This is a genomic window from Streptomyces sp. NPDC096040 (assembly GCF_040303265.1).
In the GTDB taxonomy this organism is placed as follows: domain Bacteria; phylum Actinomycetota; class Actinomycetes; order Streptomycetales; family Streptomycetaceae; genus Streptomyces.
The window spans coordinates 1-113,518 of sequence record NZ_JBEOTA010000007.1; the positions used below are offsets into that span (position 1 = coordinate 1).

Here is a 113,518-nt window from a genome sequence, read left to right on the forward strand (position 1 = left end):
TGCCGGTGGTGCCATTTTTTTCCCCCCCACGCGGCCCGGCGCACCATCCATTCGGATGGTCCGCCTTCGACTTCTGTGGAGCTAAGGAGAATTGAACTCCTGACCTCCTGCATGCCATGCAGGCGCTCTACCAACTGAGCTATAGCCCCGCGTTTCGCACCGCCCGGTCTCCCTGGCGGCGACGCCAACATTACACGGTCGACGGGGTGCACCACCAAATCGTTTCCGTTCTGTGCGGATACGGACGCTAGTGTCGGACTTCGTGACCGTGATCGCGTTCTCCGAGACCCGGCGCAGGGTGTCGGCTGCCCTGGGGGCGTGCCTCTTGTCGTTCGCGGCGTTCTGGGTGGCACAGCGGGCCGCGCATGTGTCGATGATCGACCTGATGGTCTACCGGGCAGAGGGGGCGACGGTCCTCGCGGGCGGTGACCTCTACGCACTGCGTACGACGGCCGCTCATCTGCCGTCCACCTACCCGCCGTTCGCGGCGCTGCTGTTCATCCCGCTGACGCTGCCCGACGTCACGACCATGCGGACGCTGGCGACTGCCGGGAACCTCGTTCTTCTGGTGGTGTTCGTGGCGCTTTCGCTCCGGCTCGTCGGGCACGCGCGCGTGGAGGGCGTCCTGTGGGTCGCGGCGGCGGCGGTGTGGTGCGAGCCGGTGTGGACGACTTTGCGCTACGGGCAGGTCAATCTGCTGCTGGCCGTGCTGGTCCTGTGGGATCTGTCACGGCCTCCCGCCGAACGTCCGGGCCGCTGGGCGGGGGTGGGCATCGGGCTGGCGACCGCGGTCAAGCTGACGCCGGCCCTGTTCGCGGTGTTCCTGCTCGTCACGGGCCTGATGGCGCGCCGCGTGGGCCGGGACGGGGGGCCGTGGCTGCGGCACGCGCGCGGTGCGGCTGCCGCCTTCGCGGGGGCGACCCTGCTGGCGGCGGCCGTCCTGCCGTACGACTCGTGGCGGTTCTGGACCGGGATGGTGTTCCGCACGGGGCGGGTGGGGCGTGCCGAGGAGACCGCGAATCAGGCCCTGCGCGGCGTTCTGGCGCGGTTGCTGCACACTCCCGAGCCCGGGGCGCTCTGGACCGCCGCTGCGGCACTGACGGCCGTCCTGGGGCTCGCGGTGGCGGTCGCGGCGGAGCTGCGCGGCCGGCGGGGCTGGGCGGTGGCCGGGTGCGCGGTGACCGCGTTGCTGATCAGCCCGGTGTCCTGGTCGCATCACTGGGTGTGGTGCGTGCCCGTGGTGCTGCTGCTGTGGACGCGGGGGCACCGGCCGGCGGCCGCCGGCACGCTGCTGGTCTTCTGCTCGTACGCCCTTTGGTGGGTGCCGCACCGGCACGGACGGCCCGAACTGCACCAGAACGTCGTCGACTTGACGCTGTCGGCGCTCTACGCGGTCACCGGGCTGCTGTTCCTGGCGCTCGCCCGGACATCGTTGCCGAAGCCGGGCAGCGCTCAGGCCGTGACGAACGAGTAGAACCGCTTGAGCGTGCAGTGCTCCTCGAGAAGACGGCCGTAGATCGGCTCGCCCTCCAGCTCACGGTAGGTCTCGATCGGGTCGCCTTTTATGATCAGCGCCCGAGCGCATTCCTCGCACCAGTACTGGTAGTCGGGGTTGATCGGCTCCATGTCGCGGACGATCGGGGTGCCGCTTCCGCACCAGTCGCACTTCCGCCTGTGTGCACCCATCGATCAGCTCCAGCTGTGGCCGCAGGCCGTGCACACGTAGGAGATCCCGCCGTTGTCACCCAGCACTTGGGCCACATGTGCGGAACCGCAGGAAGGGCAGAGCAGCCGGGTGATCGTATCCCGTATCAACGCCGCACCGAGGAGGTGGCCGCCCTCCTCAAGGATGCTCGCAGGCATCGCTACTCCCTCCCGTCGGGCCGCGCCCCCTTCCGGCCGTTTGATTCTGCCACGGCCGGACCAATACGGTCAGCGACGCCTCAGTACCAGTCCGGACACGGCACCCGCGGCCGCCGTCGCGGCGAGCGCCCATGCGCAGGCTGAAAGCGCCTCCGCAGAGGTATACGCCCGTGGCGCCCCAAGTGACTCAAGCCGGTTCAAGAACAGTGTGCCTAATGCGGCGACGCCTATGAGCTGACCGAGCTGGGTGACGGTCGCCAGGAGGCCGCTGGCGTCCGCCGCGTCCTCGGGGCGCACGGTTGCGAGTGCCCCGGTGAGTGTCGGACTGAAGGCGAGCGCGAGCCCCGCGCCCACGCCGGCGTACGCCGCATAGAGCTGCGCGCCCCCGTCGCCGCCGCCGCGGAAGGCCAGCCCGACGCAGGCGACGGACAGCGCGGTCAGCGCGAACCCGGCCGGGGTCAGCAGCCGCTGCCAGGAGGCGGGCCACCTGCGCCAGGTCAGCGCGACGGCGCCGAAGACGACGGCGGTCGGCGCGAAGGTGAGGCCGGCGCGCAGTGCGCCGTAGTCGAGGCCGCGCTGGACGTGCAGGGTGAGGGTGAAGAGGAATCCGGCGTTGACGGCCATGACGGCGAGGATGCGGAAGACGGCCACGCGCATGCCGGGGTGGCGCAGCACCCTCGGTGCGACGAGCGGGGCACCGCCGCGCCGGGCGAGCCTGGACTCGTAGCCGCAGAACAGCGCGAACAGGAGCACGGCTGCCGCCAGGGACAGCCAGGACCACAGCGGCCAGTCCTCCTCCTGGCCGAGCACCAGCGGAACCGTCAGCAGCGACACGGCGGCCCCCAGCAGGACCAGGCCCGGAAGGTCGAGGCCGCGCGCCCGCTCAGGACCGGATCGGGCACCCGTCGGCAGGATGAGCCTGCCGAGGACGAGGAGTACGGCGCCGACCGGCACGTTGACGAGGAACACCGGCCGCCAGCCGGTGCCGAACAGGTCCGCGCTGACCAGGACGCCTCCGATGATCTGGCCGGCCGCGGCGCCGACCGCGAGGACCGCCGAGTAGGCGCCGAGTGCCCGGATGCGGGCCTCGCCGGTGAAGGTGCGCTGGATGATGCTGAGGACCTGCGGGATCATCACCGCCGACCCGGCCCCCTGCACCAGCCGGAACACGATCAGCTCGGTGACCCCCTGGGCCAGGCCGCAGGCCAGCGAGGCCGCCGTGAACAGTGCGAGCCCGGCCAGGTGCACCCGGCCGTGGCCGAGCCGGTCGCCGAGGCGGGCGCCGGTGATCAGCAGCACGGAGTAGGTGATGGCGTAGCCGGCGACGACCAGTTGCAAGTCGGAGCCGGAGGCTTGGAGTTCGGAACCGATGGTGGGGGCGGCGACGTTCACGATGAAGACGTCCAGCACGGCCATGAACAGGGCCGCGAGGACGACCGCGAGGAGCAGCCGGGGCCGGTTGTCAGTGCCGGGTGCTTCACTTTTCGCAGGGCTCGGAGCGAGTGCGGGACCTGGTCCCGTCCGGGGTGTGGTCGTCATGCGTCCGAGCGTGGCGAGGGGCCGGTACGGGTGCCGAGAGCCCGCCGGTGCTGGTACTGGCAGCACCTGGCAGGGGGCGGGTGCGGCGCCCACGATGGAGACGTGAAGACGGGGGACGTGACGATGGGGACGACAGCACACCACCGCAGGCCGGAACTGGCCGCGTTCCTGCGCGGCAGGCGGGCCCGGGTGACACCGGCCGATGTGGGGATGCCGCCGGGACTGCGGCGGCGCACTCCGGGTCTGCGCCGGGAGGAGGTCGCCCAGCTCTCGGGCGTAGGGGTGACCTGGTACACATGGCTGGAGCAGGGTCGGCCGATCAACGCGTCGCCGCAGGTGCTGGACGCGGTGGCGCGGACGCTGATGCTGGATCCGCCGGAGCGGGAGCATCTGTACCGGCTGGCGGAGGTGCCGTTCGCGGCGGCGCCCGAGGGGCTGTCCCGGTCGGTGGGCGTGGAGGTGCAGGGCATCATCGACGCGCTGGACCCGCTGCCCGCGGTCGTCTACACCTCGCGCTATGACGTGCTGGCGACCAACGCCGCCTACCGGGACCTGTTCCTGATACCGGAGACGGTCCGGATCGGTGTGCCGAATGTGCTGTGGACGCTGTTCACGGTCTCCGAGGAGGCCAGCCCGGTGGTGCACCGGGAGCGTGAACTGCCGTTGATGGTGGCGACCCTGCGCTCCTGCTATGGCAGACATGTCGGTGAGCCGGCCTGGGAGGACTTCATACGCGCGCTGTCGCAGGCTAGCCCGTATTTCGCCCGGTTGTGGGCGAGCGGCGAGGTGACGCAGCCGGGGCCGCGGGTGAAGACGTTCCGTCATGAGGCGGTGGGAGAGCTGCGCATGACCTCGCAGTCGCTGTCGATCGACGGGCTGCCGGAGTCCCGGATCGTGGTCTACACCCCGGAGAACGAACAGACGCGGGAGAAGGTCGCGTTGCTGCGCGGGCGCCGGCAGCGGCTGTGGCCGGTGACGGACGAGGAGGCCGCCGAGATCGTCCAGGAATGGAATACGAAGAATCCCGCCCTCTGAGAGGACGGGATTCCCATCATCGATCATTGACAACTCGACAGTGAGTGGAGTGTCGATCTGTGGAGCTAAGGAGAATTGAACTCCTGACCTCCTGCATGCCATGCAGGCGCTCTACCAACTGAGCTATAGCCCCTTGCGTTCTTCCCGTCTTTCCGCTCGGCGGGGCGAACAAGAAGAACTTTAGCCTGCGACCTGCCGGAAAGTGAAATCCGGGTCCCGCTGAGGGCGGCGCGGCCGGAGGATCCTCGGGCGGCGGCCGAGAGGGGCGCTCAGTCGTCGTCGCCGAGGACGGGCTCCGGGAGGGTGCCCGCGTTGTGTTCCAGGAGCCGCCAGCCGCGGGCGCCTTCGCCGAGCACGGACCAGCAGCAGTTGGTGAGACCGCCGAGGCTCTCCCAGTGCTGGGAGTCCAGACCGAGGAGGCGGCCGATGGTGGTGCGGATGGTCCCGCCGTGGCTGACGACCACGAGGGTGCCGTCCTCGGGCAGTTTCTCGGCGTGCCGGAGCACGACGGGGGCGGCCCGGTCGGCGACCTCGGTCTCCAGTTCGCCGCCGCCGCGGCGGACCGGCTCGCCACGCTTCCAGGCGGCGTACTCGTCGCCGTGGCGGGCGATGATCTCCTCGTGGGTGAGGCCCTGCCACACGCCCGCGTAGGTCTCGCGCAGCGCCTCGTCGCGGATCACGTCGAGGCCGGTGAGGTCGGCGAGCTGGGTGGCCGTGTCGGCGGCCCGCCTCAGGTCGGAGGAGACGATCGCGTCGGGGCCCAGGGAGGCGAGCAGGCGGGCCGCGCGGCGGGCCTGGCCGATGCCGGTCTGGGTGAGCTCGACGTCGGTGGAGCCCTGGAAGCGGCGTTCGACGTTCCAGGAGGTCTGGCCGTGCCGCCACAGGATGATGCGGCGGCCGCGGCCCTTGCGGTCGGTCACCTCGCCTGTGGCGCTCATCACCACTCCCCGCCCGGCTCGGCGTCCTCCGCGGCCTGCAGCTTGGCGTGCTCCTCGGCCTTGCCGCGGGTGGCCTTGGCGTCGGCGGGCAGCTCGATCTCGGGGCAGTCCTTCCACAGCCGTTCCAGGGCGTAGAAGACGCGGTCCTCGCTGTGCTGGACATGGACGACGATGTCGACGTAGTCGAGCAGGATCCAGCGGGACTCGCGGTCGCCCTCGCGGCGCACCGGCTTGACGCCGAGTTCCTTCTGGAGTCGTTCCTCGATCTCGTCGACGATCGACTTGACCTGACGGTCGTTGGGCGCGGAGGCCAGCAGGAAGGCGTCCGTGATCGACAGGACGTCGCTGACGTCGTAGGCGAGGACGTCGTGGGCGAGCTTGTCGGCGGCTGCCTGGGCGGCGGCGGTGATGAGCTCGAGGGAACGGTCGGTGGCGGTCACTACGTGGCTTTCCGTCGGCGGTCGTTTGACCTCAAGGGTCTCACGGACCGCCGGGCGCACCCCACGTGATTCCCGGGTCACGCGGGGTGCGGCGGGGTGGCCGCTCAGGAGGAGGACTGCTTGTAGTCCTGGCCGAGGACGACCGAGACGTCGGCGCCGGAGCCGACGGTGCCCTTGGCCACGGCGCCGGTGCCGAGGCCGAGGGTCTTGGCGACCTCGGTGGCGTTGTCCTTGTCGGCGGCGTCGGAGTACAGCACCTTGGAGGTGGCCTGGGTGCCGGAGGCCGTTCCGCCTTCCAGGAAGGTGTAGCCGCCGTTGACGAGGACCACGCGCGCCTTGTCGGTGTTGTCCTTGGCGCCGGTGGCGTTCTGGACGGAGACGCGGATCGCGGAGTCCGCGGAGGGGCTCTTGGCGGTGCCGCCGAGGATGTCCTTGACCACGCTGGAGCTGGTCTTGGCGCTGAGGGTGCCGTCGCTCTGCACGGGCAGCAGGGCGGTCTTGTAGTCGCCGCCCTTGGCGAGGTCGGCGAGCTTGGCGAGGAAGGTTCCGAGGTCCTTGTCGGTCAGAGAGGGGTCGAGGATCTGTGCAAGGGTCTGCACAGTGACCGTGGCGGCCGAGGAGTCGGAGGACATCTTGCGCAGCACACCCTGCATGACCTGCCCGAACCGCTCCAGCTGGGCGTTCTGGGCCTCGCCCGCGGCGCGGTAGGTGGCGTAGGCGACGGCGGCCTTGCCGCTGAGGGTCTGGTCCTTGCCCTTGTGGACCAGGGGCGCCTCGCCCTTCTTCTTGGCGTCCGGGTCGGGGACGTCGGCGTTGGTGTCGATGTCGATGTTGCCGACGAGTTCGACGAGGTTCTGCAGATAGGGGGTGTCGAGGCGCCAGGTGCCCTCGATGTTGGTGCCGAGGACGGTGTCGAGCTGGTCGCGGGTCCCGGAGGAGCCGTCGTCGGCGACGGACTTGGCGAGGGTCGTGGTGGTGCCGTCGTCGTCGGTCATGGCGAGTGAGTTGGGCAGCAGGACGGTGGTGCCCTGCTTGGTGGTGGCGTTGTCGACGAGCAGCGCGGTCGAGGTGCCGCCGCCGCTGGTGTTGTGCAGGTGGACGACGACCACGTCGCGTTTCTGGGCGGCCGCGGATGTCGTCGTACCGCCCTTGGAGGCGGCGGAGGACAGGCCGGGGAGCTTTCCGGCGTACCAGAGGTAGCCGGCGCCGCCGACGGCGACCAGGGCGAGGACGACGACCAGGGCGATCATGCGGCTGCGGGCGCGGCGCTTGGCCTCTTCGCGGCGCTCGGTTCGGTTCTCGGTGAAGTTCAGCCAGTCGATGACGTCCTCGGAGTCACCGTCCGGATCCTCGACGAACGCGAACTGCTCGGTGTGGTAGTCCCGTTCGCCCTCGGCAGGCCGGGGACCGGCGGGTTCCTCGACGGGTCCGGCCTGCTGGGGGATGTACGCGGTCTGCTCGGCGACCCGTGGCTGCCGGCCGCTGGTGGCGGCCTGTCCGTAGGGGTCGTAGGCGGGCCGGCCGCCGGTGCCGTACGGGTCGTAGGCGGGCGTGGCCGGCTGCTGCCCGGTGTCGTGGACGGGGGCCTGCTGCCCGGTGTCGTACGACGGCGGACCCTGCCGTCCGGTGTCGTAGGACGGCGCGCCGCCCTGCTGGCCGCCTCCGGCGTACGGGTCGTACCCGTAGCCCTGTCCGGCGGCGTAGGGGTCGTACGTCTGCTGTGGTTGCGACGGGATCTGGCGGTACACCGGCTGCCCGTACTCGTCGTAGCCGACGAGTTCGTACTGGTCGCTTCCGTAGCCCGCGTCGTATCGGTCGTTCACCGGTGCCCCTCTCGGCTCACTCGCCGCGGTACAGCTCGCGCTTGTCGATGTAGCGCACGACTCCGTCCGGCACCATGTACCAGATGGGGTCGCTCTTGGCGACTCTCGCACGGCAGTCTGTGGAGGAGATGGCGAGTGCGGGAACCTCCACCAGCGAGACGCCGCCCTCCGGGAGACCGCGGTCGGTCAGCTGGTGGCCTGGCCGGGTGCAGCCGATGAAGTGGGCGAGAGAGAAGAGTTCCACCGAGTCGCGCCAGGTGAGGATCTGGCCGAGGGCGTCGGCGCCGGTGATGAAGAAGAGATCGGCGTCGGGGTTGAGGGCGCGCAGGTCGCGCAGAGTGTCGACGGTGTAGGTGGGTCCGCCGCGGTCGATGTCGATACGGCTGACGGAGAACTGCGGGTTCTCCGCGGTCGCGATCACCGTCATCAGATAACGGTCCTCGGCCGGTGAGACCTTGCGGTGGGTCTTCTGCCACGGCTGCCCGGTGGGCACGAACACCACCTCGTCGAGGTGGAACTGGGCGGCGACCTCGCTGGCCGCCACGAGGTGCCCGTGGTGGATCGGGTCGAACGTTCCGCCCATGACGCCGAGGCGGCGTTTGCCGGTGTGCGCGGGGCCCGCCGATGTGTACCGCGGGGTCGTCACCGTGTCCTCGGCGGCATCGGCCGCGTCATTCGCCGGACCGGTAGGCATGTCCTGCTCTCCCATGCGTGCAGACCCTACCGGCCCGGCCCGTGGGCCCCGCCCGGAGGACGGCTGCCGGGCTCGGCCGCCGGCTCAGCGGTCGCGGTTGAAACGGGTGGTGATCCACAGCAGGAGCAGCAGGATGATGAACGCGCTGCCGCCGGTGACGAGCGGGTTGAGGCTGTTGTGGTTGCCGCCGTGCCCCTCGCCCTCGGCGGCGAGGGTGACCAACTGGGCAGCGGCGCTGTGAAGATTCATCATCTGCGGCAGGACCTATCGCGTGTGGACGGGATAAAGACGTCGGCTCATCGTATGCGGGCGGCCCGGCGGCGATCACGCCGACTCCTCCGTTGGGCCCACTCCCCGGCCACAAGAACTCCTCCGGGCCGACCCAGCGGTCGCACGGGGCGGGGAACGATCCCGGCGGCTCAGTCGTCCTTCTGTCTGTACCCGCGCAGCAGGAACCAGGCGGTCAGCGCGCAGCCCAGGAACATGACGATCAGAACGACCCGGAGCAGGTTGCCCGAGCCGTGTTGCTGGGCGGCGCTCGCGGCCTGGGTCAGCCAGGCGGCTTGGGGGTTGTGCTCCATGAGGCACTCCTTCGGCTGTACTGCCCGTCCACGGTATCTCCGCCTAGGCTGGGCCCTGCTTCGGGGGCACCAGTGGGCACACTCACGCACATGGGGGATGACATGTCCGACGACGGCCACGAGCAGAACGGGCGCGAGCGGGTGCCGAGCAGGCAGCGCCGGCGGTTCCCGGGGATCTCCTCGCGCGCGTACGAGCATCCGGCCGACCGTTCGGCCCTGGTGGCGCTGCGCAGGCTGAGCGGCTTCGACACGGTCTTCAAGGCGCTCAGCGGGCTGCTTCCGGAGCGGAGCCTGAGACTGCTGTTCCTGTCCGACTCGGTCCGGGTGTCGGACCAGCAGTTCGCACACCTGAACGACATGCTGCGGGACGCCTGTTACATCCTGGACCTGGAGAAGGTCCCGCCGATGTACGTCAACCAGGATCCGCAGCCCAACGCGATGTGCATCGGCCTGGACGAGCCGATCATCGTCGTCACCACCGGCCTCGTCGAGTTGCTCGACGAGGAGGAGATGCGGGCGGTCGTCGGGCACGAGGTGGGGCACGCGCTGTCCGGGCACTCGGTGTACCGGACGATCCTGCTGTTCCTGACGAACCTGGCGCTGCGCGTCGCCTGGATCCCGCTGGGCAATCTCGCGGTCATGGCGATCGTGACGGCGCTGCGGGAGTGGTTCCGCAAGTCGGAGCTGTCCGCCGACCGGGCGGGGCTGCTGGTGGGGCAGGATCTGCGGGCTTCGATGCGCGGGCTGATGAAGATCGCGGGCGGCAACCATCTGCACGAGATGAACGTGGACGCGTTCCTGCAGCAGGCCGAGGAGTACGAGGCCGGGGGCGATCTGCGCGACTCGGTGCTGAAGATCCTGAACGTGCTGCCGCGCTCGCACCCCTTCACGACGGTCCGCGCCGCCGAGTTGAAGAAGTGGGCGGAGTCCCGCGACTACCAGCGGATCATGGACGGTCACTATGCGCGGCGCGACGGGGACAAGGACACGTCGGTCAGCGACTCGTTCAAGGAGTCGGCGGCGAGCTACGCGAGCGATGTGAAGAGCTCCAAGGACCCGCTGATGAAGCTGGTCACGGACATCGCGGGCGGGGCCGGCGGTCTGGGCGGCCGGGTCAGGCGCGGCTTCGAGGGGTTCACGAGCGCGCCGCCGCCGAGGGGCGCTTCCGCGAAGGACACACCGTCGCAGGACGCTTCGCAGGACGGTCCCGCCCAGGACGGTCCCGCCCAGGACGCTCCCCCGTGGGACGAGAAGTAGCGAGGGCTCGTCAGACCTTCGGTTCGGCCCCGGTGGCCAGCGTTCCGCACAGGGCGGTGGCGCTGTCCGTGGCGTACGGGTTCGTGCCCGCCGGGCCGCCCGCCCTGGCCGTCTCACCTGCCAGCAGCGGATGCAGGTGGTTGGCGGAGTCCTCGGCGCAGGACAGGGGGCCGGCCTGCACGTAAGAGACGACCAGCTGGGTCTGGTGCAGGCGCAGGTCGTCCCGGTCGAAGCGGAAGGTCAGCTCGCGGCGCACGGTGAAGAGGGAGACCTGGGAGCCGGCCTGGGCGCCGGTGGGCCGCAGCGCGTAGACGAGGGTGTGGTCGGCGGTGACCTCCAGGGTGGCCGCGTCGCTCTCGGTGGCCTGCAGGCTGCCCTGGACCCGGATCCTCGGGTCGGCGAGTTCGGCGCGGGTGGGGTCGAAGCGGATCAGCCATCCGGTGGGCGCGTGCCGGCCGTCCGCCGTGGGGTGGTCGACGCTCTGGTCGAACTGGTCGAGCTGCCCGGGGTCGAGCAGCACCCGCGGGGGCCGCACCTCACTGCTGTCGAGGACCTCGGGGTAGAGCGCGGAGCGGACGATGTAGTCCTTGGCCGTGGTCAGGGCGGTGACGACCTGGCTGTCGGAGAAGTGCGCGGTGCTACGCGCCGGCGGCAGCGGTATCCCCTCGGCGCCGACCCCGTACTGCGCGGCGGGGCTGTGCGCGAACAGGGCCTCGGCGTCGGCGGCGCCGGGCACCTTGCCCTGCGGGGCGAGCGGGATGACGGTCATCCGCAGGGGCTCGGCGGGCTGCTGGGCCTCCTGTGTGCCGTAGGGATGGCGGACGCCCATGTAGATCGCGGTGCCGAAGGCGACGAGGATCAGCAGGACGAGGACCAGGGCCTGCCGGGTGAGGCCCCGGCGCAGCGGCGGGCGGCGGCGTACTGCGGGCGCGTGGTCGGCCATGCGTTCGCGCGCGGAGGACTCCTGGAGGCGGGCAGCGCGGACGAACGATTCGTCGAAGACGACGGATCGGTACTCGTCCTCTCCACCCACGGGGCCGCCCTCGGGTGTCCCCTCGGGTGGGTCCACAGGCCCGCCCATACTCTCAGAGTAGGTCTCGGAAGCCTCAGGTAAACGCCCTGCTACACGACAACTTCTGACAGGTTCTCACCAGGACGGGCAATCGCCGCTCAGGGGGTGCGCGGGACCGCGGAGACCGCCGACTGGGCGGGCTGTGCCGGCTGGGAATAGTCGGCGGACACGGAGGGTGCCGCCGCGGTGCCCTGCTCCAGGCCGGTGGAAGGAGGCCTGGGCACCTGGTCGCGGCTGCCTCCGGAGGCGCCGCGATAGACCGCCGCGAAAGCCAGCGCGACCATGCCGATGCCCATGACGAGAGCGAGCAGCCAGGCGACGGGACGGTGCCAGCGGACGTGCTTGCCGTACGTCCCCGCGGCGCCGTACCGGTCGTCGAGAACGTCGGGATCGTCCAGGTCGTCGAGGTCGGCACTGTGGCCGTAATCGGGGCCGTCGGGGCCGAAGACGTCGTCGTAGCGCTCGCCCCTGGCGTGGGCACGGCGGGCCTCGGCCTCGGAGGCCTCGGCTCTGGCCTGTGCGGCGGCAAGGAGGCGTTCGACCGCGGTCGGCTCGTGGATCACGGCCGCCTTCACGAAGGCCTCGTCGAAGACCACGGAGTCGAACTCTTCGTCCGACATCCCGCGGTCATGGTCGTCGTCGGGCTCCCAGCCGTCAGGGAACGGCGTGCCCCCCACGTCCTCCGGCACGGATCCAGAGTAGACCTGGGGGGTCAATTTGGGCAGACGGTATGGAAATTCATAGGCCCGGTGAGACACCTCTCACGCCCGTGCGGGCCCCCGCACGCCCTTCCGTGTGCCCGCACGCCGTCGGGTGGGAGCGGTTGGGCCGTACGGGTGTCAGCGGCGGATGTGGCCGTCGCCGGTGACGATGTACTTGGTGCTGGTCAGCTCCGGCAGGCCCATGGGGCCGCGGGCGTGCAGCTTCTGGGTGGAGATGCCGATCTCGGCGCCGAAGCCGAACTGGCCGCCGTCGGTGAAACGGGTGGAGGCGTTCACAGCGACGGTGGTGGAGTCGACCAGCTGGGTGAAGCGGCGGGCGGCCTGCTGGGAGGTGGTCACGATCGCCTCGGTGTGCCCGGAGGTCCACAGCCGGATGTGCTCGACAGCCCTGTCGAGGGAGTCGACGACGGCGGCGGCGATGTCGTACGACAGGTACTCGGTCTCCCAGTCCTCCGGGACGGCCTCGACGACGGTCGCCTTGGAGCCCTTGGCACAGGCCAGCACGCGTTCGTCGGCGTGGACGGTGACGCCGGCCTCGGCGAGGGCGTCCAGGGCCCGCGGCAGGAATTCGGCGGCGATGTCCTGGTGGACGAGGAGGGTCTCGGCGGCGTTGCAGACGCTGACCCGCTGCGCCTTGGAGTTGATCAGGATGTCGATCGCCATGTCGATGTCGGCGTGGGCGTCGACGTAGACGTGGCAGTTGCCGGTGCCGGTCTCGATGACGGGGACCTTGGACTCCATGACGACGGTCTGGATGAGGGAGGCGCCACCGCGCGGGATGAGGACGTCGACGAGGCCGCGGGCGCGCATCAGCTCGTGGACGGACTCACGGCCCTCCCCCGGCACCAGCTGGACGGCGTCGGCGGGCAGCCCGGCCCCACCGACGGCGTCGCGCAGGACGCGGACGAGGGCGGTGTTGGACTCGTAGGCGGAGGCGGAGCCGCGCAGCAGGACGGCGTTGCCGGACTTCAGGCAGAGGGCGGCCGCGTCGACGGTGACGTTGGGGCGGGCCTCGTAGATGATGCCGACGACACCGAGGGGGACGCGGACCTGGCGCAGGTCGATGCCGTTGGGGAGGGTGGAGCCGCGGACGACCTCGCCGACCGGGTCGGGCAGCTTCGCGACGTCCCGGACGTCGGAGGCGATGGCACGGACCCGTTCGGGGGTGAGGGTGAGGCGGTCGACGACGGCCTCGCTGGTGCCGTTCTCGCGGGCCTTGGCGACGTCCTTGGCATTGGCCTCGACGATCTCGCTCGCACGGACCTCCAGGGCGTCCGCGATGGCGAGCAGCGCGTCGTCCTTCACGGCACGCGGCAGCGGCGCGAGGTCGGCGGCGGCGGCCTTGGCACGGTAGGCGGCCTGGGTGACCGGGGACATGGCGTCGTACGGCGAGAGCGTGGTCATGGGGGAAGGGTAGTGCGCGCCGACCTCCCGTTCATGTGTCATCCCATACCGCGAGACGGGATCAAAAGGGGGCAATAGCGGTCACCGTCAGAACGGGTGGATACCGACCGGTGTCGCCGGTGGCGGACCGTAGCCCTCGGCGATCCGCTGGTGGTAGGTGGCCCGGTCGATGACCTCCAGGCCGACGATCTCCCAGGCCGGCAGGCCGGCGGTCTGGCGGTGCTCGCCCCACAGGCGCAGCGCGACGGCCGCGGCGTCGTGGAGGTCGCGGGCCTCTTCCCAGTAGCGGATCTCCGCATGGTCGCAGGCGTAGCGGCTGGTGAGGAGGAACGGATGGTCGTGAGCCAGTTGTTCGAGTCCGCGGCGCAGTTCCGGCAGGGGGACCTCGGCACCGCAGACGCTGAGGGTGACGTGCCACAGGCGGGGCAGGTCCTTCGGCTCCTCGTAGGTGTCCCCGGCCGCGACGCTCGTCAGAGCACCGCGGGACGCCGCAGCCCCAGGGCGCACTCGTCTCACGACGGCCTCCTTCAGCTGTGCTCGTGCGGAACAACGTGTCCCTGAGACAAAGTTGAGCAGGCCGCAAGGGTTCGTGTGGCGGTTTTACGGAACGTCCCCCACCGGGTCCGTCGTTACGGCCCGTTTTACGGGTGCAGGATCACCAGGTCGTCCCTGTGTACGACCTCGCGTTCGTACGCCTGGCCCAGCTCGCGCGCCAGCTCCCTGGTCGAACGCCCGAGCAGCTGGGGGATCTCCTTGGCGTCGAAGCTGACGAGCCCGCGGGCGACCGCGCGCCCTTCGGTGTCGCGCAGCTCGACCGGGTCGCCCGCGACGAACTCGCCCTCGACGGCGGCGATGCCGGCGGGCAGCAGCGACTTGCGGCCCTGGACGACGGCACGGACGGCGCCGTCGTCCAGGGTGAGCGAGCCCTGCGGGGTGGAGGCGTGCTGAAGCCACAGGAGGCGGTCTGCGGACCGTTTGCCGGTGGGGTGGAAGTAGGTGCCGGTGTCGCCTCCGGAGAGCGCGTCCGCGGCGTGCACGGCGCTGGTGAGGACGACCGCGATGCCCGCGGCGGCGGCGATCCGGGCGGCCTCCACCTTGGTGACCATTCCGCCGGTGCCGACGCCGGCCTTCCCGGCGCTGCCGATCTCGACGCCGGCGAGGTCCTCCGGGCTCTTCACTTCCGCTATCCGTGAGGTGCCGGGCTTGCTGGGGTCGCCGTCGTAGACGCCGTCGACGTCGGAGAGGAGGACCAGGAGGTCGGCGTGGACGAGGTGGGCGACGAGGGCGGCGAGGCGGTCGTTGTCGCCGAAGCGGATCTCGTCGGTGGCGACGGTGTCGTTCTCGTTGACGACCGGCAGGGCGCCCATCGCGAGGAGTTTGCCGAGGGTGCGGGAGGCGTTGCGGTGGTGGGCGCGGCGACTCATGTCGTCGGAGGTGAGCAGGACTTGGCCGACGCGGACGCCGTAGCGGGCGAAGGAGGCGGTGTAGCGGGCGACGAGCAGGCCCTGGCCGACGCTGGCGGCCGCCTGCTGGCGGGCCAGGTCCCTGGGGCGGCGGCGCAGGCCGAGCGGGGCGAGTCCGGCGGCGATCGCTCCCGAGGAGACGAGGACGACTTCCTTCTCTCCCCCGCTGCGGCTCTTGGCGAGGACGTCGACGAGCGCGTCGACCCGGTCGGCGTCCAGGCCGCCGGAGGCGGTGGTCAGCGAGGAGGAACCCACCTTGACGACGATCCTGCGGGCCTCGATCACGGCCTGCCTTGCCCTTGCCACGTCCTGTCCCCACTTCCTTGCGCGTGGCAGCAATCTACGCGAACGGGACGGGCGTCCGGCCGCCCGTCCAGCCTCCGGACACGGCGACGGACGCAGCGGCGGACGGGTACCGCTGGAGGCGTGGCGTGATCCCGTGGTGACGGACCGCACATGGCAAAAAGGTTGTGTTGACTGTCTATGGAAATCGAAACGAACTTAAAGTTAATTTGAAGTTTGTGTCATCTAAAGATCGCAGCGTGAAGCGCATCCTCCTCCGGTCGGGAAAGAGTCCCTACGACGTCGTCACCGTCGAGGAGGCCCTGCACCGGGACGTCATCGCCACCAATTCGGGCAACCTGATCTTCAGCGATGCCGCGCACAAGATTCTCGGGACCCCGGACACCGAGGTCGTCTCGAACGGCATGCCCTCCGACGTCTCCGCCGCCGCGCGCATCAACGACGAGTACGACGCCTTCGTCATCCCGCTCGCCAACGCCTTCCGCCCGTCCTTCGAGAGCGCGTTGAAGCGGATGACGCGGCTGATCTCCAAGTTGAGAATCCCGGTCGTCGTGCTCGGCGTCGGTGCGCAGACCGGGGTCGGCTACAACCCGGACCGGCTGAAGCGCATCGAGCCCACCGTGCGGGAGTTCTGCGCGGCGGTGCTGGAGCGCAGCGCGTCGATCGGCGTGCGGGGCGAGTTCACCGAGCAGTACCTGAGAAACATGGGCTTCAAGGACGTCGAGGTCATCGGCTGTCCTTCGCTGTTCCTGTACGGCGACCGGCTCCCGGTGCACAAGAAGGCACTGGAGTTGACACCGGATTCGCGGATCGCGATCAACGGCTCGCACAGCGCCGTACTCGCACAGGGCCTGGACCGGATCATCACGCGCACCCACGAGCGCTACCCGTATCTGCGGTTCGTCGGCCAGAACCTCAGTGACGCACGGCAGTTGCACTGGCGGGACCTGTCGGACCCGAACGCTGCGGTGGCCGCGATGCCGACCCACCCTGACCACCCGATGTTCCGCGAGGACAAGGTGCGGGTCTACGTCGACCCGGTCACCTGGATCGACGATCTGCGCTCTTTCGACTTCTCCTTCGGTTCACGCATCCACGGCAACATCGCGGCGCTGCTCGCCGGCACGCCGGCCACCGTGCTGTGCGGTGACTCGCGGACGCTGGAGCTGTGCCGTTACTTCGAGATACCGCATCTGCGGCTGGACCGGGCGGTCAGGGACCCCGATGCGGCGGACCCGGCGAAGCTTTACGCGGAGGCCGACTTCGGCGGGCTGGTCGGCGGCCACCGGGAGCGCTTCGAGCGGTTCACCGGGTTCCTCGACAGGAACGGTCTGGAGAACACCTTCACGCACGGCGACGGCGGTGCGGCCTTCGAGGAGCGGATGCGCGCGCTGGAGTTCCCGGCGGGCATCCGCCCCTGGAACGAGGCGGACCTCGCCTCGCTCACCTCGCGGTTCGGCTGGCTGCACAGCCGTATCGACGAACTGTCGCTGGACAACGCCAGGTTGCAGAGAGAACTGGCACGCGCGGGGGCCCGCGCCAAGGCGGCCGCCGTGCCGCCGGCCTCGGTCTATCGGCGGGCCCGGCGGGCCGTTGGCAGGCCGATCCGGCGGGCGCTGAGGGCGGGCCAGTAGGTCCCGGTAGAGCCCGGTCGGCCGGGCGCCGCGCGCCCGGTCAGGCCGCCACCGCTTTGACTTCCCGTGCCGGCAGCGACCTGCGGAGCTTGCGCAGGGCGCGCCGCAGGAAGGTGTTGGCCGCGTCTTCGCGGTAGCCCTCGACCGCGCGAGCCTCTCGGGGTTCGGCGAGGTAGATCCAGTCGGGGACGCCGGCCGTCCTGGAGCGGAAGTGCGGGTAGGCGAGGTAGACACGGGTGCCGCGCTTCTCCAGGACGGCCCCGGCCTGTTTCTTGGCGCGCACGAACTCGACGACGTCCAGCAGGAGGTCGGGGCGCTGTACGGCGACCAGGTGAAGTCGCAGCCGTTCGTGGACCCTGAGGCGGCGGGCGATTTCCGGATTCCAGTGGGCGTCGACGAGCGGCTTCGCCAGCTCCAATTTGTTCCGGCGTACTTCGTCGCTGTCCTTGAGGAACTTGGGACCGAACTGCGGGAGCAGGGTGACCAGGAACGGCCGGACCATGAGCGTGTCGCGACGCGGTCCGGCCGGGACCATGTCTGCGATCAGGTTCATCAGGGCGCGTGCCGAGTCGAAACGGAGGGTGTAGCTGCCGCTCCTGGTGACGTGTTTGCCGTCCTCGCGACCGACCAGGTAGTAGCAGGGGTAGTCGGCGACCACGGAGACACCGTCAGCGCGCAGATAGGCCTCCATGGTGAACAGCGCGTCCTCGCCGGTCCACAGGGACTCGTCGAAACGCATGTCGTGCTGTTCGAGAAAAGCGCGGCGGAACAGTTTCTGCGCGCTGAGCGTGAACTTGATGTTGGAGGAGAAGACGTCGGTACGTTCTAGCGTTCTGCCCCACATGGACCGCGGGGGTGTGCGGTTGATCCCCTCGACCTTGCCGAGGACGACGTCCGTGTTGTTCTTGTCGGCCATGGCGACCATGCGCGCGAGGGCTTCGGGGCCGAGACGGTCGTCGGCGTCCAGGAAGAACACGTACCGGCCGGTGGCCTTGGCGAGGCCGACGTTGCGGGGGCCGCTGGGGCCGCCCGAGTTCTCCTGCCGGATCACGGTCACCGGCATGGTGGCGCGGGCCGCGAACTCCTCCAGGTACTCCCCCGTGCCGTCGGTCGACCCGTCGTCGACCGCGATGACCTCCAGGCGTGCCGGGTCGAGGGTCTGGCGCTCCACGGAGGCCAGGCATTCGACGAGATACGGCATCGCTTCGTACGCCCCGATGATCACAGTCACATCAGGCTGCGCAACGACGGTCACGTTTCCCCCTAGTCAATGGTGCGTTCCCCCTGCGTCGCCTCGATCTCAACGCTTTAGATGGCCGGTCGGCACAACCGGTTGCCTCAGGGAGAGCTTCCCGTGGCCCATCTCACATGACGAACGGCCAGCCGTGCGGTGTACAGCGGGTTACGTCGAGAGAGTACGGACGTGAGGTAAGAGCTGCTCACCGGAGACCGCGAAGCGCTGGTAAGAAGAAGCGGTGCGAATGGCTAAGCAAAGTTAAGAAGACGAGAGTGCGGGGGCGCGGCCGAGGGGCTGGGTCCCGGAAGTTCTTCCGGGACCCAGCCCCTCGGCGTGGTTGTGCGAGCGGTCAGCCGGTGATGGTGCCTTCGGCCTCGCCGGCGGCCTTCACCGGGTCCCCGGGCAGCAGTTCGGCGAGTTCGGCCGCCTCGGGGTCACCGGCCGCGATCAGGGCCTCCTGGCCCAGGTTGCGGGTCTCGGCCTTGCGGGCGAGCGCGGCGACCGCGGCGTTGAACTGCTCGATGGAGGTCGGCTCGTCCGGGCCCAGCAGATACCGCTTGAGTTCGTCCCGGTCCCCGGCCAGCGGATCGGCCGACGGATCGCGTACGGCGTCCAGCAGGGCGTCCAGTTCCTTGGCGCTGTTGGAGAGGATCACGGCGGCGCGTACAGCGGTGTTCGCCCGCTTGAACTCCTCCACGCCGACTTCGGCGGAGTCGGTGACGGCGTACGGCTTGCCGCTCGCGATGAAGTCCGAGACGACGCTGGAAATGTCGGAGACCATCGCGTCGGAGACGTTGAAGCAGTCGTACAGGCGCGGTTCGGCGCCGGTGATGACCCGGTGCTCGTGGTCGGGGAAGGAACGCCAGTGGGCGTCGTTCCACTCGGCGCGCAGCCGGGCGATCTCCTCGTGCTTCTTCAGGTCGACGACGTCGTCCCGGCTGGCCTCGGCCTCGTCGCGCTTCTCGTCGCCGGTGCCGGTCAGCTCGGCCAGGCGGGACTCGATACGGGTCAGCTCGGCCCGCGCCGCCGCCTGGGCGGCCGTGTCGGTGGTGAAGCGGGCGTCGGCGGCTCGCTGGGCGGCGGCCTTCTCGACGAGGGCGGTGACGCGCCGGTGGGCGGCGGCCGCCGCGGCGCTGACGGTGCCGGTGAAGGGGTGCGGCTTGTAGAGGACGCGGACCGGCGGGTCGGCCTTGACCAGCTTCTTCACGATGTTCTCGCCGGCGAGTAGGAGGGAGGTGTTGCCGGGGTTGTCGTCCCAGCCCTCCCAGGTGGGCGCGTAGAGGACGGTGGGACAGCGTCCATCGGCGGCGGCCCCGTCGCGAGGGCCGGCGGGAAGATCCGGCCGGCTCTGGATGGGGGCCAGCTGCGGGCGGCCGACCTCGACGATGTCCTCGTCGCGGACACCGACGTCGGCAAGGGCGTAGCGGTCGCGGCCCGCGCGGCCGGCGGTCCACACCTCGTCGTAGGCCTTGCTGAACGGGTTGACGCTGGCGAGCTTGTCGCTGTCGCCGTGGCCGATGAAGACGTGCTTCATGGTGGGGACGCGCAGCAGGTGGATGTTCTTGCCGACGTTGGCCGCGTAGAGGGCGACGCGGACCGTGGAGAGGTCCAGGTTCATCAGGTGCACACCGCCGGGCACGCAGATGACGGGGACCGTGGTCGGGGCGAGGTTCTGCAGGATGACCCGCTCGCGCAGCAGGACCAGCGGGCGGGACTCCAGCTGTTCCATGGTCTCCAGCCACATGTTGACCTGGTAGGCGGAGTCCTTGGAACCGGAGAAGTACAGGACGGTCTCGGGCTTGTACCGGCCCAGCCAGTCGTCGACGGCGGCCAGCACGGTGTCGTGATCCGGCGGGATCTTGCGGCCGCGTACGTACGGCATCAGCACCAGCACGTACAGGCAGCCCAGGGCGAGGGTGATCCCGATGCCGACGGAACCGGCGACGGCGTTGTCCATCATCGCCGAGACCAGCAGGCCGACGACGGCCGAGAGGTCCAGGTGGAGCATCTTCTCGGCGGAGCGGTCGAGCAGGCCGCGCGGCGGGGCGTCCGGGATGCGGATGCGGGACTTCAGGTCGACGTTGCGGGTGGCGACCGGCATCCTGCGGCGATTGCGGATCAGGGTGACCAGTGCGCCGTGCGGGGCCTGCAGGCCGTAGAAGGCGATGAAGCAGGCGATCGCACCGTAGAAGACCAGGTCGTCCGAGAGCGACATCCGGGCCAGCAGCAGGATCAGCAGCAGCTGCCGGATCAGGAAGCGGATCGACAGGCCGGCCCGGACCTTGCTGAGGCGGTTGACGAGGTAGCTGCCCTTGCGGTGCAGGTAGTGGTCCGCCAGGTACGTGACGGCGGCCGCGGCCGCGAAGGCGTAAACGCTCGGGACGAGCGCGGCGACCATGAGCACGGGGAAGCCCAGCATCATGAGTGCCGCGGCGGCCAGCTCGGCCGCGCTGCCCACCCGGGCGACGCGAATAGCGGTGGATATCACGGAGAACCTTTTGCTGACAAAAAGGCCTGAATTTGACCTTGCGGACAATCTGGGAGGTTGTCGATCCGAGAGGTTGTCGAACGGGGATTTCTACGGTTCAGGCCCCTGTGATTGCTCCGCGAACGCGCAGCCACAGAGGCCTGAATTACAGATGTCTAATGGACGTCGATTATGCCACGCCGTTCTGTCGGTCCAGGACACTGGCCAGCGCCTGCTCGAAGCCGGAGGCCAGGCCGGCGGCCGCCGTCGGGTCCTGCTGGCGGACGTCGATGACATGGCCGGTGAGTTCGGACAGCAGCACGTCGAGCGAGGTGCGGGCGACGGCCTCGGAGGAGAGCAGCGAGCCCGTCGGCTCCTGGCCGAACGCCTTGGTGCGCATCGGGGTGGCGGTGCGCTCGGGGTTGACGCAGTTGACGCGGATCGCGTCGCCGGCCCACTCGTCGGACAGGGCCTGGGTGAGGTTCACCATGGCGGCCTTGGTCGAGGAGTAGAGGCTGTACTCGGCGCGGCCGCGGGTGTAGCTGCTGGAGGTGTAGAGCAGCAACTGGCCCTTGGTCTCGGCGAGGTACTTGTAGCTGGAGCGGGCGATCTGCACCGGGGCCAGGTAGTTGACCTTCAGCGCCTCCTCGATGGTGGCGTTGTCGGTCTCGGCGAGTTTGCCGATGCGCAGCACGCCCGCCGTGTTCACGACGTAGTCGATCCGGCCGGTCTCGGCGTACGCCTTGGAGAGCGCGTCGTCGACCTCCTCCGGGTTCTCGACGTGGGTGCCGGTGGTGGAGCGGCCCAGCGCGTAGACGTTCGCACCGTAGGACTCGGCGAGTTCGGCGATGTCCTTGCCGATGCCGTAGGAACCGCCGAAGATCACCGCGGTCTTGCCGGTGAGCAGCTCGCGGTAGGCGTCCTCGTCCTTCTGCTCGGGCGCGGCCGTGGAGCCGAGCTGGAAGAGCTTGTCGGCGATGAAGACGTCGACGGGCTGAGTGACCTTCATGTTGTACTCGTCGCCGGCGACGACGTGGATCGGCACGTCCGGCAGGTACTTGAGCACGACGGTGCAGTCGTCGGTGGCCTGGAAGTTGGGGTCGCCGTCGGCGACTTCGTAGGCCCGCTTGATCGTGGACAGCTTGAACGCCTGCGGGGTCTGGCCGCGGCGCAGCCGGGAGCGGTCCGGGATCTCGGTGATGAACTCGCCGTCCTCGCCGTGTGTCCGCGTCACGATGATGGTGTCGGCGGACGGGATGGCGACGTCGACGGCCTGGTAGCGCTCCAGCGCTGCCACGCAGTCGTCGATGACGCGCCGTGACAGCAGGGGGCGTACGGCGTCGTGGAAGAGGACGTTGAGGTCCTCGCCCTCGGCCAGGCCCTCGCCGAGCGCCTCGATGGCGCGCTCGGTGGTCTCGTTCCGTGTGTTGCCGCCCTCGATGATCTTCTTGACCTTTGTGAACCCGGCCTTGGCGACGATCTTCTCGATGTCCGCGACATAGCCCGGCGCCATCAGGACGATGACGTCGTCGATCGAGTCGGCCTTCTCGAAGGTGGTCAGGGTGTGCTCGATGACTGCCTTGCCGGCGATCTTCAGCAACTGCTTGGGGATCGACAGACCCACCCGCTGGCCGGTGCCACCGGCCAGGATGACTGCGGTGGTTCGGGGCTTGGCTATGCGCTGGGACACAGGTGACCTACCTTGGGGCATCAGGGAACCAGGAAATGGTCCCACTTCCGGTAACCGCAGTGCAAGGTGAGTGCCGCCCACTGCATATGTGCCCGCAACCTTTCATTCACCTTGCATCGCCGACGATGGCACCTTGCATCGCTGGTGACGGGCGTCGCCCGTCGGACGTCCGGGCAAGTTCCGTGAATTTGCTGTGAGTAACTACACAGGGCATTCCGATTGCTGTGCGTGACGATCGGCACGTCTCAGCAGAGCTAAGCCATCCGGCTAGGACGACTTAGCACAGCTAAGCCGTCCGCTCGCAGGACCCGCTCACCGCCGCCGCAGCTTCTTCAGACACCGGTGCCCCAGGACCCGTACCAGTTCCTTCGACGACGTCTGGTGCACCGTGCGGGCGTTCGCCTCGGCGGTGTGGCGGACCGGTACCGCGGCCGCCGCGGCGAGTGCGCCGTACAGTGCCTGGGCGGCGACCTCCGGTGCGACGCGGGGCTCGCCGGCGGCCGGACCGCCGGCCGGTTCACGTTGCTTGGGTACGGCGGAGAGCAGGGTCGGGTCGCCGATGACGCGGACGCCCATGGTGCCGATGCGTTCCACCATCTCGGCGCCGATGCGGCCGGCGGCCTCGACGGCCCAGTCGGGGGTGGAGATCTTCACGTCCTCGGCGGTGGGGCTGCACGTGTTCTTCATATGCATGACGGCGCCGTTGCGGACGAGCTTGGAGTAGAGCTCGGCGGGCAGTCCGTTGCCGCGGAATTCCACGTTGAGCTTTCGCAGCATTTCGGTCTCGGCGAGGGTGAGGGAGCGGTTCGCCGTGTCCGGGACAGGCCGGAGCAGGTTTTCGGGCAGTCCGAGCAGCGCTTCGAAGGTCCGCATCAGGCTGTCGCGGTCCCGGTCGTCGACCACGACGACGGTGATCCGGTCGGAGCCGACCGCGCCGATCCAGCGTTCGACCAGCCGGTCGTGCCGGTGCCGGCGCCAGAAGCTGGGGTTGGGCTTCTCATAGGGGGCCTTGCGGAGCATGTGGTCCAGCCAGTCCTCGTACCCCATGCGCAGCCCGTTCTGCACGTACTGCTGCCACTGCGAGGGCATGATCCGGGCGATCGGGCGCAGGGTGACGAGGACATGGACGCGGTCGCCGCCGAGCTGCTCGACGATGCGGGCGACCGTCTCGTCGTCGGGGGCGTCGGCGAAGAACTCGCTGCTGATCACCGAGGTCCGGGATCCGGTGGCCTCCACCTGCTTGAGCAGCCGCGTCCAGTGCTTCTCGGTGGGCACGGTGTCGCCCATCATGGCGGGCCGGGCGCAGGCGGCGAGCGCGGCCTCCATGGGGTGCCGGGTGCTCGCCGGGAACTCCACGCCGTGCTCGGGCAGCCTGTCCTTCGCGGCGAAGAGTGCGCCCTGGATGGCCGTGGTGCCGGTCTTGTGGGGGCCGATGTGCAGCAGGCGGGTGCCGGCGGGCAGTGCGGCAAGGGGACCGATGGGACCCATGGAACCTATCGGGGCGTTGTTCACCGGGGCCTCGCCTCTCGTACAGTCCGTCTCCATGGTTAACGGAAGGTAAGACGTTTACCTTAGGTTCACCTGAGAGAAGCCTGGGACACAGATGAGTCCCAGGCCCCCCGTTACACAGACTTGGCTGTCGGCGCGTCCGGCTCGCTCGTCAGACGACCTGTACGCCCGGTTCGTCCGTCTCGACGCGCAGGGTGGCGAAGGTGCTCGTGGTGGCCTGCGGCTCGACGACGGTGTCGACGACCCGCACACGTGCGTCGATGCCGTCGCGGCGGATGTCGAAGAGGTGGTAGCCGCGGTGGGCGTCGATGACCTTCCAGTGCGGGTTGTCGGGCTTCAGCGGGTCGAACTGGGCGTGGAAGGCGGCCTGGTCCTGGTCGCCGTTGCTGGAGATGGAGGTGCCGACGAACTCGGCGCCGACCACGTCCGACGACGGGTCGGCGAAGTCCTTCTTCAGGTCGCTGATCATCGTGAGGTGCCGGTCGCCGCTGAGGACGACGGGGTTGCGGATCGAGGCGAACTCGTCCAGCAGGGCGTTGCGTTCGGCCTGGTAGCCGTCCCAGGCGTCGTAGTACCAGAGTTTTCCGTCGCCGGGCAGGATGTCGGTCTCGGCCATCATGATCTGCGAGGCGATCAGGTTCCAGCGGGCCGGTGAGTCGTGCAGTCCGTCGAGGAGCCACTGCTTCTGCCGGGCGCCGAGCATGGTGAGCGAGGGGTCCTCGGCGGCCGTCTGGCTGGTGACCTGGTCGCTGCGGAACTGCCGGGTGTCGAGGACGTTGAGCCGGGCCAGCCGGCCGAACTCCAGGCGGCGGTACATCTGGATGTGCGGCCCGTCGGGGATGGCGGTCGCCCGGACCGGCATGTGCTCGTAGTAGGCCTGGAAGGCGGCGGCCAGCCGGGCGACGAACGCGTCGTGGGACTGTTTGCCGGGGTCCTGCGGGACCTGGCCGGCCCAGTCGTTGTCGACCTCGTGGTCGTCGAAGGTGACCACCCAGGGCGCGTTCGCGTGCATCGCGGCGAGGTCGGGATCGCTGCGGTACTGGGCGTAGCGGTTGCGGTACTGCGCCAGGGTGTACGGCTCTCCGGTCCCCTCGTGGCGGCGCGGGCCGGCCGAGGACGGCGTGGACTCGTAGATGTAGTCGCCGACGAAGAGGACGATGTCGGGGTCCTGGGTGAGCATGTCGGCGTACGGGGTGAAGTAGCCGTGCTGCCAGTTCTGGCAGGAGGCCAGGGCCACGCGCAGGGAACCGCTGTTGGCGTGCGGGTGGGGGGCGGTGCGGGTGCGTCCCGTCGGGGAGATCCGGCCGCCGGCGCGGAAGCGGTACCAGTAGGAGCGGTCGGGACGCAGTCCTCGTACATCCACGTGAACACTGTGCCCGTACTCGGGCCGGGCGTGGGCGGTGCCCCGGCGGACGGTCTTGCGGAACCGCTCGTCCTCGGCGATCTCCCAGGCGACGGGGACGACGGCGTCGGGCATCCCGCCGCCGTCGAGGGGGTCGGGGGCGAGCCGGGTCCAGAGCACGATGCCGTCGGGGAGCGGGTCGCCGGAGGCGATACCGAGACTGAACACGCCGTCGGGCAGCGGGGTTTCGGCCGCCTTGGCGGCGGACGGCAGCCAGAGCTGGGCGGATGCGGTGGCCGTGAGGACGGCGGCACTGGCGGTAAGAAAGCGGCGTCGGTCGGGCGATGGTACTCCGGTCATGCGCGGACTCCCTTTGCCACAGTGGCCTCTTGAACGGTCTGCCCTTCGGAAACTCCCACGGTCGGCCGGTCGGTGCGCTGAACGACACCAATCGTGCGCATGACAACTAGGCAGACGATGGGCGACCCCCGGCGTCAGAGGAACAGACCACTGGCCCCCGACCTGACGGCGGACCGAGTCGCCCGTGGCGCGAGCCGCCCTCCGCGGGAGCGGTGACCGCCTCCGCGGAAGCCGGGACCGCCCCGGCGGGAGGCGTGACCGCCGCCGCCAGCCGGTCGCGGAACCAGCGGTGGCCCGGGTCGGCCGAGTTGCGCGGGTGCCGGGCCATACCGAAGTCGAGGGGCGCCAGGTCGAGCGGGACCGGGAAGGTGCGCAGGCCCAGCGCCTCGATGGTGTCGTCGAGCCAGTCGGCGACGGTGAGTGCGACGAGGTCGGTGGTGCGGGCGAGCATCCGGACTGAAGGCTCCGGGGCCGTAGCTGCCCGGGACATCGCGGCGACCGCCGTACGACTGCTGCTCGACGGCACCTGGACGAGGTCCGGCGAGGTCGCATGCCTCGGTCCCGAGGATCTGTCGCCGAACGACATGGCCCGGATCGCCTCCGAGGTGCTGGGCACCGAGGTCGGCTACCGGCAGGTCACCGGCGCGGCGTTCAAGGAGCGCATGACCGGCTTCGGGATGACCGAGGGGATGGCACAGGGAATGGTCGACATGTTCGAGGCGAAGAACAGGGGCCTGGCCAACGCCGAGCCGCGCACCGCGGAGTCGACGACGCCGACGACGTTCCGGCAGTGGTGCAAGGACGTCCTCAAGCCGGCCGTGACGGGCTGAGAACCCGCGGTACCGCAGGCCCCCGCGGTACCGCGGCCCCCTGCCCCGTCACTCCTCGAACGGGTCGAAGTCGCCGTACTCCCGCAGCGACTCGTCGCGCTCCGCCTGGCGGTCGCGGCGGCGCTGTACGGCGGGGCGCTGTTCCTCGAAGCGGTGGTCCTCGCCGCGGCGGCCGAGCATCTCGGCGCCGGACATCATGGACGGCTCCCAGTCGAAGACGACGGCGTTGTCCTCGGGGCCGATGGCGACGCCGTCGCCGCTGCGGGCACCGGCCTTCATCAACGCCTCTTCCACGCCGAGGCGGTTGAGGCGGTCGGCGAGGTAGCCGACGGCCTCGTCGTTGGTGAAGTCGGTCTGGCGGACCCAGCGTTCGGGCTTCTCGCCGCGCACCCGGAAGAGACCGTCTTCCTCCTGGGTGACGGTGAAGCCGGCGTCGTCCACGGCCTTGGGCCGGATGACGATCCGGGTCGCCTCCTCCTTGGGCTTGGCGGCGCGGGCCTGGGCGACCAGCTCGCCGAGCGCGAACGACAGCTCACGCAGGCCGAGGTGGGCGACCGCCGACACCTCGAAGACGCGGTAGCCGCGGGCCTCCAGGTCGGGGCGGACCATGTCGGCGAGGTCCTTGCCGTCGGGGACGTCGGTCTTGTTGAGGACGACGATCCGGGGCCGGTTGTCGAGGCCGCCGTACTGCTTGAGCTCCTCCTCGATGACGTCGAGGTCGGAGAGGGGGTCGCGTTCGGACTCCAGGGTGGCGGTGTCCAGGACGTGGACGAGGACGCTGCACCGCTCGACGTGCCGCAGGAACTCCAGGCCGAGGCCCCTGCCCTGGCTGGCGCCGGGGATGAGTCCGGGGACGTCGGCGATGGTGTAGACGGTCGAACCGGCCGTCACCACGCCCAGGTTGGGGACGAGGGTGGTGAACGGGTAGTCGGCGATCTTCGGCTTGGCGGCCGACAGCACGGAGATCAGCGAGGACTTGCCGGCGCTGGGGTAGCCGACCAGGGCCACGTCGGCGACGGTCTTCAGCTCCAGGACGATGTCCTGGAGGTCTCCGGGCTCGCCGAGCAGGGCGAAGCCGGGGGCCTTGCGGCGGGCGCTGGCGAGGGCCGCGTTGCCGAGGCCGCCGCGGCCGCCCTGGGCGGCGACGTACGAGGTGCCGTGGCCGACGAGGTCGGCGAGGACGTTGCCCGCCTTGTCGAGCACCACGGTGCCGTCGGGCACCGGCAGGACGAGGTCCTGTCCGTCCTTGCCGGCCCGGTTGCCGCCCTCGCCGGGCTTGCCGTTGGTGGCCTTGCGGTGCGGGGAGTGGTGGTAGTCGAGGAGGGTCGTCACGGACTGGTCGACGGTCAGGATGACGTCGCCGCCCCGGCCGCCGTTGCCGCCGTCGGGGCCGCCGAGCGGCTTGAACTTCTCCCGGTGAACGGAGGCACAGCCGTGGCCTCCGTTACCCGCGGCGACGTGCAGCTCGACGCGGTCCACGAAGGTGGTCATGGTGGGGTGCCTCCAGTTACTTACGGGGTGATACCTATGTCAACACGCGAAAGGCGGACCCGCCTTCCCGATCGGGAAGTGAGGTCCGCCTCGCGAAACGTTCGGTCTGAGCCGTGCGGTCAGAAGACCTTCAGAGGACCTGAAGACCCTGAGACTTGAGACTTGAGACTCAGGCGACCGGAACGATGTTCACGACCTTGCGGCCACGGTGGGTACCGAACTCCACCGCACCCGGCTGCAGCGCGAACAGCGTGTCGTCGCCGCCACGGCCGACGCCGGCACCGGGGTGGAAGTGGGTGCCGCGCTGGCGGACCAGGATCTCGCCCGCGTTGACGACCTGACCGCCGAAGCGCTTCACGCCGAGGCGCTGAGCGTTGGAGTCACGACCGTTACGGGTGGACGATGCGCCCTTCTTGTGTGCCATCTCTCCTCAGTCCCTTACTTCGCAGCCGCGGGGATCTCAGTGACCTTGATCGCCGTGTACTGCTGGCGGTGGCCCTGGCGACGCCGGTAACCGGTCTTGTTCTTGTAGCGCAGAATGTCGATCTTCTGGCCCTTGTGGTGGTCCACGACCTCGGCCTGGACCTTGATGCCGGCCAGCACCCACGGGTCGCTGGTCACGGCCTCGCCGTCGACAACGAGCAGGGTCGAGAGCTCGACCGTGTCGCCAACCTTGGCAGTGGAAATCTTGTCAACCTCAACGATGTCGCCGACAGCAACCTTGTGCTGGCGACCACCGCTGCGCACGATGGCGTACACGCGGATCTCACTCTCTCGCTCGGGAACGGCACCCCCGCAGTCCAGCCGTCCGGCACGCGGGCGGCCTCTCCGGAACACCGTGTGCTCCGGAGGAAGAGGTTTACGGGGATGTGGCACGTCCTCATATCCATGGACACGCCGACGGTCAAGGTTACGGGGCGGTGGCCGAGGGGGTCAAACCGGGCCCCGGGAGGTGTGGGGCCGGTCACTCCGAACAGGCCCCGCGGAGTGCGGGGCCGGTCGCACGAACCGGCCCCACACCCGGGCGTCAGCCCTCGTCGGAGGCGGTGGTGACCACGCTGGTCTTCTTCGCCGTCGACTTGGCGGCGGCCGTCTTGGCGGTCTTGGCCGCCTTCTTGGCCGTCGTCTTCTTCGCCGCCGTCTTCTTGGCCGCGGTCTTCTTCGCGGCCGTCTTCTTCGCGGCGGTCTTCTTCGCAGCCGTCTTACGGGCCGTCTTCTTGGCCGGAGCGGCCTCCTCGACGCCCTCACCGGCGACCTCGGCAGCCTCACCGGTGACCGGCGTCCGCGGCTGCTCGGCGGCCTCCGCCGACGGTACGACCACGACGGCGGCCTCCTCCGACGCGGTCGGCGCGGTGGCCTTGCGCACCGCGCGGCGGCGCGGCCGGGCCGGGGCGGCGCTCTCGGCGGACGCGGCCGCCTCGGGCTCCTCCGCCGCCTCCATCACCGGCTCCGCCACCGGTTCGGCCGCCGGGGCGGTCTCGGCGACGACGGTCACCACGGCCGTCTCGGCCCCCGCCGGGGAACCGGCGGGCGCCGACACCTTCCGGGTGGCACGGCGACGCGTACGGCCCTTGGACGCGGTCTCCTCGGCGGCCGGGGCCTCGGGGGCCTGGACGACCGGGTCCTCCACGGCGACCGGCTCGGCGTGCGCCTCGGCGGCCGGCTCCGGCAGCACCTCACGCTCGGCCTCCTCGGCGGCCGGTACGGCCTGGGCGGTCGGCGTCTCGGCCTCGGCGGCCCGGTCGCGGCCCGCGCGCTCCCTGGGCGCCCCGGCCGGAGCCGAGGCCCGGCGGCTCGCCCGGCGGCGGGTACGGCCACGGCCGGCCGCGGCCTCCGCCTCCGCGACGCTGCTGTACAGCTCCTCGTCCGGCGCGAACTCGGGGGCGGGCAGCGCGACGGGCCCGGCGGCCTCGGCCGCGACCTCCGCCGCCGTCTCGACCGCCTGGACGGCCTCGGCGTGCTCGAGGGCCCCGTCGGCAACGGCCGCGTGGGTCTCGTGCACGTCGTGGTCGTGGTCGTGCTCGTGTCCGTCGCCGCCGCGCCCGCGCTTCTTGCGCTTGCCGCCGCCACCGCCGCCGCCGGAGCTGGGCTGCTCCATGTGGACGATGACGCCACGGCCGTTGCAGTGCACGCAGGTCTCGGAGAAGGACTCCAGCAGGCCCTGCCCGACCCGCTTGCGGGTCATCTGGACGAGCCCCAGCGAGGTCACCTCGGCCACCTGGTGCTTCGTACGGTCACGTCCGAGGCATTCGAGCAGGCGGCGCAGCACCAGGTCGCGGTTGGACTCCAGGACCATGTCGATGAAGTCGATGACGATGATGCCGCCGAGGTCGCGCAGCCGCAGCTGGCGGACGATCTCCTCGGCCGCCTCCAGGTTGTTCCTGGTGACCGTCTCCTCGAGGTTGCCGCCCTGACCGGTGAACTTGCCGGTGTTGACGTCGACGACGACCATCGCCTCGGTCCGGTCGATGACCAGCGAACCGCCGCTGGGCAGCCAGACCTTGCGGTCCAGGGCCTTGGCGAGCTGCTCGTCGATCCGGTAGGTGGCGAAGACGTCGACCTCGGAGGTCCACTTCGACAGCCGGCCGGCGAGGTCGGGGGCGACGTGCGAGACGTAACCGTGGACGGTCTCCCAGGCCTCGTCACCGCTGACGACGACCTTGGAGAAGTCCTCGTTGAAGATGTCGCGGACGACCCGGACGGTCATGTCCGGCTCGCCGTACAGCAGCGTCGGCGCGTTCGAGCTGCCGCCGTTCTTCGACTTCTTCTGGATCTCCTCCCACTGCGCCTGGAGCCGTTCGACGTCACGGCGCAGCTCGTCCTCGCTCGCGCCCTCGGCGGCGGTGCGCACGATGACGCCCGCGTCCTCGGGGACGATCTTCTTGAGGATGGTCTTCAGCCGGGCCCGCTCGGTGTCGGGCAGCTTGCGGCTGATGCCGGTCATCGAGCCCTCGGGGACGTACACGAGGTAGCGGCCCGGGAGGGAGACCTGGCTGGTCAGACGGGCGCCCTTGTGGCCGATCGGGTCCTTCGTCACCTGGACGAGGACGGACTGGCCGGACTTCAGGGCGGCCTCGATCCGGCGGGGCCCGTTGGCCATGCCGAGCGCCTCGAAGTTGACCTCACCGGCGTACAGGACGGCGTTGCGGCCCTTGCCGATGTCGATGAAGGCGGCCTCCATCGAGGGCAGCACGTTCTGGACCTTGCCCAGGTAGACGTTGCCGACGTACGAGGTGGCCTGCTCCTTGTTGACGTAGTGCTCGACGAGCACGCCGTCCTCCAGGACGCCGATCTGGGTGCGGTCGCCGTACTGGCGTACGACCATCACACGCTCGACGGCCTCGCGGCGGGCGAGGAACTCGGCCTCGGTGATGATCGGGACGCGCCTGCGGCCCTGCTCGCGGCCTTCGCGGCGACGCTGCTTCTTTGCTTCCAGACGCGTGGAGCCCTTGATGGACTGCACCTCGTCGGACGGCTCGGACGGCTTGCGGGGCTCGCGGACCTTGACGACCGTGCGCTCCGGGTCGTTCTCGCCGGGCTCGGTGTCGACGGAGGTGTCCCCGGCGCGACGCCGACGGCGACGACGACGACGGCTGCTGGAGGAGCCGCCGGCCTCGTCGTGGGCGTCCTCGTCGTCCTCTTCCTCCTGTTCGGCGGTGTCCTCGGCGTCCTGCTCGGCCTGCTCCGCGGCCAGCTCGTCGCTGTCGGCGTCGGCGCCCTCGCCGGCGTCACCGCGGCGGCGGCGACGGCCACCGCGGCGGCGACGGCGGCGGGAACCGGCTTCCTCGGCCTCGTCCTCACCGTCTGCGTCGGCGGCGTCCTCGACGTCCTCGGCGGGCTCCTCCGGCTCCTCGGTCTCGTCCTCGGCGGCGGGTGCGGCGGCCGGGGTCTCCTCGGCGGCACCCCGGCGGCGGCGCCGGCGGCGCGAACCGGCCTCGGCCTGCTCGGGCTGCTCGGCCGGCTCCGGCTGGTACGGGGCGAGTTCCTCGGGCTCCTCCGTGCCGGCGGCCACGGCGGCCGCTTCGGCGGCGGCGCGCTCCGGGGTCTGGAACTTCGGCTCGGTGAACACGGGCGCCTGGAACACGGCCACGGCGGGCCGGGCGGGGCGGCGCTGCGACTCCTCCTCGGCGGGCGTCTCCGCGGCGGCGGGCTCGGAGAACCCGATGGCGGCCTGTCGCACGACCCGGCGCCGGCGCCGCGGTGCCTCGGTCTGCGGCTCCTCGGCGGCGGGGGCCTCGGTGGCGGAGGTGACGGCCGGGGCCTCGGCGGCCTGCGGCTGAGCCGCGGCGGGGGCTTCGGCGGCGGCCTCGGGCGCGCCGGCGGGTGCGGCGACCCGACGGGTGGCACGGCGTCGGGTGCGTGGCGCGGGCGCGGTGGGCTCCGCCTCGGGGGCGAGGGTTGCCTCACCGCTCTCGTCGACGGCCTTGACGGCCTCGGCGGTTTCCACGGCTTCGGTGGTCTGAGCGACGGTCTCGGCTGTCACCGGGTTACCGGCGGGCGCCGACGCGCGGCGGGTCGCCCGACGGCGGGTACGCGCCGCGGGCACGGTCTCTTCATCGGTTGCGGCGGCCTCGGAAACCGGAGCAGCTTCGGAGACCTCAGGGGCCTCGGTAGCCGCAGAGGTCTCGACGGCCTCTTCCTTCTCGGCGGCCTCGGTGGGCGCGGAGACGCGTCGCGTGGCACGCCGGCGCGTGCGGCGCGGTGCGGCCTCCTCGTCGCCCTGTACGGCGGTCTCGACGGCCTCGGCCGCGGGCGTGGCCTCGGCGGGCTCGGCGGCGGTCACGGGAAGGACGGTCTCGGCGGTGTCGGCGGCCTCGGCTCCCGTCGGGGAACCGGCGGGTGCCGAGGCCCGGCGGGTCGCCCGGCGGCGGCTACGCGCTGCGGGCACGGCCTCCTCGGCGACCGCGGCAGCCTCCGCGGCCTCTTCCGTGTCCGTCTTCTCGGCAGCCTCCGCGGGCTCCGAGAACGACTCGGCGGCCGGTATGGCCGGCGTGGTGATCTCGGCCACGGCCTCGCTCGCCTCGGCGGGCGGTCCCGCGGGGCGGGACGCGGCACGGCGACGCCTGCGCGGCGGCAGGGTGTCGCTGGGGGTGTTCAGTTCGGAGCCCTCGGTGGGCTCGGTCGGTTCGAGCATGCGGGCGGTTCTCCCGTCAGGCTCCCGGGCGCCGCGCCTGGTCCGGCGTCGTTCGGTTCGAGCGACCGCCGGTGACGTCCACGGCTCGCGCGATGCGCGGTGCCGCCGTGTGGGGCGCGGACGCCGCACAGGAGCTCTCTGTGTCCTGTCTCGCCGGTTCCGTACGCCTTGTCGCGGACGGCCTGGCGAAAGTCTTCTGGTTGGTGCGCTGCCCGACCCAGATGGCTCCCGAGTACGAGGGCGGCGCTACGACGTACGTCCTTCGCGGGACCTTCCTTACGCCGACGCCGTCGCGGCGGCAGCGGGTTCGGCCTTCGAAAGGGCCTCCGCTGCCTCGCGGTCGGGCGCGAGCGGGTCGGTCACCGTGCCGGTCTCTTCATCGAGCAGCCCCTGCGCCAGCCTGGTCACCGCTGCGGGGACCGGCGGCGCCAGGTCGGCCACGGCGCGGAGACCGGACAGGACGTCGTCGGGTCGTACGGCAGGCGTCACGTGCCGAACAACCAGCCGCAGTATCGCACAGGGCTGGTCGCTCGGCCTATCAGCCGTTTCATTGTGCGTTTCAAGTTGTACGACCGCGGGGCGGGCGTCGAAGGTCCGTACGCCGTTCTTGGTCATGCGCTGGACCTCGACGGCCTCAGCCGAGTTGAACGCGGCGACGGCCTGTGCGGCCTCCACCGGGTCCAGGCCTGCCAGCCGCAGCTCCCACACGGAGGCGGTGAGCCGGTCGGCCAGTCCGGACGTCCGTGCCTCGACCGCGTCGACGATGTCGAGCCCGGTGGGCAGGGACTCGTCGAGGAGGACGCGCAGTCGCTCCGGGTCGCGGGCCGCGGTGAGCGCGATCTCCAGATACTCGGCCTCGCTGCCCGTGCCGGTGGGTGCGGCATTGGCGTACGACACCTTCGGGTGCGGGGTGAACCCCGCCGAGTAGGCCATCGGCACCTCGGCGCGGCGCAGCGCACGCTCGAAGGCGCGCTGGAAGTCACGGTGGCTGGTGAACCGGAGGCGGCCGCGCTTGGTGTAGCGCAGTCGGATGCGCTGCACCGCCGGTGCGGGCGGCGGGCCTTCGGGCTGTCGCTTGCCCAGTGTCGTCAGTCCTTCGCGATTCTCGTGAGAGCAGCAGCCGTGCCGCGGGGGCCGTGCTGCTGTGTGCTTCTATCCATCAAGAGTACGTGTGTCGCGGCCCACGGGTTCCCGGCGGTCCACGGCCGCCGGCCGGCCCGGCTCGCCGAACAGGGCGCGGCGCAGGTCGGCGCGGGCCTGGCGGACGGCCCGTCCGACGGCATGTGCGACCTGCGCGGCGGGGTGCAGCACGAGGTCGCGCACGACGTGTCCGACCGGGGTGAGAACGGTCCGGTAGAGCCGGCGCACCGGTTCCAGGAAGATCCACCGGAAGAGGGTTCCCAGAACCCGTCCGACGGCGCGTGCGACGTGTCCGGTGGCCCGCCAGGCGTGACCGAGGGCGTCCCGGATCTCCTTCAGGACGATGCCGAGGACATGGCCGACCGGGGTGAGGACCCAGCGCCACAGGGCGACGGCGGGCAGGACGAGGAGCACCCGCGTGATCCAGTACAGGGCGCCGAGGAGCTGCTCGAACACCCAGGCGACGGCTTGGGCGACGGGCGTCAGGAGCCACAGCACCGCATGGCCGATCGGGGTGAGCACGCGCGCGTGGAGCCACCCGAGGGCGTGGCCGAGGGGGGTGAGCAGGTAGCGGTACAGCCAGATCAGCGGGACGACGAGGAGCACGTGCAGGAGCCGGCCGATGGCGCGGCCGGCGGGGGTCAGGCCGTACCGCCACAGGAATCGTGCGACCGGGACGACGAGGTGGCGCCACAGGAACCGTGCGCCGGCGGCGAACGCGTCCCAGAGCAGGCGTACCGGCAGCACCACCAGGAACACGAAGATTCGGACGGGGATCCTGATCGCTACGACGAGACACCCCTCGGGGTGCTGCGCCTGCGGTTGTGGGCGCCGCTGCGGCTGTTTCTGCATGTCCATGGCCGAAGAGACGCTATCGCGTGCCACGCGGATGCGATCGGCCACCCTTGATCACCGAACGGCGGCGACACGGTAACGGTTGACCCGCACACGCCAATCTGAATGGATCCGGCCATGGCGGCTTGATTTGCTGAGCACCAGCGAAATCTTGAACCATTCTTGGTCCTTGGGGGACGAGTAATGAACTGGTACGTGGACGTACTGAAGAAGTACGCGGTGTTCAGCGGCCGTGCGCGTCGGCAGGAATACTGGATGTTCTTTCTGTTCAACCTGATCATCAGCATCGTGCTGGCGGTCATCGGGCGGGTCATCGGGTTCGCCGCCCTCGGCGCGATCTACAGCCTGGCGGTCTTCCTGCCGGGCCTCGCGGTCGCGGTCCGCCGACTGCACGACACCGGCCGTTCGGGCTGGGCGATCCTGATCGGCATCATCCCGCTGGTCGGCTGGATCTTCGTGCTGGTCTGGCTCGCCTCCGACAGCAAGCCGGAGCAGAACCAGTACGGCGACAACCCGAAGTACGCGGCCGCCGTCTGACCTGCCGTCACCTCCAGGGCCCCGCCGGATCCGTCCGGCGGGGCCTTCGCCTGTCTATGAGGCCGCGGACGACCTCTTGTTGCGTTCCGCCTGGAGGTGCAGGACCAGGAAGAGGACGCGGAGGAGGTCGTCCGGGAGGGTGTGCAGGTCCTTGGGGAGCACGATGCGGCGGGGGCGGCTGCCGAGGGCGTCGTACGACACGGCGAGCGGGCCGACCGCGCTCGCCCGGCCGCTGAACCTGGGGTGTTCCACGGGGTACGGCCCGATGCGGCGCGGTATCCCGGACCAGGCGGCGCACTCGACGTCCCACGTCCCGAACGTCCTCGGGACGCTGCCGAGGCGGCCGTACCCGATCTCGATGTCGCCGATCCACCGCAGCCGGCTGCCGAGCATGTCGTACTCCAGCGGGTACGGCCCGAGCGCCCGAGGCCTGCCGCCCCACCGACCGTAGGTCAGTTGGACGTCCCCGATGGAGCGGAGTCTGCTGCCCAGCAGGTCGTAGCCCAGTTCCAGTTCCATGCCCGCCAACTCCCCCGCGTGTCGCCGGCCTTCGGTCTCCCCGATTGTGCGGCCGGGCCGGTGCGCCTTCCATGGCGGTCGTGTCACGGTTTCACCGCAGGCTGTGGCGCACCGGAAGACGGACGCCGGGGAGGTGTTCGGCCGCATCGTGCTGACGCCGTAGCGCCACCGCGTCCTGGGGCTGGGAATCAGCGCCGGGGCAGCACCCCGGCCGCGACGAGCGAGTCGTACAGCCGCTGCTGTTCCTCGTCGAGCCCGGAGTACAGCATGTCGTACGCCTCCTCCTCACCGCGCACGCTCTCGACGGGATCCCAGTCGGCGCCGAGAGCCGCCATGACGTGGGCGCGCCGGGTCATCTCGTGCCCGGTGAGGTCGACGGCGAAGTCGACCGGTTCGGCGGGAAGGGCGGCATCATGACTGGACATATGACCGAATTTAGGCAGGGGGGTGGCCCCGCGACAAGAGTCCGTGGGGCACATCACAGCAGGTCATCGGTGCATTGCATGGGCCTCCTGCGAAAATCGGGGTCCGCGCTGCGCTCCGAGGAGATGCCATGCAGGTAGCCGTACTCACCTTCGACGGATTCAACGAACTCGACAGCTTCATCGCCGCCGCGCTGATCAACCGGTGCCGCAAGGACGGCCTGGAGGCCTTCATCACGACACCGACACCGGTGGTCACGTCGATGAACGGCGTCGAGGTGACCGGGCAGCGCCCGACGGAGTTCGTGACCGAAGCCGACGTCGTGCTGGTCGGCAGCGGAGTGCGGGCACGGGACGTGGTCGCCGACGACCGGCTGATCTCCCGGCTGCGGCTCGACCCCTCCCGGCAGCTGATCGGCGCGCAGTGCTCCGGCGCGCTGGTGCTCGCCCGGCTCGGTCTGCTGGACGGCATGCCCGTCTGCACGGACCGCAAGACCCGGCCCTTCGTCGAGGCGTCCGGGGTCACCGTCCTGGACACGCCGTTCCACGCCGAGGGGAACATCGCCACGGCCGGTGGCTGCCTGGCGTCCCAGTACCTCGCCACGTGGGTGATCACCCGGACTCTCGGCGAGGACGCCGCCCGCGGGGTCCTCGACTACGTGGCCCCGGTCGGCGAGAACCAGGAAACGGTCGACCGCGCCCTGCGCGCCGTCCGCACGGCCGAGACCGCACTGAGCTGACGGCAGCCGAAGCTCAGGGCGTAAGGCCCTCTCGCGCCACCGGAAGGCGGGGGGCCGCGCTGTACGGCGTTGGCGCGGTACGACGCCGGCGGGGCACGGCACGGTCAGGTTCGGTTCGTTCCGGAACCGCCGCAGGATGTCGGGGCCCAGCAGGGCGCTGCCGCGCCGGCCCTGTCACCGGAGCACCGGATCACGCGGGCGGTTCCGTCCCGGCCTGCTCGCTCGCCATGTACCGCGCGTACCAGTCCGGCCAGTTGGGGTCCTCCGCGCCGGTGCGGGCCTCGTGCTCGCCGTGCGCCGCCGCGGCCCGCCGCAGGGCATCCGCCAGGTCCTCGGCCGAGGCGAACGAGGTGGCCGCGGGATCCAGCCGTCCCGGCAGCCGGTCGGTGACCTCCTGCAGGAGCCAGCCGTTGCCGTCCGGGTCGCTGAACGACAGGAAGGAACCGTAGCTGCCGTGGTGCGGTTCCGGACCGGGCACCCGGGCGTCACCGTCGGCGTGGTGGAAGACACCGCCGGCGTCGTGGAACACCTCACTCGGGTCTGCGCCGTGCCGCGCCAGCTCGTCGTGGGCGGTGTCGATGTCGTCGACGACCAGGTGCAGCCCCCGGGCCGAGCCGGGCGCCTGCTCGGTGACCGACTCGCCGAAGATGACCGACGCCGGGGAACCCGGTGGGGTCACCTGCACCACCCGGAACTCCCCGTCGGTGGCCACGTCCGCGTCGAGCCGCCAGCCCAGCGCCGTATAGAAGTCCCTGGCCCGGTCCACGTCGGACACCGGCACCACGACGACCTCGAGTTTCATGTCCATGGCTTGCACTTCCCGTCTCGGAGGCGACACCCTCGACGACCGGACCCGCGGTACGGCTGGTCAGTGCGCGAGGAGCTGCTGACCGCCGTCGATGTCATAGGTGACGCCGGTGAGGGCGTCGTTGACCATGAGGTGCACCGCGAGGGCGGCGACGTCCGCCGGACCGACCACCCGCCCGATGGGCAGCATCCTCCTCAACTCCTCGCGTCGCGCTTCGAGTCGGTCGCCCAGCAGGGAGGCCGACAGCGGTGTGTCCACGAACCCGGCCGCGATGAGGTTGACCCGGATCGGCGCGACCTCCAGCGCCAGGTTGGCGGTCAGTGCGGGCAGCGCCGCGGTGAGGGCGCCCGTCACCGCCATCCCGGCCGCGGGCCGCCGGCCGCCCGTCCCGCCGATGAACAGCAGCGTCCCGCCGGCCCTGACCTTCCCCCGGCTCGCCCGCGCCACCGCCAGCACCATCGCGAGACGACCGCCGAAGTCCCGCGCGGCCTCGGTCAGATCAAGCTCGTCGAGGGGGGCGTACGACGGACTTCCCGCCGTGACCAGCACATGGTCGACCCGCCCGGGCAGCTCCCCGATGAAACGCTCCAGCCGTTCCGTGTCGTGGGCGTCGAACACAGCCGTGCTCAGCGGATGCAACTCCTGCGCGGCCCGCTGGAGCCGCTCGGCGTTGCGCGCCACGAGCACCAGCTCACCGCCGGCCGCCCGCACCTGCCGCGCGGTCTCCAGACCGATGCCCGCGCTGCCGCCCACCACCACGACCGTCTGGCCGCCCAGTCCGCCGGGCGCGCCGCCCCGCTCACCACTGCTCATGACCGTCGCCTCCGTTCTCCCGGGAGCCTTCGCCGGCCCCGCCGCCGCCCGCCATCCGGACGAACTCCTCGGTGGTGACGACGGCATGGGCGTACAGGGGCGCGTTGAGGTCGAAGGTCGCGGTCATCTCCTCCCAGCTGAAGGAGGCGATGGCATCGCGGACGAGGGTCACGTGGTACCCCAGCTCCTGGCCGTAGCGGGCGGTGGTGTCCACACAGGTGTTGGCCCGCATCCCGATCAGCACGATCTTCCGGATGTGGTGCTGCTTCAGCATGAAGTCGAGGTCGGTGTTGGCGAAACCGCTGGACGCCCAGTGCTGCCGTACGACGATCTCACCTTCCCCCGGCTGGAAGTCGGGGTGCCACTCGGCGCCCCAGCTGCCCTCGGCGAACGTCTGCTGGGCGACGACGCGCCGCTGGGTCGGGGACAGGTGGTCCCAGGTGGCGTAGTCGCTCGGGGTCGTCCGATGATGAGGCACGACGAAGACACGAAATCCCTGGCCACGGGCCGTTGCGAGCGCGGTCCGCATATGGTCGAGCAGGCCTACGCCCTCCGCCACTTCCTTCGCCCGGGGCCACAACTTGCCGCCTTCGGAAAGGAAGTCGTTGTAGGGGTCGACGATCAGAAGAGCGGTTTCGTCCGGCGAGTACCGCACTTCGGGGGTCTCAGCAGTCATGGACGGTTCCCAACTGGTCAGCGACCGGCCTCCGCCACAGCCCGCCGACTCAGAAAACCCAGTCTGTCACTCCCCCGGCGGAACGGCATCCGGACCACCTCCCCGTGATCACGTGATCAGGTCAGGTGATCAACCGCGGGAGGGCGACGGCGTGACGGGTTCGGGCAGCCGCCGCGGCCTGTTGTCGGGCGGCGCCGAACGCGCCAAGGTGTTCCTCAAGGAGAACGACCCCTACACCCCGCTGTACGAGTCACTGGGCGCCCTGCGCGGGGAGGCGGTCACCCCGGAGGACGTGGCCGTCACCGCGGCGCAGACGATCGAGCGGCCCGACCCACCGCTGCGCGTACCGTTAGGCCCACCCGCCGAACAAGTTCTACGGGCCCGCAAGCAAGCCCCGGAGGACAAGCCCTTCCTCCTGACCGAGATCAACTGGTAGCCGGCCGCCGGGCAAGATCCACTCTGCGGCGCTCCCGGCTGACGTCCATGAGGACGACATTTTCCCTCTCCCCCGCCAGCGCCTCAACCGCCCGATCGAGTGCCTCGCTCACGTCAGTGCGTGTGACCGGTCGGAGTCGGCGTCGGACCCGCGTTCTTGACCGTAAGCGGGAGCAACTTCTTGCCGGTCGGGCCGATTTGAATGGCGGTGTCCATCTGCGGACACACCCCGCAGTCGAAGCAGGGCGTCCAGCGGCAGTCCTCGACCTCCGTCTCGTCGAGGGCGTCCTGCCAGTCCTCCCAGAGCCAGTCCTTGTCGAGGCCCGAGTCGAGGTGGTCCCAGGGCAGGACCTCCTCGTACGTCTTCTCACGCGTCGTGTACCAGTCGACGTCCACGCCGAAGGCGGGCAGCGTCTTCTCCGCGCAGGTCATCCAGCGGTCGTAGGAGAAGTGCTCGCGCCAGCCGTCGAAGCGGCCGCCGTCCTCGTAGACCGCGCGGATCACCGCGCCGATGCGGCGGTCGCCGCGGGAGAGCAGGCCCTCCACGATGCCGGGCTTGCCGTCGTGGTAGCGGAAGCCGATCGAGCGGCCGTACTTCTTGTCGCCGCGGATCTTGTCCCGGAGCTTTTCGAGGCGCGCGTCCGTTTCCTCCGCGCTCAGCTGCGGGGCCCACTGGAAGGGGGTGTGCGGCTTGGGGACGAAGCCGCCGATCGAGACCGTGCAGCGGATGTCGCCCTGGCCGGAGACCTCGCGGCCCTTCTGGATGACGTTCATCGCCATGTCGGCGATCTGGAGGACGTCCTCGTCGGTCTCTGTGGGGAGGCCGCACATGAAGTACAGCTTCACCTGGCGCCAGCCGTTTCCGTAGGCGGTGGCGACCGTGCGGATCAGGTCCTCTTCCGAGACCATCTTGTTGATGACCTTGCGCATGCGTTCCGAGCCGCCCTCGGGGGCGAAGGTGAGGCCGGAGCGGCGGCCGTTCCTCGTCAGCTCGTTCGCCAGGTCGACGTTGAAGGCGTCGACACGCGTGGAGGGGAGGGAGAGGCCGATCTTGTCTTCCTCGTAGCGGTCGGCCAGGCCCTTCGCGATGTCGCCGATCTCCGAATGGTCCGCGGAGGACAGGGAGAGCAGGCCGACCTCCTCGAAGCCCGTCGCCTTCAGGCCCTTGTCGACCATCTCGCCGATGCCCGTGATCGAGCGCTCGCGCACGGGGCGGGTGATCATGCCGGCCTGGCAGAAGCGGCAGCCGCGTGTGCAGCCGCGGAAGATCTCCACGGACATGCGCTCGTGGACCGTCTCGGCCAGGGGGACGAGCGGCTGCTTCGGGTACGGCCATTCGTCCAGGTCCATGACGGTGTGCTTGCTGACCCGCCACGGGACGCCCGACTTGTTGGGGACCACGCGCGCGATTCGGCCGTCCGGGAGGTACTCGACGTCGTAGAACGCCGGGATGTACACCGAACCCGTCTTCGCCAGGCGGAAGAGGACCTCTTCGCGGCCACCGGGGCGGCCCTCCGCCTTCCACTCGCGGATGATCTTCGTCATGTCGAGGACGGCCTGCTCGCCGTCGCCGATGATCACGGCGTCGACGAAGTCGGCGATGGGTTCGGGGTTGAAGGCCGCGTGGCCGCCCGCCAGGACGATGGGGTCGTCCAGGCCGCGGTCCTTCGACTCCAGGGGGATGCCGGCCAGGTCCAGGGCCGTGAGCATGTTGGTGTAGCCGAGTTCCGTGGAGAAGCTCAGGCCCAGCACGTCGAAGGCGCCGACCGGCCGGTGGCTGTCCACTGTGAACTGCGGGACGCGGTGCTCGCGCATCAGCGCCTCCAGGTCCGGCCACACGCTGTACGTGCGCTCGGCGAGGACGCCCTCCTGCTCGTTGAGGACCTCGTAGAGGATCATGACGCCCTGGTTGGGCAGGCCGACCTCGTACGCGTCGGGGTACATGAGTGCCCAGCGGACGTCGCAGGACTCCCATGGCTTGACCGTGGAGTTGAGCTCTCCGCCGACATACTGGATCGGCTTCTGCACATGCGGGAGCAGAGCTTCGAGCTGCGGGAACACGGACTCGGCGACCTGGGCGGCGGCTTCGGCAGGCATCTCGCGGACCTTTGTGAGCTGACAAGGGTGACCATCCAGACTAGCGCGCCCGGCGGTGTCCCCCGTACGCCCGCTCAGACGGGCGCATCCTTCTTGATCTCCTTCCAGACGCCCGGTGTCTCGGCCTCCACCGCCACCGCCCGCTGCTCCTCGCGGCCGTACAGCAGCCCGTACGTGAACGCGCTCTCCCCGGCGGCGTGGGCCACCGCGGACAGCTCGCGCAGGGTCTCGCGGGCCATCACGCTGTCCTGGTGCTCGCCGAGCATGCTCTGCAGCGACTTCATGGACTTGACCATGGTCTTCGCCGGCTTGCCGAGGGCGGGGCTGGCCGCCTCGGCCGCGTAGCGGGTGCGCTTGGCCTTCTTGCGGGCCTCGTGCAGGCCGAGGTCGCGGTCGTGGCCGGGGGGCTGCTCCATGGCCGTCTCGATCAGGTCGGTCACCTTCGCGAAGTCCTTGCGTACGGCCTTGGCGAGCACCTTCTCCGGCTTCCCGGCCGCCGCCTTCAGCAGCGGCGGGTCGGCGACGAGGGCGTCCAGGGTGTCCAGGAGGTCCAGGTAGCGCTTGGAGTCGAGGACGCCGAGCAGCCGGCGCCGGGAGCCGCGCTCGCCGGCCTCGGCCCAGGCGCGCAGACGGTCGTGGACGGGGCCGGAGACGAGGGGGCGGGGGAGCTCCTCCAGGGCCGTCATCAGGCGTTCGGCGAGGACTTCCAGGTCGCGGCCCAGGCCCAGTTCTCCGGCCAGCCACTTCAGCTCGTCCGCGACGGGGTCGGTGACCTCCCGGTCGAGGACCTTGCGGAAGGAGCGGAAGGTGCTGCGCAGTCGGCGGGTGGCCACCCGCATGTCGTGGACGCCTTCCTCGGTGTCCAGGCGTACGGCGGGGTCGAGCTCGGCGATCGCGTCCCGCTGGGCGCGGACGTAGGCCAGGACGTGGTCGCCGGCCGTGACCGGTGCGCCGGAGTCCGGCTTCGGCGGGTGGGGTTTGCCGCCCTTGGTCTCGGCCAGTGCGCGGGCCAGTTTCGAGGGGGACTTCGACGGCCGTACGCCCGCCTTGCCCAGCCGTTTCTCCACCTTGTCGAGGAAGGACGGGTCGGTGCCGTCGGCGAGTTCCACCTCGATCTCGGTCCACTGGGCCTTGCCCTCGCCGCCGAAGAGCCGCTCGGCCCGGACGCGGTCCACGCTCGCCTCGGCGAGCAGGGCGCCGTCCGCGTCGACGAGGTGCTGGATGTCGCGGGTGGTGCGCAGCCGGATCACCGGGACCAGCTGGCCTTCGCGGACCCTGGAGCGGGCCAGGGCGGCCAGTTCGTCGGGGACGGTGTCGGAGAGCGGGGCGTGGATCTCGTCGCGGATGCCGGGCGCCACGGGGAGTTTGAGGTGCCAGCCGGCGTCGCTGCCTCCGGTGCGGCGGCGCAGGGTGACTCCGGCCGAGGCCAGGCGCAGGTCGGAGGTGTCGTAGTAGGTCGCGTCGAGTTCGGCGGTGCCCTTGTCCAGGACGTTCGCCACGCCGGCGACTCCGGTCAGGTCGGGCAGTCCACTCTCATCGGATTCGTACTTGCGCTCGATTTCACGCTTCGCATCCGCCATGAACCGAATCTAGTGGCCCCCCTGCCGGAGGGACAGCGGGCACAGTAGGTAAATCGGAAGCCAACATGAAAATGAGGTGGGGTGAACGCGCGGGAAACGGCGCGTTCACCCCACCCTCAGAGCGTCCGGCTAGGCCGACATCGGGCGCTGCACCCTGATCGACTGCAGCAGCCCCACCGCCACCCACACCGCGAACATCGACGTCCCGCCGTATGACACGAACGGCAGCGGAAGGCCGGTGACCGGCATGATCCCGAGGGTCATGCCGATGTTCTCGAAGGACTGGAACGCGAACCACGCCACGATTCCCGCCGCCACGACCGTGCCGTACAGCTCGGTCGTCTCACGGGCGATTCGGCAGGCGCGCCACAGGACGACGCCGAGGAGCACGATGATCAGGCCCGCGCCGACGAAGCCCAGCTCCTCCCCTGCCACCGTGAAGACGAAGTCGGTCTGCTGCTCCGGCACGAACTGGCCGGTGGTCTGCGAGCCGTGGAACAGGCCCGCGCCGGTCAGGCCGCCGGAACCGATGGCGATCCGGGCCTGGTTGGTGTTGTAGCCGACGCCCGCGGGATCGAGGTTGGGGTTGGCGAAGGCCGCGAAGCGGTTGATCTGGTACTCGTCCAGGATGTGCAGCTGCCAGACCGCGATCGCGCCCAGCAGGCCCGTCGCGAGCAGGCCGAAGATCCAGCGGTTGGAGGCGCCGGAGGCCAGCAGCACGCCAAGGACGATGATGACCATGACCATGACCGAGCCCAGGTCGGGCATGAGGAGCACGATCAGGATCGGTACGGAGGCGAGGCCGAGGGCCTGCAGCACCGTGCGATGGTCGGGGTACTTCTTGTCGCCGGCGTCGACCCGGGCCGCCAGTATCATCGCCATCCCCAGGATGATCGTGATCTTGACGAACTCGGACGGCTGGAGCGAGAAGCCGCCGCCGAGCACGATCCAGGAGTGCGCGCCGTTGACGGTGGAGCCCAGCGGGGTGAGTACGGCGAGGATGCCGAGCACCGACAGGCCGTAGAGGATCGGTACCGCGTTGCGCAGCTGGCGGTGGCCGATCCAGACCGTGCCGATCATCAGGGCGAGTCCGATGCCGGTGTTCATCAGGTGCCGGATCAGGAAGTAGTACTGGTCGCCCTGGTTGATCTCGGTGCGGTTGCGGGTGGCCGAGAACACCAGCAGCGAGCCCAGCAGGGACAGGGCCAGGGCCGCCATCAGTATCGGCCAGTCCAGGCGGCGGGCCAGCGAGTCACGGGCGAAGACCCGGGTCCAGCCGGCCCGCGCGGGACCGTATCCGGAGACGGAGAAGCTGTTGACGCCGGTCATGCCGGGAACCTCCCACCAGAAACGCTCGTCACGTCGGCATCCTCCGGCTTCCCCTTCCGCGCGCCCGCCTTCGGGTGTTGCGGTTGCCCGTCGACGGTGAGGGCGTGGTGGCCGGGGGCTGCTGGCCGTCGGCGCCCTTGTCGCCCTGCTGGCTCGCCTGGAAGTCCTTCGCCGGGTCCTTGGAGATCTTCGGCGAGGCGATGGTGCCGTCCGTGCGGATCTTCGGCAGGCCCTGCTGCGGGGTGGGCAGCAGCGCCTTCGACTTGTCGATGGAGCCGTCGGCGCCGACGCCGTACAGCGCGCTGTAGATGTTGCGGACCGCCTCACCGGAGGCACCGGAACCGGTACCGGCCTGGGCGATCGTCATGACCACCGTGTAGTCCTTGGAGTACGTGGCGAGCCAGGACGTGGTCTGCTTGCCGTAGACCTCCGCGGTACCGGTCTTGGCGTGCAGCTCGATCTTGTCCTGCGGCCAGCCCTGGAACTTCCAGGCCGCGGTACCGCTGGTGATGACGCCCGCGAGGGCCTTGTCCATGCCCTGGAGCGTGGCCTGGGTGACCGGGAGCTTTGCCTTGACCTTCGGCTTGATCTCCTTGACCGTCTTGCCGTCGGCGCTGACGATCGCCTTGCCGATGGTCGGGACGTACTCGGTGCCGCCGTTGGCGAGCGCCCCGTAGATCATGGCCTCCTGGATCGGCGTGACGAGGGTGTCGCCCTGGCCGATGGAGTAGTTGATCGAGTCGCCCTCGCGCATCTTGTTGCCTTCGAGGCAGTTCTCGTAGGCGATCTTCTCGACGTAGGTGCCGTCCTTCTTCCCGGACTTGCACCAGGCGTCCTTGTTGGCCTTCCAGTAGTCGAGCTTCCACTGGCGGTCGGGGACGCGGCCGGTGACCTCGTTGGGGAGGTCGACGCCGGTCTCCTTGCCGAGGCCGAACTGATGGGCGGTCTTGTAGAAGTAGTCCTTGGGCTGGCCCTGCTTCGGGTTGATGCCGCCGTCCTTCTTCCACTCACGGTCGGCGAGACCGTAGAAGACGGTGTCGCAGGAGACCTCGAGCGCGCGGCCCAGCGAGATGGGGCCGAAGTTCTCGCCCTCGAAGTTCTTGAAGACCTGGCCGCCGACCGAGTACGAACTGGTGCAGGGGTAGCCGCCGTCCCACTGGTAGCCGGCCTCGACCGCGGCGGCCGTGGAGACCACCTTGAAGGTCGAACCGGGCGCGGACTGACCCTGTATGGCCCGGTTCAGCAGCGGGTAGTCGGAGTCCTTGCCGGTGAGGGCCTTGTAGTCCTTGGCGGAGATGCCGCCCACCCAGACGTTCGGGTCGTAGGTCGGCGCGGAGGCCATGGCGACGATCCGGCCGGTCTTGGCCTCCATCACGACGACGGCGCCGGAGTCGGCCTTGTAGTTCTCACCGGTGATCTTGTCGTACTGGGTACGGGCGATCTTCATCGCGTTGTCCAGTTCGTACTCGGCGACCCGCTGCACCCGGGAGTCGATGCTGGTGACCAGGTTGGAACCGGGCTCGGCGGCGTCGGACTCGGCCTTGCCGATGACCCGGCCGAGGTTGTCCACCTCGTAGCGGGTGACGCCGGCCTTGCCGCGCAGTTCCTTGTCGTACTCGCGCTCAAGTCCCGAGCGGCCGACCTGGTCGGAGCGCAGATAGGGCGAGTCGGTGTTCTGGGCCTGCTGGATCTCGGCATCGGTGACCGGGGAGAGATAGCCGAGGACCTGTGCGCTGTTGGACTTGCCGGGGCTCGCGTAGCGGCGCACGGCCTCGGGCTCGGCGGTGATACCGGGGAAGTCCTCGGCGCGCTCGCGGATCTGCAGGGCCTGCTTGGCGGTGGCCTCGTCGGTGATCGGGATCGGCTGGTAGGGCGAGCCGTTCCAGCAGGGCTGGGGGGTCTTGGAGTCGCAGAGCCGGACCTTCTGCATGACCTCCGTGGGGCTCATCCCCAGGACGCCCGCGAGCTTGGTCAGGACCGCCTTGCCGTCGTCCTTCTGCTTGAGCAGGTCGGTACGGGAGGCGGAGACGACCAGCCGGGTCTCGTTGTCGGCGAGCGGCACTCCGCGCGCGTCCAGGATCGAACCGCGTACGGCGGGGTCTACGACCTGCTGGACGTGGTTGCCTGAGGCTTCCCTCTGGTACTCGGCACCCTCCCGGATCTGCAGGTACCACAGGCGGCCGCCGAGGGTGCCGAGCAGGGAGAGGACGAGGATCTGGATGACGACGAGACGGATCTGGACCCGTGGGGTCCGGCCGGTCTCGGGAATATTGGTCACTGGGTTGCCTCCCCCTCTCAGTGATGTGTGTCTGTGTCATATACGACGAAGCTGTGGGCCGCGTCACCGGGGCGCCGAGTGAACTCCCGCGCACTCACAGGCGCTTGACCCCCTTGATCCGGCCGACGCGGACGCTGCGGCTGCGGGCCCTCGCCTTCAGGGAGCCGAGGCCGCCGCGCTGGCCGCCGATGCGCAGCCCGGTGCCGGAGGAGAGCCAGCCGGAGGAGATGTCGCCCGCCTTGGTGCCGGAGTTGGCCTCCGCCAGCGGGTCGTTGTCGGCGCGGCGGGCCAGCGCCATGATGCCGGGGACCACGAACGGGGCGAGCAGCAGGTCGTAGAGGGCGGCGGTGATCAGCAGGCTGGTCATGCCGACATGGCGGGCGGCGGTGTCGCCGACGAGGGCGCCGACGCCCGCGTACAGCAGGGTGGAGCCGATGGCGGCGGCGACCACGACGACCATCGGCCCGGTCGCGGACCTCAGCCGCCCGTTCTCCGGCTTGATCAGGCCCGCGAAGTAGCCGACGACGCACAGCACCAGGGCGTAGCGGCCTGCCGCGTGGTCGGCCGGCGGGGCGAGGTCGGCGAGCAGTCCGGCGCCGAAGCCGACGAGGGCGCCGCCCACATGGCCGTACACCATGGCGAGGCCGAGGACGGTGAGCAGCATCAGGTCGGGGACGGCGCCGGGCAGGTGCAGACGGCCCAGGACGCTCACCTGAAGCACCAGGGCGACGACGACCAGGGCGGAGGAGAGCAGGATCCGGTTGACACGCATGGGGATTGAGCTCCTACTGCTGCTGGCCGGTGGTGTTGGTCGCGTTCGCGCTCGCGTCCGCGGACGGGGTGACCGTGACGGTCACCGTCGGGGTCGGGGTCGGCTTCGGTTTGGCCGGGAGCACCTCGTCGCGCGGATCCTTCTTCGGTGGCTCGACGACCACGCCGACGATGTCGAGCTTGGTGAAGGACACGAACGGCGTGACGTACAGGGTGCGGGTGAGGCCGCCGTTGGACGGGTCGACGCTGGAGACCGTGCCGACCGGGACACCGGGCACGAAGGGCCGGTCGGCCTCGGAGCCGAAGGTGACGAGCCGGTCGCCCTTCTTCACCTCGGCCTTGCCGTTGAGGAGCTCGACGCGCAGCGGCCGGTCGCCCTGGCCGGAGGCGAAACCGAGTTCGTCGCTGCCCTCCATGCGGGTGCCGACGGTGAAGTCGGGGTCGTTGGCGAGCAGTACGGTGGAGGCGTCCGGGCCGACGGTGGTGACGCGGCCGACCAGGCCGTTGCCGTTCAGCACGGTCATGTCCCGTTTGATGCCGTCGTTGGCGCCGACGTCGATGGTGATGGTCCAGGAGAAGCCCTGCGCCGACCCTATGGCGATGACCTGGGCGCCCTTGATGCCGTACTGGCCCTCGCCGGCCATCTTCAGCATCTTGTCGAGCTGGCCGAGGCGGCTGCGGTTGCGGTCGTCGCTGCCGAGCTTCGCCTTGAGGGTCGCGTTCTGCTTCTCCAGGCGGGCCAGCCGGTCGTGCCGTTCGCCTGAGTCCCGGACGGCGGAGACGGCGTTGCCCACCGGGTCCACCACCGTCGACATGCCGTTCTCGATCGGGCCGAAGACCGCGGCCGCGGCCTGCCGGGCGCCGTCGACCGGGGAGTTCCTGCCACCTCGGATGTCCACCGTGATCAACGCGAACGCGATGGCGATCAGCAGCACCAGGAGCAGCCGGCTCTCTTTCGTGTCCCTCACGTGCGGCGGCCGTGCCTTCCTCAATAGGAACTTGCGTGAGCTTGTTTTGTGAGTCGCAGGGAAGTCGGGGGCGGAGCTCGTTCGTGTGAGCCTATGCCTCCATATCAACGATCCGCCGCACGAGAGGAGATCATCTCGCACGGCGGAATCGAAGAGCTACCTCATCTGCGCGGCTGGGCGTCCAGGACCTGCTGGAGCGCCTCGAATTCCTCGACGCACTTGCCGGAGCCGAGCGCCACGCTGTCCAGCGGGTCCTCGGCGATGTGGATCGGCATGCCGGTCTCCCGGCGCAGCCGCTCGTCCAGACCGCGCAGCAGTGCTCCGCCGCCGGTCAGAACGATTCCCCTGTCCATGATGTCGCCGGACAGCTCCGGCGGGCACTTGTCGAGCGTCGTCTTGACGGCGTCGACGATGGCGTTGACGGGTTCCTCGATCGCCTTGCGGACCTCGGCGGCCGAGATGACCACGGTCTTCGGCAGCCCGGACACCAGGTCCCGGCCGCGGATCTCGGTGTGTTCGTCATCGTCGAGGTCGTACGCCGAACCGATCGTGATCTTGATCTGTTCGGCCGTCCGCTCACCGAGAAGGAGGCTGTACTCCTTCTTGATGTGCTGGATGATCGCGTTGTCCAGCTCGTCGCCCGCGACACGGATGGACTGGGCGGTGACGATGCCGCCCAGCGAGATGACCGCGACCTCCGTGGTGCCGCCGCCGATGTCCACCACCATGTTGCCCGTGGCCTCGTGGACCGGCAGGCCGGAACCGATGGCGGCCGCCATGGGCTCCTCGATGATGTGCACCTGGCGGGCACCGGCCTGCGACGACGCCTCGATCACCGCGCGGCGCTCGACACCGGTGATACCGGAGGGCACGCACACGACCACCCGCGGCCGCGCCAGGTACCGCCGCTTGTGGATCTTCAGGATGAAGTAGCGGAGCATCCGCTCGGTGATCTCGAAGTCGGCGATCACGCCGTCCTTCAGCGGACGGACGGCGACGATGTTGCCGGGCGTGCGCCCGATCATCTTCTTCGCTTCCGCGCCGACTGCCAGAATTCCACCGGTGTTCGTGTTGATCGCGACGACGGACGGCTCGTTGAGTACGATCCCGCGACCCCTGACGTACACCAGCGTGTTGGCGGTCCCGAGGTCGACAGCCATGTCACGGCCGATGAACGACATTGAGTTCCCCATCAGGATTCGTCTGGCCTTCCCGGGAGCTTTTGAGGGCATTTCAGGTCGGCGAAGCGGGTGCTGTGACGTGAAGGCTTCCATCGTAGACGCGCCTGCACGAACACTGCGCGAGGGTCTTCGCCATTGTCACCATGTACGGGGGCGCCTCGCTTGTGGAGACGGTCCAACGGGGCCACTCGTTCCCCCGATCGGCACGCATATGCCGAGGGACGGCCGAAATCATTCGACCGTCCCAGGTCACGCCGCCCATCGGACTGACGCCCCGTCAAAAATATCCACGAAAACTCCGTACGGGGCGTGTCCGCCCCGCGGAGCTAGGGCCTGTCCGGGAAGAAGATCTTGATCTCGCGCTCGGCGGACTCCTCGGAGTCGGAGGCGTGGATCAGGTTCTCGCGGACGATCACACCGAAGTCGCCGCGGATGGAACCCGGCGCGGCGGCGATCGGGTCGGTGGGGCCGGCCAGCGCGCGGATGCCCTCGATGACCCGCTCACCCTCGACGATCAGGGCGACGACCGGGCCGGAGGCCATGAACTCGACGAGCGGCTCGTAGAACGGCTTGCCGACGTGCTCGGCGTAGTGCTGCTCCAGCGTCGCCCGCTCGAGGGAGCGCAGCTCCAGCGCGGTGATCCGCCAGTCGGCCTTGCGCTCGATACGGCCGATGATCTCGCCGGTCAGGCCTCGACGGACGGCGTCGGGCTTGAGGAGGACGAGGGTGCGCTGAGTCACGTGAGGGCTCCTTCGCGGTACTTACGTGTGCGGTGAGGAGAGGCTACAGGGCGGCCCTGGGCGCCCGTCACGCAGCGTCAGCTCCCGAGGCCGTGGACCGGGCCGCCTCTGCCGCGAAGCGCGCCTTCGCCTCGTCGATCTTCCTGCCGTAGTGCACCGACGCCCACCACAGGGCGGCGAAGACCACGCCCAGGAAGTACATCGTCGGCACGAAGAGACCGGAGGCGATCAGCGCGATCTGCAGGGCCCAGCCGAGGACGATGCCTCCGGGCCGGGTGAGCACACCGCACAGGGCCACGCAGAGGAACATCGCGATGCCGCTGACCAGCCACACCGTGGAGGTGGACAGGTCGGGGTCCTTCATGGCGACCAGCGCGGCGAAGCCGATGACGAAGAACTCGCCGATCAGGGTGGAGGAGCAGAGCGTACGCATCGTCAGACCCTCCCGAGGAGCAGCCGGGCCTCGCCGACCGTGATGACGGAACCGGTGATCAGCACACCGGCGCCCGCGAACTCGCCCTCCTCCTCGGCCAGCGTGATCGCGGCCTCCAGGGCGTCGGGCAGCCGCGGCTCGACCTGGACACGGTCCTCGCCGAACACCTCGACGGCGACCGCGGCCAACTCGTCCGAGTCCATCGCTCGGTGGCTGGAGTTCTGGGTGATCACGACCTCGGCGAAGATCGGCTCGAAGGCCTCCAGGAGGCCCCGGACGTTCTTGTCGCCGCTGGCCCCGACCACGCCGATCAGCCGGCTGAAGTCGAAGGCCTCGCCGACGGCCTCGGCGGTGGCGCGGGCGCCGGCCGGGTTGTGCGCGGCGTCCAGGACGACGGTGGGAGAGCGCCGTACGACCTCGAGCCGGCCCGGCGAGGTGACCGCGGCGAACGCCTTGCGGACCGTGTCGATGGCGAGCGGCTCGGGGCGCTGGGAGCCGACGCCGAAGAACGCCTCCACGGCCGCCAGCGCGACGGCCGCGTTGTGGGCCTGGTAGGGGCCGTGCAGGGGGAGGTAGACCTGGTCGTACTCGCCGCCGAGGCCGCGCAGGGTGAGCAGCTGGCCGCCGACGGCCACCTGGCGGGCGACCACACCGAACTCCAGGCCCTCGCGGGCCACCGTGGCGTCCACCTCGACGGCCTTCTTCAGCAGCACCTGGGCCGCGTCCACCGGCTGCTGGGCGAGGATCACGGTCGCGTCCTGCTTGATGATCCCGGCCTTCTCGCCGGCGATCTCGGCGGTGGTCCCGCCGAGCCGGTCGGTGTGGTCGAGGTCGATGGGGGTGACGACGGCGACGTCCCCGTCGATCACGTTGGTGGCGTCCCAGGAGCCGCCCATGCCGACCTCGACGACGGCCACGTCGACCGGGGCGTCCGCGAAGGCCGCGTACGCCATGCCGGTGAGCACCTCGAAGAAGGAGAGCCGGTACTCCTGTTGGGAGTCGACCATCTCGACGTACGGCTTGATGTCCTGGTACGTCTCGATGAACCGCTCGGCACCGATCGGGGCGCCGTCGAGGCTGATCCGCTCGGTGATCGACTGCACGTGGGGGCTGGTGTAGCGGCCGGTGCGCAGGTCGAAGGCGCCGAGCAGGGCCTCGACCATGCGGGCGGTGGAGGTCTTGCCGTTGGTGCCGGTGATGTGGATGGAGGGGTACGACCGCTGGGGCTCGCCCAGCACGTCCATGAGGGCGGCGATCCGGGTGACCGACGGCTCCAGCTTGGTCTCGCCCCAGCGGGTGGCCAGCTCCGCCTCGACCTCGCGCAGGGCCCGGTCGACCTCGGGGTCCTCGGGGCGGCCCGGGACGTCGGCCTGCGCCGGGCCGCCCTGGGTTCGCAGGGTCCGGCTGCCGGCCTCGATCACCGCGAGATCGGGGTCGCGTTCCGTCTCGGCCTCGATGATCTCGTCGAAGCTCTCATTGGGGTCGCGCGGGGGCAGATCACTCACGGCACCAGTCTACGGAGCCCGGCACACGCCCGGCGGGCCAGGAGGGCTGGGAGGCGTCGAGGAGGGTCTCCTCGACCACGCCGACCTGGTCCAGGGCCGGCCTGCCGCTGCGGGCCGACAGCAGGGAGCCGCGGGCGTCCTGGATCGCCCCCAGCAGCATCAGGAGGACGAGGCCCATGAGCACGGCGAGAAGGCCGCCCGCGACGGCCGTCAGGGGGACCAGTCCCCTGTGCGGAGGTGTCTTCGTTCGGCCCCTGCGCAGCATGCGGACGTTCCCTCCGCCACAAGGCACCAGAACGGGACATTAAAGTCATGGCCCTACTTTTGGATTGTAGGGCGGTGACGGGCCCGCGCTTGGTGACGGGGAGAACGCCGCAGGCGTCCGGCGACCCGGGAACGGGCTGCCGGACGCCTGCGGGGACGCTCGGGTTACGCCTGCGGAAGGCGGTCCAGCTGGGCCTGGATGCGGGCGATGTCCTCGTCCGCCTTCGCCAGGCGGCCGCGGATCTTGTCGACCACGTTGTCCGGGGCCTTCGCCAGGAACGCCTCGTTGCCCAGCTTGGCCGTCGCCTGGGCCTTCTCCTTCTCGGCCGCCGCGAGATCCTTGGCCAGACGCTTGCGCTCCGCCGCCACGTCGATCGTGCCGGAGAGGTCGAGGGCGACCGTGGCACCGGCGACCGGCAGGGTGGCCGTGGCCGCGAAGGCGTCGCCCTCCGGCTGGAGGCGCAGCAGCTGGCGGATGGCCGCCTCGTGCGGGGCGAGCGCCGTGCCGTCGAGGGTGAGACGGGCCGGGACCCGCTGGCCGGGCTGCAGGCCCTGGTCGGCGCGGAAGCGGCGGACCTCGGTGATGACGGACTGGAGGCTCTCGATCTCCTTCTCCGCCGCCTCGTCACGGAAGCCCGAGTCCTCCGGCCACTGTGCGATGACCACCGACTCGCCGCCCGTCAGCGTGGTCCACAGGGTGTCCGTGACGAACGGGACCACGGGGTGGAGCAGCTTCAGGGTGACGTCGAGGACCTCGCCCAGGACGCGCTGGGAGACCTCGGCGCCCCGGCCGCCCGCCTGGAACGTCGTCTTCGACAGCTCGACGTACCAGTCGAAGACCTCGTCCCACGCGAAGTGGTAGAGGGAGTCGGACAGCTTCGCGAACTGGAAGTCGTCGTAGAACGCGTCGACTTCGGCGACCGTCTTGTGCAGGCGGGAGAGGATCCAGCGGTCCGTCGCCGACATCTCGGAGGCATCCGGGAGCGGGCCCTCGACGGTGGCGCCGTTCATCAGCGCGAAGCGGGTCGCGTTCCAGATCTTGTTGGCGAAGTTGCGGGAGGCCTGGACCCATTCCTCGCCGATCGGGACGTCGGTGCCGGGGTTGGCGCCGCGGGCCAGGGTGAAGCGGACGGCGTCGGAGCCGTACTTGTCCATCCAGTCCAGCGGGTCGACGACGTTGCCGAAGGACTTCGACATCTTCTTGCCGCGCTCGTCACGGACCAGACCGGTGAGGGCGATGGTGCGGAAGGGGACCTCGCCGTCCATCGCGTAGAGACCGAACATCATCATCCGGGCGACCCAGAAGAAGATGATGTCGTGGCCGGTGAGCAGGACGTCGGTCGGGTAGAACTTCCGCAGGTCCGCGGTCTGTTCGGGCCAGCCGAGCGTGGAGAACGGCCACAGGCCCGAGGAGAACCAGGTGTCCAGGACGTCGCTGTCCTGCTTCCAGCCCTCACCGGTGGGGGCCTCGTCGTCGGGGCCGACACAGACGACCTCGCCCTCGGGGCCGTACCAGACCGGGATGCGGTGGCCCCACCACAGCTGCCGCGAGATGCACCAGTCGTGCATGTTGTCGACCCAGTCGAAGTACCGCTTCGACATGTCCTCCGGGTGGATCTTGACCCGCCCGTCGCGGACCGCGTCGCCGGCCGCCTTCGCCAGCGGGCCGACCTTGACCCACCACTGCATGGACAGCCGCGGCTCGATGGTGGTCTTGCAGCGCGAGCAGTGGCCGACGCTGTGGACGTACGGCCGCTTCTCGGCGACGATCCGGCCCTGGGAGCGCAGCGCCGCGACGATCGCGGAACGCGCCTCGAAACGGTCCAGTCCCCCGAAGGGACCGTGGACCGTGATGACCGCGCGCTCGTCCATCACGGTGATGGACTCCAGGCCGTGGCGCTGGCCGATCGCGAAGTCGTTCGGGTCGTGGGCCGGGGTGACCTTGACGGCACCCGTGCCGAACTCCGGGTCGACATGCGTGTCCGCGACGACGGGGATCGTACGGTCGGTCAGCGGGAGCTTGATGCGCTTGCCGACCAGGTGCTGGTACCGCTCGTCGTCCGGGTGGACGGCGACGGCGGTGTCGCCGAGCATCGTCTCCGCACGCGTGGTGGCGACGACCAGCGTCTCATCCCCCTCGCCGTACTTGATGGAGATCAGCTCGCCGTCGTCCTCCTGGTACTCCACCTCGATGTCCGAGATGGCCGTCAGACAGCGGGGGCACCAGTTGATGATGCGCTCGGCGCGGTAGATCAGCTCGTCGTCGTAGAGCTTCTTGAAGATGGTCTGGACGGCCTTGGACAGGCCCTCGTCCATGGTGAAGCGTTCACGGTCCCAGTCGACGCCGTCGCCGAGCCGGCGCATCTGGCCGAGGATCTTGCCGCCGTACTCTTCCTTCCACTGCCAGACGCGCTCGACGAACGCCTCCCGGCCGAGGTCCTGACGTGACTTGCCCTCCTCGGCGAGCTGCTGCTCGACCTTGTTCTGGGTGGCGATACCGGCGTGGTCCATGCCGGGCAGCCACAGCGACTCATAGCCCTGCATGCGCTTGCGGCGGGTCAGCGCGTCCATCAGCGTGTGCTGGAAGGCGTGGCCCAGGTGCAGGGAGCCGGTGACGTTCGGCGGCGGGATGACGATGGTGTACGCGGGCTTGTCGCTCTTGGCGTCGGCCGCGAAGTAACCGCGCTCTACCCAGCGCTCGTACAGCGTCCCCTCTACGTCGGCCGGCGCGTACTGGGTCGGCAGTTCGGTGCTGGGCGCTGGTGGCTGCTGCTGAGCGTTCTCGGTCACGGGGCTCAGTTTAGAGGTGTCACGGGGCAGTCCCGAAACGCGTTTGTTCTGTAACGGTGAGCACCCTTGTGCCATGAGTCACCGGTGGCTGAGCCAGGATGTCAGGATCGCATAAGCATCTGGAGGGGAACCCAGAGATGAGCTACCACCAGCCGGGCCCGTACGGTGGGCCGCCGCCGCAGCCCGGCCCGTACGGACAGCAGCCGGGTCCGTACGGCCCGCCGCCGCAGGCGCCCCAGCCCGGCTACGGCTCCCAGCCCGGCTACGGCTACCCCCAGCAGCCCCCGCCACAGCCCCCGCAGCCGGGCTACGGCTACCCGCCGCAGGGTGTCCCCCCAGTCCCGCCGCAGAACCCGTACGGCCAGCAGCAGCCGCCCTACGGGCAGCCTCCGTACGGCCGGCAGCCCTACGGCGTTCCGCAGCCGCCGGCTCCGGGCGGCGACCGGAAGAAGACGGGTGTGATCATCGGCGCGGTGGCCGTGGTGGCCGCCGTGGCGGTGGGCGCGTACTTCGGGCTCGCCGCGAGCGGAAGCGGCGGACTCAAGGACGACCGGCCGCACAAGCTCACCGCGCCGGCCTCGCTGCTGTCCGCCAAGTACAAGCGGGTGGGCGACCCCAGCGAGGAGAAGGCGAGTTCGAGCGACGCCGAGGACTTCGCCAAGTCCGGTGTCACCGACGCCACTTCGGTCACCGCGATCTACTCGACCGTCGATCTGGAGTCCCTCGACGCCACCGACCCGGCGGATATGGCGAAGGCGCAGACCGCCGAGAACATCACCCTGTTCGGGGTCTACGGCTCCGTGAAGGACCCGCAGGCCGCGCTGGACGCCACCTTCGTGCAGATGAAGAAGGCGGGCACCTCCGGCGACGACAGCGTCAAACTGGTCGGCGACGCGCAGTCGGTGTCCCCCGACGGACTCGACGGCGCGGTGATGAAGTGCCAGCAGGCGCAGGGCAAGAGCCAGCTCACCGGCAAGAACCAGACGGCGTACCTGTGCATCTGGGCGGACTACAGCACGATCGGCATGGTGGAGCCGACGGCCGGTGTGAAGACGTACAGCGTCGACGAGTCGGCGAAGATCGCCGCCGATGTCCGCGCGGAGGTGCGCGTCGCCAAGTAGGCCGGTCGGACAGGTGAGCGTGTGAACACCGAAGCGCCGGGCTCCTCCGAGGAGGAGCCCGGCGCTTCGGTGTTGACGGGTTACGCCGACTTCTGCTCCCCCGCGCCCCGGCCGCGCACGTCGCGCGGGATCAGGGTCGGGTTGACGTTGGAGTGGACGACGTCGGCCGTGATGACGACGCGGGCCACGTCCTTGCGGGACGGCACCTCGTACATCACGGACATCAGGACCTCTTCCATGATGGCGCGCAGGCCGCGGGCGCCGGTCTGGCGGAGGATGGCCTGGTCGGCGATGGCCTCCAGGGCCTCGCGCTCGAAGTCCAGCTCCACGCCGTCGAGTTCGAAGAGGCGCTGGTACTGCTTCACCAGCGCGTTGCGCGGCTCGATCAGGATCTGGAGGAGAGCCTCGCGGTCCAGGTTGTGGACCGAGGTGATCACGGGCAGCCGGCCGATGAACTCGGGGATCATGCCGAACTTCACCAGGTCCTCGGGCATGACGTCCTCGAACTGGTCCTTGGACTGCAGCTCGCGCTTGGAGCGGATGGTCGCGCCGAAGCCGATGCCCTTGGCACCCGCCCGGGACTCGATGATCTTCTCCAGGCCGGCGAACGCCCCGCCCACGATGAACAGCACGTTCGTCGTGTCGATCTGGATGAACTCCTGGTGCGGGTGTTTGCGGCCGCCCTGCGGCGGGACCGACGCGGTCGTGCCCTCCAGGATCTTCAGCAGGGCCTGCTGCACGCCCTCGCCGCTGACGTCCCGGGTGATCGACGGATTTTCACTCTTCCGCGCGACCTTGTCGATCTCGTCGATGTAGATGATCCCGGTCTCGGCCTTCTTGACGTCGTAGTCGGCCGCCTGGATCAGTTTGAGGAGGATGTTCTCGACGTCCTCGCCCACATAGCCCGCCTCCGTCAGCGCGGTCGCGTCGGCGATCGCGAACGGGACGTTCAGCATGCGGGCCAGGGTCTGCGCCAGGAGCGTCTTGCCGGAGCCCGTGGGGCCCAGCAGCAGGATGTTGGACTTCGCCAACTCGATCGCGTCCTCGCGGCTTTGGCCGCCGCCGTTCTCACCGGCCTGGACCCGCTTGTAGTGGTTGTACACCGCGACCGAGAGGGCCTTCTTGGCGGCCTCCTGGCCGACCACGTAGCCCTCCAGGAACTCGTAGATCTCGCGGGGCTTCGGGAGTTCCTCCCAGCGCACCTCGCTCGTCTCGGCGAGTTCCTCCTCGATGATCTCGTTGCAGAGGTCGATGCACTCGTCGCAGATGTATACACCGGGCCCTGCGATGAGCTTCTTGACCTGCTTCTGGCTCTTGCCGCAGAACGAGCACTTGAGCAGATCGCCGCCGTCACCGATGCGTGCCACGGTGTGCTTCCCCTTCGCCTGGGAGACGTCTGGATTCTTCCGAATCCAGCGGCTCCTGGTGCTGCCTTATGTCGACGGTACCTTGCCGGGCCCCCCGTACGGGCCCCCCTTGGCACGGTTCACTTTGACGTGCACCTTGCCTGGCGCGCGGTCAAACCGGGCCAAGGGCGGCAGAGACTACATCCTCTGTCAGCGGACCTCGGCGTTGTTCATCTTCCGGGTGGAGATGATCTGGTCCACGATGCCGTACTCCAGCGCCTCCTCGGCCGTGAGGATCTTGTCGCGCTCGATGTCCTCGCGGACCTGCTCGATCGGCCGGTTGGAGTGCTTGGCCAGCATGGTCTCCAGCTGGTCACGCATCCGCGTGAACTCCTTGGCGATGATCTCCAGGTCGGAGAGCTGGCCACGGCCGGTGGAACCGGCCGGCTGGTGGATCAGCACACGGGAGTTCGGCAGCGCCATGCGCTTGCCGGGCGTGCCGGCGGCCAGCAGGATGGCCGCGGCGGAGGCCGCCTGGCCCATGCAGACCGTCTGGATGTCGGGCTTCACGAACTGCATCGTGTCGTAGATCGCCGTGAGGGCGGTCATGTCGCCGCCCGGGCTGTTGATGTAGATCGAGATGTCCCGGTCGGGGTCCATCGACTCCAGGCACAGCAGCTGCGCCATGACGTCGTTGGCGGAGGCGTCGTCGATCTGGACGCCGAGGAAGATCACGCGCTCCTCGAAGAGCTTCGCGTACGGGTCGTACTCGCGGATGCCCTGGGAGGTGCGCTCGACGAAGCGCGGGATGACGTAGCGGGCGTCGGGCCGGGGCCCGTCGTAGCGGGCGTCAGCGGCGCCGGGAATGTTGCTCATGAGGGTGTTCACCGTCCTGGTGGCGTTCGGGGGCTGGAGTCTCGGCGGAGCGTGGCGTGGCCGGGCCTGGGGTCAGGCGCCGGTGCCGCCGCCTCCCGGAACACCGGAGGCATGCGTGATGATCTCGTCAATGAGACCGTACTCCTTGGCCTCTTCCGGGGTGAACCAGCGGTCACGGTCGCCGTCGCGGACGATCGCCTCGACGGTCTGGCCGGAGTGCTGCGCGGTCAGCTCGGACATGCGCTTCTTGGTACGCAGCAGGTACTCGGCCTGGATCTTGATGTCCGAGACGGTACCGCCGAGGCCCGCGGAGCCCTGGTGCATCATGATGTCGGCGTGGGGCAGCGCGAAGCGCTTGCCGGCGGCACCGCCGGTGAGCAGGAACTGGCCCATCGAGGCCGCCATGCCCATCGCGATGGTCACCACGTCGTTCGGGATGTACTGCATGGTGTCGTAGATCGCCATGCCGGCCGTCACCGAGCCACCGGGGCTGTTGATGTAAAGGTAGATGTCCTTGGCGGGGTCGGCCGCCAGCAGCAGCAGCTGCGCGGTGATCTTGTTGGCGATGTCGTCGTCGACCTGCTGACCCAGGAAGATGATCCGCTCGCCGAGCAGCCGGTTGTATACCTGGTCGCCGAGGCCACCACCGATGGAAGGCTCGCCGGCGGCGGAGGGCATCAGATTCGTCACGTATCCACCTGCTCGTCTTACGACGGCGCCGGGCCGTCTCGCGTTTCCGTAGCCGGGGGCTTGGCTGCCCTCGTACTCATGGACCCTAACGCGATGGTCCCTTCGGGGAATCCCGGTAAGAGGGCTGTTCGCCGGGGGCGTAGCGCCTGCGGCGGTGGGCCGATGGCTACGCGCCGTGGTTGTGGCGGTACGTGGGCGGGTGCGGCACCGTCGTGGCTTGTCGCGCAGTTCCCCGCGCCCCTTCAGGGGCGCTGACCCCTGGCTCTGTGACAAAGGGCCCCCGGGACAGTGCCCAGGGGCCCCTCTCGTGCGTCGGTGGAGGCGCCGTGGGCTCAGCCCTCGGTCTTCTCCTCGTCGGCGGCCTCGGCGGAGGCCTCCGCGGTCTCGGCCGTCTCCGTCTCGTCCTCCTCGTCGTCCAGGTCGACGAGCTCGCCGTTGGTGTCCTTCACCGTGGCGGCCTCGACCACGACGGCCAGGGCCTTGCCGCGGGCGACCTCGCCGACCAGGAGCGGAACCTGGCCGCCCTCGACGACGGCCTGGGCGAACTGGTCGGGGGACATGCCGGAGGACGCCGCACGCCGCATGAGGTGCTCGGTGAGCTCCTCCTGGTTGACGTTCAGCTTCTCGACCTTGACGAGCTCGTCGAGGACGAACTGGGTCTTGATGCCCTTGACCGCGGCCTCACGGGTCTCGGTCTCGAACTCCTCGGCGGTCTTGCCCTGGATCTCGAGGTACTTCTCGAGGTCGAGGCCCATCTGGCCGAGCTGGTGGTGCTCCAGGTTGTGCTTGCGGGTGTTGATCTCGTCCTCGAGCAGCTTCTCGGGGACGGGCACCTCGACGAGCTCGAGGAGCTTCTCCAGGACGCGCTCCTGGGCCTGCGTGGCCTGGTCGTACGTCTTCATGTCGGCCAGGCGCTTGCGGCTGTCGGCCTTCAGCTCGTCCAGGGTGTCGAACTCGGAGGCGAGCTGCGCGAACTCGTCGTCCAGCTCGGGGAGTTCACGCGCGGCGACCTGGGTGACCTTGACGGTGACCTCGGCCTCGCGGCCGGCCGCGGAGCCGCCCTTGAGCTCGGAGGTGAAGGTGGCCTCGCCACCGGCCTCCAGGCCCTTCACGGCGTCGTCGATGCCCTCGAGGAGCTCGCCGGAGCCGATCGTGTAGGAGACGCCGTTGGCGATGCCGTCCTCCAGCACCTCGCCGTCGACCTTGGCCTCCAGGTCGATGGTGACGACGTCACCCTCCTCGGCGGCACGCTCGACCGGGGAGGTGGACGCGAAGCGCTCTCGGAGCTGCTCCACGGACTTCTCGATGTCCTCGTCCGTCACCTCGACGGCGTCGACCTCGACCTCGATACCGGAGTAGTCCGGGATCTCCAGGGAGGGACGGATGTCGACCTCGGCGGTGAAGTTCAGCGTCTCGCCGTCCTTCAGCTCCGTGATGTCGACGTCGGGCTGGCCCAGCGGGCTGAGCTCGGCCTCGTTGACCGCCTCGGTGTAGAACTTCGGAAGCGCCTCGTTGACAGCCTCCTCCAGCACCGCACCGCGGCCGAACCGCTGGTCGATGACGCGGGCCGGGATCTTGCCCTTACGGAAGCCCTTCACCGTGACCTGCTGGTTGATCTTCTTGTACGCCGCGTCGAGGCTGTCCTTGAGCTCCTCGAAGGGCACCTCGACAGTGAGCCGAACCCGAGTCGGGTTCAGGGTCTCCACGGCGCTCTTCACGGTTCGGTCTCCTTGTGGCTGACTGCTTGGGTTCTGCCGGTGCCAGAGGGGCCCGGCGGAGTTTCGCCGCCCGGAGGAGTTCGTAGGCCGCCGTGACGGGGGCCGGGACACGCGGGCGCGCAGCTTGCATAGTAACCGCAGCCGCTCAGCGCCCCAAAAGGCGATCAAGACGGACGCCGTCATCCAGTGGTCGGGGTGGCGGGATTTGAACCCACGGCCTTCCGCTCCCAAAGCGGACGCGCTACCAAACTGCGCCACACCCCGTTTCGGTGCGACACGTAGGGTACATGCCCGGGCCGCCCGCGTCGGCCGCTTTGTTCACCCGCGTCGGACCGACTCCCCGCAGACCAACACGTTGGCCTACGCGGCGGACGACCCGCTACGATGCCTTCTGTGCCGCGGTCACGGACTTGCGGCGCGTGTTGTGCGGGCGTAGCTCAATGGTAGAGCCCCAGTCTTCCAAACTGGCTACGCGGGTTCGATTCCCGTCGCCCGCTCCGCGTGGCGAAGGCCCAGGGTGAGAGATTCCGATCTCCCCCTGGGCCTTCGGCGTATCGGGGGTCCGGGGGCCGGGCCACCTCTCACTGGCCGGGCACACCCGGTCGTACGGCCGGAGCGGCCGGGGCGGATGCCGTACAGGGCGTACGGAATGTACGTCGCTGTCCTCCGTGGTGCGGTCCGGGCGTGGCCCTCGCCACGCCCTCGGAAGCCGGCTGTCAGAAGTTGATCGAGTTGATGGTCTGCGCTATCGAGTCGAGGAAACGCTGGATGGACGGGGCCATCCCGGTCGACGCGAGGAAGAAGCCGAAGAGGACGGCGACGATCGCGGGACCGGCCTTGATGTTCCCCCCTCTCATCATCACTACCAGGATGATCGCCAACAGCAGCACCACAGACAGTGAAATGGCCACAACTGATCACGCCCTCGGTCGGTTCCGCTCTCCCGGCCCGGGGGTACGACCCCGCACCCCCGCCAGAACCATCGTGCCACCAACCGGGCCGCACTATGCGGCCCGTGACACAACGTCGACAACGCGCCTCCCACCGGCCACCGCCCGCACAGTAATTCGAGGGTCCACCCGGCCGTGGATCCAGGGTAATTGGCGGACATGGATTCGGTGTCCACACAACTCACGTGCAGCCAATTCGAATTGTTGACACAGACACCGCAACGCCCGATCACACACCGCCGTTATGCACCAATTAGTCAGGATGAATAGGGACATCGCAGGCATAAGTGCCGCATGAAACCGCATGGGTACAGGAGTCGACAGCGGTAAATGCACGGGCGGTTCACGGGCGAACACGGCGGATATAGAGGATTCCCATCGGCGGTTTTACGAAATCCCACAGGCGACGCTAGGGTGCCTCAGATGTCTGACGCCGCCACGTCCCCCGGCCAGAACCCCACACCGCGTCCCCCGGCCCGCCCGCCGGTGGACAGACCCCGCGACGCGTTCCTCGACAACGCCAAGTACCTGGCGATCGTGCTCGTGGCGATGGGTCACTCATGGGAGCCGCTGAAGGGCGACAGCCGTGTCCTGGAGGCGGCGTACTCCGTCGTGTACGCCTTCCACATGCCGGCGTTCATCATCATCTCCGGCTACTTCTCCCGGAACTTCGACATGCGCCCGGACCGGCTGAAGCGGCTGGTCACCGGTGTCGTCGTGCCGTACGTCCTGTTCGAGACCGCCTATTCACTGTTCCAGCGGTACGTCGACGACTCCCCCGGCCAGGACATCAGTCTGCTCGACCCCTGGTACCTGACCTGGTTCCTGTGCGCGCTGTTCGTCTGGCGGCTGACCACGCCGATCTGGAGGACCGTCCGCCACCCGCTGCCCGTCGCCTTCGGCATCGCGATGCTGGCGTCCGTGTCCCCCACCATCGGGGACGACCTGGACCTCCAGCGGGTCCTGCAGTTCCTGCCGTACTTCGTGCTCGGCCTGTGCCTGCGGCCCGAGCACTTCCGGCTGGTACGCCGGAGGTCGGTGCGGGTCGCCGCGGTGCCGGTGTTCGCGGTCGCGCTGGCGTTCGCCTGGTGGTCGGTGCCGCGGATGAACACCGCGTGGTTCTACCACCGGGACTCCGCGCAGGAGCTGGGTGCGCCGTGGTGGTGCGGGCCGGTGATGGTGCTCGCGATGTTCGGCTGCTCGATGGTGCTGACGGCCTGCTTCCTCTCCTGGGTGCCGGGCCGGCGGATGTGGTTCACGACACTGGGCGCGGGCACGCTGTACGGCTATCTGCTGCACGGTTTCGTCGTGAAGTACGGCGACCACGCGGGCTGGTTCGACCCGAGGTGGCTGCACGGTCCGCTCGGCGAGATCCTCGTCACCGCGCTCGCCGGCGCCGCTGTCACGCTGCTGTGCTCCCGGCCCGTCCAGCGGGTGTTCCGGTTCGCCATGGAGCCGAGGATGGCCTGGGCGTTCCGGCAGGACGCGGCGGAACTGGCGCGGGAGCGGGGGCGGCAGAGCCGGGAGATGGCCAACGCGTGATTCCGCCTACGCGGATTCCGCTGACGCGGGCAGACCGAGGAGGGCGCGCATCCGGGCGTACTTCTCGGTCAGCCGGTTCCGGGTGTCCTCGTCCAGTACGGCGAGACGGCGGGGGTCGGCGTTGTGCGCGAGGTCGGCCTGTTTGACCAGGAGTGCGCCCGGGGTGTCGAGGATGCGCCGGGCGTACGCCTCCGGAGGCTCGCCGGGGCGTTTGGTGACAGCGAGGACGATGGCCCTGGTGCGGGCGCTGAGCGGGGCCGCGGCGAGCCAGTCCGCCGTGAGGGCGTGGTCCTCGACGGAGTCGTGCAGCCAGGCGGCGGCGATCTGCTCCGGGTCACCGCCGCGGACACGGACGCCTTCGGCGACGGCGGCGAGGTGCTCGGCGTAGGGGCGGCCGGCCTTGTCGGTCTGCGCCGCGTGAGCTGCTCGGGCGAGCTCCTCGACTTCGGGAAGGGAGAGAGGGGTCCGGGTCACGGTGCGAGTATGCCGTGGCGGGCGCGCGGGGTCTCACTTACCGGCGTTGGCAGGGTGCCGCCGCGCCCACCCGTGCCGCCCCAGCGGCACGACTGCCCGCGGCTGCGTGGCTGTATCAATGTGCGGCTCCGCCACGGGCGTGATCAGCCCCCACACCGGCCGCAGGCGAGTGGGCATCCCATACGCCCGCGTCTGTGAAGATGCCTCTGGGTAAGCGCCCCCCGTGGGGGCGCGGGGCTGTATCGATGTGCGGCTCCGCCACGTGGGCGTGATCAGCCCCGACCCACCCGCAGGCGAACGTCGGCCGCGGTCCCCCGCGTCAGCGCGCCGCCTCGCGGCAGATCAGCAGCAGGGCCCGGTCGTCGTTCACGTCCTTCGCCACCGCCTCGATCAGGTGCCAGGCCGCGCCGTGGAAGCCGCCGACGACATAGCGGTCGGCCTCTCCCGTGAGGCGGTCGATGCCCTCCACGATGTCGCGGTCCGACGTCTCCACCAGGCCGTCCGTGAAGAGCATCAGGACGTCGCCCGGGCGCAGGGAGCCCTTGACCGAGTCGAACTGCGCGCCGTCGTACACGCCCAGGAGAGGGCCCTCCGCCGCCTTCTCCTCCCAGCGGCCGCTGCCGGCGCTGAGCTGGAGGCCCGGCGGGTGGCCCGCGGAGTACAGCTCGTAGTCGCCGGAGTCCAGGTCGAGGACCAGGTGGATCGAGGTGGCGAAGCCCTCGTCCCAGTCCTGGCGCAGGAGGTAGCCGTTGGCCGCGGTGAGGAAGGCGTGCGGTGGCAGTGAGCCCAGGAGGCCGCCGAACGCCCCGGACAGCAGCAGCGCGCGGGACGCCGCGTCCATGCCCTTGCCGGAGACGTCCGTGAGGACGACCTCCATCGTGCGGCCGTTGTTCGTACGGGCCGCGACCACGAAGTCGCCGGAGAAGGACTGGCCGCCGGCCGGCCGCAGGGCCATCTCACGGTGCCAGCCCAGCGGCAGCTTCGGCAGCTTGCTCTGCACCCGGATGCGTTCGCGCAGGTCGAAGAGCATGGTGCCGCCGCGCCGCCAGGGCACGCCGACCCGGCTGCGGAACTGGGCGGTGAGGAGACCGAAGAAGCCGCAGGCCGCCACGACCAGGACCACTCCCGGGGTGACCCGCGACGGGCCCTCGGTGTAGGGGCCGAGGCGTACCGACTCCACGATCAGTGCCGTGGCCGCCGCCGCGTACAGGCCGAGCAGGCTCGCCGGGCGCAGCAGCAGGCCGCCCGCGATGATCGGCAGGACCAGGGAGGCCGGGGAGAACCACACCGAGTTGGCGAGGGTCATGGCCGCCAGGACCGGGACGGTCAGCAGGAGTCCGGCGAGCGCGATCCAGTCGGAGCCGTCGCCGCGGAAGTAGTCCACGGCGCTTCTGCGCAGGCCGACGCGGGCCCGGTGCCACTGCATCTTCCACCGGGCCGTGAACGTCTCGGCTTTTCCGCGCCGCTCTCGGTCTACTGCCATCAGTTCGGGACCCTATCCATCGGACCAGCTGCTTGGCACGGGAGGTCCCACTTGTCCCCCGTCCGAGGTTCGCCTTCGGGTGCGACTTCACAGTGAACTTCACCGGACGCCCCCGCGTCGCCGTCCGGGAGAAATTCGCTGGCTCGCCCTGCAATGACCCTGCTAGGCATGGCGTATGGCGACCGACCGTACGACCGAAGTTAAGGTGCTGCGTCCCGAGGAGTTCGACGGGTGGTGGGACCACCTGGTGCGGGCCTTCGGTGCCGGGCCGACACCGGCAGAGGAGCGCGAACTGGACCGCTCCCTCACGGAGTTCGAGCGTTCGCTGGCCGTCTGGGACGGGGCCGAACTCGTCGGGACGGGAGGGGCGTTCAGCTTCCGGATGACCGTGCCGGGCGGCGCCGTGGTGCCCGCCGCGGGCGTCACCATGGTGAGCGTGTCCGCGACCCACCGGCGGCGCGGGGTGCTGACCTCGATGATGCGCCGCCAGCTGGACGACGTACGGGAGCGGGGCGAGCCCCTGGCCGCGCTGACCGCCTCCGAGCCGGCGATCTACGGCCGCTTCGGGTACGACGCCGCGATCTACCAGCTGCACGCCGAGATCGACACGAGCCGGGTGACTCTGGCGGTGCCGGCCGGCACCGACGACGTACGGCTGCGGTACGCGGGGCCGGCCGATGTGCTCGACGCGTGCGAGGCGGTGTACGCGGAGCTGGTGCCGCTGCGGCCCGGGATGCTGGCCCGGCAGCCCGGCTGGGAGCGGGCGGGGCTGCTGGACCCGGAGAGCGAGCGGGACGGGGCGTCGGCGCTGCAGTGCGTGGTCGCCGAGCGGGGCGGGAGGATCACCGGGTACGCCCGGTTCCGCACGAAGCTGGGCTGGGGGCCGAGCGGGCACGACGGCACGGTCACGCTGGACGCCCTGGCCGCGCTGGACCCGGCGAGCGACGCCGCGCTGTGGCGGTTCCTGTTCGGCATCGACCTGATGTCGACGCTGGCAGTACGGGGGCGGCCGGTCGACGACGCCTGGCAGTACCTGGTCTCCGACATCCGGCGCTGTAGGACGCGGGTGCGGGACATGGGGTACGTCCGTCTCGTCGACGTCGGTAAGGCGCTCGCGGCGCGGACCTATCAGGCGCCGGTGGACGTGGTGCTGGAGGTGGACGACGCCTTCTGCCCCTGGAACACGGGGCGTTGGCGGCTGAGCGGGGACGCCAAGGGTGCGTCCTGCGAGCGTACGACGGACACGGCCGAGCTCGCCCTGTCCGTACGGGAGCTGGGGGCGGCGTACCTCGGCGGTGTCTCCCTGCTGTCGCTGGCGCGCGCCGGCCGGGTGCGGGAGCTGCGGCCGGGGGTACTGGCGGAGGCTTCGACGGCGTTCGGCTCAGCGGTACTGCCGTGGCTGCCGCACGGTTTCTAGTGCGCCCGCTCAGCGGTTCTGGCAGCAGGGGCACCAGAAGCGCTCAGCGGTTCTGGCAGCGGGGGCACCAGAAGAGGTTGCGGGCGGCGAGGTCGGCGGTGCGGATCTCGGTGCCGCAGATGTGGCAGGGCAGGGTGGCCCGGCGGTAGACGTACACCTCGCCGCCGTGGTCGTCGACGCGTGGCGGGCGTCCCATCGCCTCCGGGGTGTGCTCGGGCCGGACGGTGTCGATCCGGTTGTTCCGGACGCCTTCGTGCATGAGCTCGACGAGATCGGCCCACACGGCATCCCACTCGGCGGGGGTGATATCCCTGCCGGCGCGGTAGGGATCGATCCCGTGCCGGAACAGCACCTCGGCCCGGTAGACGTTGCCGACCCCCGCGATGACCTTCTGGTCCATCAGAAGCGCGGCGACGGTCGTACGACTGCGGGAGATCTTCCGGTACGCGAGGCTCGGGTCCGCGTCGTCACGGAGCGGATCCGGCCCGAGCCGGGCGTGTATGGCGTTCTTCTCCGCGTCGGTGATCAGGGCGCAGGTGGTGGGGCCGCGCAGGTCCACGTACGAGGTGGCGTCGGCGAGGCGGAGCCGGACGGTGTCGGTGGCCGGGGGTGCGGGGGCGTCTCCGAAGGTGACCTTGCCGAAGAGGCCGAGATGGATGTGCACCCAGTCGCTGTCCCGGAAGCCGAGGAAGAGGTGCTTGCCGTGGGCTTCGGTACGGGCGAGGGGGGCGCCGTCGATCAACTGGGCGGCGTCGGAGAACTTGCCCTGCGGGCTGCTGACCCGCACAGGTCCGCTGAGCCGACGGTAGTCCACCGCAAGCCGGTGAATGGTGTGCCCTTCTGGCACGAGGCCAATTCCTTTCCCACTCACCCACCCGACTCGCTCAGTGGAGAGGCGAACGTCGAGGGGCAGAAGATCCCGAGCTGATGGAGAAGGGCGCAGTCGCCGGCCAGAGCCCCACTGAAGGCCGGGGCAGGACGCCGTAAGGGCCGAGGGTGCCCCCGGTCAGGCACGCCGCGGTCAGCGCCCCGTAAGGGGAGCGGGGCTGTATCAAGGTGCGGCTCCGCCGCGTGGGCGCGACCAGCCCCCACCGGCCCGCAGCGGGACGGCCACCGCCCGGCCCGACAGGACGCCCGCGGCCGGGTGGGTGGGTGGACAGAGGCTACGGCTGGGGGTGGTGCGCCGGGATGGGCGGGAGGTCGCCCGTCGTCTCGTACGCCGTCAGCATCTCGATGCGGCGGATGTGGCGCTCGCCCTGCGAGAACGGCGTGTTCAGGAATGTCTCGACGAACTTCGTCGCCTCTTCCTGCGTGTGCATCCGCGCCCCCACCGCGACGACGTTCGCGTTGTTGTGCTGCCGGCCCAGCGACGCGGTCTCCTCGCTCCAGGCCAGCGCCGCACGCACGCCCTTCACCTTGTTCGCGGCGATCTGCTCACCGTTGCCGGAGCCGCCGATCACGATGCCGAGGGACTCGGGGTCCGCCGCCGTCCGCTCGGCCGCGCGGAGGCAGAAAGGCGGGTAGTCGTCCTGGGCGTCGTAGATGTGGGGGCCGCAGTCGACGGGGTCGTGACCCGCTTCCTTCAGCCACTCGACGAGGTGGTTCTTGAGTTCGAAGCCCGCATGGTCGGAGCCGAGATACACGCGCATGGGACGAGTGTGACATGCCCGTTAACGCACGGCAGTCCCGGGGCCACACCCGGAAAGTGTGAGCAACACTACAGAACCTCAGGAAAACCTCAAGTAACGATCTGGATTCAAAGGTTCAGGAATTCGCCCGCCTCCGTTTCACTGGACCAACTCGTACGCCGCTCGTACGGGGACCCCGCTCAACGGCGCAAAGGAATTCCCCCATGACTTCGCAGCCGACCACGACTGCCCCGTCCTCGGCCGGCGATCCCGGCAACGGTCTGCACGCAGGACTCAAGAACCGTCATCTGTCGATGATCGCCATCGGCGGTGTCATCGGCGCCGGTCTCTTCGTCGGTTCCAGTTCAGGTATCGCCACCGCAGGGCCCGGCATCCTGCTGTCGTACGCCCTCGTCGGCACCCTCGTCGTCCTCGTGATGCGGATGCTCGGCGAGATGTCCGCCGCCAATCCGACGTCCGGTTCGTTCTCCGCGCACGCGGACCGCGCCCTCGGCCGCTGGGCCGGGTTCTCCATCGGCTGGCTGTACTGGTTCTTCTGGGTCGTGGTGCTGGCGGTGGAGGCCACCGCGGGTGCCAAGATCCTGGAGGGCTGGATACCGGCCGTGCCCCAGTGGGGCTGGGCGCTCATCGTGATGGTGGTGCTCACCGCCACCAACCTGGTCTCGGTCGGCTCGTACGGCGAGTTCGAGTTCTGGTTCGCCGGGATCAAGGTCGTCGCGATCGGCGCGTTCATCGTCGTCGGCCTGCTGGCCGTCTTCGGTGTACTGCCCGGCGTGCACGCCGACAAGGCGAGCTTCGCCAACCTCACCGACCACGGCGGCTTCCTGCCTCATGGCCCCGGCGCGATCCTCACCGGTGTGCTGCTGGTCGTCTTCTCCTTCATGGGCAGCGAGATCGCCACCCTGGCCGCCGGTGAGTCCGAGAACCCGCAGCGAGCGGTCACCAAGTCGACCAACAGCATCATCTGGCGGATCGGCGTCTTCTACCTCGGCTCGATCCTCATCGTCGTCGCGCTGCTGCCGTGGAACGACCCGTCGATCAAGGAGAAGGGCTCGTACGTCGCCGCCCTCGACTCCCTCGGTATCGCGCACGCCGGTCAGATCATGAACTTCATCGTGCTGACCTCGGTGCTGTCCTGTCTCAACTCCGGTCTGTACACGGCCTCCCGGATGGCGTTCTCGCTCGGGCAGCGCGGCGACGCGCCGAAGGTGTTCGCCCGGACCACCTCCCGCGGTGTGCCGATGGCCGCGATCGTCGCCTCCGTCGTCTTCGGGTTCGTCGCCGTCTTCTTCAACTACCGGTTCCCGGACTCCGTCTTCCTCTTCCTCGTCAACTCCTCGGGCGCGGTCGCCCTGTTCGTCTGGCTGGTCATCTGCTTCTCGCAGCTGCGCATGCGGAAGATCATCCAGGCCGAGGCGCCGGAGAAGCTCGTCGTGAAGATGTGGCTGTACCCGTACCTGACCTGGGCGACGGCCGGTCTGATCGTGTTCGTCCTGGGCTACATGCTGACCGACACGGAGGGCGAGAGCAGCGGTCGTACGACCGTGCTGCTGTCGCTGCTCGTCGCGGCGGTGGTGATCGCCGTCGCCGTGGTGAAGCAGAAGGTCACGGGAGGCCGGGTGGCGGCGACCGCCGCGGAGACCGGCGAGCCCGCCGACAAGGTGTCCGTCGGCTGACGCTCACAAGAGGGTGAAGCCCTCCTTGACCCGTTCGTACGTCTTCACGGCCTGGGTTTCGATCGCCGGCTGGTACCAGGTGTTGATCTGGTACGACTTCCCGTCGGCGTCGAAGCCCAGCAGCCGTGCGTGCCAGCGGACGCCCTCGATGGTGAAGGTGTACTCCCAGATCACCGCCGGGTAGCCGCGGAACGTCGTCTCGACCAGCCGGATCTTGGTGTAGTCCCGGCCCTGGTGGGCGCCGCGTTCGGAGGCGCTCCAGCTGTCCATGAGGTCGCCGCGGGCCAGGGCGGACTTGGCGACGAGCTCCTGGCTGCCGTCGGGGGAGGTGTAGTGCACCTCGGCGCCGGTCTTCACGTCCCTGCGCCAGCCCTTCGGGGTCACCCACGCGAATCCGCCGGCCTCCTCGTGGGCGCCGGGCGGGAGGCTGCGGGGGCGGGCGGTGCCCGCGACGGTGGCCGAGGGGGAGATCGAGGCTGAGGGGGTTGGGGAGGTGCCGGCTGCTGTGTCGCTGTCGCCGCCGCCTGTTGTGGTGGTGAGGAGGATGGCGATGGCGGTGACCACGGCCGCGATTCCGAGTGCGGCGAGGAGGGTCGTGCGGACGGGGGGCTTGTGTCGAAGGGTCACTGCGGGTGCGTGGTGGCTGGTCGCGCTCCGCGGCGGAGCCGCTGACGGATGCAGCCCCGCGCCCCTCGGGGGGTTGGGGCGGCCCGAAACTGTGGGACTGACGGAGTTGCCGGACGGAGTCTCCGAGCGGACCTCGGAGCGTTCCGTCGCCGCCTCCGTCGACGCACTCACCGGCGGAGGTGCCGGCGTCTCCGGGCGTTCGTCCTCCGGTGCCGGGAGTCGCAGCTTCGTCAGGTCCACGTACGTCGGGGTAGGACGTTCGGCAGCCGGCGCCGGATACGTCTCCGTCGGTGTCTGTGCCGGGTACGCCACCGGTCGCAGCGTCTCTTCCATCTCCGCCAGGGCCGGCCGCGCCGTCGGTTCCTTCGCCAGCAGCGCTGCCAGCAGGTCGTGCAACGGGCCCGCCGCCGCGGGGAGTTCGGGCTCCTCGTAGAGGACGGCGTGCAGGGTAGCCAGGGTCGTGTCGCGGGAGAAGGGGGAGCGGCCGCCGAGGGCCGCGCACAGGGTCGCGCCGAGCGACCAGACATCGGACGGCGGGCCCTGCGGGCGGCCGGAGATCCGCTCGGGTGCCATGTAGTCGGGGGAGCCGACGAGCATGCCGACCATGGTGAGCGCCTTGGCGTCCTGGATCGCCGCGATGCCGAAGTCGGTGAGGACTACCCGGCCGGCGGCGTTCTCGACGAGTACGTTCCCGGGTTTGATGTCGCGGTGCAGCACTCCCCCGGCGTGCACCTGGCGCAGCGCCGCGACCAGGCCGAGGCCGATCCGGGCGGCCGCGCGCGGGCTCAGCGCTCCCTCCTCGGCCATGATCCACTCCAGCGAGCGGCCGTTGACCAGCTCCATCACGATCCACAGGCGTTCGCCCTCGTCGACGACGTCGTAGACCCGTACGACGTTGGGGTGGTCGATCCTGGCGGTGGCCCTGGCCTCGCGCAGGGTGCGTTCGCGGCGGGTGCGGGTGTCCTCGGCGTCGAGGCCGTCGATCCGCATCTCCTTGACGGCGACCTGCCGGTCGAGCGTCTCGTCGACGGCCCGCCACACCCGCCCCATTCCCCCCTGCCCGACACTCTCGGCCAGCCGGTAGCGACCGGTCACCAGCAGCCCCGGGACACCACCGTGCCCCGCGCTCTCCGAATTCCCTGGACCAACTGAATTCCCTGAACTCCCTGAATTCTCCGGCAATTCGCTGCACCCCCTCAACGACCGCCCCTGCCGACACACAATGGTCACACTTGCGGCCGTACCAGCATAGTGCGGAGAAATCTTGTGGTACCTCTTCAAGTGACCGCGAATTCAGGCGCGGTCAGGGGGTTGCAAGGGGGACGAACATGAGTTCTCGTCGTAGGGCAGTCGTCGCGGGATCGCTGGTCGTGGCATCTTTCTCGGCCGTGATGATCCTCCCGTTCACGGCCGCCGCCGATGACCAGGGACCGGGAAGCGGCAAGGGAGGAAAGGCGGTTGACCAGGCACCGGCGGGTGTGAAGCTGACGACCACGTTGCCCGAGAGGATCTCGGTCGACAACAGTTCGCAGAAAACGGCGATTACCGCCACCGTCAAGAACGAAGGAACAAAGGACAGCGACGGAATCAGGCTTTTGGTGGTCGGTTTCGACGGCCTGAAGGTCACGAACGTGCAGGGCTGCGACGCCGTCGCGGAGAAGGATCTGCCGGCCGGTTCGAACAGCGGCTTCAGTTGCCCGGTCGGCGCGCTCGGCGCGGGCAGGTCGAAGTCGTATCCGGTGGACGCCACGTTCGATCTGGGCAAGACCGGGAAGATCTGTCTGCCCGTGCGGAGCGCGGACGGGAAGAAGACGTTCTGGCAGCAGGGCCCGGTGCCGTTCGGTACGACGAACCCGTCGCCGAACGCCCCGGCCACCCCGCTGCTGCTGGGCACCGACAACAAGCCGGTCGGGCCGAGCGGCGACCAACTGCCGAAGACCGGCGCGGGAAGTGACGTACTGCCGCTCGCTGCGGCCGGCGCGGCGCTGATGGCGGCCGGGGCGGCGGGCGTGTGGTGGTCGCGGCGGCGGACCGACTAGGCATCACGGTGTGAAGGGGCCCGAGGCGCCGATGCGCCTCGGGCCCCTTCACGGTTTCGGTCCCGTCAGCCCTTGTCGGCCAGCTTCCACGCGGTCGGCATCGCACCCATCGCCAGGGCCGCCTTCACCGCGTCGCCGATCAGGAACGGGGTGAGGCCGGCGGCGATCGCCGCGGACGCGGACATGTCGGCGGCGTAGGCCAGGTACGGCACACCGATCGCGTAGATGATCGCCTCGCCGAGCACCATCGTGCCCGCCATCCGCAGCACGTTGCGGTCGGCGCCGCGCCGGGCCAGGGCGCCCACGACGGCGGAGGCGAGCATCATGCCGAGGATGTAGCCGAAGGAGACGGAGACACCGGAGGTGCCGCTCGCGAACCAGGGCACGCCCGCGAGGCCCGCCAGCGCGTACAGGGCGAGGGAGAGCAGGCCGCGGCGGGCGCCGAGGGCGGTGCCGACGAGCAGGGCCGCGAAGGTCTGGCCGGTCACCGGCACCGGGGAGCCCGGCACGGGGACGGCGATCTGGGCGGCGAGGCCGGTGAGCGCGGCGCCGCCGACCACGAGGGCGGCATCGCGTACCCGGGACGCGGGCAGGAGGTCGGCGAGGACGGTGCCCGTGCGGATCGACGGGGCTGCGGTGGCGGTGCTCATGGGGACTCCGCGAGGTGAGGGTGGGCAGACAAGCAGGGGACACCGTGACGCTATCCCGGCTCACCTGAGCCGAACACGTCAGCGGTCGACAAAGGCCGTGACGGACGCTTGGTGGGCTCCCCACAAAGGGTGCGGGTTACACATGTTGTGAGGTGACGCCGATCACTGAGGCAGAGATGTTTCAGTCACGTCAACGGCGTTGAACAGGTCTGTGGAGTTCCCCCAATCGAATCCCAGTGGTCTGGTGGGATTCGGGGTTGTCGGCCTACGCTTTCGGACATGGTCGCCCAGTCCCTGAACCTCACGTCGCGTCGCTATGTCGACCTGCGGCGGCAAGGGGCTGCCACCTGTCGCCGTCCGGCCTGAGGCCGCGCGGCGGGAGACCGGTCCTGCGCGCCTCGCATCCCGAGACGTGTCGGCCCCGTTCCCGAGGACGGTTTCCCATGCCCCGTACCGCGGCACCCCCGCTCATCTCTCCCCCTGGCGACCGGCGGCGGACCAGCGCCAGCGTGGTCCTGCGGTCGGTACTGGAGCACGGGCCGGTGGCCCGCTCCACCATCGCCCGGCTGACCGGGCTTTCCCCGGCGTCCGTCACCGACTACTGCGCCCGGTTCACCGAACTCGGCCTGATCCGGGAGGCGGTGGCGCCCCGCCGGGCCGGCGGGGTGGGCCGGCCGCATGTTCCCGTCGACCTGGACGACTCGCGGTTCGTGGTCGGCGGAGTGCATGTGGCCGTGCCCTACACCACGGTCGCGCTGCTCGACCTGCGTGGACGGGTCGTCGTACGGCGGGAGTTGAAGCACCGGGACACCGAACCGCGCGGGGTGCTGGAGCGGGCGGCCGCCGGACTGGCCGCGCTGCTCGACGGGGTGCGGGGCAGCCGGCCGCTGGGCGTCGGGGTCGCGGTCGGCGGCTGGGTGGACCGGGACTCCGGGACCGTCGTCGAGCATCCTCTGCTGGGCTGGCGCGAGGTGCCGGTGCGGGAGCTGCTCGGCGCGCACACCGGGCTGCCGGTCCATGTGGACGGGCATGCCCGGGCGTTGGTCAACGGCGAGCGGCTCTTCGGACGGGCCCGGGGCAGCCGGAGCGTGCTGCACCTGTTCGTCGGGAACGTGGTCGACGCGGCCTTCGCCACCGGCGACGAGGTGCACCACGGCCCGCGCTCCCAGGCGGGCACGATCGTCCATCTCCCGGTGCCGGGCGGCACCGAGCCCTGCGGCTGCGGACGCACCGGCTGTCTCCAGGTGGAGCTGAGCGAGCGGACGCTGGTGCGGCGGGCCCGGGCGGCCGGGGTCGTCGACGGCTCCAATCCGATGGACGTCCTCGCGGCGGCCGGCGCCGGTGACCCGGTGGCCGTGCGGCTCCTTGTGGAGCGGGCGCGGCTGACCGGGCGGGCGGCGGGGCTGCTGCTCGACGTGCTCAACCCGGAGAGCGTGGTGGTCACCGAGGTGGGTGTGCTGCACCGGGAGGACTGTCTCGCCGCGCTGCGGGAGGCGGTCGGACCGGAGCGGGCGGCCGTGGTCGCGCCGACCAGTTTCGGTGACCGGGTGCTGGCGGTGGCGGGCGGTTCGGTGGTCCTCGACGTGCTGTACCGGGACCCGTTGAGCGCGTGACCACGGCTTATTTAATTCAGAAACTCGGAATATTGACAGCCGTCGCCCACGGCAAGGAACATCCTTCTCATGACCTGTCGCACCCTCTGTTGCTGACGTCTTGACGCGCCCCGGGCGCGCATTTCCCTCTGCGTGAGATCTTTCTTTCCGGCCTTCCGTCGCCGGGTATTCTCCCTGCCTTTCTGCCGCTTCTCAGCTGCTTTTCTCCCGGGAGCCCTCCCATGCCTTCTGCGTCCTCCTCCGGCATCGACCGCCGGCTCTTCCTCACCTCGCTGCTCGGCGCCTCGGCGGCCGTGGCCGGGCTGAGCGGCTGCGCCGGTGGCAGCGCCGCCGCCGACACCGCGGCCACCTCCACCGCCCCGCCGGCCGCCAGGGTGCCGGCCGGCACCAGCCTGAAGATCGCCTCGTATCTGAACACCCAGCAGATTCAGTTCAAGCTGGCGAAGCTGCCCAAGCTGCCGTTCACGGTGTCGAGTTGGGCGAACATCGGGGCCGGCCCCGATGTCATCAACGCGTTCCGCGCCAAGTCGCTGGACCTCGCGAACAACGCGGGAATCCCGCCGATCCAGGCGCAGTTCCAGGGTTTCGCGGCAAAGATCGTGGCGATCGAGATCACCCGCAAACCCAACTATCTGTTCGCCACCAAGCCGGGCAGCGACATCCGCACGGTCGCCGGTTTCAAGGGGAAGAAGCTCGCCTTCTCGCAGGGGCAGGCTCAGGGTGTCGTACTGCTGCGGGCACTGAAGGAGGCCGGGCTCGCCTACGACGACGTACAGCTCGTCCCGCTGACCAGCAACCAGTTCTTCACCGCCCTCCAGTCCGGTCAGGTGGACGTGGCCCCGCTGGCCAACACCCAGGCACCGGCCTATATCCAGCAGTACGGCTCGAAGGGCGCCCACACGATCACCACCGACGTCGTCGACCTGCTCAATCTGCTGTGGGCGCCGGTCTCGGTGCTGAACGACCCGGCGAAGGCGGCCGCGATCGCCGCGTACATCCCGCAGTGGGCCCAGGGCCTGGTCTGGCAGTGGGAGAACCCGGACGTCTGGGACGAGGAGTTCTACGTCAAGACCCAGAACCTGACCCTCGCCCAGGCCAAGAGCATCACCGACATCGCCAACAAGCCGCTCTTCCCGCCCAGCTGGGACGAGGCGATCAAGTGGGAGCAGGAGACCGCCGATCTGCTGGCGGAGGGCGGCTTCGTGAAGAAGACCGACGTCTCCTCGCTCTTCGACCACCGCTTCGAGGGCATCGCCGCGAAGGCCGTAGCAGCGGAGTACCGGAAATGACCGCCGTGACCACGACCGCCGCCGCGGTTCCCGTCGAGGACAAGGCCCGTCCGGTCCGGCCGCGCCGCCGGCTCTCCCCCGGCCGCCGGCTGCCCGCCGCCCGGCTGGCCGGTCCGCTCGTCCTCCTCGCCGCCTGGGCGATCGCCTCCGCCGCCGGACAGCTCGACCCGAATGCGATCCCGGCGCCCTGGACCGTCGTGAGGACCGCCGGCCATCTGTGGACGGACGGGACGCTGCCCACCGATGTGCTGACCTCCGTGGAACGAGCCGGATACGGCTTCGCGATCGGACTGACCGCCGGGGTGCTGCTGGCCCTGGCCGCCGGGCTCAGCCGGGTCGGGGAGGCCCTGATCGACGGGACCGTGCAGATCAACCGGGCGATCCCCACCCTCGGCCTGATCCCGCTGTTCATCCTCTGGCTGGGCATCGGCGAGACCTTCAAGATCGCCATCATCGCGATCGTCGTCTACATCCCGGTCTACCTGAACACGCATGCCGCGCTGTCCGCCATCGACAGCCGGTACGTCGAACTCGCCGAGGTCCTGGACCTGACGAGGCTCCAGTTCGTCCGGCAGATCGTGATCCCCGGCGCGCTGCCCGGATTCTTCGTGGGACTCCGGCTCGGCGTCACCGGATCCTGGCTCGGTCTGGTCGTCCTGGAGCAGATCAACGCCACCAGCGGCCTCGGCTACATGATGTTCCAGGCCCAGAACTACGGGCGCAGCGACATCATCCTCGTCGGTCTGCTGATCTACGGCGTCTTCGGCCTGGTCTCCGACACCGTGGTCCGCCGCATCGAACGGAGGGTGCTGTCATGGCGCCGCACACTGAGCAGCTGACCCGTCCGGCCGTACAACTGCGGGGGCTCACAAGGTCGTTCGGCGGTCGTACGGTCCTCGACGGCATCGACCTCGACCTGCCCGCCGGACAGTTCACCGCCCTGCTCGGGCACAGCGGCTCCGGCAAGAGCACCCTGCTGCGGGCGGTCGCCGGACTCGACCACGGGGTCACCGGCAGCGGTCGGCTCACCGCCCCCGAGCGGGTGTCGGTGGTCTTCCAGGACGCCCGGCTGCTGCCCTGGCGCCGGGTGCTCGACAACGTCGTGCTGGGACTGGACGGCAGGGACGCCTCGGAGCACGGCCGGTCGGCGCTCGAAGAGGTCGGTCTCGGCGGCCGGGAGCGGGCCTGGCCGGGCGAGCTGTCAGGCGGTGAGGCGCAGCGTGCCGCGCTCGCCCGCTCCCTGGTCCGCGAGCCCGAACTGCTCCTCGCCGACGAGCCGTTCGGAGCGCTCGACGCCCTCACCCGCATCAAGATGCACCATCTGCTGCGCGAGCTGTGGAAGCGGCACCGGCCGTCCGTGCTGCTCGTCACCCACGACGTCGACGAGGCGATCGTCCTCGCCGACCGCGTGCTGGTCCTGGAGAACGGCCGGATCGGCCTGGACCTGACCGTGGAGCGCGGCCGGCCGAGCGCCCTCTACCGCAAGCAGTTGCTCGCCGCCCTCGGTGTCACGGAGGACCCCGCATGACCCGCCGGCTCCATCTCAACGCCTTCCTCATGAACACCGGCCACCACGAGGCCTCCTGGCGCCTCCCGGAGAGCGACCCCTACGCACACACCGACCTCGCGCACTACGTACGGCTGGCCAGGACCGCCGAGCGCGGCACCTTCGACTCGCTCTTCCTCGCCGACGGCCCGCATCTGTGGGGCAGTGTCGCCCAGCGGCCCTCCGGCGCCCTGGAACCGCTCACCCTGCTCACCGCGCTGGCGACCGCCACCGAGCACATCGGCCTGATCGCCACCGCCTCCACCTCCTACAACTCCCCCTACAACCTGGCCCGCAGGTTCGCCTCCCTCGACATCGTCAGCGGCGGCCGGGCGGGCTGGAACATCGTCACCACGGCGGGGGCGGAGGCGGCCCGGAACTTCGGTCTGGACGCGGAGCCCGCGCACGCCGAGCGGTACGCCCGGGCCGCCGACTTCCTCGACGTGGCGCTGAAACTCTGGGACAGCTGGGAGGACGACGCCATCGTCGCCGACAAGGCGGCCGGCGTCTGGGGTGACGACGCGAAGATCCACCCGCCCCGGCACCAGGGGCCGTACTTCAGTGTCGAGGGCGCCCTCAACGTGCCCCGCTCCCCACAGGGTTACCCACTTCTCGTGCAGGCGGGCTCCAGCGAGGACGGCAAGGCGTTCGCGGCCCGGTACGCCGAGGCCGTGTTCACCGCGCAGCAGACCATCGAGGACGCCCGGGCCTTCTACGCCGACCTCAAGGCACGCACGGCCGCGGCCGGCCGGGACCCGGACCACATCAAGGTGCTGCCGGGCATCGTCCCGGTGACCGGCTCGACCGAGACCGAGGCGCGGGCGAACGAGCAGCTCCTCGAGGACCACATCGTGCACCGGTACGGCGTCGACCGCCTGGAGCGGCTCCTGCAACTGGCCCCCGGCACCCTGGAGCTGGACGCGCCGCTGCCGACCGACCTTCCGTCCGAGGACGCCGTCGAGGGTGCCAAGAGCCGCTACACCCTGGTCGTCGAGCTCGCCCGCCGCGAGCGGCTCACCGTACGGCAGCTGATCGGCCGGCTCGGCGGTGGCCGCGGCCATCTGACCTTCGCCGGGACACCCGACCAGATCGCCGACGCGATCGAGACCTGGTTCACCCGGGGCGCCGCCGACGGCTTCAACATCATGCCGCCGGTGCTGCCCTCCGGTCTGGAGGCCTTCGTCGAGCACGTCGTACCGATCCTGCGCGCCCGCGGCCTGCTGCGCACGGAGTACGGCCCGCCCCAGACCCTGCGGGAGCGCTACGGCCTCCCCCGCCCCGCCAACCAGTACGCCGGACCTGTGCTCATCTGACGCTCATCCGAAAGGAACCGCGATGTCCCTCCAGATCACCAAGATCACCGCGAACATCGGCGCCCGGGTCTCCGGCGTCGACATCTCCCGGCCGCTCGGCGCGGAGACCGCGACCGCGATCCGCGAGGCCCTCAACACGCACAAGGCGCTCGTCTTCGACGACGTGCACCTCGACGACGACACCCAGCAGGCCTTCGTCCGCCACTTCGGTGACGTCACCACCGCGCATCCGACGGTCTCCTCCGTCGACGGCGTCCCGAACGTCCTGCCCGTCGACAGTGAGCGCGGCCGGGCCGCCAACCACTGGCACACCGACGTGACCTTCGTCCTCAACCCGCCGCAGGCCAGCACCCTGCGCTCCGTCACCCTCCCGCCGTACGGCGGCGAGACACTGATCACCAACTCGGCCACCGCGTACCGCCAACTGCCGGAATCGCTGCGGCAGTTGGCGGACACTCTCTGGGCCGAGCACACCAACGACTACGACTACGCCGTTCCGGAGGAGGACGTCGACGAGGAACACGCCGCCCAGCGCGCCCAGTTCACGTCCATCAAGTACCGCACGGTCCACCCGGTGGTGCGCGTCCACCCGCTGACCGGTGAACGCGGGCTGTTCATCGGCGGGTTCGCCCAGCGGATCGTGGGGCTGTCGCCGGGCGAGGGACGCAAGATACTCGACCTGCTGCAGGCCTACGTCACCCGGCCGGAGAACATCCTGCGCCACCGCTGGTCCGAGAACCAGCTCGTCCTCTTCGACAACCGCATCACCCAGCACTACGCGGTCGACAACTACGACGGCCTGCCGCGCCGGCTGCACCGGGTCACCGTCGCCGGTGACATCCCGGTCGGTATCGAGGGCAAGGAGAGCTACTCGATCGAAGGGGACGCCTCGCACTACACGACCGTGGTCGTAGCCGCGTAGTCACTCCCCGCACCCGGCGTGTCCGGATGGTGGGCGGCCGATCCCTCCGAGCGGAGCGGCCGCCCAGACTGTGGGCGTTTTTGCCCATCTACCGCACTGGACGAGCCGCGCCCATGCCGCACAGCACCACCACGGTCGAGACACCGCCGACACAGGACGGCGGTGCCACGCTCTCCCACGGCCTCAAGCAGCGCCACCTCTCGATGATCGCCCTGGGAGGTGTCATCGGCGCGGGTCTGTTCGTGGGCTCCGGCGCGGGTATCGCCGCCGCCGGCCCGTCCATCGTCGTCGCCTACACCCTCTCCGGCCTTCTCGTGATGCTGGTGATGCGGATGCTGGGCGAGATGTCTGCCGCCCACCCGTCCTCGGGTTCCTTCTCGGCGCACGCCGAGCGGGCGATCGGACCGTGGGCGGGCTTCACGGCGGGCTGGTCGTTCTGGGTGCTGCTGTGCACGGCCGTGGGCCTGGAGGGCATCGGCGCGGCGAAGATCGTGACGGGCTGGCTGCCGGGGACACCGGAGTGGGCGTGGGTGGCCCTCTTCATGGTCGTCTTCTGTGCCGCGAACCTGGCCGCGGTGCGCAACTTCGGCGAGTTCGAGTTCTGGTTCGCGGCGCTGAAGGTAGGCGCGATCAGCCTGTTCCTGGTCCTGGGCGTGCTGGCGATCGCCGGTGTACTCCCCGGCACGGACTCCCCGGGCGCCGCCAACCTCACCGACTTCCTCCCGAACGGCGGCGAGGGTCTGATCATCGGCCTGCTCGCCTCGGTCTTCGCGTACGGCGGCCTGGAGACGGTCACCATCGCGGCGGCCGAGTCGGAGAACCCGGTGCGGGGCGTGGCGAGCGCGGTCCGCACCGCCATGTGGCGCATCGCCCTCTTCTACGTCGGCTCCATGGCGGTCATCGTCACCCTGGTCCCCTGGGACTCGGCAGAGGTCGTCGAGAAGGGCCCGTACGTCGCGGCCCTCGACCACCTGGGCATCCCCGCCGCCGGCCGGCTGATGAACGTGGTCGTCCTGGTCGCGCTGCTCTCCGCGATGAACGCCAACATCTACGGCTCCTCGCGCATCGCCCACTCCCTGGTGGAGCGCGGCCAGGGCCCCAGGGCGCTGGCCAGGGTCTCCGGAGGCGTCCCGCGCCTGGCGGTCCTCACGTCCTGTGTCTTCGGTTTCGTCTGTGTCGTGCTCAGCTACTGGCGCCCCGACGACGTCTTCCCCTGGCTCCTCAACATGATCGGCGCGGTGATCCTGGTCGTCTGGATCTTCATCGCCGTCTCACAGCTGCTGCTCCGCCGCCGCCTGGAACGGGAGAGTCCGGAGAAGCTGGTCGTCCGCATGTGGGCGTTCCCGTATCTGACGTGGCTGGCGCTGGCCGGCATGACGGCGATCTTCGTCCTGATGGCCCGGGAGGCGGACACCCGTGTGCAGCTCTACTACACGGGCGGGATGACCGCCGTACTCGCCGCGGTGGGTTACCTCCGGCAGCGGCGACGCGCGGGCGGCTGACCCGAAGAGAGGAGGCCCCCGCGAGGACGTGACTCGCGGGGGCCTTCCCGTACTGGCTCGTCAGGGCTTGCCCCCTCGGCGGAGACAGGCGGGTCTACAGGTTGCTGAAGTCGGGGCCCTTGCTACGGCTCCGCTTGATCTCGTAGAAGCCGGGGACGGAGGCGACCGCGAGGGTGCCGTCCCACAGGCGGGCCGCCTCCTCGCCCTGCGGGGCGGGGGTGACGACCGGGCCGAAGAAGGCGATCTGCTCGCCGTCCGAGCCGGGCACGGCGATGACCGGGGTGCCGACGTCCTGGCCGACCTTGTCGATGCCCTCCTTGTGGGAGGCGCGCAGCTCCGCGTCGAACTCGAAGTCCTCCTGGTCGGCGTACTCGATCAGGTCGGCGGGCAGACCGGCGTCCGCGAGGGCACCCTCGATCGCCTCGCGGGTCGGGCCCTCGCCGCCGTTGTGGATACGGGTGCCGAGCGCGGTGTACAGCGGGCCGAGGACGTCGGCGCCGTGCTTCTGCCAGGCGGCGGCGACCACACGGACCGGGGCCCAGGCCTTGGTGGAGAGAAACTCCCGGTATTCGTCGGGCAGCTCGTCCAGCTTGTCCTCGTTGAGGACGGCGAGGCTCATGAGGTGCCAGCGGACCTCGATGTCCCGGACCTTCTCCACTTCCAGCACCCACCGGGAGGTCATCCAGGCCCAGGGGCACGAGGGGTCGAACCAGAAGTCGACGGGGGTCTTGCCGGAACTCGTCACGCTCTCGGACATGGTTCTCCTCGGTATACGGTCCTTTTCCAGCGGCAACACCGGCACCGGCCACCCCATTCCCGATGTCCGCTGTCAGGGGCGCATGGGAGGATCGGTGCTGTTCCGGCGTACCGACAACGATGAGGGAGTGCCGCCCGTGCCCGGTGAGAATCTGTCCCGCGACGAGGCCCGGGAGCGGGCCGCCCTGCTGTCGGTCGACGGCTACGACGTGTCGCTGGACGTGCGGTCCGCCGTCGGCGAGGGCGACGGCGAGCCGCGCACCTTCCGCTCGGTCACCACGATCCGCTTCCGCTGCAACGAGCCGGGCGCGTCGAGCTTCGCCGACCTGGTCGCGCCGAGCGTGACCGCCGTGACGCTGAACGGCAAGGACCTCGACCCGGGCGAGGTCTTCGACGGCACCAGGATCGCCCTGGAGGACCTGGCCGCGGAGAACGAGTTGGTGGTGGACGCCCGGTGCGCCTACTCCCGCACCGGCGAGGGCCTGCACCGCTTCGTCGACCCCGAGGACGGCGAGGTCTACCTCTACACCCAGTACGAGCCGGCCGACTCCCGCCGCGTCTTCGCCAACTTCGAGCAGCCGGACCTCAAGGCGCCGTTCCGCTTCGAGGTGCGGGCACCGCAGGAGTGGACGGTGTGGAGCAACGGGGCGGGCGAACTCACCGACGGGGTGTGGCGGTTCGCGGAGACGAAGCCGATCTCGACGTACATCACCTGTGTGGTGGCGGGCCCGTACCACTACGTGACGGACGCGTACTCCCGCACGCTCCCCGACGGGTCGACGCTGGAGATCCCGCTCGGCGCGATGTGCCGCAAGGGCCTGGCGCCCTACTTCGACGCGGACGACGTCTTCCTGGTCACCAAGCAGGGCCTGGACTTCTTCCACGACCACTTCGACTACCCGTACCCGTTCGGGAAGTACGACCAGGCTTTTGTACCCGAGTACAACCTCGGCGCGATGGAGAACCCGGGTCTGGTGACGTTCCGGGAGGAGTACATCTTCCGGGGCAGGGTGACGCAGGCGTCGTACGAGGCACGGGCCAACGTCATCCTGCACGAGATGGCGCACATGTGGTTCGGCGACCTGGTCACCATGGTGTGGTGGGACGACCTGTGGCTGAAGGAGTCCTTCGCGGACTTCATGGGCGCCTTCGCGAACGTCAACGCGACCCGTTTCACCAACGCCTGGACCACCTTCGCCAACCGTCGCAAGGCCTGGGCCTACCGCGCCGACCAGCTGCCCTCCACCCACCCGATCACGGCCGACATCCGCGACCTCCAGGACGCCAAGCTCAACTTCGACGGCATCACCTACGCCAAGGGCGCCTCCGTCCTCAAGCAGCTGGTGGCGTACGTCGGCCAGGACGCGTTCCTGGAGGGCGCCCGCCGCTACTTCAAGCGCAACGCGTACGGCAACACGCGCCTCGGTGACCTGCTGTCGGTCCTGGCGGAGACCAGCGGCCGGGACATGAGCGCCTGGGCGGGGTCCTGGCTGCAGACGGCGGGGGTGAACTCGCTGACCCCGCAGGTGCTGCTCGCCGCCGACGGGCGGGTCGCCGAGGTGGCGGTGGTGCAGGAGGCCGCGGAGTCGCACCCCGAACTGCGCCCGCACCGGGTCGCGATCGGCCTCTACCGCCGTACGGCCGAGGGCGCTCTGGAGCGGTACGCGCGCGTGGAGGCGGACGTCGACGGCCCGCGCACGGTGATCGACGGCCTGGCGGGCGCCGAGGCCCCGGAGCTGGTCCTGGTCAACGACGACGACCTCACGTACTGCAAGATCCGCTTCGACGACACCTCGCTGGCGACGCTCCGGGACCACCTGGGTGCCCTGACAGACCCGCTCGCCCGGGCCCTGTGCTGGTCGGCGCTGTGGAACCTGACCCGGGACGCGCTGCTGCCGGCCCGGGACTTCATCGACCTGGTGCTGCGGTTCGCGAGCCGCGAGTCGGACATCGGGGTGCTGCAGATGCTGCACGCGTGGGCGGACTCGGCGCTGGTGCACTATGTGGCGCCCGAGTGGCGGGAGACGGCCGGGCGGCGGCTCGCGGAGGGCGCCCTGCGGGAGTTGCGGCAGGCGGAGCCGGGCAGCGAGCACCAGCTGGCGTGGGCGCGGTTCTTCGCGTCGACGGCGGTGGACGGTGCCGACCTCCAGCTGCTCCAGGAGCTGCTGTCGGGGACGGCCACGATCGACGGCCTGGACGTCGACCAGGAGCTGCGCTGGGCGTTCCTCGAACCCCTCGCCGCGCACGGCGCGGCCGACGAGTCCGTGCTGGCCGCCGAACTGGCCCGCGACGACACCGCGTCCGGCAAGCGCCACCAGGTGCGCTGCCTGGCCGCCCGCCCCTCGGCGGCCGTGAAGGCGCAGGCCTGGGCGCAGGTCGTGGAGTCGGAGGCGCTGTCCAACGCGCTGGTGGAGGCGACGATCGCGGGCTTCGCCCAGCCGTCGCAGCGGGACCTGCTGGCGCCGTACGCGGAGAAGTACTTCGAGGTCATCGCCCGGATCTGGGAGGACCGCTCGATCCAGATCGGCATGGACGTGGTCCGGGGCCTGTACCCCTCGCTCCAGGACCGCCCGGAGACGCTGGAGGCGACGGACGCCTGGCTGACGGCCCACGCCGACGCGCCCCCGGCGCTGCGCCGGCTGGTCCTGGAGGCCCGGGACGACCTGGCCCGGACGCTGCGCGGACAGGAGTGCGACGCGGCGGCCGTCAGCGACTGACCTTCGGCCCGAGCTTCGGCCCGAGCTTTGGCCTGAGCTTTCCCGCCGGGTGACCGTTACGGAATTCAGTCAATCATGGCCGTAACCCCTGGTCCACACCCGATCGGACCAGGGGTTTTCGCCTCCTACTCGGCACTCGAACACCTGACCTTTAGTACCGTGTTGTCCGCATTCTTCAACAGGAACGTAACAGCGGTTAAGGGGCAGACCGGGCACGGGAATCTCGTGGCCATGACCCACAACACCCCACTCTCCCCCCGCCCCCTCCGCCATCTCGCCGACGTCCGCCGCCGGGTGATGACGACGGCTCAGCTCCGCTCCCACGGCGTCGCGGCCGCCGAGATCGCCGAGCAGTGCCGGCCGGGCAGCCCCTGGCAGCAACTGCTCCCCGGCGTGATCCTGCTCCACCCCGGCCCGCCGACCAGCGAGGAACGCCTGCACGGAGCCCTGCTGTTCGCCGCCCGCGAGCCCGCCCCCGGCGTCCCCACCCAGCCGAGCCCCGACTCCCCCCACCGCCCGGTCTACGCGGAGACGATGATCACGGGCCTGGCCGCGCTGACCCTCCACGGGTTCTCCTCCACCCCGCCGCTGCTCTCCCTGGACCACGTGGACGTCCTGGTCCCGCGCATGCGCCGCATCCGCTCCACCTCCTACGTCCGCGTGCTCCGCACCCCGGCCCTGCCGACCCCCGAGCCGGTTACGGGCCTGCCCGTCGCCCCGGTCCCGCGCGCCCTCGCGGACGCGGTGGCGGACCTGACCGACGCGGAGGCGGTACGACGGCTGCTGACCGAGGCGGTACGCGGACACCACTGCGAACCGGCCGCGGTGGTACGGGCGTTGAACCAGGCGAAGCTGCTGTCCCGCCCGCATGTGGTCGACGCCGTCGACTCCCTGGTCGCCGAGGGCCGGGCCATCGCCGAGGACCGCCTCTACCGGATGGTCCACGAGTACGGCCTCCCCGACCCCGTGTGGAACGTGGACCTGCGTCTCCCCGGCGGCCCCCACCTGGGCGGCCTCGACGCCTACTGGCCCGAGCAGGCGGTCGCCGTCGAACTGGACACCCGGGCCCCGCGCCAGGACGAGGACGCCCTGTGGTCCGAATACGCCCGCAAGCGCGAGCACCTGGAGCGGCTGGGCATCACGGTCGTCTACCTGACCCCGAAGAAGCTCCGCGACTCGATGGAGCAGCAGGCGGCGGTGGTCCGTACGGCACTGATGGCGGCCGACGACCGCGACCCGGCCGCGTATGTCGTGGTGCTGCCCCGGTAGCGAGGGGGCCGCCACCAGGAGGGGAGAGGAGGGGCCGCCGGTCCGGAGGGGGACCGACGGCCCCTCCTCGCTCTCCTACTGCCCGCTGACCCCCGGGCGCAGTTCGTCGCGTACGTCGCCGGCGACGTGGTCGAGCAGGTCGGCGTACGCGGCGATCATCCGCGTACGGCTGAACCGCTCGCGGCTGGCGAGCAGCGCCGGTGCGAAGGCGTCCCGTTCGGCCACCGCCGCCGACCACGCGAAGGCGATCGCGTCGGGGTCGAAGGGCGTCACGAGCCCGTGGCCCTCGACGATCGACGCGCTGTCGCCGACGTCCGTGGTGACCGGTACGGCGCCGCACATCATGCCCTCGATGAGGCAGAGCGGCGCCGCCTCGCCGGAGGCGGAGGTGAGGGCGACGACGTCGGAGCCGGCGTAGACGGCCTCCATGTCGTGCCGTACGCCGAGGAGGTGCACGCGGTCGCCGAGGGCGGCCCGGTCGGCGCCGAAGGCGATCTCCATGTCGGCCCAGAGGGCGGGGTTGTCCTCGGTCATCCCGGCGCCGCACATGACCACGTGGCCGCCGCCCTCGCGGGCCAGCCACGCCCTGGCCGCCCGCAGGAAGAGCGGCACGTTCTTCATACCGGCGTACCGGGCGGCGAAGACGACGACGGGGGCGGTGGCGGGGATCCCGGCGGACTCACGGAACGCGAGCCGCACCGCCGCGTCCGGGCGGAAGCGGAGCAGATCGACCCCGTTCGGGATGACGTGCAGCAGCTCACCGGGGATGCCGGCCGCCTCGTACGCGTCCCGCGTCGACTCGGCGCAGCACACGCACGCCACGACCTTGCCGTCCGCGATGGCGGTCTTCAGCTCGTCCAGCGCCGGGCCCTGGTTCTCCGGGTCGGACCGGTGCAGGCAGACGACGACGGGGCGACGGGGCAGCCCGGCCTGGTTGAGGAGCGCGAGCGGCTGTTCCTTCAGGGAGAGGATGACGTCCGCACCGGCCATCGCCCGTGCGGTATCGGCCAACTCGGGCCCGCTGAAAACCGACGCCGCGACCGTGCCGTCGACGAGGCCCGCGGTGCGGCCGAGGGAGGCGACATCGATGCCACCGGCCGTGAGCGCGCGGTAACAGGCGTCGTCCTCCATCCGCTGCGTCGTGGCTTCTCGGTGGACCTCACCGTGCAGACTCAGTACGCGATGCCACTGCTGACCGCCCTCGACGAGCCCCAGCAGTACATCGCTGTGAACGATCCGGGCACCCCCGGAGAAGAATCCCTCGTAGACCGAGAGCACACGAAGTCCGAGCCGAGCGCCCACACGATCACCAGCCTTGCACCATATCGAGCCATCCCCGGGAACCGCGGGTTAGCCGATATGAGGCGGTACGGACGTTTCATTCGGATGAACGGTATGTCTCGTGTCGGAGTCCGGTTCATTTACACGGGGAGTACCGGAACGGTCACCGGCGGAATCCCCCGACGACCCCCGCCGTCACCCTTGTGACCTGCAGTTTTTACGGGAATGGCCGAGGCGGCGGGAGGCCCGGGACCGACCCGGCCGACGGCAAAAAATCGGCAAGCGCGACAGCCGAACGTACGACGGTGTCAGCGGCGGCTCCGGCGGGCGTTGAGCCGGGCGGCCTGGCGGGTCAGGTGGTCGCGCTCGGCGAGGTCGGGTGCCTTGTGGGCCGCCTCGGCGTACAGCCGTGCCGCCGTCGCCGGGTCGCCGTCGCGTTCGTGGAGGTAGGCCGCCACCGCGGTGTGCCGGGGCAGGGCGGGGTCGAGCGTCGCGAGCGCGGCCAGGCCTGCGCGGGGTCCGTCGGCCTCGCCCACGGCGACCGCGCGGTTGAGCCGGACGACCGGGCTGTCGGTCAGGCGCGTGAGCTCGTCGTACCACTCGACGATCTGGACCCAGTCGGTCTCGTCGGCGGTGGGTGCGTCGGCGTGGAGGGCGGCGATGGCGGCCTGTGCCTGGAACTCGCCCAGCCGGTCGAGGGCGAGGGCCGTCTGGAGGATCTGGACGCCCTCGGCGATCAGGCGGGTGTCCCAGCGGCTCCGGTCCTGCTCGGCGAGCGGGACCAGGCTGCCGTCGGGCGCGGTGCGGGCGGCGCGCCGGGCGTGGTGGAGCAGCATGAGGGCGAGGAGCCCGGCCACCTCGGGGTGGTCGACCCGGGCCGCGAGCTGCCGGGTGAGCCGGATGGCCTCGGCGGCGAGGTCGACATCGCCGGAGTAGCCCTCGTTGAAGACGAGGTAGAGGACGCGCAGCACGGTGGCGACATCGCCGGCCCGGTCGAACCGCACGCCGGAGACGGTGCGCTTGGCCCGGCTGATGCGCTGCGCCATGGTCGCCTCGGGCACCAGGTAGGCCTGGGCGATCTGCCGGGTGGTGAGCCCGCCGACGGCGCGCAGCGTGAGCGCGACCGCCGAGGACGGGGTGAGGGACGGGTGGGCACACAGGAAGTAGAGCTGGAGCGTGTCGTCGACCGCGGGCGTCGGTCCGGGTTTCGGCTCCTCGTCGACGAGGTCCTCGCGCCGGCGGCGGGCAGCGTCCGAGCGGGTGGCGTCGAGGAACTTGCGCCAGGCCACGGTGACCAGCCAGCCCTTCGCGTCCCGCGGCGGGTCGGCCGGCCAGGCGCGGACCGCCTCGATCAGCGCCTCCTGCACGGCGTCCTCGGCCGCCGCGAAGTCGGCTCCGCGGCGGACGAGGACGGTGAGCACACTCGGTGTGAGGCTCCGGAGCAGGACCTCGTTCACTTGAAATGGCACTCCGTGACGGTGGGGTGCATGCCCAGGAACGGGCGCAGCTCGAGCCACTCGTGGATCGGCTTGCCGCTCGCCCCCGGGGCGGCGGACAGCTCCCCGGCCAGCTCGACGGCGCGCTCGTGACTGTCGACGTCGATCACCATCCAGCCGGCGATGACGTCCTTGGTCTCGGCGAACGGACCGTCCGTGACCGGCGGGCGCCCCTCGCCGTCGTACCGGACCCACATCCCCTCGGGAGCGAGGGCCTGGCTGTCGACGAACTCGCCGGTCCTCTCGAGCCGGGCCGCGAAGTCGTTCATGTACTGGACGTGCGCCGAGATCTCCTCCGGCGTCCACTGGTCCATGGGCACGTCGTTGACCGCGGCCGGGGCGCCCCGGTAGTGCTTGAGCAGCAGGTACTTGGCCATGGTGGTTCTCCTCGGTGCTCGTGCGACCCATTGTGGCCGCCTTCACCCCGGGGACGGAGCCGGCCGCGGGTTCTCGACATCACCGCCGGAACTTTTTTCCGGGCGTCCGTGGAAGAGGCTCAGCTCCCGCAGAACTCCGCGTCGAGGACCGTGCCCGGGTCGCCCGTCCAGTCGCCGTTGAAGTTCACGGCCAGGGCGTGACGGCCGTCGGCGGTGGTGCCCGCAGTGGAGGTGGAGCCGTGGATGCCGCCGTCGTGGCCCCAGACGTGGACGCCGCAGGAGAGGGTGTGATCGATCAGGCCGAGGCCGTAGGCGCTGTTGGGGTCGCCGGGGACGGGGACCGTGGTCTTCATCTCCTTCAGCTGGCGCACAGGGAGCAGGCGGCCGCGCAGCAGTGCCTCGTAGAAGCGGGTCAGGTCGGCGGAGGTGGAGATCACCTCGCCGGCCGAGGCGGCCATGGAGGGGTTGAGGGCGGTGACGTCGTAGGTCGGATCTGCCGGCTGCGCGAACTTCGAGTAGGCGCGGCTGCTCGGGCGCGGGAGGTTGGTGCGGGTGCCGGGGAGGGACGTGCCGGTCAGGTGGAGGGGCTTGATCACGCGGTTCGTGATCTCCTCGGCGTACGAGTGGCCCGTCACCGCCTTGATCACCATGCCCGCCAGGACGTAGTTCGTGTTGGAGTAGGACCAGCTCGTGCCCGGTGCGAAGTCCGGCTTGTGCTTCATCGCGATCCCCACCAGCGCGGCGGGCGTCAGCGTGTCGTAGCGGTGCTGGAAGAAGCCGTCCTTCGTGAAGTACGCGCGGCCGAAGTCTTCGTCGGCCGTGTAGTTGAAGATGCCGCTGGTGTGGTTGAGGACCTGGCGGACGGTGATGCGGCGGCCGTCGTTGCCGTTGCCCCGGACCACCCCCGGCAGCCACTTGGCCACCTTGTCGTCCAGGGACAGGCGGCCCTCCGCCTCCAGTTGGAGCAGAACCGTGGAGACGAAGGTCTTCGTGATGCTGCCGACCCGGTAGTGGTCGGACGCGGAACGCGGTGCGCCCGTCCGGGTGTCGCCCACCCCGGCCGTCGTCGACCAGGTGCCGTGCGGGTCACGGGCCGTGGCCGTCACCCCGGGTACGCCCGCCGCGACCGCGGCCTTCACCGCCTTGCGGGTGGCCGAGTGGCCGGCGGCGGGTGCCGCCACCGCCGGTGCCGCCAGTGCCGCCGACAGGGCCACTGCCGTGGCCGCCATCAGTGTCGTACGTACGAACATGTCTCTCCCCCAGTTGGGTCAGCGCAGCCCTCGGGCTCGGTCGGGGGGAGGGACACCCTCGTGATCGGCGAGGTTGCCTGCTGTAGGCCGGTTGGGTGAGTTTCAGCCCTTCCTCAGGACCAGCTCCGTGTTCCGGTCCACCGCGTCGCCGCCCAGGACCTTGCTGGAACCGGGGGCGTTGAAGGCCAGTTCGCGGTAGAGGGCCGCGAGGCCGGTCTGGGAGAGGTCGGAGAAGTCCGTGCGGTGCGGGGCCGCCGACTCGATCAGCGTGGTGAAGAGCGAGACCGTGCCGTCCTTGTTGTCCACCAGCTCCACGACCCGGGCCAGCTGGGGGTAGTCCACGTGCGAGGCGGTGGTGATCTCCCAGAAGGAGTTGCCGTTCGAGGCCTTGTGCGGGGTGATCAGGTTGCGGTGGATGTGGCCGTTCACCCAGGCCAGCACATTGGCGTGGCGGTTGAGGAGGGTGACCAGCTCGGTGCCCGTGTGGCGGCGGTCGCTCGGGTGGGCCGGGTCGGGGCGGGTGTTGGTCATCGTCTGGCTGGTGTGGTGGCTGAAGACGACCGCGTAGGAGTCCTTGTTCTCCTTCAGGGTCCGCTCCAGCCAGGCCAGTTGGGCCGTACCGATCGATCCGTCGTAGTGGCCGCCGGCGTCCGTCGTGTCGAGGCTGACGCCGATGACGTCGTCGGAGATACGGAAGGCGTAGTACTGGGTGCCCGCGGCCACGTTGGCGGTCGAGTAGCCGTGGCCCACCGGGCCGAGGCCCTGGTAGGCCGGGTCCAGATGGGCCTTGAGGTAGTCCGCGGCCGTGTACGGGGCGCGCTTCTCGTCCGCCGTGACCGAGCGCGCCGAACGGGCGTGGGCCTTGAGGAAGTCACGGTAGCCGCTGCCCTTGGGGTCCTGGGCCTTGCGGATGGTGTCCTGGAGCTTTTTGGCCTCGGCGTCGGTCGCCGTCATCAGCTTCTTGCCGGCGACCGCGGCCGCGGCGAGGTAGGGGTCGGCGTGGGAGCCGAAGCAGCCGAGCGGCAGGGAGTCGTGGTTGCCGACGGTGGAGTACCAGGGGAGGTTGAGGCCGGGGCTCCTCACCTCGCGGATCGCGGCGGCGAGAAAGCCCGCCAGGTGCGGGAAGCCGAGCGCCTTGTCGCCGTCGCGGACCGTGGAGCTCGCCTGCCAGTACAGCTTGAGGCCGCTGTTCTGCACGCCCTCGTAGTGTTTGGGGTCCCCGCTGTTGGGGGTGATCCGGCCGCCGCTCATCACCTTCATGAACCACTCCAGCTCGGAGTGGGCGTTGTTGTCGGTGTTGTCGCCGGTCGTCATCACGAAGTGCAGCGGGGAGCCGGTGACGGGGGCGCCGCGCAGCGCGTTCACGCGCTCGACGAGGGAGATGGCGCCGGGCACCGTGAGCGCCTCGTGGGGGCGCCAGGCGTGCGGGTCGTGGGCGCGCAGGTATTCGAGGCGCAGCGGGTGCTGGACGTCCATCAGATGCAGGTCGGTGAACTGCACGAACGCGGCGAGGGCGGTACGGCGGTTCTCCCGGCCGGACTTGGCGGTGGCCAGGTCGGAGCGGAGCATGCGCGACCAGCCGGCGCCGTCACCGAGCCGCCGGTACCCCGAGCCGTTGCGGGGCGCGGCGACGGAGGCGAGGGTCGTGCCCTTGGTGTACGGCGTGAGGGGGGCCGCGGCGGCCTTGCGGCCCTCGGCGACCGGCTCCTGCTCCTCGGTCGCGGTGGGCGCGGCCTGACTGTCGGTGGGGCGCAGGGCGTAGCCGACGCCCGCGGAGAGCGAGACGGCTCCGGCGGCGGCGAGGACGGTACGGCGGTTGATCTCCAGTGCCTCGCGGCCCTTCTGGGCGGCGGAGGTGGCGACTGAGCGTATGCGCGACATGGCGCGGTCTCCCCGAGTGCGAACGCGTCCGGCAGTGGTCGCGGGGCGATCGCTTCCGCGAACTTCCCGCTCACTCTGGATCGTTGGCACCGGGGATGGCCTGCGCGTGAACTCGGCGGCAACGCGCAACGCCGATCACCGTACGTGGATCAGGTGAGGTGGGGTCCGGTCATGGAGCGGATTTCGGGCGGCCGGGGGCCGGTTACTCCGCGTTCATCTGCCGGGGTAGGGGGAGGGTCTCCGGCGCGTACGGCCGCGCTTCGGCGCTTACGACTGCTCTTCTGCAAACCGCCCCGCCACCGGCCGCTCCCGCCACATCCGCAGTGCGACATCGACCAACCGGATGTGCCGGAGATCCGGTACGGCGTCCAGGTCGTGCCAGGCGGCCATGTCGGTGGAGCCGTTGACCTCGTTGCGGAGTCCGCCGCCGACGATCTCGCCGGTGTAGATGATCCGCACATGGTGGTGGTCGGTGATGCGGGCCAGCAGGCTCTCCCGGGCGAAGCGATGGCGGCGGGAGTCGATGCCCAGCAGCCCGGTCACCTCGATGCGGTAGCCGGTCTCCTCCATGAGCTCGCGGCGGACCGTGTCGTAGGGGTCCTCGCCGTGCTCCATGCCGCCACCGGGCAGGACCCACTCGGGGGTGCCGTCGTCGGCGGGTGACCGGGCGAGCAGGATCTGTCCGTCACGGACGCACACGGCGTAGGCCGCCACCCTCAGCTTCTCGCGCACATCGGCACGGTAGGGGGCGCGGGGAGCGACTGCCACCGGGTTTTCCGCGACAGGACCGGGAGATGACCGGGGGTTTTCCCCATACGTTCATATCGATTCGGTCAACGTTCCCAAAAGTGCGTTCTCTTGGGGAAAGCTGTGCGCCTACGCGCCGGACACGACCAAGTCCGGTCGTTTCGTGCTCGTTCCTTTACCTACAAGGGATGCAGATGACCCTCAGCCCCCAGCACGACCCGATACCGGGCCACAGACGCCTGGCCCGGATAGCCGTGGCCGTCGGTGTCGTGGCCGCGCTCTCCGCCGCCGGGCCGATACCCCTGGCCGCCGCCACGGCCACCGCTTCCTCCGCCGCCACCGCCGACCCCGGCGTCAAGTCGGCCCACGACAAGCTCGGTTCGGACGACGCCGAACTGCTCGCCGAGGCCAAGGCCGACGGCGCCAAGAACGTCACGATGATGATCGCGACCGCACCGGGGCAGACCGAGCAGGTCGCGCAGGAGCTGGACGGCGTCAAGGGCGGCTCGGTGGGCCGTACGTACGACAAGCTCGGCTATGTCCGCGCCACCGTCCCCACGGGCCGGGCGGACTCGGCGATCGCCGCCGCCGCGAAGCTGTCCTCGGTGCACGCGATCGACCTGCGCCAGGAGATCCAGCTCGACGACCCGACGGTGAGCGACGCCAACGCCAAGAGCGTCAAGGCCACTTACTCGGGGCCGAACAGGAACACCCCCGCCGAGAACCCGTACAACCCCTCCTTCGAGACGGGCGCCGTCGACTTCGTCAAGGACCACCCGAAGGCGGACGGCCGGGGCATCACCATCGGCATCCTGGACTCCGGTGTCGATCTCGGTCACCCGGCGCTGCAGAAGACCACCACGGGCGAGCGGAAGATCGTCGACTGGGTGACCTCGACCGACCCGATCGTCGACAACGACCAGACCTGGCGGCCCATGGTCACGGCCGTGTCCGGGCCGAGCTTCGGCTACGGAGGCAAGACCTGGACGGCACCCGCCGGGTCGTACGAGATCAGCACGTTCAAGGAGTCGTACACCACGGGTGGCGACGCGGCCGGTGACGCCAACCGGGACGGCGACACCACCGACAGCTGGGGCGTGCTCTACGACCCGGCGGCCGGCACGGTCACCGTCGACCTGAACAACAACAACGACTTCTCCGACGACACGCCGATGAAGCCGTACAAGGACGGTTACCAGGTCGGCTACTTCGGCACCGACAACCCGGCGACCGACGTCGTCGAGCGGCAGCCGTTCGTCGTGCAGATCCGCAAGGACGTCCCGATGGACCCGTACGGGGGGTCCTGGATCGGCAAGACGGCCGACTTCGTCAACATCGGCGTCATCGAGTCCGAGCACGGCACCCACGTCGCCGGTATCACCGCCGCCAACGGCCTGTTCGGCGGCAAGATGAACGGCGCGGCTCCGGGCGCGAAGATCGTCTCCTCCCGGGCCTGCACCTGGACCGGCGGCTGCACCAACGTCGCCCTCACCGAGGGCATGATCGACCTGGTCGCCAACCGGGGCGTCGACATCGTCAACATGTCGATCGGCGGCCTCCCGGCGCTGAACGACGGCAACAACGCGCGCGCCGAGCTGTACACCCGGCTCATCGACACCTACGGCGTGCAGCTGGTCATCTCCGCGGGCAACTCCGGCCCGGGCGCGAACACCATCGGCGACCCCGGGCTCGCCGACAAGGTCATCTCGGTCGGCGCGGCCATCTCCAGGGAGACCTGGGCCGCCAACTACGGCTCCCAGGTGACCACGAAGTACCAGCTGCTGCCCTTCTCCTCGCGCGGCCCGCGCGAGGACGGCGGCTTCACGCCGACCCTGGTCGCGCCCGGCGCCGCGATCAACTCCACCCAGACCTGGCTGCCGGGCTCCCCGGTCGCCGAGGCGGGCTACTCGCTGCCGGCCGGATACTCCATGCTCCAGGGCACCTCGATGGCGTCCCCGCAGGCGACCGGCGCCACGGCGCTGCTGCTGAGCGCCGCCAAGGAGAAGGGCATCGCCCTCTCCCCGGCCGACCTGCGCACGGCCCTCACCTCGACCGCCGACCACATCAAGGATGTGCAGGCGTACGAGGAGGGCGCGGGCCGCATCAACATCGTCGACGCGTGGGAGTCCATCAGGGACCACGCCACCGCGCACGACGCCGTGCCGAACAACTACGCCGTCAAGGCGCCCGTCGACACCGCGATCGACTCCGCGCTGAAGACCCCGGGCTACGGCACCGGCCTGTACGACCGTGAGGGTGGCCTGAAGGCCGGGCAGAAGAAGACATACGACATCACGATCACCCGGACCTCCGGCGCGGACAAGGCGATCCGGCACGAGCTGCACTTCGAGAACAACGCCGGGCACACCTTCAAGATCCTCGGCTCGGACGAGGTCATGCTGCCGCTGAACCAGCCGGTGACGGTCAAGGTGCAGGCCAGGCCGAAGAGTTCGGGCATCAAGTCGGCGATCCTTGAAGTCGACGACCCGAGGACCGAGGGCGTCGACAAGCAGATCCTGACGACCGTCGTCGTGTCCACTCCGGTGAACTACACCTACTCGGCTTCGGGTTCGGTACAGCGCAACAGCTCCACGTCGTACTTCGTGACCGTGCCCGAGGGCGCCAAGTCCCTCGAGGTCGCGATGAGCGGGCTGGCCGACAAGAGCCAGACGCGCTTCATCGCCGTCCACCCGTACGGCGTTCCGGTCGACAACACCGGCACCCCGTACTGCTACAACAACTACCTCGGCGGCAACGGCTGCAAGCCGGACGTCCGTTCGTACGCCGACCCGCAGGCCGGCGTCTGGGAGATCGAGGTCGAGGCACGCCGTACCTCGCCGCTGCTCGACAACCCGTACAAGCTGGGTGTCACCGTGCTCGGCGCGGCCTTCGACCCGGAGACCGTGACCGTGCCCGAGGCCAAGGCCGGCACCCCGGTCAGCGCCTCCTGGAAGGTGACCAACAAGTTCGCCACGCTCGACGGCAAGCTGGTCGGCGGTCCGCTCGGCTCCTCGAAGACGGCCCGCCCGTCGATCAAGGAGGGCGAGACCCAGACCTCGACGGTGACCGTGCCCGCGGGCGCGAAGTCGCTGGACGTGGCCATCGGCAACGTCTCCGACACGGCGGCCGACCTCGACCTGACCGTGTACGACGCGTCCGGCAAGCAGGTCGCGCAGTCCGCCGACGGCGACTCGGAGGAGGCGGTGTCCATCGCCTCGCCGGCCGCCGGCACGTACACCATCGAGGTCGTCGGCTACTCGGTCCCGTCGGGCTCCACCGACTACGACTACCGGGACGTCTTCTTCTCCGCCACGCTCGGCGCGGTCACGGTCGACGAGTCGACGCCGGTCAAGCTCGGCACGGGCGCCTCGGCCACGGTGACCGGCCAGGTCACGGCGGCCACGGCGGCCCCCGAGGGACGTGAGTTCTTCGGCCAGGTCCAGCTGGTCGACGCGCGCGGCACGGTCGCGGGCGTCGGCAGCGTGAAGATCGAGAAGGTCACGCAGTAGCGGTAAGAGAACCGGTGCTGGGGCGGGCGTCCTGCGGGGAGCCCGCCCCTTCACTTTCGGCAGGTCGTGGTGCGCGACGCGGGCAGGTCGCGGACGATCCAGGACCGCTGCGGGGCGATCTCGGCCTCGCCGACCGCGTATCGGTCGGGCTCCTGCTGCCCGCTCGTGATGCCGACGAGGAGACGGGCGCCGGTGCGGATACGGGCGACGGCGCCGGCCGCGAAGCGGACGTCGACCTCCTCGGCGGTCTTCGCCGGTTTGTAGGCGCGGGTCACCTTCAGGGTGACGCGTTCCCCGTCGCTCACCGCGTTTGTCCTACGACGCCGCGGGCCCCGGAAACGTTCGGACGGCTCCCGGAAATCTTTTCCGAGGCGTACGTCACACCGGCGCGCCCCGCAGCACAGCTTGCGGCACGAAGGCCGCGGAGAGCCAATTTCTGCAGCTCAGCGCGGGTGCCGACGGGAGTTCCACGGGCCGGCAGGTCCGTTCGGCGGGCATGGCGGGCAAAGAATTGGACAGGCTGACCCGGGTCGGCCGCATGATGGAAAGGCCGCAGACGCACGTCACCGTATGCAAGGGAGTCACCGTGAGGGTCGGAATCGTCGGAGCCACCGGTCAGGTCGGCACGGTCATGCGCAGGATTCTCACGGAGCGCGACTTCCCGGTCACCGAGCTGCGGCTGTTCGCCTCGGCCCGCTCCGCCGGGAGCGTGCTGGACGGGGTGACGGTCGAGGACGCGGCGACCGCCGACTACACCGGCCTGGACATCGTGCTGTTCTCGGCGGGCGGGGCCACCTCGAAGGCGCTCGCGGAGCGGGTCGCCGCCCAGGGTGCCGTCGTCATCGACAACTCCTCCGCCTGGCGCAAGGACCCCGAGGTCCCGCTGGTCGTCTCCGAGGTCAACCCGCACGCGATCGCCGACCGGCCCAAGGGCATCATCGCCAACCCGAACTGCACCACAATGGCCGCGATGCCGGTCCTGAAGGTGCTGGACCGGGAGGCCGGCCTGGAGACGCTGACCGTCGCCACCTACCAGGCGGTGTCCGGTTCCGGTCTCGCGGGCGTCGCCGAGCTGCACGGCCAGGTGCAGAAGGTGGTCGCCGACGCCGACAGGCTCACCCACGACGGCGAGGCCGTCGACTTCCCCGAGCCCGGCGTCTACAAGCGGCCCATCGCCTTCAACGTCCTCCCCTTCGCCGGCAACCTCGTCGACGACGGTCTGAACGAGACCGACGAGGAGCAGAAGCTGCGCCACGAGTCCCGCAAGATCCTGGAACTCCCCGGGCTGAAGGTCTCCGGCACCTGCGTCCGCGTCCCGGTCTTCTCCGGCCACTCCCTCCAGGTCAACGTCCGCTTCGCCCGCCCGATCAGCCCCGAGCGCGCGACCGAGCTGCTCGCGGACGCCCCGGGCGTCGAGCTGTCCGACATCCCGACCCCGCTGCAGGCGGCCGGCAAGGACCCGTCGTACGTCGGCCGGATCCGCCGTGACGAGACGGTCGAGCACGGTCTGGCCCTGTTCATCTCCAACGACAACCTCCGCAAGGGGGCCGCGCTGAACGCCGTGCAGATCGCGGAGCTGGTGGCCGAAGAGCTGTCGGCGCGGTAAGACAGGGACTCCGGCCGCGGGCGCGCCTCGCAGCAGAGCCGGCGCAGCCGGTAGAGCTCGTTCACCCAGCGGGAGCCACCACACCATGAGCAACACCCAGCCGTCCTGTGCCACCTCGCACGTCCTCGACGGCAAGGTCGCCATGATCACCGGCGCGTCCAGCGGGATCGGTGCGGCCGCCGCCCGGCTGTTCGCCCGGGAGGGTGCGGCCGTCGTGCTGACGGCCCGGCGCGCGGACCGGCTGCGGGCGCTCGCCGAGGAGATCGGCGCCGGCGGCGGCCGGGCCCTCGCCGTGCCGGCGGACGTGGCCTCGGCCGAGGACGTCGAGCGGGTCGTCCGCACGACCGTCGACACCTTCGGCCGCCTGGACTGCGCCTTCAACAACGCCGGGTTCGGCACCGCCGGCACCGAGCTGCACAAGACCGGCCAGGACGTCTACGAGCAGACCATGGACGTCAATGTGCGCGGGGTGTGGAACTGTCTGCGCTTCCAGATCCCCGAGATGCTCGCGTCCGGCGGCGGCACGATCGTCAACACGTCGAGTGTCGCGGGGCAGCGGGCGACCGGGGCGTCCGCGGCCTACGTGGCCGCCAAGCACGCCGTCCTCGGGCTCACCCGGGCCGCCGCGGCCGAGTACGCGCAGCGCGGCATCCGCGTCAACGCGCTGGTGGTGGGCAGCACCCGTACCGAGATGATGGACCGGGCCGTGCGGACGCTGCCGGAGCTGCGGGAGCGGTTCGAGGGTGAGACGCTCCAGAAGCGGATGGCCGGACCCGCCGAGGTCGCCGAGGCCGCGCTGTGGCTGTGCAGCGACCGCTCGTCCTTCGTCACCGGCGCGGCGATGCCGGTCGACGGCGGCACGACGGCCGCCTGACGCCCCTGGCGTGCCAGACGCCTGACCAAACGATCTGTGGGGTTTTCCCTCGTCGCCCGCGGCCATGCTGCCGTGGAAGGATGGCGCAACCCACACATAACGAGGAGATGACCGCGTGCCTGGCACAAACCTGACTCGCGAAGAGGCGCAGCAGCGGGCGAAGCTGCTCACCGTTGACTCGTACGAGATCGATCTCGACCTCTCCGGCGCGCAGGAGGGCGGTACCTACCGGTCCGTGACCACGGTGCGCTTCGACGTCGCCGAGTCCGGCGCCGCGTCCTTCATCGACCTGGTGGCCCCGGCGGTCCACGAGGTCACCCTGAACGGTGATCCGCTCGACCCCGCCGAGGTCTTCGAGGACTCCCGGATCGCGCTGCCGGGCCTGCTGCAGGGCCGTAACGTGCTACGGGTCGTGGCCGACTGCGCGTACACCAACACGGGTGAGGGTCTGCACCGGTTCGTCGACCCGGTCGACGAGCAGGCCTACCTCTACACCCAGTTCGAGGTGCCGGACGCCCGCCGGGTCTTCGCCAGCTTCGAGCAGCCGGACCTCAAGGCGACCTTCCAGTTCACGGTGAAGGCGCCGGCCGGCTGGACGGTCGTCTCCAACTCGCCGACGCCCGAGCCCAAGGACGACGTCTGGGTCTTCGAGCCGACGCCGCGCATCTCGTCGTACATCACCGCGCTGATCGTCGGCCCGTACCACTCCGTGCACAGCGTGTACGAGAAGGACGGGCAGAGCGTGCCGCTGGGCATCTACTGCCGGCCCTCGCTCGCCGAGTTCCTCGACTCGGACGCGATCTTCGAGGTGACCCGGCAGGGCTTCGACTGGTTCCAGGAGAAGTTCGACTACGCGTACCCGTTCAAGAAGTACGACCAGCTGTTCGTGCCGGAGTTCAACGCGGGCGCGATGGAGAACGCGGGCGCGGTGACCATCCGCGACCAGTACGTCTTCCGGTCCAAGGTGACCGACGCGGCGTACGAGACGCGGGCCGAGACCATCCTGCACGAGCTGGCCCACATGTGGTTCGGCGACCTGGTCACCATGGAGTGGTGGAACGACCTGTGGCTGAACGAGTCGTTCGCCACCTACACCTCCATCGCCTGCCAGGCGTACGCACCCGGCTCGCGCTGGCCGCACTCGTGGACGACGTTCGCCAACTCCATGAAGACCTGGGCGTACCGGCAGGACCAGTTGCCCTCCACGCACCCGATCATGGCCGAGATCCGCGACCTGGACGACGTCCTCGTCAACTTCGACGGCATCACGTACGCCAAGGGCGCGTCCGTCCTGAAGCAGCTCGTCGCCTACGTCGGCATGGACGAGTTCTTCAAGGGCGTGCAGGCGTACTTCAAGCGGCACGCGTACGGCAACACGCGCCTGTCCGACCTGCTCGGCGCCCTGGAGGAGACCTCCGGGCGTGATCTGAGCACCTGGTCGAAGAAGTGGCTGCAGACGGCCGGCATCAACATCCTGCGCCCGGAGGTCGAGACGGACGCCGACGGTGTCGTCACCTCCTTCGCCATCCGCCAGGAGGCCCCGGCGCTGCCGGCCGGCGCCAAGGGCGAGCCGACCCTGCGCCCGCACCGGATCGCGATCGGCCTGTACGCGTACGACGAGGACAGCGGCCGGCTGGTCCGCGAGGACCGGATCGAGCTGGACGTGGACGGCGAGCTGACGGCCGTACCGCAGCTGGCCGGCCGCCGCCGCCCGGACGTCTTCCTGCTCAACGACGACGACCTGTCGTACGCCAAGGTCCGCCTGGACGAGAAGTCCCTGGCCTTCGTCACCGAGCACCTGGGCGACTTCGAGTCCTCGCTCCCCCGCGCCCTGTGCTGGGCGTCTGCCTGGGACATGACCCGTGACGCCGAACTGCCCGCCCGGGACTACCTCTCCCTCGTCCTCTCCGGCATCGGCAAGGAGTCGGACATCGGTGTGGTGCAGTCCCTGCAGCGCCAGGTGAAGCTCGCCATCGAGCTGTACGCCGACCCGACGACCCGCGAGGCGCTGCTCACCCGCTGGACCGACGCCACCCTCGCCCATCTGCGGTCCGCCGCGCCGGGCAGCGACCACCAGCTGGCCTGGGCCCGCGCCTTCTCGGCCACGGCCCGCACCCCGGAGCAGCTGGACCTCCTCGAAGGTCTGCTGGACGGCACCCACACCGTCGAGGGCCTGGCCGTCGACACCGATCTGCGCTGGGCGTTCGTGGAGCGGCTGGCCGCGGTCGGCCGGTTCGACGAGGCGGAGATCGCGGGTGAGTACGACCGCGACCGGACGGCGGCCGGCGAGCGCCACGCGGCCACCGCTCGCGCCGCCCGTCCGACCGAGGAGGCGAAGGCCGAGGCGTGGGCGTCGGTCATCGAGTCCGACAAGCTGCCGAACGCCGTGCAGGAGGCGGTGATCAACGGCTTCGTCCAGACCGACCAGCGTGAGCTGCTCGCGCCGTACACGGACCGGTACTTCGAGGTACTGAAGTCGGTGTGGGACTCCCGCTCCCACGAGATCGCCCAGCAGATCGCGATCGGCCTCTACCCGGCCCTTCAGGTCTCCGAGGAGACCGTCACCAAGACGGACACCTGGCTGACCGCGGCCCAGCCGAACGCGGCCCTCGCCCGCCTCGTCTCGGAGTCCCGCGCGGGCGTCGAACGTGCCCTGCGGGCCCAGGCGGCGGACGCGGCGGCCCAGTAGCCGACGGTACGAACAAGGGGGCGCCCGGCGGACCGGGCGCCCCCTTGTCGTGCTCCCCATCACCTTGGCGGAGTTGAGTACCTGTGCTCACGCCCGGGGTGCCCGTGCGTTGCGAGCATCGGTGCAACGGCGCGGCACAGAGCGCCGGTTCGTCCAGTCGAGGCACTCAGACAGTTTCGGAGAACCCGCCATGTCCCGTCGTATCGCTCTGTCCATCGCCGCCGGTGTCGTCGTCCTCGGAGGCGCCGGGGCCTTCGCCCTCGCCTACGCGGGGGACCAGCCGCCCGCCTTCGCGCACAGCACGGCCCGTTACACCGCGCCCGGCAGCGGCCGCAACGGCTCGTTCACCTTCTCCACCGAGGTCACCGCGTCCTCCGGTGTGAAGAGCCTGAAGGTGCTGGCGTGGCCGGAGAAGTCGGAGTTCGCGAAGAAGCCGCCGACCGCCAAGGACATGGCAGGGGTGGAGTCGGCGGCCTGTGAGCCGGCCGAAGGGGACACCGCGCGGTGCGTGTACAAGGCCGTGGTGTCCGCCGCCGACGCCGCGTCTTCCCCGCGTGGCGCCTGGCACATCGCCGTACTCGCCACCGCCGAGGACGGCAGCACCACCCTGGACACCAAGGCGGCCGGCTTCACCATCGGCTGAGCCGGTCCGCCACCGATGGTGTCCGCTCAGCCGACGTGTGTCGCCAGCGCCGCCTCGATGTCCTCGGCCCGGGCGTCCTCTGCCGCCCAGGCCACGTATCCGTCGGGGCGCACGAGCAGCGTCGTACCGCGGTCGCTCGCCCAGTGCGCCACGGTCAGCCGGTCCGCACGCCCCTTGCCCGCCTCGTACGAACCCGGGGTGACCAGGACGAACCGGCCGCCGCGCAGGGCCTCGTGCAGACGGCCGCCGCCGGCCAGCGCGAGGTCGGGGACCCGTGCGCCGGTGAGGCGGTGGGCGCCCCTCGGGGCCTGGTACCTGTAGCCGAGGCCGGTGATCTGGCCCACGATCCTCCGGCGGACGGGGGCGAGGTGGCCGAAGGCGGTGAGGAGCGCGGCACGCACGGGCAACTGCCAGCCCTTGGCCATCGCCAGGCGCACGAGCGCGCCGCTGCTGCGCAGGACCGACCTGCCGACGGGGTGGCGTTCGGTCTGGTAGGTGTCGAGCAGGTCGGGGGTGGCGTGGCCGTGCAGGACGGCGGCGAGCTTCCAGCTCAGGTTGGCCGCGTCTTGCAGACCGGTGTTCATGCCCTGGCCGCCGGCCGGGGTGTGCACATGCGCCGCGTCGCCGGCCAGGAAGACCCGGCCGGCCCGGTAGCTGGGCGCCTGCCGCTCGTCGCTGTGGAAGCGGGACATCCAGCGGGCCTCGTGCATCCCGTAGTCCCGGCCCAGGGCCAGCAGCGTGATCTCCCTGACCTCGTCGAGGTCGACCGGCTCGTGGTCGGGGACATCGCGGCCGTGGTGCCAGCAGATGACACGGTAGTAGCCGTCGCCGAAGGGCGCGACGAAGGCGAACGCGTCACCGACCGCGGCGGCCGTGATCAGCGTCTCGGGCTTCTCGGCGAGCAGCACGTCGGCGAGGACGACGGACCGGATGGCCGACCTCCCCGGGAACGGCAGCCCGACCGCCTCCCGCACGACACTGCGCATCCCGTCGGCGCCGACGACGTACGCGGCCCGCACGTCCTCGCCACCCTTGATGTGCACGGTGACCCCGTCGGCGTCCTGGGTCAGTCCGGTCACCTCGGACTCGTAGCGAAAGTCGACACCCGCGTCGACGGCGCGGCGCTCCAGCACCTTCTCCACCTCGTACTGCGGGAGCACGAGCACGTGCCGATAGCGGGAGGGGAGCGTGCCGAGGTCGAGGGTGAGCCCGTCGAAGAGGTTGAGCCGGGTGAGGGGCTGGCCGATGGCCTCCAGGTCGTCGGCGACGGCGCGGGCGTCGAGCTGCTCCAGGGCGCGGGCGTGCAGGGCGAAGGCGCGGGAGAGGTTGCTCGTCTTGTGGGGGCGCTTCTCCAGGAGGGTGACCGGGATGCCGACGTCGGCGAGGTCACCGGCCAGGAGGAGGCCGGTGGGGCCGGAGCCGACGACGATCACGCGGGGGGTTCGGGGGGCAGGGCCGACGGGGCTGGTGGTGGTGGTGCCAGTCGTGCCGTTCATGAGTGCCTCCTCGTGTGGGCAGCGCTCGTTGGCCAACGGTTGTGGACCTACAAGCGTTGGTCAACGCTTGTTGGTCAACGCTTGTTGGCAAGCGTAGGACGGTGTGGTGGCGGGAGTCAACACCTGTTGGCCCACGCCTGTTGGCCTACGGTCGTTGACCTACGGCCCTTGGCCCACACTCCTTGGCCAACACTTGTTGGCCCACAGATGTTGGCCTACGCTCGTTGGCATGACCGGCACCCCCAGTAGAAACACAGAGCCCACGAACGGCTCGGCGGCGCGCCGCTCCGACGCGAGCCGCTCCGCCATCCTGGCCGCCGCCCGCGAGCGCTTCGCCACCGACGGCTATGAGCGCGCCACCATCCGCGCCATCGCCAAGGACGCGCATATCGACCCCTCCATGGTCATGCGCTACTTCGGCAACAAGGACGGCCTGTTCGCGGCGGCCGTCGCGCTCGATCTGCGGATGCCCGACGTGTCCCAGGTGCCACGCACCGAGGTCGGGAGGGCACTGGTGGCCCACTTCCTGACCGTCTGGGAGACGAACGAGGAGCTCACCGCGGTGCTGCGGGTCGGCATCACCAACAAGGCGGGGGCCGAGCGCCTGCAGGGCATCTTCCGGGAGCAGGTGGTGCCGGTGGCCGAGCGGGTGTGCCCCGACCCCGAGCAGGTGCAGACGCGGGCGGGGCTGTGTGCCGCGCAGCTGATGGGGCTCGCACTCACCCGCTATGTGCTGCGACTGCCGCCGGTGGTGGCGCTGGCCCCTGAGGAGATCCTGGCGTGGCTGGGGCCGACCCTGCAGCGGTATCTGACCGCGCCGAGCCCCTGAGCGACGCACCGAGGGCGCCGGTCAGCTACCGTACGTCCCCTCGAGGCAGGTACGGAAGGCGACCGGCGCCCTCGGTGGAGAAGCGGAGGTTGTCAGGCCTTCGAAGCGGAGGTCAGGCCTTCGCCTTGGCCTTCGTCGCGCCCGGCTTGGTGACCCGGATCTTGGACTTGTCCAGCACCATCACCAGGCCCGCGATGACCGCGAACAGCACGAGCGGGGTCAGGACGTAGAGGCCCAGCGTCTCGATGACGCTCAGGCCCTTGCCGGGATCGTCTCCGTCGTCACGCGTGAGCGCGAGGGCAGGCGACGACATGAGCAGCATCATCAGCGTCGTACCGGCAGCCAGGGCGCCGGCGCGCAGGGCGTTCTTCTTGTCCACACTGCCAAACTAGCGGGCCGACTTGAGGGGCGCGCGGCCGGGGTACCCGTAGGACACGCCGCGCGCTGCGGTGACCGTCCCCGGGGCTGCTGCTCCCCCCGGTCCTCACACCCCGGACGGCCCGGAAAGCGACACCTGGCGGCCGTCGTCCTCCGGGTCGGGCCGGTTGTCCGAATGCAGAACCTCCAGCAGTGCCCGCACCCTCCCCGACTCCATCAGCTCCTCCAATGTCACCGGGCGGCCCGTCGCGTCCGCGATCGGCAGGCGCCAGTTCGGGTACTGGTCCCAGGTGCCGGGGAGGTTCTGGGGGCGGCGGTCGCCGACGGTGTCGGGGAGCCAGACGCCGATCATGCGGGCCGGGGTGCGGAGCAGGAAGCGGTGGACGGCCTGGATCTGGGCCTCCTCGTCGCCGGTGTCGGACGCGGCGAGCAGGCCCAGGCGGGTCAGCAGGGCCAGCCACTCGGCCGTGTCGGCCGCCGCGTCCGCCCTCTCCTCCTCCACCGGGCGGGTCAACAGGCCCAGCCGGTCGCGGAGTTCGACGTGTTCGCCGGTGAGGCGGGCGGCGGTGGACGGCAGGTCGTGGGTGGTGGCGGTGGCGAGGCAGTCGGCGCGCCAGCGTTCCGGGGGGAGCGGGCGGCCGTCGCCGTCCCAGTCCCGTTCGAACCAGAGCACCGACGTACCGAGCACGCCGTGCCGGTGGAGTGTCTCGCGCACCCCCGGCTCCACGGTCCCCAGGTCCTCCCCGATCACCACCGCTCCTGCCCGGGTCGCCTCGAGGGCCAGCAGGGCGAGCATGGCCTCGGCGTCGTAGCGGACGTAGGTGCCCTCCGTGGGCGGCCGGCCCTCCGGTACCCACCACAGCCGGAACAGGCCCATCACATGGTCGATGCGCAGGGCGCCCGCGTAGCGGAAGAGGGCGCGCAGGAGCTGGCGGTAGGGGGCGTGGCCGGAGGCGGCGAGGCGGTCGGGGCGCCAGGGCGGCAGGCCCCAGTCCTGGCCGCGGGCGTTGAAGGCGTCGGGTGGGGCGCCGACGGACATCCCGGCGGCGAAGAACGCGCGCTGCGCCCAGGCGTCCGCGCCCTGGGGGTGCACGCCGACGGCGAGGTCGTGCACGATCCCGACCGGCATCCCGGCCTCGCGGGCGGTGTGCTGGGCGGCGGTGAGCTGGGTGTCGGTGAGCCAGGCGAGCCGGGAGTGGAAGGCGACGCGGTCGCTCAGCCCGGCGCGGGCGCGGGCGGTCTCCGGTGAGCGGGGGTCGCGCAGGGCCTCGGGCCACCGGTGCCAGTCGGAGCCGTGCCGCTCGGCGAGCGCGTACCAGGTGGCGTGGTCCTCCAGGGCCTGTCCCTGTTCGGCGAGGAAGGCGTCGTAGGCGGCCTGCCGTGCGGGGGTGAGCGGTACGGCGGCCAGCGCCTCCAGCGACTCCCGCTTCAGCTCCCAGACCGCGTCCCGGTCGATGTGGGCGCCCTGGTCGAGAACGGCGGCGCGCAGCCGTCCGGCGCGTTCCTCGAGCGCGGGGTCCGGGACGTACTCGGGGACGGACTCCAGCCGCAGATGCACCGGGTCGGGGAAGCGGCGGGAGGAGGGGCGGTACGGGGAGGGGTCGGTCGGGGGGCCGGGCACGGCCGCGTGCAACGGGTTGACCTGGACGAATCCGGCCCCCGCGGTGCGTCCGGCCCAGTCGGCCAGTTCGGCGAGGTCACCGAGGTCGCCCATGCCCCAGGAGCGGCGGGAGAGCAGCGAGTACAGCTGGACGAGGAGTCCGTACGTACGGCCCGCGGGGGTGGGCAGTCGGTCGGGGGCGACGATCAGGTGGGCGCGGCCGGTACGGCCGTCGGGCGCGGCGGCGGTCAGCAGATGCACCCCCGTCGGCAGGCCCCGCACGTCGTCCCGGGTCTCCCAGTCCTCCGTGCGCACCTCCAGCCGGGTGCCGGCGGGCAGGTCGAGGGCGGGGTCGCCGGACCCGGCCCAGTGGACGAGCGTCGGCGGCAGCAGCCGTTCGGCGAGGTCCCGCTCCCGGTCGGCGAGGGCGGTGCGGACGGCCTCCGGGCCGCTCGCGTCGACGCCCAGGGCGGCCAGCGCGGCAATCACGGCTCCGGCGGAGGCCGCGACCGTACGGTCCGGGGACGGGCTGTAGGAGGTGGCGACCCCGTGCAGCTCGGCGAGCCGGCACAACCCCCGGTCCAGGGCTTCGCTCATCTACAACCCCGGCTCACTGGTCAGCGGGGCCAGGTCGGCGAGCGGCGGTTCGCTGGTGAGGGGCTCGGCGTCGGGCAGCGGCGGCTCACTGGTCAGCGGCGCCTCCGCGCACACGCTCTCGGCGCTGAACACACACAGCAGGGACTCCTCCTCGGTCTCCACCAGGGGTTTGAACTGGGCCGGGATCGGATGGTGAACCGTTGCGGCCACGGTGGCCTCCTTGTCTGGGCGTCGGGTACCGCGGCGGCTGCCGCGTCACGGCAGGCCTACCCCGTCGCGGCGAGCGCACTCCCACGGCCGTCCCCGCGCCCTGCGAACCGAGCGCGTCCAGGTGATCGATAAAGACGGTGTGAGACTGTTCCGCCCCATGGGGGGCCACCGGGAGAACGACGAGACGGCCGGCGGGGACGCGGCGTTGCTGCGGGCCGTCGCGGCCGGGGACGGTTCGGCGCTGGCCGTCCTGTACGACCGGCACGCGGGCTGGCTGCACGCGCGGCTGACCCGCCGCTGCGCCGACCCCGAGGTGGTGCGGGAGGTGCTCCAGGACACGTTCGTCACGGTGTGGCGGTCGGCGGCCGGGCATCGCGGGCAGGAGGCCGGCGGCTGGCTGTGGACGATCGCGGCCCGCCGGCTGGTGGACGCCCGGCGGGTGCAGGAGCGGGCCGCCCGGGTGGAATCCCTGCCCGGTCCCGGCGTCGCGCCCTCCGCGGAGGACCGGGTGCTCGTGGGCCTGGAGTACGGCGATGTCGGCACCGCCCTGGACCGGATCTCCCCCGAACTACGCGAGGTGCTGCGGGCGACGGTCGTGGACGGTCTGAGCACCCGGGAGGCCGCACGGCTGCTCGGCATACCGGAGGGCACGGTCAAGTCCCGCGCGCTGCGGGCACGGGCCGAACTCCGTTCCGCTCTGGCCCAGTTGAACCCTTCGCCGTTGGGAGGTCCGGCATGACGCCCTGGCACACCTCGACCGACCTGGCGACCCGCTATGCCGACGGCTCACTGCCGGAGGCGGACGCATGGTCCCTGGAGAAGCACATGGAGAACTGCACCGACTGCGCGGCCCGGGTGTCGGCGGCGGTGCGGAACACGGCGGCGGGAGCAGTGCTGGCGGAGATACGGGACTCGGTGCTGGCGGAGGCCACAGCGCGCCCCGAAGAGGCCCGGGGCCCCCGACTGACGGCGACCCCAGTGCGCCCCGAAGGGGCGCGGGGTTCTCACCCATGCGACTCCGCCGCGTGGGCGCGACCAGCCGCCACCGGGCCGCAGCGATCTCTCCGCCTCCGCTCCACCCTCTGGTCCCTGGGCCCCGCCCTACGAGGCACCTGGCTCCTCGCCCTCCTCGCGGTCGGCCTCGGCGCCGTGCTGCTGAACCGCGCCGCCGGCTACGAGTCCGCCCGCACCCTCCTGCTCACCATCGCCCCGGTCGTCCCCGTGGCAGGCGTGGCCCTCTCCTACGGTCCGCACGCCGACCCCCTGCATGAGATCACCGCGGCCACCCCCTCCGGTGGCCTGCGCCTCGCGCTCATCCGTACGGCCGCCGTCCTCGCCGTGAGCCTGCCGCTGCTGACCCTCGTCGGCGCCGCGCTGCCCGCCTCGGGCGCCCCCGGCGCCGCCGCCTGGCTGGTGCCGGGGCTGGCGCTGACCCTCGGCTCACTGACGCTCGCGTCATACGCCGGCTGCCGCACCGCGACCGCGGTGACCGGCGGCGGCTGGCTGGCCGTCGTCCTCGTCCCGGCCGTCGCCGCCCACGGCGGCCCGTTCACGACCCGACTGGCCGCACAGCTGTCGGCCCGCTTCGACGGCGCCCAGGCCGGCTGGGCCGCGGCCGCCGCCGGGTGCGCCGTGCTGCTGGTGGCCCGCCGTGGCGCCTACGACCACCTGGAGAACCGTTGAGCATACGAGTGGCCGGCCTGCGCGTCCGGCACCGCAGGACCGTCGCCCTGGACTCGGTCGACCTCACGCTCGGCACGGGGGTGCACGGGCTGCTGGGCCCGAACGGCGCCGGGAAGACCTCGCTGATCAGGGTGCTGGCCACGGTCGCCAGACCGTCCGCGGGGCAGGTGGAGCTGCTCGGCCGGGACACCGCCGGGCACCGCGCCCTCGGCGAGGTCCGCGCCCGGCTTGGCTATCTGCCACAGGAGTTCGGCTCCTACCCGGGGTTCACCGTGCGGGAGTTCGTGGCGTATGTGGCCTGGCTGAAGGAGATGCCGGCCGCCGAGGTCCCGGCGGCCGTGGAGCGGGCGATGGCCCGGGTCGGGCTCGCCGACCGGGCCGACGCGAAGATCCGGACGCTGTCCGGGGGCATGGTCCGGCGGGTCGGCATCGCGCAGGCCGTCGTCAACGAACCGCGGGTCCTGCTGCTGGACGAGCCGACCGCGGGACTGGATCCCGAACAGCGCGTGGAGTTCCGGGAGTTGCTGCGCGAGCTGGGCGGCTCGGCGACCGTGGTGGTCTCCACCCACCTGGTGGAGGACGTGGCGGCGGCCTGCACGGAGGTCACCCTCCTGGACGCGGGCCGGGTCGCCTACCGGGGCACACCCGATGCGCTGGCCGCCCTCGGCACGGCGTCCGGCGGCCCCGGCGACCATCCGATCGAGCGCGGCTACACGGCGGCCCTGCGCGCCCACCGCACGCAGGAGGCGTCGCGATGAGCGTCATGGCAGGGGCGAGAACCCCGCTGCTCGCGGAGGCGCGCCGGGGCTTCGCCCCCTGGGCCGGGCTCATCGTGCTGATGACACTGGGCGTGACGCTCGCCGCGTCGGCCGACAGATGGCAGGGCGGCTGGGCGGAGACGGCCGCGCGGCTGCACAGCACCATGCTGATCACGGTTCCGGCGGCCGCGGCGGCGGGCTGCTGGCAGGGCGGACGGGAACGGCGGCGCCGTACGGAGGAGCTGTGGGGGACGGTCGTACGGCCGCCGCTGGTCCGGTTCCTGGTGTCGGCGCTGCCGATGGCACTCTGGGTGGCCGCCGGGTACCTGGGCGCGGCGGCGCTGGCGCTGCTCGCGACCTGGCCGTACGCCCTGGGGGACGCTCCGCGGCCGGCCCTGGTGCCCACCGACGCCTTCGTGTCGGGAGCCGCCGTGCTGGCCGGGCAGGTGGTGGGGCGGGCGGCGCCCTGGCGGCTCGCGGCTCCGCTGCTGGCCGTGGCGGGGTATGTGGGGCTGGGCCTGCCGGCGGTGGCGCTCTCGGGGGCAGGACGGTACCTCGATCCCGCGCTCGCGATCACGGAGACCTCGGTGCCGGTGTGGTGGCAGCCGGTGGCGATGGCGGTCTGGGCGGGCGGCCTGGCGGGGGCGGCCGTACTGGCGTACGCGGCCCGGCGCCGGTGGACGGCCCTGCTGCCGCTGGCCGCCGCGACGGCCGCGGCCGTGCTGCTCACACAGACCGCTGACGGGCCGTGGCGCACCGACCCACTCGCCCACCGGCAGGTGTGCGACACGTCCGTCACCCCGGCGGTGTGTGTAAACGCCCGGTACGCGGGTGCGCTCCCGCAGCTCACCGAGGCGCTGTCGGACGTCACCGGCAAGCTGAACGGCGTACGGAACCTGCCGGTGCGCTGGGCGGACCGCTACGGCGGGCCGCGCGCGGGCGAGGCGCAGCTGCCTTCGCTGACGCCGCTCGGCTGGTCGTTGGTGCGGGGGCGGCTGACCGATCCGGAGGAGTTCGCGTGGGAGGCGGTCGGGGCGCTGCAGCTGCGCGCGGACTGCCCCGACGGCCCGGCCTCCACGGCCGACGACGCCGTGGAGGACTACCTCGCGCCGCTCCCCGCGCGGCAGCACTTCGACGACCTGGATGCCCATGGGGACGCGAAGCACCGCGCCGAAGCGGCCGAGCGCCGCGCCGCCCGGGCCCGCCTCGCCGCGATGGACGACGAAGAGCGCCGTACCTGGCTGTCGGCATACTTCGCCGCCCGGGCCGACTGCGACCCGAGCGGGGTGCCGGCCCTGTGACGACGACGCCGGTCCCCTGCTCCACGCCCGCTCCCGGGCCACCCTGGCCGCGCTCGCCTGGACGACCGCCTTCGCCGTCTGGGCGGCGGCCCGCCTGGACGGCTGTCCGGACCCCGACCGCCGGGTGCCGGTGGTCGCGACGGCCCCGCTGCTGGTGGCCGCGGTGATCGGGGTGAGCCTGTACTCGCCCTCCGACGAGCTGGACCGTACGGCCACCGTGCGACCGTGGTAGCCGCGGCGGCCGGCGCAGCCGGCCGGGCTCACCGTGCTTGCGGTCGTGCTGCTGCCGGTGGCGGTGCTGGGGCATCCGGAGACCTTCGGGTCGTCGGCCGTGATCCGCGACACGCCGGGGTGTACGGGGGGGTGACGGCCGCGGCGGCGGTGCTGCTCGGCGCCCGGCTGAGCCGGCTGCCTGCCTTCGGTTACGTCAGTGCCGTGTACCTGGGCTCGGCGGGGGCGCGTGGAAGCGCGGCGACGGTGTGGGCGTGGCCCGTGCAACCGGGTGCGCAGCCGGGCGCCTGGGCGGCGGCGCTGGGCGGGTTCGCTGCGGGCTGCGCGCTGTACGTCGTACGCGGGGCGCGCGCCGGAGCGCCCCGTGGCTGAGGCGTGCAGCCACGGGGTATGCGAAAGCCCGGGTCGTCAGGCGGAGATGCCGTCGATCCGGGCCAGGGCGTCGTCCGCGCCGTACGGTTGCAAGTAGGGCAGCCAGCGCGGGTCCCTATGGCCGGTCCCGATGATGCGCCAGGCCAGGCCGGTGGGTGGAGCTGGTTTGTGCCGCAGGCGCCAGCCGATCTCGAAGAGATGGCGGTCGGCCTTGACGTGGTTGCAGCGGCGGCACGACGCCACCACGTTGTCCCAGACGTGCTGACCCCCGCGACTGCGCGGGATCACGTGGTCGACGCTGGTTGCGACGCCACCGCAGTACATGCACCGGCCCCCGTCGCGCGCGAAGAGCGCCCTTCGGGTCAGAGGAACGGGCCCCCGGTAGGGAACCCGTACGAATCGCTTGAGCCGGACCACGCTGGGTGCGGGGACTGTGACGGTTGCGCTGTGCATATAGGCGCCGGATTCCTCCAAGGCGACAGCCTTGTTCTCCAGGACGAGGACGAGCGCGCGGCGGAGCGGTACGACGCCGAGCGGCTCGTACGACGCGTTGAGGACCAGGACATGCGGCACGGGGGCCTCCTTGGGCGTCGGCGGCGCGTGGCTCGCGCCGGGACGATCTGTGGCCAGTCTCTCCTCTTGCCTGGTGGACGCGCCACCATGTCCACGTAACGGGCTGGGAGTGTTTTCGACCACACCGCATTCATCCCCCGGATACCCCCCTTTCCAAGCGAGCCAGCTCAGGCGGGAGTGAGCGCGGTCTCTCCTTCTCGTGACGGTCGGGCCCACACACGATGCCCCGTTAGTGTGGTGATC

100 protein-coding genes and 4 tRNA genes are annotated in these 113,518 nt (G+C 70.5%); 34 read left to right on the forward strand and 70 right to left on the reverse strand.

Annotated elements, in window-relative coordinates; all coding sequences use genetic code 11:
* Window positions 1–76 precede the first annotated feature (76 nt).
* Window positions 77–149 (reverse strand) — tRNA-Ala (locus ABTY98_RS10580).
* Between the two features lie 113 nt (window positions 150–262).
* On the opposite strand from ABTY98_RS10580, the gene ABTY98_RS10585 reads away from it, so the two are divergent.
* Complete coding sequence (locus ABTY98_RS10585; RefSeq protein ID WP_352220507.1) at window positions 263–1,474, forward strand: glycosyltransferase 87 family protein; 1,212 nt, start codon at window positions 263–265, stop codon at window positions 1,472–1,474.
* On the opposite strand, the gene ABTY98_RS10590 is transcribed toward ABTY98_RS10585, so the two are convergent.
* The 3 genes from ABTY98_RS10590 to ABTY98_RS10600 form a co-directional block, all read right to left on the reverse strand.
* On the reverse strand, window positions 1,453–1,686 hold the full coding sequence (locus tag ABTY98_RS10590; RefSeq protein WP_006136074.1) for a hypothetical protein: 234 nt from the start codon (window positions 1,684–1,686) through the stop codon (window positions 1,453–1,455). The genes ABTY98_RS10585 and ABTY98_RS10590 overlap by 22 nt on opposite strands.
* A 3-nt stretch (window positions 1,687–1,689) precedes the next feature.
* Entirely contained in the window at window positions 1,690–1,863 is a 174-nt protein-coding gene (locus tag ABTY98_RS10595) for a hypothetical protein (protein ID WP_107408581.1), read from the reverse strand.
* A gap of 69 nt (window positions 1,864–1,932) precedes the next feature.
* Window positions 1,933–3,402, reverse strand: coding sequence for an MFS transporter (locus ABTY98_RS10600; protein ID WP_352220508.1), 1,470 nt, complete (start codon window positions 3,400–3,402; stop codon window positions 1,933–1,935).
* A gap of 123 nt (window positions 3,403–3,525) precedes the next feature.
* On the opposite strand from ABTY98_RS10600, the gene ABTY98_RS10605 reads away from it, so the two are divergent.
* Window positions 3,526–4,437: a helix-turn-helix transcriptional regulator gene (locus ABTY98_RS10605; RefSeq protein ID WP_352220767.1), complete on the forward strand. Its 912-nt coding sequence runs from the start codon at window positions 3,526–3,528 to the stop codon at window positions 4,435–4,437.
* Between the two features lie 60 nt (window positions 4,438–4,497).
* Here ABTY98_RS10605 and ABTY98_RS10610 read toward each other — a convergent pair.
* The 7 genes from ABTY98_RS10610 to ABTY98_RS10640 all read right to left on the reverse strand — a co-directional run bounded on the left by ABTY98_RS10610 (window position 4,498) and on the right by ABTY98_RS10640 (window position 8,913).
* Window positions 4,498–4,570: transfer RNA gene (locus tag ABTY98_RS10610), tRNA-Ala, on the reverse strand.
* Window positions 4,571–4,706: 136 nt separating this feature from the next.
* The gene (locus tag ABTY98_RS10615) at window positions 4,707–5,375 is read right to left on the reverse strand and encodes a histidine phosphatase family protein (RefSeq protein ID WP_352220509.1); all 669 of its coding nucleotides are present in this window, start codon (window positions 5,373–5,375) and stop codon (window positions 4,707–4,709) included.
* Entirely contained in the window at window positions 5,375–5,815 is a 441-nt protein-coding gene (rsfS, locus tag ABTY98_RS10620) for a ribosome silencing factor (RefSeq protein ID WP_352220510.1), read from the reverse strand. Before rsfS ends, ABTY98_RS10615 begins: the two co-directional genes overlap by 1 nt.
* A 104-nt stretch (window positions 5,816–5,919) precedes the next feature.
* Window positions 5,920–7,638 carry an LCP family protein gene (locus ABTY98_RS10625; RefSeq protein WP_352220511.1) on the reverse strand — a complete coding sequence of 573 codons (1,719 nt, stop codon included), beginning with the start codon at window positions 7,636–7,638 and terminating at the stop codon, window positions 5,920–5,922.
* A gap of 16 nt (window positions 7,639–7,654) precedes the next feature.
* Complete coding sequence (gene nadD, locus ABTY98_RS10630; protein WP_352220512.1) at window positions 7,655–8,347, reverse strand: nicotinate-nucleotide adenylyltransferase; 693 nt, start codon at window positions 8,345–8,347, stop codon at window positions 7,655–7,657.
* Window positions 8,348–8,416: 69 nt separating this feature from the next.
* Window positions 8,417–8,584 carry a hypothetical protein gene (locus tag ABTY98_RS10635; protein ID WP_352220786.1) on the reverse strand — a complete coding sequence of 56 codons (168 nt, stop codon included), beginning with the start codon at window positions 8,582–8,584 and terminating at the stop codon, window positions 8,417–8,419.
* A 167-nt stretch (window positions 8,585–8,751) separates the two neighbouring features.
* Window positions 8,752–8,913: a hypothetical protein gene (locus tag ABTY98_RS10640; protein WP_352220513.1), complete on the reverse strand. Its 162-nt coding sequence runs from the start codon at window positions 8,911–8,913 to the stop codon at window positions 8,752–8,754.
* Between the two features lie 102 nt (window positions 8,914–9,015).
* On the opposite strand from ABTY98_RS10640, the gene ABTY98_RS10645 reads away from it, so the two are divergent.
* Window positions 9,016–10,170, forward strand: coding sequence for a M48 family metallopeptidase (locus ABTY98_RS10645; protein WP_352220768.1), 1,155 nt, complete (start codon window positions 9,016–9,018; stop codon window positions 10,168–10,170).
* Between the two features lie 10 nt (window positions 10,171–10,180).
* Here the strand turns inward: ABTY98_RS10645 and ABTY98_RS10650 are convergent, their stop codons facing one another.
* The 5 genes from ABTY98_RS10650 to proB form a co-directional block, all read right to left on the reverse strand.
* Window positions 10,181–11,251 (reverse strand): SCO2583 family membrane protein, encoded by a 1,071-nt coding sequence (locus ABTY98_RS10650; RefSeq protein WP_352220514.1) that lies wholly within the window; start codon window positions 11,249–11,251, stop codon window positions 10,181–10,183.
* Between the two features lie 89 nt (window positions 11,252–11,340).
* The gene (locus ABTY98_RS10655; RefSeq protein WP_352220515.1) at window positions 11,341–11,931 is read right to left on the reverse strand and encodes an SCO2584 family spore wall biosynthesis protein; all 591 of its coding nucleotides are present in this window, start codon (window positions 11,929–11,931) and stop codon (window positions 11,341–11,343) included.
* Between the two features lie 150 nt (window positions 11,932–12,081).
* Complete coding sequence (locus ABTY98_RS10660) at window positions 12,082–13,368, reverse strand: glutamate-5-semialdehyde dehydrogenase (RefSeq protein WP_352220516.1); 1,287 nt, start codon at window positions 13,366–13,368, stop codon at window positions 12,082–12,084.
* 87 nt (window positions 13,369–13,455) lie between these two features.
* Window positions 13,456–13,884, reverse strand: coding sequence for a DUF8830 family protein (locus ABTY98_RS10665; RefSeq protein ID WP_046733220.1), 429 nt, complete (start codon window positions 13,882–13,884; stop codon window positions 13,456–13,458).
* Between the two features lie 125 nt (window positions 13,885–14,009).
* Window positions 14,010–15,116: a glutamate 5-kinase gene (gene proB, locus ABTY98_RS10670; protein ID WP_352220769.1), complete on the reverse strand. Its 1,107-nt coding sequence runs from the start codon at window positions 15,114–15,116 to the stop codon at window positions 14,010–14,012.
* Window positions 15,117–15,373: 257 nt separating this feature from the next.
* Between proB and ABTY98_RS10675 the strand changes: the two genes are divergently transcribed.
* A complete protein-coding gene (locus tag ABTY98_RS10675) occupies window positions 15,374–16,768 on the forward strand; it encodes a polysaccharide pyruvyl transferase family protein (protein ID WP_352220517.1) in 1,395 nt (464 codons plus the stop codon).
* A gap of 40 nt (window positions 16,769–16,808) precedes the next feature.
* On the opposite strand, the gene ABTY98_RS10680 is transcribed toward ABTY98_RS10675, so the two are convergent.
* The 6 genes from ABTY98_RS10680 to ABTY98_RS10705 form a co-directional block, all read right to left on the reverse strand.
* Window positions 16,809–17,969 (reverse strand): glycosyltransferase family 2 protein, encoded by a 1,161-nt coding sequence (locus tag ABTY98_RS10680; RefSeq protein WP_352220770.1) that lies wholly within the window; start codon window positions 17,967–17,969, stop codon window positions 16,809–16,811.
* Window positions 17,970–18,354: 385 nt separating this feature from the next.
* Window positions 18,355–20,463 (reverse strand): hypothetical protein, encoded by a 2,109-nt coding sequence (locus ABTY98_RS10685; protein WP_352220771.1) that lies wholly within the window; start codon window positions 20,461–20,463, stop codon window positions 18,355–18,357.
* 199 nt (window positions 20,464–20,662) lie between these two features.
* A complete protein-coding gene (locus tag ABTY98_RS10690) occupies window positions 20,663–22,162 on the reverse strand; it encodes a D-ribitol-5-phosphate cytidylyltransferase (protein ID WP_352220518.1) in 1,500 nt (499 codons plus the stop codon).
* A 312-nt stretch (window positions 22,163–22,474) separates the two neighbouring features.
* The gene (locus ABTY98_RS10695) at window positions 22,475–23,707 is read right to left on the reverse strand and encodes a hypothetical protein (protein ID WP_352220519.1); all 1,233 of its coding nucleotides are present in this window, start codon (window positions 23,705–23,707) and stop codon (window positions 22,475–22,477) included.
* A gap of 115 nt (window positions 23,708–23,822) precedes the next feature.
* Complete coding sequence (locus tag ABTY98_RS10700; RefSeq protein ID WP_352220520.1) at window positions 23,823–25,373, reverse strand: alkaline phosphatase D family protein; 1,551 nt, start codon at window positions 25,371–25,373, stop codon at window positions 23,823–23,825.
* A 106-nt stretch (window positions 25,374–25,479) separates the two neighbouring features.
* Window positions 25,480–25,824, reverse strand: coding sequence for a type 2 periplasmic-binding domain-containing protein (locus ABTY98_RS10705; RefSeq protein WP_352220521.1), 345 nt, complete (start codon window positions 25,822–25,824; stop codon window positions 25,480–25,482).
* On the opposite strand from ABTY98_RS10705, the gene ABTY98_RS10710 reads away from it, so the two are divergent.
* A complete protein-coding gene (locus tag ABTY98_RS10710; protein WP_352220522.1) occupies window positions 25,811–26,203 on the forward strand; it encodes a Rossmann-fold NAD(P)-binding domain-containing protein in 393 nt (130 codons plus the stop codon). The two genes, ABTY98_RS10705 and ABTY98_RS10710, sit on opposite strands and share 14 nt — an antisense overlap.
* Before the next feature lie 48 nt (window positions 26,204–26,251).
* Here the strand turns inward: ABTY98_RS10710 and obgE are convergent, their stop codons facing one another.
* The 6 genes from obgE to ABTY98_RS10740 all read right to left on the reverse strand — a co-directional run bounded on the left by obgE (window position 26,252) and on the right by ABTY98_RS10740 (window position 34,826).
* Window positions 26,252–27,694, reverse strand: coding sequence for a GTPase ObgE (gene obgE / locus ABTY98_RS10715; RefSeq protein ID WP_352220523.1), 1,443 nt, complete (start codon window positions 27,692–27,694; stop codon window positions 26,252–26,254).
* A gap of 169 nt (window positions 27,695–27,863) precedes the next feature.
* Window positions 27,864–28,118 carry a 50S ribosomal protein L27 gene (gene rpmA, locus ABTY98_RS10720; RefSeq protein WP_020940020.1) on the reverse strand — a complete coding sequence of 85 codons (255 nt, stop codon included), beginning with the start codon at window positions 28,116–28,118 and terminating at the stop codon, window positions 27,864–27,866.
* Window positions 28,119–28,132: 14 nt separating this feature from the next.
* Window positions 28,133–28,453 carry a 50S ribosomal protein L21 gene (gene rplU / locus ABTY98_RS10725; protein WP_030217740.1) on the reverse strand — a complete coding sequence of 107 codons (321 nt, stop codon included), beginning with the start codon at window positions 28,451–28,453 and terminating at the stop codon, window positions 28,133–28,135.
* A gap of 268 nt (window positions 28,454–28,721) precedes the next feature.
* The gene (locus tag ABTY98_RS10730; protein ID WP_352220524.1) at window positions 28,722–32,828 is read right to left on the reverse strand and encodes a ribonuclease E/G; all 4,107 of its coding nucleotides are present in this window, start codon (window positions 32,826–32,828) and stop codon (window positions 28,722–28,724) included.
* Window positions 32,829–33,104: 276 nt separating this feature from the next.
* The gene (locus ABTY98_RS10735; RefSeq protein ID WP_352220525.1) at window positions 33,105–33,869 is read right to left on the reverse strand and encodes a TIGR03936 family radical SAM-associated protein; all 765 of its coding nucleotides are present in this window, start codon (window positions 33,867–33,869) and stop codon (window positions 33,105–33,107) included.
* Window positions 33,870–33,980: 111 nt separating this feature from the next.
* Complete coding sequence (locus tag ABTY98_RS10740; protein WP_352220526.1) at window positions 33,981–34,826, reverse strand: hypothetical protein; 846 nt, start codon at window positions 34,824–34,826, stop codon at window positions 33,981–33,983.
* Between the two features lie 180 nt (window positions 34,827–35,006).
* Between ABTY98_RS10740 and ABTY98_RS10745 the strand changes: the two genes are divergently transcribed.
* Window positions 35,007–35,360, forward strand: a complete 354-nt coding sequence (locus tag ABTY98_RS10745; protein WP_352220527.1) for a DUF805 domain-containing protein — start codon at window positions 35,007–35,009, stop codon at window positions 35,358–35,360.
* Window positions 35,361–35,414: 54 nt separating this feature from the next.
* On the opposite strand, the gene ABTY98_RS10750 is transcribed toward ABTY98_RS10745, so the two are convergent.
* Together ABTY98_RS10750 and ABTY98_RS10755 are read right to left on the reverse strand one after the other, a co-directional pair.
* The gene (locus tag ABTY98_RS10750) at window positions 35,415–35,879 is read right to left on the reverse strand and encodes a hypothetical protein (protein WP_352220528.1); all 465 of its coding nucleotides are present in this window, start codon (window positions 35,877–35,879) and stop codon (window positions 35,415–35,417) included.
* Window positions 35,880–36,067: 188 nt separating this feature from the next.
* Entirely contained in the window at window positions 36,068–36,304 is a 237-nt protein-coding gene (locus ABTY98_RS10755) for a DUF6400 family protein (RefSeq protein WP_352220529.1), read from the reverse strand.
* Between the two features lie 128 nt (window positions 36,305–36,432).
* Here ABTY98_RS10755 and ABTY98_RS10760 point away from each other — a divergent pair, with 128 nt between their 5' ends.
* On the forward strand, window positions 36,433–37,041 hold the full coding sequence (locus tag ABTY98_RS10760) for a DJ-1/PfpI family protein (protein ID WP_352220530.1): 609 nt from the start codon (window positions 36,433–36,435) through the stop codon (window positions 37,039–37,041).
* Window positions 37,042–37,231: 190 nt separating this feature from the next.
* On the opposite strand, the gene ABTY98_RS10765 is transcribed toward ABTY98_RS10760, so the two are convergent.
* From ABTY98_RS10765 to ABTY98_RS10775, 3 genes are read right to left on the reverse strand one after another with little or no spacing between them, the layout of a single operon-like run.
* A complete protein-coding gene (locus ABTY98_RS10765; RefSeq protein ID WP_352220531.1) occupies window positions 37,232–37,849 on the reverse strand; it encodes a VOC family protein in 618 nt (205 codons plus the stop codon).
* 60 nt (window positions 37,850–37,909) lie between these two features.
* The gene (locus ABTY98_RS10770) at window positions 37,910–38,662 is read right to left on the reverse strand and encodes an SDR family oxidoreductase (protein ID WP_352220532.1); all 753 of its coding nucleotides are present in this window, start codon (window positions 38,660–38,662) and stop codon (window positions 37,910–37,912) included.
* Window positions 38,649–39,338 carry a cysteine hydrolase family protein gene (locus ABTY98_RS10775; protein ID WP_352220533.1) on the reverse strand — a complete coding sequence of 230 codons (690 nt, stop codon included), beginning with the start codon at window positions 39,336–39,338 and terminating at the stop codon, window positions 38,649–38,651. Before ABTY98_RS10775 ends, ABTY98_RS10770 begins: the two co-directional genes overlap by 14 nt.
* A 151-nt stretch (window positions 39,339–39,489) precedes the next feature.
* Here ABTY98_RS10775 and ABTY98_RS10780 point away from each other — a divergent pair, with 151 nt between their 5' ends.
* Window positions 39,490–39,774, forward strand: a complete 285-nt coding sequence (locus tag ABTY98_RS10780) for a hypothetical protein (RefSeq protein WP_352220534.1) — start codon at window positions 39,490–39,492, stop codon at window positions 39,772–39,774.
* Between the two features lie 113 nt (window positions 39,775–39,887).
* On the opposite strand, the gene ABTY98_RS10785 is transcribed toward ABTY98_RS10780, so the two are convergent.
* From ABTY98_RS10785 to ABTY98_RS10840, 12 genes are all read right to left on the reverse strand, one after another.
* Entirely contained in the window at window positions 39,888–41,870 is a 1,983-nt protein-coding gene (locus tag ABTY98_RS10785) for a TIGR03960 family B12-binding radical SAM protein (protein ID WP_352220535.1), read from the reverse strand.
* Window positions 41,871–41,944: 74 nt separating this feature from the next.
* The gene (locus tag ABTY98_RS10790; protein WP_352220536.1) at window positions 41,945–43,450 is read right to left on the reverse strand and encodes a CYTH and CHAD domain-containing protein; all 1,506 of its coding nucleotides are present in this window, start codon (window positions 43,448–43,450) and stop codon (window positions 41,945–41,947) included.
* Window positions 43,451–43,579: 129 nt separating this feature from the next.
* A complete protein-coding gene (rodA, locus tag ABTY98_RS10795; protein WP_352220537.1) occupies window positions 43,580–44,779 on the reverse strand; it encodes a rod shape-determining protein RodA in 1,200 nt (399 codons plus the stop codon).
* Window positions 44,780–44,807: 28 nt separating this feature from the next.
* A complete protein-coding gene (mrdA, locus tag ABTY98_RS10800) occupies window positions 44,808–47,057 on the reverse strand; it encodes a penicillin-binding protein 2 (RefSeq protein ID WP_352220538.1) in 2,250 nt (749 codons plus the stop codon).
* A 94-nt stretch (window positions 47,058–47,151) separates the two neighbouring features.
* Window positions 47,152–47,829, reverse strand: coding sequence for a rod shape-determining protein MreD (gene mreD / locus ABTY98_RS10805; RefSeq protein WP_352220539.1), 678 nt, complete (start codon window positions 47,827–47,829; stop codon window positions 47,152–47,154).
* Window positions 47,830–47,842: 13 nt separating this feature from the next.
* Window positions 47,843–48,796, reverse strand: a complete 954-nt coding sequence (mreC, locus tag ABTY98_RS10810; RefSeq protein WP_352220540.1) for a rod shape-determining protein MreC — start codon at window positions 48,794–48,796, stop codon at window positions 47,843–47,845.
* A 161-nt stretch (window positions 48,797–48,957) separates the two neighbouring features.
* On the reverse strand, window positions 48,958–49,977 hold the full coding sequence (locus ABTY98_RS10815) for a rod shape-determining protein (protein ID WP_189314032.1): 1,020 nt from the start codon (window positions 49,975–49,977) through the stop codon (window positions 48,958–48,960).
* Between the two features lie 326 nt (window positions 49,978–50,303).
* Window positions 50,304–50,717: a nucleoside-diphosphate kinase gene (ndk, locus tag ABTY98_RS10820; RefSeq protein ID WP_352220541.1), complete on the reverse strand. Its 414-nt coding sequence runs from the start codon at window positions 50,715–50,717 to the stop codon at window positions 50,304–50,306.
* A gap of 67 nt (window positions 50,718–50,784) precedes the next feature.
* The gene (locus ABTY98_RS10825) at window positions 50,785–51,150 is read right to left on the reverse strand and encodes a DUF4233 domain-containing protein (RefSeq protein WP_352220542.1); all 366 of its coding nucleotides are present in this window, start codon (window positions 51,148–51,150) and stop codon (window positions 50,785–50,787) included.
* Between the two features lie 2 nt (window positions 51,151–51,152).
* Window positions 51,153–52,655: a bifunctional tetrahydrofolate synthase/dihydrofolate synthase gene (folC, locus tag ABTY98_RS10830; protein ID WP_352220543.1), complete on the reverse strand. Its 1,503-nt coding sequence runs from the start codon at window positions 52,653–52,655 to the stop codon at window positions 51,153–51,155.
* A complete protein-coding gene (locus ABTY98_RS10835; protein ID WP_352220544.1) occupies window positions 52,648–52,920 on the reverse strand; it encodes a hypothetical protein in 273 nt (90 codons plus the stop codon). The genes folC and ABTY98_RS10835 overlap by 8 nt, the downstream gene beginning before the upstream one ends.
* Before the next feature lie 164 nt (window positions 52,921–53,084).
* On the reverse strand, window positions 53,085–55,709 hold the full coding sequence (locus tag ABTY98_RS10840; protein ID WP_352220545.1) for a valine--tRNA ligase: 2,625 nt from the start codon (window positions 55,707–55,709) through the stop codon (window positions 53,085–53,087).
* Between the two features lie 137 nt (window positions 55,710–55,846).
* Between ABTY98_RS10840 and ABTY98_RS10845 the strand changes: the two genes are divergently transcribed.
* Window positions 55,847–56,830: a hypothetical protein gene (locus ABTY98_RS10845; RefSeq protein ID WP_352220546.1), complete on the forward strand. Its 984-nt coding sequence runs from the start codon at window positions 55,847–55,849 to the stop codon at window positions 56,828–56,830.
* 80 nt (window positions 56,831–56,910) lie between these two features.
* On the opposite strand, the gene clpX is transcribed toward ABTY98_RS10845, so the two are convergent.
* The 5 genes from clpX to ABTY98_RS10870 all read right to left on the reverse strand — a co-directional run bounded on the left by clpX (window position 56,911) and on the right by ABTY98_RS10870 (window position 61,724).
* On the reverse strand, window positions 56,911–58,197 hold the full coding sequence (gene clpX, locus ABTY98_RS10850) for an ATP-dependent Clp protease ATP-binding subunit ClpX (protein ID WP_352220547.1): 1,287 nt from the start codon (window positions 58,195–58,197) through the stop codon (window positions 56,911–56,913).
* Between the two features lie 189 nt (window positions 58,198–58,386).
* Window positions 58,387–59,052: an ATP-dependent Clp protease proteolytic subunit gene (locus ABTY98_RS10855; RefSeq protein WP_352220548.1), complete on the reverse strand. Its 666-nt coding sequence runs from the start codon at window positions 59,050–59,052 to the stop codon at window positions 58,387–58,389.
* Between the two features lie 72 nt (window positions 59,053–59,124).
* Entirely contained in the window at window positions 59,125–59,730 is a 606-nt protein-coding gene (locus tag ABTY98_RS10860) for an ATP-dependent Clp protease proteolytic subunit (protein WP_352220772.1), read from the reverse strand.
* 344 nt (window positions 59,731–60,074) lie between these two features.
* Entirely contained in the window at window positions 60,075–61,460 is a 1,386-nt protein-coding gene (tig, locus tag ABTY98_RS10865; RefSeq protein WP_352220549.1) for a trigger factor, read from the reverse strand.
* 187 nt (window positions 61,461–61,647) lie between these two features.
* Window positions 61,648–61,724, reverse strand: a tRNA-Pro gene (locus ABTY98_RS10870).
* 162 nt (window positions 61,725–61,886) lie between these two features.
* Between ABTY98_RS10870 and ABTY98_RS10875 the strand changes: the two genes are divergently transcribed.
* Window positions 61,887–61,957 (forward strand) — tRNA-Gly (locus tag ABTY98_RS10875).
* A 219-nt stretch (window positions 61,958–62,176) separates the two neighbouring features.
* Here the strand turns inward: ABTY98_RS10875 and ABTY98_RS10880 are convergent.
* Window positions 62,177–62,371: a hypothetical protein gene (locus ABTY98_RS10880; protein WP_352220550.1), complete on the reverse strand. Its 195-nt coding sequence runs from the start codon at window positions 62,369–62,371 to the stop codon at window positions 62,177–62,179.
* A 462-nt stretch (window positions 62,372–62,833) separates the two neighbouring features.
* On the opposite strand from ABTY98_RS10880, the gene ABTY98_RS10885 reads away from it, so the two are divergent.
* Window positions 62,834–63,952: an acyltransferase family protein gene (locus ABTY98_RS10885; protein ID WP_352220551.1), complete on the forward strand. Its 1,119-nt coding sequence runs from the start codon at window positions 62,834–62,836 to the stop codon at window positions 63,950–63,952.
* Between the two features lie 6 nt (window positions 63,953–63,958).
* Here the strand turns inward: ABTY98_RS10885 and ABTY98_RS10890 are convergent, their stop codons facing one another.
* Both ABTY98_RS10890 and ABTY98_RS10895 read right to left on the reverse strand, forming a co-directional pair.
* Window positions 63,959–64,426, reverse strand: coding sequence for an HD domain-containing protein (locus ABTY98_RS10890; protein ID WP_352220552.1), 468 nt, complete (start codon window positions 64,424–64,426; stop codon window positions 63,959–63,961).
* A gap of 319 nt (window positions 64,427–64,745) precedes the next feature.
* On the reverse strand, window positions 64,746–65,909 hold the full coding sequence (locus tag ABTY98_RS10895) for a SpoIIE family protein phosphatase (protein ID WP_352220553.1): 1,164 nt from the start codon (window positions 65,907–65,909) through the stop codon (window positions 64,746–64,748).
* 175 nt (window positions 65,910–66,084) lie between these two features.
* Between ABTY98_RS10895 and ABTY98_RS10900 the strand changes: the two genes are divergently transcribed.
* Window positions 66,085–67,326 carry a GNAT family N-acetyltransferase gene (locus ABTY98_RS10900; protein WP_352220554.1) on the forward strand — a complete coding sequence of 414 codons (1,242 nt, stop codon included), beginning with the start codon at window positions 66,085–66,087 and terminating at the stop codon, window positions 67,324–67,326.
* Between the two features lie 43 nt (window positions 67,327–67,369).
* Here ABTY98_RS10900 and ABTY98_RS10905 read toward each other — a convergent pair whose 3' ends face one another.
* Window positions 67,370–68,173, reverse strand: a complete 804-nt coding sequence (locus ABTY98_RS10905; protein ID WP_352220555.1) for an Fpg/Nei family DNA glycosylase — start codon at window positions 68,171–68,173, stop codon at window positions 67,370–67,372.
* 316 nt (window positions 68,174–68,489) lie between these two features.
* The gene (locus ABTY98_RS10910; protein ID WP_352220556.1) at window positions 68,490–68,975 is read right to left on the reverse strand and encodes a ribose-5-phosphate isomerase; all 486 of its coding nucleotides are present in this window, start codon (window positions 68,973–68,975) and stop codon (window positions 68,490–68,492) included.
* Between the two features lie 203 nt (window positions 68,976–69,178).
* Here ABTY98_RS10910 and ABTY98_RS10915 point away from each other — a divergent pair, with 203 nt between their 5' ends.
* Complete coding sequence (locus tag ABTY98_RS10915) at window positions 69,179–70,651, forward strand: amino acid permease (protein WP_352220557.1); 1,473 nt, start codon at window positions 69,179–69,181, stop codon at window positions 70,649–70,651.
* 3 nt (window positions 70,652–70,654) lie between these two features.
* On the opposite strand, the gene ABTY98_RS10920 is transcribed toward ABTY98_RS10915, so the two are convergent.
* Complete coding sequence (locus ABTY98_RS10920) at window positions 70,655–72,373, reverse strand: serine/threonine-protein kinase (RefSeq protein WP_352220558.1); 1,719 nt, start codon at window positions 72,371–72,373, stop codon at window positions 70,655–70,657.
* Between the two features lie 233 nt (window positions 72,374–72,606).
* Here ABTY98_RS10920 and ABTY98_RS10925 point away from each other — a divergent pair, with 233 nt between their 5' ends.
* The gene (locus ABTY98_RS10925; RefSeq protein WP_352220559.1) at window positions 72,607–73,317 is read left to right on the forward strand and encodes an LPXTG cell wall anchor domain-containing protein; all 711 of its coding nucleotides are present in this window, start codon (window positions 72,607–72,609) and stop codon (window positions 73,315–73,317) included.
* Window positions 73,318–73,382: 65 nt separating this feature from the next.
* Here the strand turns inward: ABTY98_RS10925 and ABTY98_RS10930 are convergent, their stop codons facing one another.
* Window positions 73,383–73,967, reverse strand: coding sequence for a biotin transporter BioY (locus ABTY98_RS10930; protein WP_352220560.1), 585 nt, complete (start codon window positions 73,965–73,967; stop codon window positions 73,383–73,385).
* A 443-nt stretch (window positions 73,968–74,410) separates the two neighbouring features.
* On the opposite strand from ABTY98_RS10930, the gene ABTY98_RS10935 reads away from it, so the two are divergent.
* From ABTY98_RS10935 to ABTY98_RS10965, 7 genes are all read left to right on the forward strand, one after another.
* On the forward strand, window positions 74,411–75,580 hold the full coding sequence (locus ABTY98_RS10935) for an ROK family protein (RefSeq protein ID WP_352220561.1): 1,170 nt from the start codon (window positions 74,411–74,413) through the stop codon (window positions 75,578–75,580).
* A 221-nt stretch (window positions 75,581–75,801) separates the two neighbouring features.
* On the forward strand, window positions 75,802–76,869 hold the full coding sequence (locus ABTY98_RS10940) for an ABC transporter substrate-binding protein (protein WP_352220562.1): 1,068 nt from the start codon (window positions 75,802–75,804) through the stop codon (window positions 76,867–76,869).
* The gene (locus ABTY98_RS10945) at window positions 76,866–77,708 is read left to right on the forward strand and encodes an ABC transporter permease (protein WP_352220563.1); all 843 of its coding nucleotides are present in this window, start codon (window positions 76,866–76,868) and stop codon (window positions 77,706–77,708) included. Before ABTY98_RS10940 ends, ABTY98_RS10945 begins: the two co-directional genes overlap by 4 nt.
* The gene (locus ABTY98_RS10950) at window positions 77,684–78,397 is read left to right on the forward strand and encodes an ABC transporter ATP-binding protein (RefSeq protein ID WP_352220564.1); all 714 of its coding nucleotides are present in this window, start codon (window positions 77,684–77,686) and stop codon (window positions 78,395–78,397) included. Before ABTY98_RS10945 ends, ABTY98_RS10950 begins: the two co-directional genes overlap by 25 nt.
* Window positions 78,394–79,728 carry an LLM class flavin-dependent oxidoreductase gene (locus ABTY98_RS10955; RefSeq protein ID WP_352220565.1) on the forward strand — a complete coding sequence of 445 codons (1,335 nt, stop codon included), beginning with the start codon at window positions 78,394–78,396 and terminating at the stop codon, window positions 79,726–79,728. The genes ABTY98_RS10950 and ABTY98_RS10955 overlap by 4 nt, the downstream gene beginning before the upstream one ends.
* A gap of 22 nt (window positions 79,729–79,750) precedes the next feature.
* Window positions 79,751–80,650: a TauD/TfdA dioxygenase family protein gene (locus ABTY98_RS10960; protein ID WP_352220566.1), complete on the forward strand. Its 900-nt coding sequence runs from the start codon at window positions 79,751–79,753 to the stop codon at window positions 80,648–80,650.
* A 113-nt stretch (window positions 80,651–80,763) separates the two neighbouring features.
* Complete coding sequence (locus ABTY98_RS10965; RefSeq protein ID WP_352220567.1) at window positions 80,764–82,152, forward strand: amino acid permease; 1,389 nt, start codon at window positions 80,764–80,766, stop codon at window positions 82,150–82,152.
* A 94-nt stretch (window positions 82,153–82,246) separates the two neighbouring features.
* On the opposite strand, the gene ABTY98_RS10970 is transcribed toward ABTY98_RS10965, so the two are convergent.
* Complete coding sequence (locus ABTY98_RS10970; RefSeq protein WP_352220568.1) at window positions 82,247–82,909, reverse strand: mycothiol-dependent nitroreductase Rv2466c family protein; 663 nt, start codon at window positions 82,907–82,909, stop codon at window positions 82,247–82,249.
* Window positions 82,910–83,045: 136 nt separating this feature from the next.
* On the opposite strand from ABTY98_RS10970, the gene pepN (ABTY98_RS10975) reads away from it, so the two are divergent.
* Complete coding sequence (gene pepN, locus ABTY98_RS10975; RefSeq protein WP_352220569.1) at window positions 83,046–85,625, forward strand: aminopeptidase N; 2,580 nt, start codon at window positions 83,046–83,048, stop codon at window positions 85,623–85,625.
* Window positions 85,626–85,856: 231 nt separating this feature from the next.
* Window positions 85,857–86,894, forward strand: a complete 1,038-nt coding sequence (locus ABTY98_RS10980; RefSeq protein WP_352220570.1) for a hypothetical protein — start codon at window positions 85,857–85,859, stop codon at window positions 86,892–86,894.
* A 75-nt stretch (window positions 86,895–86,969) separates the two neighbouring features.
* Here ABTY98_RS10980 and ABTY98_RS10985 read toward each other — a convergent pair whose 3' ends face one another.
* From ABTY98_RS10985 to ABTY98_RS11010, 6 genes are all read right to left on the reverse strand, one after another.
* Window positions 86,970–88,172 (reverse strand): glycosyltransferase, encoded by a 1,203-nt coding sequence (locus ABTY98_RS10985; RefSeq protein WP_352220571.1) that lies wholly within the window; start codon window positions 88,170–88,172, stop codon window positions 86,970–86,972.
* A gap of 311 nt (window positions 88,173–88,483) precedes the next feature.
* Window positions 88,484–89,632, reverse strand: coding sequence for an RNA polymerase sigma factor (locus ABTY98_RS10990; protein WP_352220572.1), 1,149 nt, complete (start codon window positions 89,630–89,632; stop codon window positions 88,484–88,486).
* A complete protein-coding gene (locus ABTY98_RS10995) occupies window positions 89,629–90,048 on the reverse strand; it encodes a YciI family protein (RefSeq protein ID WP_352220573.1) in 420 nt (139 codons plus the stop codon). Before ABTY98_RS10995 ends, ABTY98_RS10990 begins: the two co-directional genes overlap by 4 nt.
* A gap of 119 nt (window positions 90,049–90,167) precedes the next feature.
* Complete coding sequence (locus ABTY98_RS11000) at window positions 90,168–91,277, reverse strand: serine hydrolase domain-containing protein (protein ID WP_352220773.1); 1,110 nt, start codon at window positions 91,275–91,277, stop codon at window positions 90,168–90,170.
* A gap of 123 nt (window positions 91,278–91,400) precedes the next feature.
* A complete protein-coding gene (locus ABTY98_RS11005; RefSeq protein ID WP_352220574.1) occupies window positions 91,401–93,179 on the reverse strand; it encodes a TIGR03767 family metallophosphoesterase in 1,779 nt (592 codons plus the stop codon).
* A gap of 267 nt (window positions 93,180–93,446) precedes the next feature.
* The gene (locus tag ABTY98_RS11010) at window positions 93,447–93,911 is read right to left on the reverse strand and encodes an NUDIX hydrolase (RefSeq protein WP_502994203.1); all 465 of its coding nucleotides are present in this window, start codon (window positions 93,909–93,911) and stop codon (window positions 93,447–93,449) included.
* 209 nt (window positions 93,912–94,120) lie between these two features.
* Here ABTY98_RS11010 and ABTY98_RS11015 point away from each other — a divergent pair, with 209 nt between their 5' ends.
* A complete protein-coding gene (locus ABTY98_RS11015; protein WP_352220575.1) occupies window positions 94,121–97,435 on the forward strand; it encodes a S8 family serine peptidase in 3,315 nt (1,104 codons plus the stop codon).
* Window positions 97,436–97,485: 50 nt separating this feature from the next.
* Here the strand turns inward: ABTY98_RS11015 and ABTY98_RS11020 are convergent, their stop codons facing one another.
* Window positions 97,486–97,740 (reverse strand): hypothetical protein, encoded by a 255-nt coding sequence (locus tag ABTY98_RS11020; RefSeq protein ID WP_352220576.1) that lies wholly within the window; start codon window positions 97,738–97,740, stop codon window positions 97,486–97,488.
* Window positions 97,741–98,021: 281 nt separating this feature from the next.
* On the opposite strand from ABTY98_RS11020, the gene ABTY98_RS11025 reads away from it, so the two are divergent.
* The 4 genes from ABTY98_RS11025 to ABTY98_RS11040 all read left to right on the forward strand — a co-directional run bounded on the left by ABTY98_RS11025 (window position 98,022) and on the right by ABTY98_RS11040 (window position 103,247).
* The gene (locus tag ABTY98_RS11025) at window positions 98,022–99,041 is read left to right on the forward strand and encodes an aspartate-semialdehyde dehydrogenase (protein ID WP_352220577.1); all 1,020 of its coding nucleotides are present in this window, start codon (window positions 98,022–98,024) and stop codon (window positions 99,039–99,041) included.
* A gap of 85 nt (window positions 99,042–99,126) precedes the next feature.
* The gene (locus ABTY98_RS11030) at window positions 99,127–99,915 is read left to right on the forward strand and encodes an SDR family NAD(P)-dependent oxidoreductase (protein WP_352220578.1); all 789 of its coding nucleotides are present in this window, start codon (window positions 99,127–99,129) and stop codon (window positions 99,913–99,915) included.
* Window positions 99,916–100,030: 115 nt separating this feature from the next.
* Window positions 100,031–102,604: an aminopeptidase N gene (gene pepN / locus ABTY98_RS11035; RefSeq protein ID WP_352220579.1), complete on the forward strand. Its 2,574-nt coding sequence runs from the start codon at window positions 100,031–100,033 to the stop codon at window positions 102,602–102,604.
* A gap of 190 nt (window positions 102,605–102,794) precedes the next feature.
* Window positions 102,795–103,247 carry a DUF5707 domain-containing protein gene (locus tag ABTY98_RS11040; protein ID WP_352220580.1) on the forward strand — a complete coding sequence of 151 codons (453 nt, stop codon included), beginning with the start codon at window positions 102,795–102,797 and terminating at the stop codon, window positions 103,245–103,247.
* Between the two features lie 26 nt (window positions 103,248–103,273).
* Here ABTY98_RS11040 and ABTY98_RS11045 read toward each other — a convergent pair whose 3' ends face one another.
* The gene (locus tag ABTY98_RS11045; RefSeq protein WP_352220581.1) at window positions 103,274–104,743 is read right to left on the reverse strand and encodes an FAD-dependent monooxygenase; all 1,470 of its coding nucleotides are present in this window, start codon (window positions 104,741–104,743) and stop codon (window positions 103,274–103,276) included.
* Between the two features lie 229 nt (window positions 104,744–104,972).
* Between ABTY98_RS11045 and ABTY98_RS11050 the strand changes: the two genes are divergently transcribed.
* The gene (locus ABTY98_RS11050; protein ID WP_352220582.1) at window positions 104,973–105,572 is read left to right on the forward strand and encodes a TetR/AcrR family transcriptional regulator; all 600 of its coding nucleotides are present in this window, start codon (window positions 104,973–104,975) and stop codon (window positions 105,570–105,572) included.
* Between the two features lie 112 nt (window positions 105,573–105,684).
* Here ABTY98_RS11050 and ABTY98_RS11055 read toward each other — a convergent pair whose 3' ends face one another.
* The 3 genes from ABTY98_RS11055 to ABTY98_RS11065 all read right to left on the reverse strand — a co-directional run bounded on the left by ABTY98_RS11055 (window position 105,685) and on the right by ABTY98_RS11065 (window position 108,357).
* Window positions 105,685–105,951, reverse strand: a complete 267-nt coding sequence (locus ABTY98_RS11055) for a hypothetical protein (RefSeq protein WP_352220583.1) — start codon at window positions 105,949–105,951, stop codon at window positions 105,685–105,687.
* A 105-nt stretch (window positions 105,952–106,056) separates the two neighbouring features.
* Complete coding sequence (malQ, locus tag ABTY98_RS11060) at window positions 106,057–108,147, reverse strand: 4-alpha-glucanotransferase (protein ID WP_352220584.1); 2,091 nt, start codon at window positions 108,145–108,147, stop codon at window positions 106,057–106,059.
* Complete coding sequence (locus ABTY98_RS11065) at window positions 108,148–108,357, reverse strand: hypothetical protein (RefSeq protein ID WP_352220787.1); 210 nt, start codon at window positions 108,355–108,357, stop codon at window positions 108,148–108,150. It lies immediately after the preceding gene.
* Between the two features lie 157 nt (window positions 108,358–108,514).
* Here ABTY98_RS11065 and ABTY98_RS11070 point away from each other — a divergent pair, with 157 nt between their 5' ends.
* The 5 genes from ABTY98_RS11070 to ABTY98_RS11090 all read left to right on the forward strand — a co-directional run bounded on the left by ABTY98_RS11070 (window position 108,515) and on the right by ABTY98_RS11090 (window position 112,702).
* The gene (locus ABTY98_RS11070; protein ID WP_352220775.1) at window positions 108,515–109,096 is read left to right on the forward strand and encodes an RNA polymerase sigma factor; all 582 of its coding nucleotides are present in this window, start codon (window positions 108,515–108,517) and stop codon (window positions 109,094–109,096) included.
* Window positions 109,093–110,040, forward strand: a complete 948-nt coding sequence (locus ABTY98_RS11075) for a zf-HC2 domain-containing protein (protein WP_352220585.1) — start codon at window positions 109,093–109,095, stop codon at window positions 110,038–110,040. Before ABTY98_RS11070 ends, ABTY98_RS11075 begins: the two co-directional genes overlap by 4 nt.
* An 8-nt stretch (window positions 110,041–110,048) precedes the next feature.
* Window positions 110,049–110,798, forward strand: a complete 750-nt coding sequence (locus tag ABTY98_RS11080; protein WP_352220776.1) for an ABC transporter ATP-binding protein — start codon at window positions 110,049–110,051, stop codon at window positions 110,796–110,798.
* Window positions 110,795–112,099 (forward strand): hypothetical protein, encoded by a 1,305-nt coding sequence (locus ABTY98_RS11085; protein WP_352220586.1) that lies wholly within the window; start codon window positions 110,795–110,797, stop codon window positions 112,097–112,099. Before ABTY98_RS11080 ends, ABTY98_RS11085 begins: the two co-directional genes overlap by 4 nt.
* A 363-nt stretch (window positions 112,100–112,462) precedes the next feature.
* Complete coding sequence (locus tag ABTY98_RS11090) at window positions 112,463–112,702, forward strand: hypothetical protein (RefSeq protein WP_352220587.1); 240 nt, start codon at window positions 112,463–112,465, stop codon at window positions 112,700–112,702.
* Window positions 112,703–112,738: 36 nt separating this feature from the next.
* Here the strand turns inward: ABTY98_RS11090 and ABTY98_RS11095 are convergent, their stop codons facing one another.
* A complete protein-coding gene (locus ABTY98_RS11095; RefSeq protein WP_181805740.1) occupies window positions 112,739–113,275 on the reverse strand; it encodes an HNH endonuclease in 537 nt (178 codons plus the stop codon).
* Window positions 113,276–113,518 lie beyond the last annotated feature (243 nt).

Coding starts and splice junctions, on each gene's coding strand:
- ABTY98_RS10955 (WP_352220565.1), top strand. CDS start 78,394: ATGACCCGCCGGCTCCATCTCAACGCCTTCCTCATGAACACCGGCCAC.
- ABTY98_RS10750 (WP_352220528.1), bottom strand. CDS start 35,879: ATGGAACTGGAACTGGGCTACGACCTGCTGGGCAGCAGACTCCGCTCC.
- ABTY98_RS10940 (WP_352220562.1), top strand. CDS start 75,802: ATGCCTTCTGCGTCCTCCTCCGGCATCGACCGCCGGCTCTTCCTCACC.
- ABTY98_RS10950 (WP_352220564.1), top strand. CDS start 77,684: ATGGCGCCGCACACTGAGCAGCTGACCCGTCCGGCCGTACAACTGCGG.
- ABTY98_RS10925 (WP_352220559.1), top strand. CDS start 72,607: ATGAGTTCTCGTCGTAGGGCAGTCGTCGCGGGATCGCTGGTCGTGGCA.
- ABTY98_RS10605 (WP_352220767.1), top strand. CDS start 3,526: ATGGGGACGACAGCACACCACCGCAGGCCGGAACTGGCCGCGTTCCTG.
- ABTY98_RS10930 (WP_352220560.1), bottom strand. CDS start 73,967: ATGAGCACCGCCACCGCAGCCCCGTCGATCCGCACGGGCACCGTCCTC.
- ABTY98_RS10995 (WP_352220573.1), bottom strand. CDS start 90,048: ATGGCCAAGTACCTGCTGCTCAAGCACTACCGGGGCGCCCCGGCCGCG.
- ABTY98_RS11040 (WP_352220580.1), top strand. CDS start 102,795: ATGTCCCGTCGTATCGCTCTGTCCATCGCCGCCGGTGTCGTCGTCCTC.
- ABTY98_RS10700 (WP_352220520.1), bottom strand. CDS start 25,373: ATGACCGGAGTACCATCGCCCGACCGACGCCGCTTTCTTACCGCCAGT.
- ABTY98_RS10775 (WP_352220533.1), bottom strand. CDS start 39,338: ATGACTGCTGAGACCCCCGAAGTGCGGTACTCGCCGGACGAAACCGCT.
- ABTY98_RS10790 (WP_352220536.1), bottom strand. CDS start 43,450: ATGGCGGATGCGAAGCGTGAAATCGAGCGCAAGTACGAATCCGATGAG.
- mreD (WP_352220539.1), bottom strand. CDS start 47,829: ATGCGTGTCAACCGGATCCTGCTCTCCTCCGCCCTGGTCGTCGTCGCC.
- ABTY98_RS10965 (WP_352220567.1), top strand. CDS start 80,764: ATGCCGCACAGCACCACCACGGTCGAGACACCGCCGACACAGGACGGC.
- ABTY98_RS10825 (WP_352220542.1), bottom strand. CDS start 51,150: ATGCGTACGCTCTGCTCCTCCACCCTGATCGGCGAGTTCTTCGTCATC.
- ABTY98_RS10660 (WP_352220516.1), bottom strand. CDS start 13,368: ATGACCACGCTCTCGCCGTACGACGCCATGTCCCCGGTCACCCAGGCC.
- ABTY98_RS10855 (WP_352220548.1), bottom strand. CDS start 59,052: ATGAGCAACATTCCCGGCGCCGCTGACGCCCGCTACGACGGGCCCCGG.
- ABTY98_RS10765 (WP_352220531.1), bottom strand. CDS start 37,849: ATGGACATGAAACTCGAGGTCGTCGTGGTGCCGGTGTCCGACGTGGAC.
- nadD (WP_352220512.1), bottom strand. CDS start 8,347: ATGGGAGAGCAGGACATGCCTACCGGTCCGGCGAATGACGCGGCCGAT.
- ABTY98_RS10645 (WP_352220768.1), top strand. CDS start 9,016: ATGTCCGACGACGGCCACGAGCAGAACGGGCGCGAGCGGGTGCCGAGC.
- ABTY98_RS10640 (WP_352220513.1), bottom strand. CDS start 8,913: ATGGAGCACAACCCCCAAGCCGCCTGGCTGACCCAGGCCGCGAGCGCC.
- ABTY98_RS10770 (WP_352220532.1), bottom strand. CDS start 38,662: ATGAGCAGTGGTGAGCGGGGCGGCGCGCCCGGCGGACTGGGCGGCCAG.
- ABTY98_RS10910 (WP_352220556.1), bottom strand. CDS start 68,975: ATGCGCGTGTATCTCGGCTCCGACCATGCGGGCTTCGAACTCAAGAAC.
- ABTY98_RS10915 (WP_352220557.1), top strand. CDS start 69,179: ATGACTTCGCAGCCGACCACGACTGCCCCGTCCTCGGCCGGCGATCCC.
- ABTY98_RS10650 (WP_352220514.1), bottom strand. CDS start 11,251: ATGGGCGGGCCTGTGGACCCACCCGAGGGGACACCCGAGGGCGGCCCC.
- rodA (WP_352220537.1), bottom strand. CDS start 44,779: ATGACCGGCGTCAACAGCTTCTCCGTCTCCGGATACGGTCCCGCGCGG.
- ABTY98_RS11050 (WP_352220582.1), top strand. CDS start 104,973: ATGACCGGCACCCCCAGTAGAAACACAGAGCCCACGAACGGCTCGGCG.
- ABTY98_RS11030 (WP_352220578.1), top strand. CDS start 99,127: ATGAGCAACACCCAGCCGTCCTGTGCCACCTCGCACGTCCTCGACGGC.
- ABTY98_RS11085 (WP_352220586.1), top strand. CDS start 110,795: ATGAGCGTCATGGCAGGGGCGAGAACCCCGCTGCTCGCGGAGGCGCGC.
- malQ (WP_352220584.1), bottom strand. CDS start 108,147: ATGAGCGAAGCCCTGGACCGGGGGTTGTGCCGGCTCGCCGAGCTGCAC.
- ABTY98_RS10680 (WP_352220770.1), bottom strand. CDS start 17,969: ATGCCGTATCTCGTCGAATGCCTGGCCTCCGTGGAGCGCCAGACCCTC.
- ABTY98_RS10970 (WP_352220568.1), bottom strand. CDS start 82,909: ATGTCCGAGAGCGTGACGAGTTCCGGCAAGACCCCCGTCGACTTCTGG.
- ABTY98_RS11000 (WP_352220773.1), bottom strand. CDS start 91,277: ATGGCGGCCACGGCAGTGGCCCTGTCGGCGGCACTGGCGGCACCGGCG.
- ABTY98_RS10745 (WP_352220527.1), top strand. CDS start 35,007: ATGAACTGGTACGTGGACGTACTGAAGAAGTACGCGGTGTTCAGCGGC.
- ABTY98_RS10695 (WP_352220519.1), bottom strand. CDS start 23,707: ATGGAGACGGACTGTACGAGAGGCGAGGCCCCGGTGAACAACGCCCCG.
- ABTY98_RS10760 (WP_352220530.1), top strand. CDS start 36,433: ATGCAGGTAGCCGTACTCACCTTCGACGGATTCAACGAACTCGACAGC.
- ABTY98_RS11070 (WP_352220775.1), top strand. CDS start 108,515: ATGGGGGGCCACCGGGAGAACGACGAGACGGCCGGCGGGGACGCGGCG.
- ABTY98_RS10595 (WP_107408581.1), bottom strand. CDS start 1,863: ATGCCTGCGAGCATCCTTGAGGAGGGCGGCCACCTCCTCGGTGCGGCG.
- ABTY98_RS10755 (WP_352220529.1), bottom strand. CDS start 36,304: ATGTCCAGTCATGATGCCGCCCTTCCCGCCGAACCGGTCGACTTCGCC.
- ABTY98_RS11005 (WP_352220574.1), bottom strand. CDS start 93,179: ATGTCGCGCATACGCTCAGTCGCCACCTCCGCCGCCCAGAAGGGCCGC.
- ABTY98_RS10900 (WP_352220554.1), top strand. CDS start 66,085: ATGGCGACCGACCGTACGACCGAAGTTAAGGTGCTGCGTCCCGAGGAG.
- ABTY98_RS10815 (WP_189314032.1), bottom strand. CDS start 49,977: ATGTCGTTCATCGGCCGTGACATGGCTGTCGACCTCGGGACCGCCAAC.
- ABTY98_RS11045 (WP_352220581.1), bottom strand. CDS start 104,743: ATGAACGGCACGACTGGCACCACCACCACCAGCCCCGTCGGCCCTGCC.
- ABTY98_RS10945 (WP_352220563.1), top strand. CDS start 76,866: ATGACCGCCGTGACCACGACCGCCGCCGCGGTTCCCGTCGAGGACAAG.
- rpmA (WP_020940020.1), bottom strand. CDS start 28,118: ATGGCACACAAGAAGGGCGCATCGTCCACCCGTAACGGTCGTGACTCC.
- ABTY98_RS10590 (WP_006136074.1), bottom strand. CDS start 1,686: ATGGGTGCACACAGGCGGAAGTGCGACTGGTGCGGAAGCGGCACCCCG.
- ABTY98_RS10885 (WP_352220551.1), top strand. CDS start 62,834: ATGTCTGACGCCGCCACGTCCCCCGGCCAGAACCCCACACCGCGTCCC.
- ABTY98_RS10860 (WP_352220772.1), bottom strand. CDS start 59,730: ATGCCCTCCGCCGCCGGCGAGCCTTCCATCGGTGGTGGCCTCGGCGAC.
- ABTY98_RS11015 (WP_352220575.1), top strand. CDS start 94,121: ATGACCCTCAGCCCCCAGCACGACCCGATACCGGGCCACAGACGCCTG.
- ABTY98_RS10600 (WP_352220508.1), bottom strand. CDS start 3,402: ATGACGACCACACCCCGGACGGGACCAGGTCCCGCACTCGCTCCGAGC.
- ABTY98_RS10785 (WP_352220535.1), bottom strand. CDS start 41,870: ATGCCTGCCGAAGCCGCCGCCCAGGTCGCCGAGTCCGTGTTCCCGCAG.
- ABTY98_RS11075 (WP_352220585.1), top strand. CDS start 109,093: ATGACGCCCTGGCACACCTCGACCGACCTGGCGACCCGCTATGCCGAC.
- ABTY98_RS10935 (WP_352220561.1), top strand. CDS start 74,411: ATGCCCCGTACCGCGGCACCCCCGCTCATCTCTCCCCCTGGCGACCGG.
- ABTY98_RS10845 (WP_352220546.1), top strand. CDS start 55,847: ATGAGCTACCACCAGCCGGGCCCGTACGGTGGGCCGCCGCCGCAGCCC.
- ABTY98_RS10705 (WP_352220521.1), bottom strand. CDS start 25,824: ATGCTCGCCCGCACCACCGACCTCGTCGCACTCACCGTCGCCGACTGG.
- ABTY98_RS10960 (WP_352220566.1), top strand. CDS start 79,751: ATGTCCCTCCAGATCACCAAGATCACCGCGAACATCGGCGCCCGGGTC.
- obgE (WP_352220523.1), bottom strand. CDS start 27,694: ATGACCACCTTCGTGGACCGCGTCGAGCTGCACGTCGCCGCGGGTAAC.
- ABTY98_RS10835 (WP_352220544.1), bottom strand. CDS start 52,920: ATGCTGCGCAGGGGCCGAACGAAGACACCTCCGCACAGGGGACTGGTC.
- ABTY98_RS10730 (WP_352220524.1), bottom strand. CDS start 32,828: ATGCTCGAACCGACCGAGCCCACCGAGGGCTCCGAACTGAACACCCCC.
- ABTY98_RS10980 (WP_352220570.1), top strand. CDS start 85,857: ATGACCCACAACACCCCACTCTCCCCCCGCCCCCTCCGCCATCTCGCC.
- ABTY98_RS10635 (WP_352220786.1), bottom strand. CDS start 8,584: ATGATGAATCTTCACAGCGCCGCTGCCCAGTTGGTCACCCTCGCCGCC.
- ABTY98_RS10740 (WP_352220526.1), bottom strand. CDS start 34,826: ATGGACATGCAGAAACAGCCGCAGCGGCGCCCACAACCGCAGGCGCAG.
- ABTY98_RS10895 (WP_352220553.1), bottom strand. CDS start 65,909: ATGGCAGTAGACCGAGAGCGGCGCGGAAAAGCCGAGACGTTCACGGCC.
- ABTY98_RS10615 (WP_352220509.1), bottom strand. CDS start 5,375: ATGAGCGCCACAGGCGAGGTGACCGACCGCAAGGGCCGCGGCCGCCGC.